The 115,055-nt window shown below is 57.6% G+C and carries 110 protein-coding genes (1 of these 110 cut by a window edge); 34 read left to right on the top strand and 76 right to left on the bottom strand.

Annotation, left to right across the window (positions count from 1 at the left end):
- Positions 1-115: 115 nt before the first annotated feature.
- Positions 116-511, bottom strand: coding sequence for a peptide-methionine (R)-S-oxide reductase MsrB (gene msrB / locus VCA57_RS12160; RefSeq protein ID WP_411185285.1), 396 nt, complete (start codon positions 509-511; stop codon positions 116-118).
- 244 nt (positions 512-755) lie between these two features.
- Here msrB and VCA57_RS12155 point away from each other — a divergent pair, with 244 nt between their 5' ends.
- The 3 genes from VCA57_RS12155 (at position 756) to htpX (ending at position 3,445) form a co-directional block, all read left to right on the top strand.
- Entirely contained in the window at positions 756-1,967 is a 1,212-nt protein-coding gene (locus tag VCA57_RS12155) for a pyridoxal phosphate-dependent aminotransferase (protein WP_411185284.1), read from the top strand.
- A 4-nt stretch (positions 1,968-1,971) separates the two neighbouring features.
- Positions 1,972-2,424: a hypothetical protein gene (locus tag VCA57_RS12150; protein ID WP_411185283.1), complete on the top strand. Its 453-nt coding sequence runs from the start codon at positions 1,972-1,974 to the stop codon at positions 2,422-2,424.
- A 148-nt stretch (positions 2,425-2,572) separates the two neighbouring features.
- The gene (gene htpX, locus VCA57_RS12145; RefSeq protein ID WP_411185282.1) at positions 2,573-3,445 is read left to right on the top strand and encodes a protease HtpX; all 873 of its coding nucleotides are present in this window, start codon (positions 2,573-2,575) and stop codon (positions 3,443-3,445) included.
- A gap of 52 nt (positions 3,446-3,497) precedes the next feature.
- Here htpX and VCA57_RS12140 read toward each other — a convergent pair whose 3' ends face one another.
- A complete protein-coding gene (locus VCA57_RS12140; protein WP_411185281.1) occupies positions 3,498-4,154 on the bottom strand; it encodes a thiopurine S-methyltransferase in 657 nt (218 codons plus the stop codon).
- Positions 4,155-4,325: 171 nt separating this feature from the next.
- Here VCA57_RS12140 and VCA57_RS12135 point away from each other — a divergent pair, with 171 nt between their 5' ends.
- Positions 4,326-5,096, top strand: a complete 771-nt coding sequence (locus tag VCA57_RS12135; RefSeq protein ID WP_411185280.1) for a DODA-type extradiol aromatic ring-opening family dioxygenase — start codon at positions 4,326-4,328, stop codon at positions 5,094-5,096.
- 69 nt (positions 5,097-5,165) lie between these two features.
- Here VCA57_RS12135 and VCA57_RS12130 read toward each other — a convergent pair whose 3' ends face one another.
- On the bottom strand, positions 5,166-6,875 hold the full coding sequence (locus VCA57_RS12130) for a DEAD/DEAH box helicase (protein WP_411185279.1): 1,710 nt from the start codon (positions 6,873-6,875) through the stop codon (positions 5,166-5,168).
- 341 nt (positions 6,876-7,216) lie between these two features.
- On the opposite strand from VCA57_RS12130, the gene VCA57_RS12125 reads away from it, so the two are divergent.
- A complete protein-coding gene (locus VCA57_RS12125) occupies positions 7,217-8,008 on the top strand; it encodes a crotonase/enoyl-CoA hydratase family protein (protein WP_411185278.1) in 792 nt (263 codons plus the stop codon).
- A gap of 21 nt (positions 8,009-8,029) precedes the next feature.
- Here the strand turns inward: VCA57_RS12125 and VCA57_RS12120 are convergent, their stop codons facing one another.
- Positions 8,030-8,803, bottom strand: coding sequence for a spermidine synthase (locus VCA57_RS12120; protein WP_411185277.1), 774 nt, complete (start codon positions 8,801-8,803; stop codon positions 8,030-8,032).
- A gap of 306 nt (positions 8,804-9,109) precedes the next feature.
- On the opposite strand from VCA57_RS12120, the gene VCA57_RS12115 reads away from it, so the two are divergent.
- Complete coding sequence (locus VCA57_RS12115; RefSeq protein WP_411185276.1) at positions 9,110-10,456, top strand: class II 3-deoxy-7-phosphoheptulonate synthase; 1,347 nt, start codon at positions 9,110-9,112, stop codon at positions 10,454-10,456.
- A 37-nt stretch (positions 10,457-10,493) separates the two neighbouring features.
- On the opposite strand, the gene VCA57_RS12110 is transcribed toward VCA57_RS12115, so the two are convergent.
- Both VCA57_RS12110 and VCA57_RS12105 read right to left on the bottom strand, forming a co-directional pair.
- Entirely contained in the window at positions 10,494-11,402 is a 909-nt protein-coding gene (locus VCA57_RS12110) for a response regulator (protein ID WP_411185275.1), read from the bottom strand.
- 1 nt (position 11,403) lies between these two features.
- Positions 11,404-12,708 (bottom strand): ATP-binding protein, encoded by a 1,305-nt coding sequence (locus tag VCA57_RS12105; RefSeq protein ID WP_411185274.1) that lies wholly within the window; start codon positions 12,706-12,708, stop codon positions 11,404-11,406.
- Between the two features lie 151 nt (positions 12,709-12,859).
- Between VCA57_RS12105 and VCA57_RS12100 the strand changes: the two genes are divergently transcribed.
- Both VCA57_RS12100 and VCA57_RS12095 read left to right on the top strand, forming a co-directional pair.
- On the top strand, positions 12,860-13,027 hold the full coding sequence (locus tag VCA57_RS12100; RefSeq protein ID WP_411185273.1) for a DUF2897 family protein: 168 nt from the start codon (positions 12,860-12,862) through the stop codon (positions 13,025-13,027).
- Positions 13,028-13,076: 49 nt separating this feature from the next.
- Positions 13,077-13,835 carry a CPBP family intramembrane glutamic endopeptidase gene (locus VCA57_RS12095; protein WP_411185272.1) on the top strand — a complete coding sequence of 253 codons (759 nt, stop codon included), beginning with the start codon at positions 13,077-13,079 and terminating at the stop codon, positions 13,833-13,835.
- Here VCA57_RS12095 and VCA57_RS12090 read toward each other — a convergent pair.
- Together VCA57_RS12090 and VCA57_RS12085 are read right to left on the bottom strand one after the other, a co-directional pair.
- Positions 13,786-14,607, bottom strand: coding sequence for a substrate-binding periplasmic protein (locus VCA57_RS12090; RefSeq protein ID WP_411185271.1), 822 nt, complete (start codon positions 14,605-14,607; stop codon positions 13,786-13,788). The genes VCA57_RS12095 and VCA57_RS12090 overlap by 50 nt on opposite strands.
- Before the next feature lie 130 nt (positions 14,608-14,737).
- Entirely contained in the window at positions 14,738-15,361 is a 624-nt protein-coding gene (locus VCA57_RS12085; RefSeq protein ID WP_411185270.1) for a TetR/AcrR family transcriptional regulator, read from the bottom strand.
- Positions 15,362-15,602: 241 nt separating this feature from the next.
- Here VCA57_RS12085 and VCA57_RS12080 point away from each other — a divergent pair, with 241 nt between their 5' ends.
- The 9 genes from VCA57_RS12080 to VCA57_RS12040 all read left to right on the top strand — a co-directional run bounded on the left by VCA57_RS12080 (position 15,603) and on the right by VCA57_RS12040 (position 27,398).
- Complete coding sequence (locus VCA57_RS12080; protein ID WP_411185269.1) at positions 15,603-17,390, top strand: acyclic terpene utilization AtuA family protein; 1,788 nt, start codon at positions 15,603-15,605, stop codon at positions 17,388-17,390.
- A gap of 131 nt (positions 17,391-17,521) precedes the next feature.
- Positions 17,522-18,391, top strand: coding sequence for an SDR family oxidoreductase (locus tag VCA57_RS12075; protein ID WP_411185268.1), 870 nt, complete (start codon positions 17,522-17,524; stop codon positions 18,389-18,391).
- Between the two features lie 4 nt (positions 18,392-18,395).
- Positions 18,396-20,012, top strand: coding sequence for a geranyl-CoA carboxylase subunit beta (gene atuC / locus VCA57_RS12070; protein WP_411185267.1), 1,617 nt, complete (start codon positions 18,396-18,398; stop codon positions 20,010-20,012).
- Between the two features lie 156 nt (positions 20,013-20,168).
- Positions 20,169-21,329, top strand: a complete 1,161-nt coding sequence (atuD, locus tag VCA57_RS12065; protein ID WP_411185266.1) for a citronellyl-CoA dehydrogenase — start codon at positions 20,169-20,171, stop codon at positions 21,327-21,329.
- Between the two features lie 194 nt (positions 21,330-21,523).
- Complete coding sequence (locus tag VCA57_RS12060) at positions 21,524-22,324, top strand: enoyl-CoA hydratase/isomerase family protein (RefSeq protein ID WP_411185265.1); 801 nt, start codon at positions 21,524-21,526, stop codon at positions 22,322-22,324.
- 137 nt (positions 22,325-22,461) lie between these two features.
- Positions 22,462-24,450, top strand: a complete 1,989-nt coding sequence (locus VCA57_RS12055; RefSeq protein WP_411185264.1) for an acetyl/propionyl/methylcrotonyl-CoA carboxylase subunit alpha — start codon at positions 22,462-22,464, stop codon at positions 24,448-24,450.
- A 134-nt stretch (positions 24,451-24,584) separates the two neighbouring features.
- Positions 24,585-25,409: an SDR family oxidoreductase gene (locus tag VCA57_RS12050; RefSeq protein WP_411185263.1), complete on the top strand. Its 825-nt coding sequence runs from the start codon at positions 24,585-24,587 to the stop codon at positions 25,407-25,409.
- A gap of 332 nt (positions 25,410-25,741) precedes the next feature.
- Positions 25,742-27,175, top strand: coding sequence for a cytochrome-c oxidase, cbb3-type subunit I (gene ccoN / locus VCA57_RS12045; RefSeq protein WP_411185262.1), 1,434 nt, complete (start codon positions 25,742-25,744; stop codon positions 27,173-27,175).
- Positions 27,165-27,398, top strand: a complete 234-nt coding sequence (locus VCA57_RS12040) for a cbb3-type cytochrome c oxidase subunit 3 (protein WP_411185261.1) — start codon at positions 27,165-27,167, stop codon at positions 27,396-27,398. The genes ccoN and VCA57_RS12040 overlap by 11 nt, the downstream gene beginning before the upstream one ends.
- A 132-nt stretch (positions 27,399-27,530) precedes the next feature.
- On the opposite strand, the gene VCA57_RS12035 is transcribed toward VCA57_RS12040, so the two are convergent.
- The gene (locus VCA57_RS12035) at positions 27,531-29,693 is read right to left on the bottom strand and encodes a methyl-accepting chemotaxis protein (RefSeq protein WP_411185260.1); all 2,163 of its coding nucleotides are present in this window, start codon (positions 29,691-29,693) and stop codon (positions 27,531-27,533) included.
- A gap of 956 nt (positions 29,694-30,649) precedes the next feature.
- Between VCA57_RS12035 and VCA57_RS12030 the strand changes: the two genes are divergently transcribed.
- Positions 30,650-32,473, top strand: coding sequence for a long-chain-acyl-CoA synthetase (locus VCA57_RS12030; protein WP_411185258.1), 1,824 nt, complete (start codon positions 30,650-30,652; stop codon positions 32,471-32,473).
- An 18-nt stretch (positions 32,474-32,491) separates the two neighbouring features.
- Here VCA57_RS12030 and VCA57_RS12025 read toward each other — a convergent pair whose 3' ends face one another.
- From VCA57_RS12025 to VCA57_RS11980, 10 genes are all read right to left on the bottom strand, one after another.
- Entirely contained in the window at positions 32,492-33,001 is a 510-nt protein-coding gene (locus tag VCA57_RS12025) for a hypothetical protein (RefSeq protein WP_411185257.1), read from the bottom strand.
- A 149-nt stretch (positions 33,002-33,150) separates the two neighbouring features.
- On the bottom strand, positions 33,151-33,918 hold the full coding sequence (locus tag VCA57_RS12020) for a hypothetical protein (protein ID WP_411185256.1): 768 nt from the start codon (positions 33,916-33,918) through the stop codon (positions 33,151-33,153).
- Positions 33,915-34,496 carry an RNA polymerase sigma factor gene (locus tag VCA57_RS12015; protein WP_411185255.1) on the bottom strand — a complete coding sequence of 194 codons (582 nt, stop codon included), beginning with the start codon at positions 34,494-34,496 and terminating at the stop codon, positions 33,915-33,917. Before VCA57_RS12015 ends, VCA57_RS12020 begins: the two co-directional genes overlap by 4 nt.
- Positions 34,493-36,235, bottom strand: a complete 1,743-nt coding sequence (locus VCA57_RS12010) for a vWA domain-containing protein (protein ID WP_411185254.1) — start codon at positions 36,233-36,235, stop codon at positions 34,493-34,495. The genes VCA57_RS12015 and VCA57_RS12010 overlap by 4 nt, the downstream gene beginning before the upstream one ends.
- Positions 36,236-36,313: 78 nt before the next feature.
- Positions 36,314-37,753, bottom strand: coding sequence for a PLP-dependent aminotransferase family protein (locus VCA57_RS12005; RefSeq protein WP_411185253.1), 1,440 nt, complete (start codon positions 37,751-37,753; stop codon positions 36,314-36,316).
- Positions 37,754-37,982: 229 nt separating this feature from the next.
- Positions 37,983-38,795 carry an OmpA family protein gene (locus tag VCA57_RS12000; protein WP_411185252.1) on the bottom strand — a complete coding sequence of 271 codons (813 nt, stop codon included), beginning with the start codon at positions 38,793-38,795 and terminating at the stop codon, positions 37,983-37,985.
- Complete coding sequence (locus VCA57_RS11995; protein ID WP_411185251.1) at positions 38,792-39,127, bottom strand: DUF4398 domain-containing protein; 336 nt, start codon at positions 39,125-39,127, stop codon at positions 38,792-38,794. The genes VCA57_RS12000 and VCA57_RS11995 overlap by 4 nt, the downstream gene beginning before the upstream one ends.
- Positions 39,128-39,157: 30 nt before the next feature.
- Positions 39,158-39,985: a substrate-binding periplasmic protein gene (locus tag VCA57_RS11990; RefSeq protein ID WP_411185250.1), complete on the bottom strand. Its 828-nt coding sequence runs from the start codon at positions 39,983-39,985 to the stop codon at positions 39,158-39,160.
- A gap of 399 nt (positions 39,986-40,384) precedes the next feature.
- Positions 40,385-41,314, bottom strand: coding sequence for an electron transfer flavoprotein subunit alpha/FixB family protein (locus VCA57_RS11985; RefSeq protein ID WP_411185249.1), 930 nt, complete (start codon positions 41,312-41,314; stop codon positions 40,385-40,387).
- Entirely contained in the window at positions 41,315-42,064 is a 750-nt protein-coding gene (locus tag VCA57_RS11980; protein ID WP_411185248.1) for an electron transfer flavoprotein subunit beta/FixA family protein, read from the bottom strand.
- A 320-nt stretch (positions 42,065-42,384) separates the two neighbouring features.
- Here VCA57_RS11980 and VCA57_RS11975 point away from each other — a divergent pair, with 320 nt between their 5' ends.
- Positions 42,385-44,049 carry an electron transfer flavoprotein-ubiquinone oxidoreductase gene (locus VCA57_RS11975; RefSeq protein WP_411185247.1) on the top strand — a complete coding sequence of 555 codons (1,665 nt, stop codon included), beginning with the start codon at positions 42,385-42,387 and terminating at the stop codon, positions 44,047-44,049.
- A gap of 64 nt (positions 44,050-44,113) precedes the next feature.
- Here the strand turns inward: VCA57_RS11975 and VCA57_RS11970 are convergent, their stop codons facing one another.
- The 18 genes from VCA57_RS11970 to VCA57_RS11885 form a co-directional block, all read right to left on the bottom strand.
- Positions 44,114-44,683 carry a DUF1285 domain-containing protein gene (locus VCA57_RS11970; RefSeq protein ID WP_411185246.1) on the bottom strand — a complete coding sequence of 190 codons (570 nt, stop codon included), beginning with the start codon at positions 44,681-44,683 and terminating at the stop codon, positions 44,114-44,116.
- Between the two features lie 3 nt (positions 44,684-44,686).
- On the bottom strand, positions 44,687-45,289 hold the full coding sequence (locus VCA57_RS11965; RefSeq protein WP_411185245.1) for a DUF4823 domain-containing protein: 603 nt from the start codon (positions 45,287-45,289) through the stop codon (positions 44,687-44,689).
- A gap of 76 nt (positions 45,290-45,365) precedes the next feature.
- Positions 45,366-46,256, bottom strand: coding sequence for a radical SAM protein (locus VCA57_RS11960; protein ID WP_411185244.1), 891 nt, complete (start codon positions 46,254-46,256; stop codon positions 45,366-45,368).
- Positions 46,257-46,283: 27 nt separating this feature from the next.
- Positions 46,284-47,252 (bottom strand): GTP 3',8-cyclase MoaA, encoded by a 969-nt coding sequence (locus VCA57_RS11955; protein ID WP_411185243.1) that lies wholly within the window; start codon positions 47,250-47,252, stop codon positions 46,284-46,286.
- Between the two features lie 79 nt (positions 47,253-47,331).
- A complete protein-coding gene (locus tag VCA57_RS11950) occupies positions 47,332-47,970 on the bottom strand; it encodes a TetR/AcrR family transcriptional regulator (protein ID WP_411185242.1) in 639 nt (212 codons plus the stop codon).
- A 597-nt stretch (positions 47,971-48,567) separates the two neighbouring features.
- Positions 48,568-49,350: a TatD family hydrolase gene (locus tag VCA57_RS11945; RefSeq protein WP_411185241.1), complete on the bottom strand. Its 783-nt coding sequence runs from the start codon at positions 49,348-49,350 to the stop codon at positions 48,568-48,570.
- A gap of 63 nt (positions 49,351-49,413) precedes the next feature.
- Positions 49,414-49,770, bottom strand: a complete 357-nt coding sequence (locus VCA57_RS11940; RefSeq protein WP_090238100.1) for a PilZ domain-containing protein — start codon at positions 49,768-49,770, stop codon at positions 49,414-49,416.
- A 36-nt stretch (positions 49,771-49,806) separates the two neighbouring features.
- On the bottom strand, positions 49,807-50,793 hold the full coding sequence (locus VCA57_RS11935; protein WP_411185240.1) for a DNA polymerase III subunit delta': 987 nt from the start codon (positions 50,791-50,793) through the stop codon (positions 49,807-49,809).
- Positions 50,786-51,418, bottom strand: coding sequence for a dTMP kinase (gene tmk / locus VCA57_RS11930; protein WP_411185239.1), 633 nt, complete (start codon positions 51,416-51,418; stop codon positions 50,786-50,788). Before tmk ends, VCA57_RS11935 begins: the two co-directional genes overlap by 8 nt.
- 9 nt (positions 51,419-51,427) lie before the next feature.
- Positions 51,428-52,480 carry an endolytic transglycosylase MltG gene (gene mltG / locus VCA57_RS11925; protein WP_411185238.1) on the bottom strand — a complete coding sequence of 351 codons (1,053 nt, stop codon included), beginning with the start codon at positions 52,478-52,480 and terminating at the stop codon, positions 51,428-51,430.
- 3 nt (positions 52,481-52,483) lie between these two features.
- Positions 52,484-53,299, bottom strand: a complete 816-nt coding sequence (gene pabC, locus VCA57_RS11920) for an aminodeoxychorismate lyase (RefSeq protein WP_411185237.1) — start codon at positions 53,297-53,299, stop codon at positions 52,484-52,486.
- Positions 53,299-54,543 carry a beta-ketoacyl-ACP synthase II gene (fabF, locus tag VCA57_RS11915; protein ID WP_411185236.1) on the bottom strand — a complete coding sequence of 415 codons (1,245 nt, stop codon included), beginning with the start codon at positions 54,541-54,543 and terminating at the stop codon, positions 53,299-53,301. Before fabF ends, pabC begins: the two co-directional genes overlap by 1 nt.
- Positions 54,544-54,648: 105 nt before the next feature.
- Positions 54,649-54,882, bottom strand: a complete 234-nt coding sequence (gene acpP, locus VCA57_RS11910) for an acyl carrier protein (protein WP_058066290.1) — start codon at positions 54,880-54,882, stop codon at positions 54,649-54,651.
- Positions 54,883-55,079: 197 nt separating this feature from the next.
- Entirely contained in the window at positions 55,080-55,823 is a 744-nt protein-coding gene (gene fabG / locus VCA57_RS11905) for a 3-oxoacyl-ACP reductase FabG (protein ID WP_411185234.1), read from the bottom strand.
- Between the two features lie 15 nt (positions 55,824-55,838).
- On the bottom strand, positions 55,839-56,777 hold the full coding sequence (gene fabD, locus VCA57_RS11900; protein WP_411185233.1) for an ACP S-malonyltransferase: 939 nt from the start codon (positions 56,775-56,777) through the stop codon (positions 55,839-55,841).
- Positions 56,778-56,881: 104 nt separating this feature from the next.
- Complete coding sequence (gene plsX / locus VCA57_RS11895; RefSeq protein WP_411185232.1) at positions 56,882-57,892, bottom strand: phosphate acyltransferase PlsX; 1,011 nt, start codon at positions 57,890-57,892, stop codon at positions 56,882-56,884.
- Between the two features lie 3 nt (positions 57,893-57,895).
- Positions 57,896-58,078 (bottom strand): 50S ribosomal protein L32, encoded by a 183-nt coding sequence (gene rpmF, locus VCA57_RS11890; protein ID WP_411185231.1) that lies wholly within the window; start codon positions 58,076-58,078, stop codon positions 57,896-57,898.
- Between the two features lie 13 nt (positions 58,079-58,091).
- Positions 58,092-58,619, bottom strand: coding sequence for a YceD family protein (locus tag VCA57_RS11885; RefSeq protein WP_411185230.1), 528 nt, complete (start codon positions 58,617-58,619; stop codon positions 58,092-58,094).
- Positions 58,620-58,737: 118 nt separating this feature from the next.
- Between VCA57_RS11885 and VCA57_RS11880 the strand changes: the two genes are divergently transcribed.
- The gene (locus VCA57_RS11880) at positions 58,738-59,316 is read left to right on the top strand and encodes a Maf family protein (protein ID WP_411185229.1); all 579 of its coding nucleotides are present in this window, start codon (positions 58,738-58,740) and stop codon (positions 59,314-59,316) included.
- A gap of 46 nt (positions 59,317-59,362) precedes the next feature.
- Here the strand turns inward: VCA57_RS11880 and sppA are convergent, their stop codons facing one another.
- From sppA to rluC, 3 genes are read right to left on the bottom strand one after another with little or no spacing between them, the layout of a single operon-like run.
- Positions 59,363-60,340 carry a signal peptide peptidase SppA gene (gene sppA / locus VCA57_RS11875; protein WP_411185228.1) on the bottom strand — a complete coding sequence of 326 codons (978 nt, stop codon included), beginning with the start codon at positions 60,338-60,340 and terminating at the stop codon, positions 59,363-59,365.
- A gap of 24 nt (positions 60,341-60,364) precedes the next feature.
- The gene (locus VCA57_RS11870; protein WP_411185519.1) at positions 60,365-61,027 is read right to left on the bottom strand and encodes an HAD-IA family hydrolase; all 663 of its coding nucleotides are present in this window, start codon (positions 61,025-61,027) and stop codon (positions 60,365-60,367) included.
- A gap of 7 nt (positions 61,028-61,034) precedes the next feature.
- Positions 61,035-61,988, bottom strand: a complete 954-nt coding sequence (rluC, locus tag VCA57_RS11865; RefSeq protein ID WP_411185227.1) for a 23S rRNA pseudouridine(955/2504/2580) synthase RluC — start codon at positions 61,986-61,988, stop codon at positions 61,035-61,037.
- A gap of 579 nt (positions 61,989-62,567) precedes the next feature.
- Between rluC and rne the strand changes: the two genes are divergently transcribed.
- Entirely contained in the window at positions 62,568-65,699 is a 3,132-nt protein-coding gene (gene rne / locus VCA57_RS11860) for a ribonuclease E (protein ID WP_411185226.1), read from the top strand.
- A gap of 235 nt (positions 65,700-65,934) precedes the next feature.
- Here rne and murB read toward each other — a convergent pair whose 3' ends face one another.
- The 8 genes from murB to VCA57_RS11820 form a co-directional block, all read right to left on the bottom strand.
- On the bottom strand, positions 65,935-66,954 hold the full coding sequence (gene murB / locus VCA57_RS11855; protein ID WP_411185225.1) for a UDP-N-acetylmuramate dehydrogenase: 1,020 nt from the start codon (positions 66,952-66,954) through the stop codon (positions 65,935-65,937).
- Complete coding sequence (locus VCA57_RS11850; RefSeq protein ID WP_411185224.1) at positions 66,951-67,415, bottom strand: low molecular weight protein-tyrosine-phosphatase; 465 nt, start codon at positions 67,413-67,415, stop codon at positions 66,951-66,953. The genes murB and VCA57_RS11850 overlap by 4 nt, the downstream gene beginning before the upstream one ends.
- Positions 67,415-68,179, bottom strand: a complete 765-nt coding sequence (kdsB, locus tag VCA57_RS11845; protein WP_411185223.1) for a 3-deoxy-manno-octulosonate cytidylyltransferase — start codon at positions 68,177-68,179, stop codon at positions 67,415-67,417. The genes VCA57_RS11850 and kdsB overlap by 1 nt, the downstream gene beginning before the upstream one ends.
- On the bottom strand, positions 68,180-68,365 hold the full coding sequence (locus tag VCA57_RS11840) for a Trm112 family protein (RefSeq protein ID WP_411185222.1): 186 nt from the start codon (positions 68,363-68,365) through the stop codon (positions 68,180-68,182).
- Positions 68,366-68,426: 61 nt separating this feature from the next.
- Complete coding sequence (gene lpxK, locus VCA57_RS11835) at positions 68,427-69,428, bottom strand: tetraacyldisaccharide 4'-kinase (protein ID WP_411185221.1); 1,002 nt, start codon at positions 69,426-69,428, stop codon at positions 68,427-68,429.
- Between the two features lie 13 nt (positions 69,429-69,441).
- Complete coding sequence (locus VCA57_RS11830) at positions 69,442-69,870, bottom strand: ExbD/TolR family protein (RefSeq protein WP_411185220.1); 429 nt, start codon at positions 69,868-69,870, stop codon at positions 69,442-69,444.
- Positions 69,867-70,499, bottom strand: coding sequence for a MotA/TolQ/ExbB proton channel family protein (locus VCA57_RS11825; RefSeq protein WP_411185219.1), 633 nt, complete (start codon positions 70,497-70,499; stop codon positions 69,867-69,869). The genes VCA57_RS11830 and VCA57_RS11825 overlap by 4 nt, the downstream gene beginning before the upstream one ends.
- Positions 70,500-70,571: 72 nt before the next feature.
- Positions 70,572-72,794: a DNA internalization-related competence protein ComEC/Rec2 gene (locus VCA57_RS11820; RefSeq protein ID WP_411185218.1), complete on the bottom strand. Its 2,223-nt coding sequence runs from the start codon at positions 72,792-72,794 to the stop codon at positions 70,572-70,574.
- A 134-nt stretch (positions 72,795-72,928) separates the two neighbouring features.
- Between VCA57_RS11820 and VCA57_RS11815 the strand changes: the two genes are divergently transcribed.
- Positions 72,929-73,453 carry a DUF2062 domain-containing protein gene (locus tag VCA57_RS11815; RefSeq protein WP_411185217.1) on the top strand — a complete coding sequence of 175 codons (525 nt, stop codon included), beginning with the start codon at positions 72,929-72,931 and terminating at the stop codon, positions 73,451-73,453.
- A 51-nt stretch (positions 73,454-73,504) separates the two neighbouring features.
- Here the strand turns inward: VCA57_RS11815 and VCA57_RS11810 are convergent, their stop codons facing one another.
- Genes VCA57_RS11810 through VCA57_RS11800 form a run of 3 tightly spaced genes read right to left on the bottom strand, consistent with a single transcriptional unit; the run spans position 73,505 to position 76,690 of the window.
- On the bottom strand, positions 73,505-74,749 hold the full coding sequence (locus VCA57_RS11810; RefSeq protein ID WP_411185216.1) for a lipoprotein-releasing ABC transporter permease subunit: 1,245 nt from the start codon (positions 74,747-74,749) through the stop codon (positions 73,505-73,507).
- A complete protein-coding gene (gene lolD, locus VCA57_RS11805; protein ID WP_411185518.1) occupies positions 74,749-75,432 on the bottom strand; it encodes a lipoprotein-releasing ABC transporter ATP-binding protein LolD in 684 nt (227 codons plus the stop codon). The genes VCA57_RS11810 and lolD overlap by 1 nt, the downstream gene beginning before the upstream one ends.
- 7 nt (positions 75,433-75,439) lie before the next feature.
- Complete coding sequence (locus VCA57_RS11800) at positions 75,440-76,690, bottom strand: lipoprotein-releasing ABC transporter permease subunit (protein WP_411185215.1); 1,251 nt, start codon at positions 76,688-76,690, stop codon at positions 75,440-75,442.
- Positions 76,691-76,784: 94 nt separating this feature from the next.
- Between VCA57_RS11800 and VCA57_RS11795 the strand changes: the two genes are divergently transcribed.
- From VCA57_RS11795 to VCA57_RS11785, 3 genes are read left to right on the top strand one after another with little or no spacing between them, the layout of a single operon-like run.
- Positions 76,785-77,366 carry a PilZ domain-containing protein gene (locus tag VCA57_RS11795; protein WP_411185214.1) on the top strand — a complete coding sequence of 194 codons (582 nt, stop codon included), beginning with the start codon at positions 76,785-76,787 and terminating at the stop codon, positions 77,364-77,366.
- A gap of 8 nt (positions 77,367-77,374) precedes the next feature.
- Positions 77,375-77,680, top strand: a complete 306-nt coding sequence (locus VCA57_RS11790) for a phosphodiesterase (protein WP_411185213.1) — start codon at positions 77,375-77,377, stop codon at positions 77,678-77,680.
- Positions 77,677-78,393 carry a glycerophosphodiester phosphodiesterase gene (locus VCA57_RS11785; protein ID WP_411185212.1) on the top strand — a complete coding sequence of 239 codons (717 nt, stop codon included), beginning with the start codon at positions 77,677-77,679 and terminating at the stop codon, positions 78,391-78,393. The genes VCA57_RS11790 and VCA57_RS11785 overlap by 4 nt, the downstream gene beginning before the upstream one ends.
- A gap of 172 nt (positions 78,394-78,565) precedes the next feature.
- On the opposite strand, the gene sthA is transcribed toward VCA57_RS11785, so the two are convergent.
- From sthA to VCA57_RS11740, 9 genes are all read right to left on the bottom strand, one after another.
- Positions 78,566-79,960 carry a Si-specific NAD(P)(+) transhydrogenase gene (gene sthA / locus VCA57_RS11780; protein ID WP_411185211.1) on the bottom strand — a complete coding sequence of 465 codons (1,395 nt, stop codon included), beginning with the start codon at positions 79,958-79,960 and terminating at the stop codon, positions 78,566-78,568.
- 122 nt (positions 79,961-80,082) lie between these two features.
- A complete protein-coding gene (gene nqrM / locus VCA57_RS11775; protein WP_411185210.1) occupies positions 80,083-80,310 on the bottom strand; it encodes a (Na+)-NQR maturation NqrM in 228 nt (75 codons plus the stop codon).
- Positions 80,307-81,332 (bottom strand): FAD:protein FMN transferase, encoded by a 1,026-nt coding sequence (locus VCA57_RS11770; RefSeq protein WP_411185209.1) that lies wholly within the window; start codon positions 81,330-81,332, stop codon positions 80,307-80,309. The genes nqrM and VCA57_RS11770 overlap by 4 nt, the downstream gene beginning before the upstream one ends.
- 2 nt (positions 81,333-81,334) lie before the next feature.
- On the bottom strand, positions 81,335-82,561 hold the full coding sequence (gene nqrF / locus VCA57_RS11765; protein ID WP_411185208.1) for an NADH:ubiquinone reductase (Na(+)-transporting) subunit F: 1,227 nt from the start codon (positions 82,559-82,561) through the stop codon (positions 81,335-81,337).
- A 15-nt stretch (positions 82,562-82,576) separates the two neighbouring features.
- Positions 82,577-83,185, bottom strand: a complete 609-nt coding sequence (nqrE, locus tag VCA57_RS11760; RefSeq protein WP_090238197.1) for an NADH:ubiquinone reductase (Na(+)-transporting) subunit E — start codon at positions 83,183-83,185, stop codon at positions 82,577-82,579.
- Positions 83,185-83,853 carry an NADH:ubiquinone reductase (Na(+)-transporting) subunit D gene (locus VCA57_RS11755; RefSeq protein WP_411185207.1) on the bottom strand — a complete coding sequence of 223 codons (669 nt, stop codon included), beginning with the start codon at positions 83,851-83,853 and terminating at the stop codon, positions 83,185-83,187. The genes nqrE and VCA57_RS11755 overlap by 1 nt, the downstream gene beginning before the upstream one ends.
- A gap of 2 nt (positions 83,854-83,855) precedes the next feature.
- Positions 83,856-84,644, bottom strand: coding sequence for a Na(+)-translocating NADH-quinone reductase subunit C (locus tag VCA57_RS11750; protein ID WP_411185206.1), 789 nt, complete (start codon positions 84,642-84,644; stop codon positions 83,856-83,858).
- Positions 84,637-85,848, bottom strand: a complete 1,212-nt coding sequence (locus VCA57_RS11745; protein ID WP_411185205.1) for an NADH:ubiquinone reductase (Na(+)-transporting) subunit B — start codon at positions 85,846-85,848, stop codon at positions 84,637-84,639. The genes VCA57_RS11750 and VCA57_RS11745 overlap by 8 nt, the downstream gene beginning before the upstream one ends.
- Positions 85,849-85,851: 3 nt before the next feature.
- A complete protein-coding gene (locus VCA57_RS11740) occupies positions 85,852-87,189 on the bottom strand; it encodes a Na(+)-translocating NADH-quinone reductase subunit A (RefSeq protein ID WP_411185204.1) in 1,338 nt (445 codons plus the stop codon).
- Positions 87,190-87,463: 274 nt separating this feature from the next.
- Between VCA57_RS11740 and VCA57_RS11735 the strand changes: the two genes are divergently transcribed.
- The gene (locus VCA57_RS11735) at positions 87,464-88,024 is read left to right on the top strand and encodes a chalcone isomerase family protein (protein WP_411185203.1); all 561 of its coding nucleotides are present in this window, start codon (positions 87,464-87,466) and stop codon (positions 88,022-88,024) included.
- A 62-nt stretch (positions 88,025-88,086) separates the two neighbouring features.
- Here the strand turns inward: VCA57_RS11735 and VCA57_RS11730 are convergent, their stop codons facing one another.
- On the bottom strand, positions 88,087-89,553 hold the full coding sequence (locus VCA57_RS11730) for a glyceraldehyde-3-phosphate dehydrogenase (RefSeq protein WP_411185202.1): 1,467 nt from the start codon (positions 89,551-89,553) through the stop codon (positions 88,087-88,089).
- A 137-nt stretch (positions 89,554-89,690) separates the two neighbouring features.
- On the opposite strand from VCA57_RS11730, the gene mfd reads away from it, so the two are divergent.
- Both mfd and VCA57_RS11720 read left to right on the top strand, forming a co-directional pair.
- Entirely contained in the window at positions 89,691-93,146 is a 3,456-nt protein-coding gene (gene mfd, locus VCA57_RS11725; protein ID WP_411185517.1) for a transcription-repair coupling factor, read from the top strand.
- A 3-nt stretch (positions 93,147-93,149) separates the two neighbouring features.
- Entirely contained in the window at positions 93,150-93,689 is a 540-nt protein-coding gene (locus VCA57_RS11720; RefSeq protein WP_411185201.1) for a CsiV family protein, read from the top strand.
- A gap of 58 nt (positions 93,690-93,747) precedes the next feature.
- On the opposite strand, the gene VCA57_RS11715 is transcribed toward VCA57_RS11720, so the two are convergent.
- Genes VCA57_RS11715 through VCA57_RS11700 form a run of 4 tightly spaced genes read right to left on the bottom strand, consistent with a single transcriptional unit; the run spans position 93,748 to position 96,796 of the window.
- Positions 93,748-94,485 (bottom strand): S-methyl-5'-thioinosine phosphorylase, encoded by a 738-nt coding sequence (locus VCA57_RS11715; protein WP_411185200.1) that lies wholly within the window; start codon positions 94,483-94,485, stop codon positions 93,748-93,750.
- Positions 94,486-94,495: 10 nt separating this feature from the next.
- Positions 94,496-95,494: a beta-N-acetylhexosaminidase gene (nagZ, locus tag VCA57_RS11710; protein WP_411185516.1), complete on the bottom strand. Its 999-nt coding sequence runs from the start codon at positions 95,492-95,494 to the stop codon at positions 94,496-94,498.
- Between the two features lie 21 nt (positions 95,495-95,515).
- Positions 95,516-96,040, bottom strand: a complete 525-nt coding sequence (locus VCA57_RS11705; RefSeq protein WP_411185199.1) for a L,D-transpeptidase family protein — start codon at positions 96,038-96,040, stop codon at positions 95,516-95,518.
- A gap of 48 nt (positions 96,041-96,088) precedes the next feature.
- Positions 96,089-96,796, bottom strand: a complete 708-nt coding sequence (locus VCA57_RS11700; protein ID WP_411185198.1) for a TetR/AcrR family transcriptional regulator — start codon at positions 96,794-96,796, stop codon at positions 96,089-96,091.
- A 272-nt stretch (positions 96,797-97,068) separates the two neighbouring features.
- Between VCA57_RS11700 and lexA the strand changes: the two genes are divergently transcribed.
- Positions 97,069-97,680 (top strand): transcriptional repressor LexA, encoded by a 612-nt coding sequence (lexA, locus tag VCA57_RS11695; protein ID WP_411185197.1) that lies wholly within the window; start codon positions 97,069-97,071, stop codon positions 97,678-97,680.
- A 60-nt stretch (positions 97,681-97,740) separates the two neighbouring features.
- Positions 97,741-98,214: an SOS-induced cell division inhibitor SulA gene (sulA, locus tag VCA57_RS11690; protein WP_411185196.1), complete on the top strand. Its 474-nt coding sequence runs from the start codon at positions 97,741-97,743 to the stop codon at positions 98,212-98,214.
- A gap of 104 nt (positions 98,215-98,318) precedes the next feature.
- Here the strand turns inward: sulA and VCA57_RS11685 are convergent, their stop codons facing one another.
- The 6 genes from VCA57_RS11685 to fadB all read right to left on the bottom strand — a co-directional run bounded on the left by VCA57_RS11685 (position 98,319) and on the right by fadB (position 105,702).
- Complete coding sequence (locus tag VCA57_RS11685; RefSeq protein WP_090248059.1) at positions 98,319-98,552, bottom strand: hypothetical protein; 234 nt, start codon at positions 98,550-98,552, stop codon at positions 98,319-98,321.
- 77 nt (positions 98,553-98,629) lie between these two features.
- Complete coding sequence (locus VCA57_RS11680) at positions 98,630-99,148, bottom strand: DUF6586 family protein (RefSeq protein WP_411185195.1); 519 nt, start codon at positions 99,146-99,148, stop codon at positions 98,630-98,632.
- 69 nt (positions 99,149-99,217) lie between these two features.
- Positions 99,218-101,827, bottom strand: a complete 2,610-nt coding sequence (gene topA, locus VCA57_RS11675; RefSeq protein WP_411185194.1) for a type I DNA topoisomerase — start codon at positions 101,825-101,827, stop codon at positions 99,218-99,220.
- 125 nt (positions 101,828-101,952) lie between these two features.
- Positions 101,953-102,189 (bottom strand): DUF1653 domain-containing protein, encoded by a 237-nt coding sequence (locus VCA57_RS11670; RefSeq protein ID WP_411185193.1) that lies wholly within the window; start codon positions 102,187-102,189, stop codon positions 101,953-101,955.
- 159 nt (positions 102,190-102,348) lie between these two features.
- Positions 102,349-103,524, bottom strand: a complete 1,176-nt coding sequence (gene fadA / locus VCA57_RS11665) for an acetyl-CoA C-acyltransferase FadA (RefSeq protein WP_411185192.1) — start codon at positions 103,522-103,524, stop codon at positions 102,349-102,351.
- A 30-nt stretch (positions 103,525-103,554) separates the two neighbouring features.
- Positions 103,555-105,702, bottom strand: a complete 2,148-nt coding sequence (gene fadB / locus VCA57_RS11660; protein ID WP_411185191.1) for a fatty acid oxidation complex subunit alpha FadB — start codon at positions 105,700-105,702, stop codon at positions 103,555-103,557.
- A gap of 479 nt (positions 105,703-106,181) precedes the next feature.
- Between fadB and VCA57_RS11655 the strand changes: the two genes are divergently transcribed.
- Entirely contained in the window at positions 106,182-107,000 is an 819-nt protein-coding gene (locus VCA57_RS11655; protein WP_411185190.1) for a hypothetical protein, read from the top strand.
- Between the two features lie 118 nt (positions 107,001-107,118).
- Here the strand turns inward: VCA57_RS11655 and VCA57_RS11650 are convergent, their stop codons facing one another.
- The gene (locus tag VCA57_RS11650; protein WP_411185189.1) at positions 107,119-107,556 is read right to left on the bottom strand and encodes a hypothetical protein; all 438 of its coding nucleotides are present in this window, start codon (positions 107,554-107,556) and stop codon (positions 107,119-107,121) included.
- 86 nt (positions 107,557-107,642) lie between these two features.
- Between VCA57_RS11650 and VCA57_RS11645 the strand changes: the two genes are divergently transcribed.
- Positions 107,643-108,083: a universal stress protein gene (locus VCA57_RS11645; protein ID WP_411185187.1), complete on the top strand. Its 441-nt coding sequence runs from the start codon at positions 107,643-107,645 to the stop codon at positions 108,081-108,083.
- Positions 108,084-108,113: 30 nt separating this feature from the next.
- Here the strand turns inward: VCA57_RS11645 and VCA57_RS11640 are convergent, their stop codons facing one another.
- Positions 108,114-108,800, bottom strand: coding sequence for a DUF6901 family protein (locus VCA57_RS11640; RefSeq protein ID WP_411185186.1), 687 nt, complete (start codon positions 108,798-108,800; stop codon positions 108,114-108,116).
- A 51-nt stretch (positions 108,801-108,851) separates the two neighbouring features.
- A complete protein-coding gene (locus tag VCA57_RS11635; protein ID WP_411185184.1) occupies positions 108,852-110,765 on the bottom strand; it encodes an ATP-binding cassette domain-containing protein in 1,914 nt (637 codons plus the stop codon).
- A gap of 365 nt (positions 110,766-111,130) precedes the next feature.
- On the opposite strand from VCA57_RS11635, the gene VCA57_RS11630 reads away from it, so the two are divergent.
- Complete coding sequence (locus VCA57_RS11630; protein ID WP_411185182.1) at positions 111,131-113,056, top strand: transglycosylase SLT domain-containing protein; 1,926 nt, start codon at positions 111,131-111,133, stop codon at positions 113,054-113,056.
- 49 nt (positions 113,057-113,105) lie between these two features.
- Here VCA57_RS11630 and VCA57_RS11625 read toward each other — a convergent pair whose 3' ends face one another.
- The gene (locus VCA57_RS11625) at positions 113,106-113,912 is read right to left on the bottom strand and encodes an MOSC domain-containing protein (RefSeq protein WP_411185181.1); all 807 of its coding nucleotides are present in this window, start codon (positions 113,910-113,912) and stop codon (positions 113,106-113,108) included.
- Between VCA57_RS11625 and VCA57_RS11620 the strand changes: the two genes are divergently transcribed.
- Positions 113,911-114,390 carry a DUF1499 domain-containing protein gene (locus VCA57_RS11620; RefSeq protein WP_411185180.1) on the top strand — a complete coding sequence of 160 codons (480 nt, stop codon included), beginning with the start codon at positions 113,911-113,913 and terminating at the stop codon, positions 114,388-114,390. The two genes, VCA57_RS11625 and VCA57_RS11620, sit on opposite strands and share 2 nt — an antisense overlap.
- Positions 114,391-114,416: 26 nt before the next feature.
- On the opposite strand, the gene VCA57_RS11615 is transcribed toward VCA57_RS11620, so the two are convergent.
- On the bottom strand, positions 114,417-115,055 hold the 3' portion of the coding sequence (locus VCA57_RS11615) for a chemotaxis protein CheV (RefSeq protein ID WP_411185178.1). 297 nt of this gene lie beyond the right edge of the window; only the last 639 of its 936 coding nucleotides appear in the window; its start codon lies beyond the right edge, outside the window — the gene reads right to left on this strand; its stop codon occupies positions 114,417-114,419.

Here is a 115,055-nt window from a genome sequence, read left to right as displayed (position 1 = left end):
GTATTCACCAGGCGACACTGGCGATTTGCAGTGCATGACTACTTGCCTCGCAACACACTCCCCGCTCGTTAACGACCGCTCACCGCCAACGAGCCACAGCATCACCAAATACGGGCTACGGTTTCGCAACCAGCTTGAGCGATGCCGAATTGATGCAGTAACGCAGCCCCGTCGGCGCTGGTCCATCGGGAAACACGTGCCCCAGGTGAGCATCACATTTGGCGCATTTGACTTCGATGCGGTGCATGCCGTGATTGAAGTCATCCAGACTGGTGATGGCTTCACTGCTAACCGGTTGAAAGTAGCTGGGCCAGCCGCTGCCGGAGTCGTACTTGGCGTCCGAATCAAACAGCTCGGCCTGGCAGCAAGCACAGTGGTAAATACCCGGCACCTTGCTGTCGTGATACTCGCCGCTAAAGGCGCGCTCTGTGCCACCTAAGCGGCACACGTGGAATTGCTCCTCGGAAAGTTCCTCACGCCAGGCGTCCAGGGGTTTATCTAACTTTTCCACAGGCAGGTCTCCTCAATAGAAAAATCGCTGAACGCGATTTTGAACGTCGCGCCGCAACGGCCAGAAGGCTGGCAGCAATAAATGGCAAGCCAGAAAAAAGCCCGACCAGCACCTTTGCCAAGGTCGGGCTGGCACGTATCATTCGACCCCAGTCTGTCACCGGCGTTACAACCTGCCAAGGTGCGTTATATCGCAGCTCTTTGCAGGGTAATTCAGCGGCGTTCCACCATTCGGGATCACTTACATGCAGTTCAGCAAATCGAACAAGCTCGCCAACGTCTGCTACGACATCCGCGGCCCGGTACTCAAGCACGCCAAACGCCTGGAAGAGGAAGGCCACCGCATCCTCAAGCTGAACATTGGCAACCCTGCACCGTTCGGTTTCGAAGCGCCTGAAGAGATTCTCCAGGATGTGATCCGCAACCTACCGACAGCCCAAGGTTACAGCGACTCCAAAGGCCTGTTCAGTGCGCGTAAAGCCGTTATGCAGTACTACCAGCAGAAACAGGTAGAAGGCGTTGGCATCGAGGACATCTACCTCGGCAACGGTGTCTCCGAGCTGATCGTGATGGCCATGCAGGCGCTGCTGAACAACAACGATGAAGTGCTCATCCCTGCTCCGGATTACCCACTGTGGACCGCTGCAGTGGCGCTGGCTGGCGGCAAGCCGGTGCACTACCTGTGCGACGAGCAAGCTGGCTGGTTCCCCGACATCGCCGATATGAAGGCCAAGATCACCCCGAACACCAAGGCTCTGGTGCTGATCAACCCGAACAACCCCACCGGCGCGGTGTACTCCAAAGAAGTGCTGATGGACATCGTCGAGCTGGCGCGCCAGCACAACCTGGTACTGTTCTCCGACGAGATTTACGACAAGATTCTCTACGACGAAGCCCAGCACATCTCCACCGCCTCGCTGGCCCCGGACGTGCTGTGCCTGACCTTCAACGGCCTGTCGAAGTCCTACCGCGTGGCCGGCTTCCGTTCCGGCTGGGTAGCCATTTCCGGCCCCAAACACCGCGCACAAAGCTACATCGAAGGCATCGACATCCTTGCCAACATGCGCCTGTGCGCCAACGTACCAAGCCAGCATGCGATTCAGACCGCACTTGGCGGCTACCAGAGCATCAATGACCTGGTGCTGCCACAAGGCCGCCTGCTGGAGCAGCGCAACCGCACCTGGGAGCTGCTCAACGACATTCCTGGGGTCAGCTGCGTCAAGCCGATGGGCGCGCTGTATGCCTTCCCGAAGATCGACCCGAAAATCTGTCCGATCCATAACGATGAGAAATTCGTCCTGGACCTGCTGCTCTCGGAAAAACTCCTGATCGTTCAGGGCACCGCGTTCAACTGGCCGTGGCCGGATCACTTTCGCGTGGTTACCCTGCCGCGCGTGGATGAACTGGAAATGGCCATCGGCCGTATTGGCAACTTCCTCAAGACTTACCAGCAGTAAGCCCATGGACCTGCAGATAGACGACTTCTACAAGGATGCCGCGGCCGGCCTGCTGATGCTGTACCAGGCATTCCCGAGCAAAGTCGCGCTGTATGTCGAAGACCTGATCGGCCGTGAAGAGCCGGACGAATTCGGCCTGCCCACGCCGCGCCATCAAAGCTGCTTGGGTGCGCTGCTGTGGTTGGCCGAAGAAGGTTATATACGCTTCGACTCAACCATCGGCTATGACGCCCTGGATCAAGCCGTGCTCTCGGAAAAGGGCTTTCTGCGCCTGACCCGCGGCGTCCCGCACGCCCTGCGCGAAGGTGACGCCCTGCCACCCAGCGTACGCCGCGTACACGCCACTCTGGCATTTCAATTACGTGAAGCGCTCGCCCAACGCCATGGCGAACGCGTCGCCCGCCTCACCCGCCTGCTGTTCGAAAGCAGCCTCAACGCTGCAAGCGACATAGTTTGAAATAGTCGCCGGGTTGAAGTGCCGGGGGGTGCGCCCTTATATAGCCGACATAACCAATTAGCAGGTCGCTAAAAAACCAGGCAGGGCAGCCAGAACACGGTTTTGTAGCGACCGGATAGATATTTCCCGTGAGGAGTCTCAATACACCATGATGCGCATTATGCTGTTCCTGGCCACCAACATTGCGGTGTTGATCATCGCCAGCATCACCCTGAAACTGCTTGGGGTTGACCGCTTTACCGGCCAGAACTACGGCAGCCTGCTAGTTTTCTGCGCCGTATTTGGTTTTGCCGGTTCGCTGGTTTCGCTGTTGCTATCCAAGTGGATGGCGAAGATGAGCACCAAAACCGAAATCATCACTCAACCACGCACCCGCCACGAACAATGGTTGCTGCAGACTGTGGAGGAGCTGTCACGCGAAGCCGGGATCAAGATGCCAGAAGTGGGTATCTTCCCAGCTTACGAGTCCAACGCCTTTGCCACCGGCTGGAATAAGAACGACGCCCTAGTTGCAGTAAGCCAGGGCTTGCTGGAGCGCTTCTCGCCAGATGAAGTGAAAGCCGTTCTGGCCCATGAAATCGGCCACGTGGCCAATGGCGACATGGTCACCCTGGCGCTGATTCAGGGCGTGGTGAACACCTTTGTGATGTTCTTTGCACGAATCTTCGGCAACTTCGTCGATAAAGTAATTCTGAAGAATGAAGACGGCCCGGGTATTGGCTACTTCGTGGCGACCATCTTCGCCGAGCTGGTACTGGGCATTCTGGCCAGCATCATCGTTATGTGGTTCTCGCGTAAACGCGAATTCAAGGCCGACGACGCCGGCGCTCGCCTGGCTGGCACCGGTGCAATGATCGCCGCCCTGCAGCGCCTGCGCGCTGAACAGGAAGTCCCCGTCAATATGCCTAACAGCATGATGGCTTTCGGCATCAACGGCGGCCTAAAGCACGGCCTGGCTGGTCTGCTGATGACTCACCCGCCGCTGGAAGATCGTATCGAAGCCCTGCGTCAGCGCGGCTAAGCTCGACACATACAAGAAAGGCGGCCACGGCCGCCTTTCTTGTATTCGGGACTCACTGGCGAGTCAGTCGATACACCCGCTCATCCAAACGGCTAAGTCCGCGCTTTAAAAACCTCCAGTTTTCACCCAATACATCACTGCACGCCAATGGCTCTATTTGCCATAGTTCTGCGAGCAAACGCTGTACCTCCCCCTCACTCACAGCGAAAGGCGGGCCATCCATTTGCTCCTGGTCATAGTCCAGCGTTACCAAAAGGCCTCGACAGCCGACTGGCAGCACTTGCGCCAGGTGTGCGGCATAACGCTCACGCATCGGTCCAGGCAGGGCGATTAATGCGGCACGGTCATACAGGGCTGAGCAGCCAACAAGGTGCTGCTCAGTCAACGCAAAGAAATCACCACAGTAGATTTCCACGGCGCCAGCTCGATAGAGCTTGAATGACCCAACCTCACTAATTTGAGGCTCAAGCCCATGCTCGCTGAAAAAGTCTTCGACTGCACGCTGCGCCAGCTCAACCCCAACGACCTGATATCCCTGCCCGGCGAGCCAGGCCAGATCCAGGCTCTTGCCACATAGCGGCACCAACACCCGTGCCCCCTCAGGCAACCCCAACGCAGGCCAGTACTGCTGCAGATAAGGATTGACCTCAGGCAAGTGAAAACCGATTTCACTGCGCGCCCAACGTGTCTGCCAGAATTCTGCGTGCATAACGACTCCTGTAAATATTCAACAGGGATCGTGCCGCAAAGCAGCCGAGAAGGCCAAGGGATTCCTTAAGCGAATAACACATCTACTCAGGCGATAAAAACACCCGGATATTTACGCTTTAATGCCCTGCTTGACTGATAGAAGATAGCGAAAATCGATCAGGAGTCTGCCATGTCGTTCCCCAGCCTGTTTATCTCCCACGGCTCCCCTATGCTGGCACTGCAACCTGGTGCCAGCGGCCCCGCCCTCGCCTGCCTAGCCCAACAGCTGCCCAAGCCACGCGCAATTGTGGTGGTTTCAGCGCACTGGGAAAGCCGCGAACTGCGGGTCGGCAGCGCTGCACAGCCGAAGATTTGGCATGACTTTGGCGGTTTTCCGGCCGAGCTCTACCACGTGCAATACCCCGCGCCGGGCGAACCGCAATTAGCAGGTGAAATCGTGAACTTGCTCGCGCAAGCTGGCCTGACTGCGCAACTTGATGCTGAGCGACCGTTAGATCACGGCACCTGGGTGCCACTGTCGTTGATGTACCCAGAGGCCAACATTCCCGTGGTGCAAGTCTCACTGCCCAGCCAGCACGGCCCGGCCCTGCAACGCCAGGTTGGCCAGGCCTTAGCCAGCTTGCGCAGCCAAGGCGTGCTGCTGATCGGCTCAGGGAGCATCACCCACAACCTCGGCGAACTTGACTGGCAGGCCGGCACAGACAGCATCGAGCCTTGGGCTCAGGCCTTTCGCGATTGGGTCGTCGACAAACTTGAAAAACAGGATCACCACGCCCTGGAGGACTACCGCAAGCTGGCACCCTACGCCGTACGCAGCCACCCCAGCGAAGAACACCTGCTACCGCTGTTCTTCGCCGAGGGCGCAGGCGGGCAATTCAAGGTCGAGCACAGCGGCTTCACCATGGGCGCATTGGGAATGGATATCTACAGCTTCGCTTGAGGTAAAAATCCCGCTATACCGCGCAAAAAAAGCCCCGCACTAGGCGGGGCTCCTTTATTCAACGAAGCATCAATCTTCGCGATAACGACGCAGCTTCAGCGGCTTGCCACCGACGCGGGTGTCTTTCAGCTTACCCAGCAGGCGCTCAAGGCCTTCTTCTGGAAGCTCGACCAGACTGAAGCTCTCACGCACCTGAATGCGACCGATATCTTCACGAACCAAACCACCTTCGTTAAGGATGGCACCCAGCAGGTTCTTCGCAGCAATACCGTCACGCGCACCCAGCGCGGTACGGCAACGAGCACGACCTTCAGCCAATGGCACGGGAGCGCGACGCTCACGGCTGCCTTCGCGATCAGGACGCTCACTGCGCTCACTACGTTCACGCGGAGCACCACCACTGCCTGGCACCAGCGGCTGATCACGCTGAACTTCAGCCAGAGTCAGGGCCTGACCATTGGTGGCTTTGCGCAACAGGGCTGCGGCCAGGGCACGCGGGCTGCAACCGATATCAGCGGTCAGACGATCAAGCAGATCACCATGACTGGCTTCAGCATCAGCTACCAGCGGTGCCAGGCTGTTAGTCAGTTTCTTGATGCGCGCGTCCAGCACTTGCTGGGCGTCCGGCAATTTGACTTCGCCGACTTTTTGCCCGGTTACACGCTCAATCACCTGCAGCATGCGACGCTCACGCGGCGTTACCAGCAGCAGCGCACGACCAGTACGGCCAGCACGGCCAGTACGGCCGATACGGTGCACATAGGACTCTGGGTCGTACGGCATGTCCACGTTCATCACGTGAGTGATGCGCGGCACGTCGAGGCCGCGAGCGGCAACGTCGGTAGCGATAACGATGTCCAGACGGCCATCTTTCAAAGACTCAATCACGCGCTCGCGCTGATTCTGCGCGATGTCGCCGTTCAGTGCGGCAGCCTTGTAGCCCTTGGCCTCCAGCGCAGCGGCCAGGTCCAGGGTCGCTTGCTTGGTACGCACAAAACCGATCAACGCATCAAACTCTTCGACTTCCAGCAGACGCAGCACAGCAGCGTGCTTCTGGTCGGCGTGAACCATCAGGTGCGCCTGCTCAATGGCAGTCACAGTCTGGGTCTTGGAGGCGATTTTGATGTGTTGCGGATCACGCAGGTGCTTTTCAGCAATAGCGCGGATCGAGTGTGGAAGAGTCGCGGAGAACAGCACGCTCTGGCGGCTGGCCGGCATGGCTTCGAAGATTACTTCGAGGTCATCCATAAAGCCCAATTTGAGCATTTCGTCTGCTTCGTCAAGCACCAGGTATTGAATGGTGGACAAGACTTTCTCATCGCGACGCAGGTGGTCAACCAGTCGACCCGGGGTAGCCACAATGACTTGTGCGCCCTGGCGAATGGCTTTCAGTTGCGGACCCATCGGTGCGCCGCCGTATACGGCAACCACATTAAGGCCAGGCATCTGCTTCGAGTAGGTTTCAAACGCGGTGGCCACTTGCAGGGCCAGCTCACGGGTTGGCGCGAGGATCAGCGCCTGCGGCTCACGCTTGGCCGGGTCGATTTTCGACAGAATCGGCAAGGCGAATGCAGCGGTCTTACCGGTACCGGTCTGGGCCTGACCGATCATGTCCTGCCCCGAAAGGATTACGGGAATAGCCTGCGCCTGAATCGGCGACGGCTCTTCGTAACCTACAGCGGTCAGAGCAGCGAGAATATTGGTGTGAAGGCCGAGTGCGGCGAAGCCGCCGGTTTCCTGGGTCATGGGTCTGCCTCTAGTGCATCCGCAAAGACCCATATTCCAAAGCTACGCATGCCGTGTAAGACCCTAAAGTCACCCTGGCAGCTCTGTAGGCGGGGATTTGCGAAAACATGGTGATAAATGAATCGTCAAGGATAGCCCGCTTTGCGGACTGGCTGCCGAAGTCGAGCTTCGGGCGATTTGCACTACCTGAACGTGGCCAAAAATTGACCGGCGCGCACTATACCGGAAAACCTGGCCGATGTGCCGGATTTTCAACAAATAAGCCATAAATAAAGCGTATGGCGTGTCATATGCCCACGCTCTGATAGCCTTCTACGGCCACGCCGCAACAACTATTAACCGCCTCCAGAACCTGCATACGAGGACTCATCGCCATGACCCAAAGCACCAGCGGCCGCGTTAGCCGAGAGAAACGTGGCCAGATCATGCTGATCGGCCTGGACCGAGCGCGCAAACGCAATGCCTTCGACATGCCCATGCTCGATGACATGTGCCTGGCCTACGGTGACTTTGAACGCGACAACGAGGCGCGCGTGGCACTGGTGTTTGCCCATGGCGACCACTTCACTGCCGGCCTGGACCTGGCCAATGTGGCGGCGCAATTTGCTGCCGGCTGGAAAATCCCCGAAGGCGGCTGTGACCCTTGGGGGGTATTCGGCGGGCCACGGGTGAGCAAGCCAGTAATCGTGGCCGCGCAAGGCTACTGCTACACCATCGGTATTGAGCTGATGCTGGCCTCAGACATCAACCTGTGCGCGAGCAACACCCGCTTTGCACAGATGGAAGTGCAGCGCGGTATCTTTCCGTTCGGCGGTGCCACCCTACGCATGCATCAGACAGCAGGCTGGGGCAATGCCATGCGCTGGCTGCTCACCGGGGATGAATTTGACGCTCACGAGGCCTACCGCCTAGGCCTTGTACAGGAAGTAGTGGCCAGTGAAGAGTTGCTCCCCAAAGCGCTGTGGCTGGCCGAGCGCATTGCCGCACAAGCACCGCTAGGCGTGCAGGCCACCTTAGCTTCGGCACGCATGGCGGTGACTGCAGGAGAGACGGCAGCAGCCGCTGGCCTACACGCCACAGTGACCCGACTGATGGCCAGCGCAGATGCACAGGAAGGCGTGAACGCCATGTTGGAGCGCCGCCCCGGCGACTTTAAGGGCCGCTAAACCCGCACACCGGCGAGCGCATCAGGACGCCGGACGCAGCGCGTTGATCAATGATTCCAGCGAATAACCAAACTGGGGGGCGAGTAAGGCATTGCGGCGATGCAACTCGTCGAGATCGACCTGCTGCTCCATATCAGCCGGCACCAGCAGCACCACATTGCCCTCTTTCACCGGGCACTCCCAGTAATGCCGGTGGTAAAGGCCGCGTAACAGCGGTGCGCCAAGCGGTTTGCCGTCGTTGCCGGCCCACTGGTTAATAATCAACCAGCCACCAGGATTGAGTTGCTTCTGGCAGTTTTCCAGAAAACGCCAGGCCAGGTGGCCCGTCGCCGGGCCGTGATCGGTATAGAGATCGACGAATAACAGGTCGGTCTTTTCCGCACTTTCTAGCAATTCCAGGGCATCGCCGATACGAATGGTCAGCCGTGGATCATCGGCCAGGCCCATGTGCTCCATGGCCAGTCGCGGCACATCGGCACGCAACTCGATGACCTCAACATCATCCAGCGGCAGAAACTTCAGGCACGCCTGAGTCAGGTTGCCAGCTCCCAGACCAAGAAACAGGGCGCTCTCAGGGTGCTCGTGGCACAGCGCACCAAGCAGCATGGCACGGGTGTAGTCATATTCCAGCCAGCTCGGGTCAGGCATATAGACGCAGCTCTGTTCGATGGCCTCACCGAACTCAAGAAAGCGATAAGCGCCCATTTCAACCACCTGAATCACCCCGAAGGCATCATGTACTTCGGCAATCAACAGCGGGTCCGGCATCTGACCGACCGGGGGTAAACCTGGCATCCACCACTCTCCAGCGTGACATCCGCGACCATGCCGGCCGCGAGCAAGGTGCTAATTGTCATTGAGGCGCCCCACTCTGGTCACGCGATAATTTGCCTCAGTCGGCAGCGACCAGCTCGCCACTATTGGCTAAAGCAATAAAAACAACCGCAGGTTGCCCTGCAGACCATTGATGTCAGCGAACTGCTGGCGAAGGACAAGCACTACGGCGTCATGCAGCCGTTCTATGAAGGCTATCCGCTCGAAGGAGCAGGGTTATCGGTTACCATGCCCGTCCGCCTAAATTGCCCTAAGCCGAGAGCCGTAATGTCGCAATCCTGGAGCCCTGAAAGCTGGAGAGCCAAGCCCATCCAGCAGCAACCGCAGTACCCCAACGCTGCGCAGTTGGCGCAAGTTGAGCAAACCCTGGCCGGTTATCCGCCACTGGTGTTTGCCGGTGAAGCACGCGAACTGCGCCGCCAGTTTGCCGAGGTGACTCAGGGGCGCGCGTTTCTCCTACAGGGTGGCGATTGCGCCGAGAGCTTTGCCGAGTTCAGCGCAGCGAAAATCCGCGACACCTTCAAGGTGCTGCTGCAGATGGCCATTGTCATGACCTTTGCCGCCGGCTGCCCGGTGGTGAAAGTTGGCCGTATGGCTGGCCAGTTTGCCAAGCCGCGCTCGGCCAATGATGAAACCATCGATGGCGTGACGCTACCGGCCTACCGCGGCGATATCGTCAACGGCATCGGCTTTGACTCCAGCAGCCGCGTGCCGGACCCAGAACGCCTGCTGCAGGCCTATCACCAGTCCACGGCCAGCCTCAACCTGCTGCGCGCCTTTGCCCAAGGCGGTTTTGCCGACCTGCACCAGGTCCACCAGTGGAACCTCGACTTCATTGCCAACTCGGACCTCGGCGAGAAGTACAGCCACCTGGCCGACCGTATCGATGAAACCCTGGCCTTTATGCGCGCCTGCGGCATGGATGGCGCAGCGCAGGTTCGCGAAACCAGCTTCTTTACCGCCCACGAGGCGTTGCTGCTGAATTACGAGCAAGCCTTTGTGCGCCAGGACAGCCTCACCGGCGGCTGGTACGACTGCTCCGCGCATATGCTGTGGATCGGCGACCGTACCCGTCAGTTGGACGGCGCGCACGTCGAGTTCCTGCGTGGTGTCGGCAACCCCATCGGGGTAAAAGTCGGCCCGAGCATGGACGGCGAAGACCTGATCCGCCTGATCGACATCCTCAACCCGGACAACGACCCAGGTCGCCTCAACCTGATCGTGCGCATGGGCGCGGACAAGGTCGAAGCTGGCCTGCCGCGCCTGATCCAGACCGTGCAGCGCGAAGGTCGTCAGGTGCTGTGGAGCAGCGACCCGATGCACGGCAACACCATCAAGGCATCCAGTGGCTACAAGACCCGTGACTTTGCGCAGATTCTTGCCGAAGTGAAGCAGTTCTTCGCCGTGCACCAGGCAGAGGGCAGCTATGCCGGCGGCATCCATATCGAAATGACCGGGCAGAACGTCACCGAATGCATCGGCGGCGCTCGGCCAATCACCGAAGCGGGCCTGTCGGACCGCTACCACACCCACTGCGACCCACGGATGAACGCCGACCAGTCGCTGGAATTGGCCTTTTTGATCGCCGAAACCCTCAAGCAAGTCCGTCGCTAAGCCCACGCACTGGATAACCGCCCGTTTATCCAGTGCCTCAGGCAGTCAGCCGCTCACGCAGGCGGCCCAACATGCCAAGCAAACTGCCCACCTTCTCGCGCTCCCCAACCTCACTCGGCAACTGCGCTAAACGACTGATTACCTGCGCGGGCTGTGCGCGCCAGACGTGCGCCTGCTCAGCCGCCGCCTGCAAGCCTTTTTCGAACAACCCTCGACGAATCGGCTTGGGTAAATAACGGTATATCTGCGCCTCGTTAATCAGCTTGAGCAACGCCTGCGTATCGCAAAACGGCGTGACCACCAAACTGAGCAAGCGAGGATGGGCCTGGGCCAGACTTTTCAGCAGTGGCGCGACCTCCTCGCCCGCGAGCTGCAGATCACTGACCAGCAAATCCACTGGCTGGCTATTCAACACCGCTACGGCTTCATTCAGGCTGGCAACCCGCAGCAGCCGGTGACCGCCGCTGACGCAAAATTCGGCCACCACATCCAGGGTTGGCGCCTCATTGTCCAGCAACAGAATATTCAATGCTGCCTGAGGCACAGCTGTGAGCTTCGGTGCCTGTATCTGACGCGCCGCAATCTGTGCGGCCTGGCGCAAGGTGAAGGCCATTTCCTGCTGATCCCAGGGCTTGGTCAGGTAGCGGAAAATCCCACCGCTGTTAAGCGCCTCCACGGCGGCATCCAGATCGGAATACCCGGTAAGCAGGATGCGTAACGTATCCGGGGCAATCTCCCTTGCCTGGGCCAACAACTCGGCACCACTCATCTGCGGCATGCGCTGATCACTGACGATGATATGCACGTTTTCGCTCTGCAAACGCTCTAGCGCGCGGCGCGGATCACTCTCGGTCAGCACCTGATAATCACGGCGAAACTGCAAAGCCAGGCTGCGCAAAATGCGCTCTTCATCATCAACAAACAGAATACGAATGGGCTCACTCATATCAGGCGCTCCGTTGCAAAGGCAGCGCCAGAGGGCGCGGCAGGCGAATAAGAAAACGAGTACCGCGGCCTAGCTCAGAAGCCGCACGGATCTGCCCGCCATGGTCCTGGATGATTTTGTAACTGATCGACAACCCCAAGCCGGTGCCCTGGCCAACGGGTTTGGTGGTGAAGAACGGATCAAAAATCCGCGCCAGCACCTCGGCCGGCATACCGCATCCGGAGTCCTGCAATGAAATACACACGGCGTCGTCCTCGGCCCAGCTTTTCAGCAGGATATGACCACGCCCCTCAATCGCCTGTGCGGCATTGTTGAGTAGGTTGAGTAACACCTGATTGATCTGCGACGGCGCACAGGGAATGCGTGGCAACTCGCCCAACTGCAAGGCGACCTCGGCCTTGTCCTTGATCGCATTACGGGCAATCAGCAAGGCGCTACGGATGCATTCATTAAGATCGACTTCTTCACTCATCACCCGATCCAGACGAGCGAAGTCCTTAAGGCCAACCACCAGTTCGGCAATCTGCTGCAAGCCATAGAGGGTGTCGTCGAACAGCTGAGTCAGGTCTTCAGCCAGCAACTCTGGGGCCGCCGCCTCGCGTACGTGCGCAGCGTGCTCAAGGGCGCTGGCCAGACTGGCTTCATCGCAACCTGGGTCTGCCAGGCAGTCGGCCAGCGCGGCCTGCGCCTCGGCCAACTGCAACAGTGGCGCACTCAACTCGCGCAATAACTGCACGTTGTTATTCACATAGCCCAGCGGGGTATTCAACTCATGGGCCACGCCGGCCACCATCTGCCCGAGCGAGGCCATTTTTTCCGACTGCACCAGTTGGGCCTGCGACTCTTTTAGGTCAACCAACGCCTTGCGCAGCACCTGATTACGCTGGGCAATCCGTGCCTCCATGGCCTTGAGCAAATCCAGCACGGTGCCCAGGCCGCAGTAACGCCCTTGGCTATCGACCAGGATGAAGTCCTCGGTGATCGGGTACTGCAATTGCCCGGTGATCTGCCTGGCTGCCTCCTCCAGGGAGGTTTGCAAGCTGACAATCAGCGGCGTCGCGTTCATCACCTCCCGAACCGGATGCCGCCCGCGCAGATCGCGACCGAAACGCTGCATGAAAATATCCTGCACTGTGGTACGACTGACCAACCCCAGCGGTTTACCCGCCGCATCAACAATCGGCAGCGATAAAAAGGCCTTGTGCTCCGCTGTCAGCAGTCGGTCGGCAACATCAACAATGGTCATCTGCTCAGTCAATGGCACAACCGGCTTGAGCAAGCGCGTAAGAGCGCTGGCAGTGGTCATTGGCGAACTCCCCCATACTGGAAAGCCGCCATTCAACCAGCGCCAAGTTGCCAGCGTGTGACAGTCATCACACTCAGAGCCTGCGAGATAGACGTTTCGCCCGTAGCGGCGCCGCGCTATGGTAACTATTCATCTTTTAGAGGATAGGCGCATGCCCTGGTATATCTGGTTTCTGATCATTCTGGTGCTGGGCTCCATCGTCGGTGGCCTGATGGTCCTGCTGCGCACCGCCAAACCACTGCCACTGAGCGAAGAGCAGCTGGATACGATTCACCAACGCGAGCTTGAGCAAAAAGCCAAGGACGCGAGCGAACGCTAACCGAGCCCATTGTTTGCCACCCTACCTTCGCGCTTCACAAGGATGCGCCATGCCGCTGCACCTGCGCCTGTTACTACCCAGTCTCTGCCTGGGACTTGGACTGGGCCTAGGTTTTATTCACCCTAGTGGCCTGATTGCAGGCATCGCCTTGATTGGCCTTCTGCTGTACGGCAACAAATTGCTGCCAGCTGCTTTATGGTTCGGCCTGAGCCTGCTGGCCTGTATCGCCTTTGCCACCCACCTGGTACCTGGCTTCAACGCCACACCGCTGTGGCCGGCACGCTTGCTAAGCGCCGACGCCGCGCCTTATACGCTGCGCTTATCCTGGGACAAGTTGTTAGTCGGACTGACCCTGCTGGCCTGGTGGCTTGGGCAGAAAAGCCAACCGAAGCCGCTGTCGAAAGGCGTTTGGTGGAGTGCCGCGCTAACACTGCTAGGTGTGCCATTAATGGCATTAGGGCTGGGCTTGGTCGGTTGGCAGCCGAAGTGGCCAGAGCAGCTGTGGCTATGGCTGACGGTTAATTTGGCCGTCGCCGTACTGGCCGAGGAATTGCTGTTTCGTGGTTTGCTACAAACCCACCTTGTTAGCCGCTTCGGTGTACGCCTGGGGATTGGCCTGACGGCGTTGCTGTTCGCGGCCGTACATCTGCCCTTCAGTCCACTATTTGCTGTGGTTGCGGGAGTGGCAGGCCTGGGCTATGGACTGATCTTTCACTTCAGTGGGCGTATAAGCCTGGCCATTACCCTGCATGGCGCAGTCAATCTACTGCACGTGCTTCTACTGAGCTATCCGTTACGCGCGGCATGACGGCAACTTGATAGCGAGAGAAAATTCTCTGTAGTTGGCCGTTATCACGTAACGATTCATAGATTATCTCGAACTGTTCAGCCGTAATCGGCGCATCAGGTCGAATGATCACATGGTGCCGATAGTACTGATCGACACGCTCAGAAATGAGCAATTGCCCGACATATTGCGGATTACGCTCAAGAAAACCACCGATATAAGAGCGTGTAACCAAAGCAATTTCCGCTCGTTGGTACAGCACCATCAGCAGGTTACTGTCGTGGGAATGAGTTAGGGAAGCACGAAAGTTCTTCGTCAGGTAATCCGGCTCGGCATTAAAGCTGGCAAAGGCATAGTGGTAACCATAGTAAAGCGCCAGACGCTTACCTTGCAGCTCGTCAAAATAGTGCTGGTCACGCCCCGACTCAGCACGCGCCACAAACACTTCTGAATCCTCCAGCCCCATATCAACGGCATGGTTCGGCATATTTTCCCAACCCCACCCGGGATTCTCGAATATAGCCAGGTCGATGCGCTGCTGCTCAAAGTCGCGGAAGCGTCGTTTGACGGAAGTCGGCACAGCAACAAAATGGAAGTCACCCTGCGTTTGATTCAGCGCCTCAAGCAGATCGGCCAGCAAGCCATCACTGGGATTCTGCTCGGTCTTTGTCACATAAGGCGGGAAATACACAGCAGCTACGCGCACATCCTGAGCGGCCAATGCAGGCAGCACTAGTAGCAATGCCAGACTCACAGCACATTTAAAACTTACCCAGTAGCTGATAACGCTCATTTACACCCAACATCCTTATTGCTCATTAGGTGGAGCCTAGCCCATGCAACACAAGCCGGACAGAGCAGTTACCGTCATTTAGCATCGGAAAACGACACACAAAGATCATGACTGCCACCCAACGCAATGCTCAGGCGTCTTTGATAACCAGTGACAACGCTTCCTCGGCCAACTGATCAAGCGACATTGCGCCATCCGGGCGAAACCATGTATTGGTCCAACTCAGCGCCCCCGTCAGCAGGCGGCGCATGATAAATGGGTCGGCGTTGAAGTAGCCAGCCGCCCTCGCCTCGCCCAGCACCGCCAGCCAAAGCTGTTCATAGTTATCCCGCAGTTCCAGGATAAACGCCTGACCCTGATCTGACAGCGAACGCCACTCATACACCAGTACAGCCATGGCCTCACCGGTGCCGCCCATGATCGACTGCAGCTCGCAGCGAATCAGCGCCAGCACGCGACCACGCAGGTCAGTCGCCTCAGCCAGAGAGGCCTGCATCAGTGCAGTGTTGTAGCGAATAGTCTCCTCCATCACCGAGCGCAGGATTTCATCCTTGCTTTTGAAGTGATGAAAAATGCTACCGGACTGAATGCCTACGGCGCTGGCTAAGTCGCGCACCGTGGTGCGCTCGTACCCCTTACTACGAAACAGGTGTGCTGCGGTTTGCAGCAGCTTGCCGCGCGCACTCTCCGGATCGGTGACCTGCCCACTGGCCACCAGATCGCGCATCACCGCCTGAGCTTGTTGATCATCCACGCTAAGTACTCTCCAACTCTCTTATGCCTCAAGCCAACCGACCACGCCTGCAATCGCAGGCTCTTTCTTAGCCGGTTTGCCCAAGTGCTTGTCGTTATTGGTGAAATTTATGCTGCGCCGGCCAACCAAGCAAGCGCTTGGCCGTACTTAAGTTGAGAAAATTAGAATCAGGGGCTTTTCAACCAAGCGCTTGCTTGGTAGCCTTCAAATCACCTTATTCATGTGTGGCGGACCCATTCCAATGACTAAAACCGTACGCATCGGCTGCGCTTCCGCCTTTTGGGGCGACACCAGCACCGCCGCCGCCCAGCTGGTAAAAGGCTCCGAGCTGGATTACCTGGTATTCGATTACCTGGCCGAAGTCACCATGTCGATCATGGCCGGCGCGCGCATGAAGAAGCCGGACGCCGGCTACGCCACCGATTTTGTGGAAACCCTCGCACCGCTGCTGGCCGAGATCGCGCAGAAGAACATCCGCGTAATCAGCAACGCCGGCGGGGTCAACCCCAGCGCCTGCGCCGCAGCCCTAGCGGCTGCTTGTGAACAGGATGGCGTGCAGCTGAAGATCGCCGTGCTGCATGGCGATAACCTGCAACCCAAACTCGGTGAGCTGGCCAAGGCCGGCACGGTGGAAATGTTTACCGGTGCTGCGCTGCCGCCCTTCTGTGTCTCGGTCAACGCCTACCTCGGCGCGCCGGGCATCGTCGAAGCCTTGAAGCTGGGGGCAGATATCGTCATCACCGGCCGCGTAGTCGACAGCGCCGTGGTCAGCGCGGCCCTGGTGCATGAATTCAACTGGGCCTGGAGCGACTACGACCAGCTCGCTCAGGCCGCACTGGCTGGACACATCATCGAATGTGGCGCGCAGTGCACCGGCGGCAATTTCACCGACTGGGAAAGCGTGCCGGACTACGAACATATCGGCTTCCCTGTAGTAGAAGTGGCAGCCGATGGCAGTTTTGTCGTGAGCAAGCCGGAGGGTTCCGGCGGTTTGGTTACGCCGTTTACCGTGGGCGAGCAGATGCTCTATGAAATCGGCGACCCTCGGGCCTATTACCTGCCCGATGTGCTCTGCGACTTCACCCAGGTGCAACTCAATCAAGTCGGTGAAAACCGCGTTGAACTGCAAGGCGCACGTGGCCTGCCGCCGACCGCTCAATACAAGGTCAGCGCCACCTATCCGGATGGCTTTCGTTGCACCGCCAGTTGCCTGATGGCCGGCATCGACGCGGTGAAGAAAGCCCAGCGCGTCGGCCAGGCGATCATCAACAAAACCGAGGAAATGTTCGCCGAACGCGGCTGGGGACCTTATAAAGAAGTCAGCATCGAACTGCTCGGTTCCGAGGCGACCTACGGCCCACGCGGCCAGCGTGCCGACACCCGCGAAATCGTCATCAAGATCGCCGTGCGCCACGCGAAGAAAGAAGCGCTGATCCTGTTCTCCCGCGAGATAGCTCAAGCCGCTACCGGCATGGCACCGGGCCTGACCGGCATCGTCGGTGGCCGCCCTACGGTTTACCCGGTCATTCGTCTGTTCAGCTTCCTTGCCGACAAATCCGCCTGCCAGCTGCAGGTCGAAATCGACGGCGAACGCACCTCTGTCGACCTGCCGCAGATCGCGGCGCTGGATAGCGCGCAGATCGCCGCCGACATCGCCGCCCCACAGCCAAACACTCAGGCCGAGGTTAGCGTGCCGCTGATCAAGCTAGCTGTGGCGCGCTCCGGCGACAAGGGCAATCACAGCAATATCGGGGTAATGGCCAGAAAGCCCGAGTACTTGGCCTGGATCGCTGCTGCGCTAACAGAAGACGCCGTGGCCGAATGGATGCAGCATGCACTAGATGCGCAAACCGGCAAGGTCAGCCGCTGGTATTTACCCGGCAGCCAAAGCCTGAACTTCCTGCTGGAAAACGCTCTGGGCGGTGGCGGCGTTGCCTCCCTGCGCATCGACCCGCAGGGCAAGGCCTTTGCTCAACAATTGCTGGAATTCCCGATACCAGTGCCCAAGGCCCTGGCAGAACAAGTGTGAACCGTAGGGTGGGTTAGCCGCAGGCGTAACCCACCGCAAAACCTCAGCCGAGCAGGTCATGAGGCAACGTATCTACGGTGGGTTACACCGCTTCGCGGCTAACCCACCCTACGACGAGGACGATAAAAACAATGGCATACGACTCGGTATTTAAACCCGGCCTGTTTAGCGGCCAGACCATCATGGTCACAGGCGGAGGTAGCGGCATCGGCCGTTGCACCGCCCATGAACTGGCGTACCTGGGTGCCCACGTGGTGCTGGTGGGACGCAAGCTGGAAAAACTTGAAACCACCTGCGGCGAAATTATTGAAGACGGCGGCCAAGCCAGTTTTCAGGCCTGCGATATCCGTGATGAAGAGGCCGTCAAGGCCATGGTTAAAACCGTGGTCGCCGAGCGCGGGCAGATCCATCACCTGGTCAACAACGCCGGTGGCCAGTTCCCCGCGCCACTGATCGGCATAAACCAGAAAGGCTTCGAGACCGTGGTGCGCACCAACCTGGTCGGCGGCTTTCTGATTGCCAAGGAAGTGTTCCTGCAGAGCATGAGCAAACACGGCGGCAGCATCGTCAACATGCTCGCCGATATGTGGGGCGGTATGCCTGGCATGGGCCACTCGGGCGCAGCGCGGGCCGGTATGGAGAACTTCACCAAGACCGCCGCCTATGAATGGGGGCACGCTGGCGTGCGGGTCAACGCCGTGGCGCCGGGATGGATCGCCTCCAGCGGCATGGACACCTACCCCGAATCGATGAAAACCATGATCCGCAACCTCAAGGACCATGTGCCACTGCAACGCATCGGCAGCGAATCAGAGGTAGCTGCGGCCATCGTCTTCCTGCTCACGCCGGGGGCCAACTTTATCAGCGGCAACACCATCCGCATCGACGGCGCCGCCAGCCAAGGCACCCGTGCCTGGACCCTGGGCAAGGCGAAAAACAGCGAGTCCTATAACGGTTTTCATCGGGCTTACGTGCCTGACGTGCTCAAGGGCGAGGAGTAAGGCTATGCCCATCATTCAGTCCGACATTGATGTTCACGGCGAGGATTTCGCGAAAAACCGCAAGGCCATGCTTGCCGCTGTGGCCAGCTTTCGCGAAATCGAGCAAAACTGCCTGAACAAGGCCGCCGCTGCCAAAGAAAAATTCGACAAGCGCGGGCAGCTGTTACCCCGCGAGCGCCTCAATTTGCTGCTCGACCCCGGCGCGCCTTTTCTAGAACTGTCGTCGCTGGCCGGCTACAAGCTGCACGATGACAAAGACGGCACCCAGGCCGGCGGCGGGATCATCTCCGGCATCGGCTATATCGCCGGCGTGCGTTGCCTGGTCACCGCCAGCAACAGTGCGATCAAAGGCGGCACCATCTCCCCCACCGGGCTGAAAAAGACCCTGCGCCTGCAGCAGATCGCCGTCGAGAACAAACTGCCGGTGGTCACACTGGCCGAAAGTGGTGGCGCCAACCTAAATTACGCCGCCGATATTTTCGTCGAAGGCGCGCGCGGCTTTGCCAATCAGGCACGTATGTCGGCCATGGGCCTGCCGCAAATCACCGTGGTGCACGGTTCGTCTACGGCTGGCGGGGCTTACCAGCCGGGGTTGTCGGATTACGTGGTGGTGGTGCGCGGCAAGGCCAAAATGTTCCTCGCTGGCCCGCCGTTGCTAAAAGCCGCCACCGGTGAAATCGCCACCGACGAGCAACTCGGCGGCGCAGAGATGCATGCCCAGGTGGCAGGCACCGCCGAATACCTGGCCGAGAACGACGCCGATGGCGTGCGCATCGCCCGCGAAATTCTCGCCATGCTGCCGTGGAATGCGCAGTTACCCGCGCGCCCGGTTAAGAGCTACAGCGCACCGTTGTACCCGATTGAGGAACTGCTCGGCCTGGTGCCAGCAGATGCCAAGAAGCCCTACGACGTGCGCGAAATCATCGCGCGCATTGCCGACGGCTCGGCGTTCCTCGACTTCAAAAATGAGTTCGACAACCAGACTGTCTGCGGTCACTTGCAGATCGAAGGCCAGCCATGCGGCTTTATCGGCAACAACGGCCCGATCACCCCGCAAGGCGCCGCCAAGGCCGCGCAATTTATCCAACTGTGCGAGCAGAGCAACACGCCGATTCTGTTCTTCCACAACACCACCGGCTTTATGGTCGGCACCGAATCGGAACAACAGGGTGTGATCAAACACGGCTCAAAAATGATCCAGGCCGTGGCCAATTGCAGCGTGCCCAAGCTGACCATCGTCGTCGGCGGCTCCTACGGTGCCGGCAACTACGCCATGTGCGGCCGTGGTCTGGACCCACGCTTTATCTTCGCCTGGCCCAATAGCAAAACCGCGGTCATGGGCGGTGCCCAGGCCGGCAAGGTGCTGCGTATCGTCACCGAAGATAAACACGCCAAAGAAGGCAAAGAAGCCGACCCGAAGATGCTCGACATGCTGGAAACCGTCACCGCACAGAAGCTCGACAGCCAGTCCACCGCGCTCTACAGCACCGCCAGCCTGTGGGACGACGGCCTGATCGACCCACGCGACACACGCAAACTGCTCGGCTACCTGCTGGATATCTGTGCAGAAGCTGCTGTGCGCCCGCTTAAATCCAACTCGTTCGGCGTAGCCCGACTATGAAAACTGTTTTGAAAGTGTCACGAGCAGGCGCAGCTGCAAGGCGCACGGCGCGCAACAACGAGACAGTACAGGTAGTACGGCGAGGCAGTGAGCACCGCGCAACGCAGCAGATGCGTCGCGCAGTAACTTTCAATCAGTTTTTCGGAGAATAAAAAAATGATCTTTACCCAAGAACACGAAGAGCTACGCCGCACGGTTCGTAATTTTGTCGACAAGGAAATCAACCCGCACGTCGAACAGTGGGAAAAGGACGGCCGCTTCCCGATCCACGAGATTTTCAAAATGGCTGGCGACCTGGGCTTACTGGGCATATCCAAGCCGGAAAAATTCGGCGGCATGGGCCTGGATTACAGCTACTCGATCGTCGCGGCCGAAGAGTTCGGCACCGTCATCTGCGGCGGCATTCCGATGTCCATCGGCGTGCAAACTGATATGTGTACCCCTGCCCTGGCGCGCTTCGGCTCTGATGAGCTGCGTGACGAGTTCCTCAAGCCCGCGATCAGCGGCGAGATGGTCGGCTGCATCGGCGTATCCGAAGTGGGTGCCGGCTCCGATGTGGCCGGGCTGAAAACCACCGCCAAGAAAGACGGCAGCGACTACGTGATCAACGGTAGCAAGATGTGGATCACCAACTCGCCAAGCGCCGACTTCATGTGCCTACTGGCCAACACCAGCGACGACAAGCCGCACGTCAATAAGTCACTGATCGTGGTGCCGATGAATACCCCCGGCATCACTGTCAGCCCGCACCTGGACAAACTCGGCATGCGCAGCTCGGAGACCGCCCAGGTATTCCTCGACAACGTGCGCGTACCGCAACGCAACCGCATCGGCCACGAAGGTGCAGGCTTCATGATGCAAATGCTGCAATTCCAGGAAGAGCGTCTGTTCGGCGCAGCCAACATGATCAAAGGCCTGGAACACTGCATCAACAGCACCATCGACTACTGCAAAGAGCGCAAAACCTTCGGCAATCCGCTGATCGACAACCAGGTCATCCACTTCCGCATGGCCGAGCTGCAAACCGAAGTCGAATGCCTGCGCGCTCTGGTTTATCAGGCCACCGAGCAATACGTACGTGGCCGCGATGTGACCAACCTGGCCTCCATGGCCAAACTCAAGGCCGGCCGTCTGGGCCGGGAAGTGACCGACAGCTGCCTGCAGTACTGGGGCGGTATGGGCTACATGTGGGAAAACCCGGTGGCCCGCGCTTACCGCGACGTACGCCTGGTATCGATTGGCGGCGGTGCCGACGAAATCATGCTGGGCATTATCTGCAAGCTAATGGGCATTCTGCCGGGTAAAAAGAAAGGTTAGAGCCAGCGCCCGTAGGATGGGTTGAGCGTAGCGATACCCATCAACTCAGACACGATGAGTTCTGATGGTTCCCACGTCGAGGCGTCGAACCATCCGCGTGAGAACCCATAACGGGACGCTCCGCGTCCCAGCGACGCAGAGCGTCGCCAAATGCATTCCCACGCGGAGCGTGGGAACGATCGAAAGGTGCACCCATGAGCAACCTGCCTCACTGCGAAACCCTGCTGCTAAACCTTGAGAGCGGTGTGCTGCACATCACCCTCAACCGTCCGGACAGCCGCAACGCCATGAGCCTGACCATGGTCAGCGAATTGCGCGCAGTGCTGGAAAGCCTGCAACACGACCTAAGCGTGCGCGCCATTGTGCTGCGCGGTGCCGGCGGCCACTTCTGCGCGGGGGGCGATATCAAGGACATGGCCGGAGCCAGATCTGCCGGTGGCGATGCCTATCGCAACCTTAATCGCGCCTTCGGCAGCCTGCTGGAAGAAGCCCAGGCCACCCCACAGGTGCTGATTGCCGTACTCGAAGGCGCGGTGCTTGGCGGTGGCTTTGGTTTGGCCTGCGTTTCGGACATTGCCATCAGCCATCAGGATGCCAAGTTCGGTTTGCCGGAAACCACCCTGGGCATTCTGCCGGCGCAGATCGCACCGTTCGTGGTTAAGCGCATAGGCCTGACCCAAACCCGTCGCATTGCCCTGACCGCCGCACGGTTCAATGGCAGTGAGGCCGAACGCCTGGGCCTGGTGCACTTTAGCGAGCCCAATACAGACGAGATCGCCGCCCGTTTACAGCAAATATTGGAGCAAGTACGCAGCTGCGCACCACAAGCCAACGCCAACACCAAAGCCCTACTGCTGGCAACAGAAAATGAAGCACTCGGCCAGTTGCTAGACCGCGCGGCAGAACAGTTCGCGGCAGCAGTAACAGGGGCCGAAGGCATTGAGGGCACCATGGCCTTTATGCAGAAACGCGCACCGAAGTGGGCCGCAGAATAACCCTGTGGGAGGGGCTTTAGCCGCGACGGGTATCGCTGTTTCGCAGCTAAAGCGGATCACCTCCCGACTCCTCCCACACAACCTGATCGCAGATCGTCGCCCGGACGCAATCCGGATCGACTCACAGGAGCACCCAGATGCCCGCCTTTAACAAAATTCTGATCGCAAACCGTGGGGAAATTGCCTGCCGGGTGATGCGCACCGCCCAAGACCTGGGCTACCGCACCGTCGCCGTTTACTCGCAGGCCGACGCCGACGCGCGCCATGTGCAGCAAGCCGATGAGGCGGTGTGCATCGGCCCAGCGCAGGTCAATCAGTCGTACCTGGTGATCGACAACATCATCCAAGCGGCGCAGAAAACCGGGGCCGATGCGATTCACCCCGGCTACGGTTTTCTCTCCGAGAACGCCGACTTCGCCCGTGCCTGCGAAGCCGCCGGCATCGTGTTTATCGGCCCCACCGTGGAAGCCATCCACCTGATGGGCAGCAAACGCCTGTCGAAGATCGCCATGCTCGAAGCCGGCGTGCCGTGCATTCCCGGCTATGAAGGGGCGGCCCAGGATGAACAAACCCTGATCAGCGAGGCCGGCCGTATTGGCTACCCACTGATGATCAAAGCCAGCGCCGGCGGCGGTGGCCGTGGCATGCGCCTGGTCCACCAAGCCAGTGAGCTGGCTGAGCAAATCCGCACCGCCCGCTCCGAGGCGCAAAACGCCTTCGGCTCGGGCGAGCTGATTCTCGAACGTGCGGTAATCCAACCGCGCCATGTGGAAATCCAGGTATTTGGCGATAGCCAGGGCAGCATCGTTTACCTCGGCGAGCGCGACTGTTCGGTACAACGTCGCCACCAGAAAGTCGTCGAGGAAGCGCCCTGCCCGGTGATGACGCCAGAACTGCGCCAAGCCATGGGCGAAGCAGCGGTGAAAGCGGCCGCCTCGGTCAACTACGTTGGCGCAGGCACCGTGGAGTTCCTGCTTGATCAGAGCGGCGAGTTCTTCTTCCTTGAGATGAACACCCGCCTGCAGGTCGAGCATCCGGTCACCGAACTGATCACCGGGCAAGACTTGGTCGCCTGGCAGATTCGCGTGGCCGAAGGCCAACCGCTGCCGCTCAAACAGGACGAGATTCGCCTAACCGGCCACGCCATGGAAGTACGCCTGTACGCCGAAGACGCGACACAAAACTTTCTCCCGCAAACCGGCACCGCACTGCGCTGGGAACCAGCGCTGCGTGACGGCATCCGTATCGACCATGGCCTGGTTGAGGGCCAGGTCATCAGCCCGTTCTACGACCCGATGCTGGCCAAGGTCATTGCCTACGGTGCGACCCGCGAAGAAGCGCGGCGCAAGCTGGTACGGGCAGTCGAGGATTGCGTACTACTGGGCGTGAATGGCAACCAGCGTTTTCTCGCCAACCTACTCAGCCATCCAGAGTTCGCTGCTGGCAACGCCACCACCGCGTTTATCGCCGAGCATTTCGCCAGCGACCCGAGCCTGAGCCCGCAGCCGCCCACCGCCAGCGAACTGGCGACCGCTGCCGTCCTGCTGTTCCAGCAATCAGCCAATGCCCGGGCGCATCAAAGCGGTCTGGCCGGTTGGCGCAATGCCGGCAGCGCGCCGTGGCGCTTTGTGCTTAAGCACGGCGAGCAGAGCTTCAACGTGGCACTGCAAGTCATTACCGACGGCCCACAACCCAGCCTGCTAGCCACGTTTGGCGAGCAGCAGGTCAAGCTCACGCTGCTGACCAGCGACGGCCGCTGGGCCACCCTGGAACTGGACGGCATTCGCCAACGCCTGGCCTATCACCTGGATGGCGACACCCTTTGGCTGTATGGCCACAACGGCAACCTGCAGCTGAACGACATCACCCACCAGCCAGTCAGCAGCGCGGCCGGTGCGGGCTCGGGCAGCGTCAAAGCACCAATGGACGGGGCGATTGTTGAAGTACTGGTTGAAGAAGGCAGCAGCGTCAGCAAAGGCCAACTGCTGGTGGTGCTGGAAGCGATGAAGATGGAGCACCCGCTCAAGGCCAGCATCGACGGCGTAGTGCGGCGGATTGGCGTGAGCCGTGGCGATCAGGTGAAAAACCGTCAACTGTTAGTGGAGATCGAAGCTTCAGAGGGTTGAATACACCTATGGGAGGGGCCGGGCGGCCCCTCCCACGAAAGTTCATGCTCGCCTCATGCTGGATGGGTATCGCTACGCTCAACCAACCCTACAAATGTGACCAAACGAATAACAACAAATCACGGAGTACACCCATGTCACTACAAGGTAAAACCCTGTTTATCACCGGAGCCAGCCGTGGCATCGGTCGTGAAATCGCCCTACGCGCCGCGCGTGAAGGGGCCAACATCGTGATCGCGGCGAAAAGCGCCGAGGCGCATGCCAAGCTGCCTGGCACCATCCATTCTGTAGCTGCCGAGGTCGAAGACGTAGGCGGTAAAGCACTGGCCCTGCAAGTGGATGTACGTGACGAAAACGCAGTGAACGCCGCTATGGCCAAGGCTGCCGAGCACTTCGGCGGCATCGATGTGCTAATCAACAATGCCGGCGCGATCAAGCTGGTTGGCGTGGAAAAACTCGAACCCAAACGCTTCGACCTGATGTTCCAGATCAACACCCGCGCAGTCATGGTTTGCAGCCAGGCGGCCCTGCCCTACCTGAAACAAAGCAGCAACGGACACATCCTCAACCTGTCGCCGCCGCTGAATATGGACAGCAAGTGGTTTGCCCAACACGGCCCCTACACGGTCACCAAGTACGGCATGAGCATGCTCACCATGGGCATGAGCGAGGAGTTCAAGAAGTACGGCATTAGCGTCAACTCACTGTGGCCGAAAACCATGATCGCCACCGCCGCCATCGAGTTCGAACTGGGCAGCCGTGATGCCTTCAAGCGCGCGCGCACCCCAGCAATCATGGCCGATGCCGCTCACGCCATCCTCAGCAGCCAAGGACGCAGCATTACCGGCCGCCTGCTGATCGACGAAGAAATCCTCCGTGAGCAGGGTGTGACTGAGTTCGAGCACTACCGCTTCGATCCACAAGGTGGCGCGTTAATCCCCGACCTGTTTGTTGACTAGATAAACAGCAAACGCTCGCGCTGATGCTCCCCCCAGCTACTGGCAAAACGCAGTAAGCATGGGGGAGCATCAACGCGTGCATTAAGCCTGTTTAGCCTTGTAAAAACTGAGGCTACGTTGCTTTAGCCATCACAGACACCGAGCTATTCAAACGCCATGTGCCCTGTAAAAAAACGGTTATCGATGCGGGTTTATTGAGCAGTGCAATGCCCTATAAAACCATCTGATACGCATTGAGTGGTTCCTTCTGAGTCTGTCTTGTTTTCCCCTTGCCCCATACAGTTCCGGCACTTCTGCGACTACTGTCGCGCCACTGTCTGGAGGCCACTCCAATGCAAAGCGCTGTTACCCAACCCGCCTACAACTACAAAGTTGTTCGCCAATTCACGCTTATGACGATTGCCTGGGGTGTGCTGGGCATGTGCGTCGGCGTACTGCTTGCAGCCCAACTGGTATGGCCTGAACTTAACTTCGACACGCCTTGGCTGAGCTTCGGCCGCTTGCGCCCACTGCACACCAGTTTGGTGATCTTTGGGTTCGCCGGCAGCGCACAATTCGCCGCCAGCTACTACGCCGTACAACGCACCTGCCAAACCCGGCTGTTTTCCGACAAGCTTGCCGCCTTCACCTTCTGGGGCTGGCAACTGACCATCCTGAGCATGCTGGTGACCTTACCCATAGGCCTGACCACCACAAAGGAATACGCCGAGATAGAATTTACCGGCGCGGTATGGATGGCCATCGTCTGGGTCGTCTACGGCATCGTTTTCTTCACCACCCTGACGCAACGAAAAACCCAGCATATCTATGTGGGCAACTGGTTTTTCGGAGCTTTCATTGTGGTCATTGCCATACTCCACGTGGTCAATCACCTGGCAATTCCGGTGGACTGGTTTAAGTCCTACCCGGTGTACTCGGGTGCCACTGACGCCATGGTGCAGTGGTGGTATGGCCACAACGCAGTGGGTTTCTTTCTGACCACCGGCTTCCTGGGGATGATGTATTACTTCGTGCCCAAGCAGGTGAACCGGCCGGTTTACTCATACCGTTTATCCATCGTCCACTTCTGGGCGCTGATCACCCTGTACATCTGGGCCGGCCCACACCACCTGCACTACACCGCCCTACCTGACTGGGCACAGAGCCTCGGCATGGCGATGTCGATCATCCTACTGGCGCCAAGCTGGGGCGGAATGATCAACGGCATGATGACCCTCTCCGGCGCTTGGCACCTGCTGCGCACCGACCCGATCCTGCGCTTTTTGGTGGTGTCGCTTGCCTTCTACGGCATGAGCACCTTCGAAGGCCCAATGATGGCGATCAAAACCGTCAACGCCCTGTCGCACTACACCGACTGGACCATCGGCCACGTACACGCGGGTGCGCTGGGCTGGGTGGCGATGATTACCTTTGGCTCGCTGTATCACCTGATCCCGAAAGTGTTCGGCCGCGAGAAGATGTTCAGCAATGCAATGATCAATACGCATTTCTGGCTCGCCACCATCGGAACCGTGCTGTACATCGCATCAATGTGGGTGAACGGAATCACCCAAGGCTTGATGTGGCGCGCCGTAAACGAGGACGGCACCTTGACCTATTCATTCGTCGAAGCGCTGGAAGCCAGCCATCCAGGCTTTGTGGTGCGCCTAGCCGGCGGTCTGTGCTTCCTCAGCGGAATGTTGTTGATGGCCATCAATACCTGGCTAACCTTACGCCAAGCACAGCCAGAGCGGAGCGAACTGAGGACGCCTACTCATGCCGCCTGAAATCTGGGGTTTAAGCGTTCTGATCCTGTTTTACCTCTGCGTGCAAATCTGTTTTGTACGCAGCACCACGCGTGACCTTGATGAGGCCACCATGCTGCCCTTCGCCGACGACCCTGAAGTGGCGCGGCGAGTCGAACGAGAAACAGGACGCAGCACCAGCGGCTGCAGTTGCCCCGGCACCTGTAACAACACCTGCGAACACGCAGGCATGCATGAGTTCTAGACACCACACAACGGCGTATTAAAAGTGGCCTCGAATCGACTGAGCGGTACACGATTCGAGGCCAGCCATCGACCTGCTTGCCCCTCATCAGCAGTTGGCAATACCAGCCTCCGACCTTGAACAGCTCGAGCGCTAAGCCTGTTTAACCTTGAAGCGACTCAGGCTGCGTTGCATCAGCGATGCCCGGTCCGACAGCGCTCTGGCAGATACCGCGCACTCGTGTGAGTTCTGTTGATTTCTCTGCGTCACTTCATCGATCTGCTCAAGGCCGATGCTCGCCTGCTGCAAACCGGACGCTTGCTCGCTGGACGCCTGAGAAATTAGCGAAACCAGGCTGGATACCGCACTGGTGCCGCTGACAATACTTTTCAGCGACTCGGCCGTGCGGCTCGCGATGATCATCCCACGTTGTGTTTTGACTGATGAATCCGCAATCAGCGCTGCCGTCTGCTTAGCGGCCTCGGCACTGCGCGCGGCCAGACTACGCACCTCATCAGCCACTACGGCAAAACCACGGCCAAGTTCACCGGCCCTGGCTGCCTCAATCGCCGCGTTCAACGCCAACAGATTGGTTTGCGCGGCAATGTTGTCGATGGTGGTGATGATGGCGGTAATGTCCTTACCGGAATTATCGATTTCGCCCATGGCTGCAATTAACTCCTGCATCAGCTTGTCACTTTCCCCGGCGTCAGCCCGCGACGCCTGAGATTGATCGTCAGCTTTTTTGGCATTGGCAGAGTTATCCGTGGTCTGAGCGGCCATCTGCGTCATCACGGCGCTGATTTCAGTGATCGAGGATGCCGAGTTGGCCGCGCCATCTGACAGCGACTGACTCAACTCGGTGACCTGCGCTGAGCTACCGGTGATTTGCGTGGCACTGACCTGCACCTCACTGATCAGGTTATTCAAGTTGCTGACCATTTTCTCCAATGACTTGCCAAGGCTGTCGCCCGGCGAGGACAGCGTGACCTGTAGATCCAGATCGCCTTCGGAAATGCGCTCGGCAACCCTTACTTGGCGTTGCAGGCTTTCAGACATATCGTTCAGGGCGGACGACAACTGACCGACTTCATCCTCGGACTTCTGCACCAGGCGGTGGGAGAAATCACCCAAGCTAATATTTGCTGCCAACGCTGCGGCCTCACGGATCGGCCCGACGATTTTGCCAACGGCTAACCACAAGGCTGCCAAGGCTAATAGAGAAATGGCCAGCCCCACCGCGATTTGCCAGGAGGTGTTACTGGTGCTGCGGGCCTGCAGCTCATTCTCCAAGCTAATCGCCTGCTGCATAACCACGGCCTTAGGCAGACGAATCAGCACAGCCCAAGGTTTGCCAGTGCGCCCAAGCTGAATAGGCATCAACACTTCAATGTTCTGCGTCTCCTGGTTGAACAAACCATCACCACGATTGCTCTGAATATCACCGAGAACCTTCTGCCAAGTGCCAGGCAATAACGCTTTGATGGGCTGCCCAATAAGATCGGTGTGCTGACTATCCGCAACCACCAACCCTTGGTTACTCAAAATCGATACCGAGCCCTTGCCGTCGTATAGTTCTGCGGCCATCTGCTCGCTGAGTTTCTGAATAAATGCGATATCGAAGTCTGCTCCGACCACGCCGTAAAACTTGTTATTGGCCACGATGGGAACCGACAAGGTGGTTAGCCATACGCTTTTCCCCTGGACCACATACGGAATAGGGTCCAATACACTTTCCCGCAGGGTTTCACGCGGCCCGCTGTACCAGCCACTTTTCGGCACGCCGTTGGGATGTTTTTCCTGGGAGTCATACTCAACCAGCGGCTGCACAGCAATTTTCCCGTCGGCACTACGCGTCCAGTACGGCGTAAAGCGACCGGTCTGAGGATTACTGCCATCTTGCAGGTTATGGAAGGACTGATCCGCGCCATCAACTGCATCAGGCTCCCAAGCTGAATAGGTGCCGTTGAATTCAGGGTTATCTTTCAGAACGCTGAGCAATATGCTGTTAATTTGCTCACGACCCAATGCCAGTGGGTTTTCTGCAGTTTTACTGGCGGCAAACGTATTCGCCATAGTGCGCGCTGCATCCAGTGCATTTTGCAATTTTGCCTGAATAGCATTAGCGCGCGACTCGGCCAAATTTTGAATCTCGCGAATCGTCGTTTTTTCAACCAGCGCGGACACTTCCGTAGAGACAAATTGTTCATTAGCGCGAGTGCTGAACAATCCATAAACAACTAAACTGGCTGACGAAAAAAACAGACATATACCCGCGGTAACGCAAACCCGCGCCTGCAGTGATTTTAATTTCATAATAGCCTCTGCTCACTTTATCTTATGCTGGCGTCATAGACGGCTGTGTTTATTTTCACATCACGCGGCAAGGAACTATTAGATTATTATTTAGCGCTCACGCTTATTGCCTGCCTCTGCAACCTCACAGAATCAGACAATTGCCCACAATGCGCTGTGTGGGCAAAAACCAATAACCACGACAAGGGAGAAAGCATTGCCATACGGCGAGGCGCTTACTTCTGGAGCAATATAATTCTCTGCCGCAAGAAATTCTTATTAACGACAAAATCAGATTATCAAGAGTTTAAACTCACAAAGACACACAGCAAAAAAAACATTACAACGCTGCAAGCTTCAAGCCCTAAAAATTCACACCCAACTAATTCTCATAATATTTTCCAGAGTGTGAAAAAAATGTGAAATGCGGAGTTTATTGCCTAACACAGCGAACCTTTAGCAAAATCACAATACCCATAACAAAAAAATAGTTACTTCAGCAAAAGTACAATTCACACAAAAGCCACAAAGCACGTCCATTAGTCGTAGTACTTTAGTTTTATTTTCTATAATACCGTCATCCACCCAAATGATATTCATCTCCACAAGCACCTAACATCTAGGGAATAAATAATCAGCCGCCAGAAAAACACATCGCACATCGAGCGATTCGGCGCAGGTTAATTGGCTAATCCAGATTGCCGGTGAACAGCGCCAGCTAATATCGCAAACAACACTTGCTCGGCAAAGAGCACTGCTTGCCCTGCTGCGCGGGCACCCTCTATAGAAACCTGAAACCACCTGAATTGGGGATAAGGTCGCCGGCTCGTCGCCGCCAGCGGTTAGAGCGGCGTGACATTTGCCGATCTGCCTGACGTGTCGCGCGCAAAGGTCATTAACTCGATCTAGCTCACCCCTTAGAGTCCAAGGCGTGTCCACGTTGCCATCGATACTGTAACCACAACAGCGCGAGAGCCATGAGCCAAGCCGACCTGATTTCCCCGTTACGTTTTCTCAGCCGCCTGCCCCTGCACTTGCCACGTGTGCCGCGCATGCTGCGTGGTTTGTATTACGCCGGTATTCGTAACCGCGAAAAACATCTTTCGCTCGCCTGGGCATTGGAGCGCGCGGCGCAACAGCATCCCGAGCGCCCAGCCCTACTCGATGAATCACGTCGCCTCAGCTATGCCCAGTTCAACGCCTGGGCTAATCGCCTGGCCTGGGCCTTTAAAGCCGAGGGTGTGCGCCATGGCAGCGTGGTCGCGGTAATGCTGGAAAACCGCCTGGAGCAGTTGGCAATCCTCGCCGGGCTGAGCAAGCTCGGAGCGGTTGCCGCGCTGATCAACACTACCCAGCGCGGCAAGGTCTTGGCGCATAGCCTTAATCTGGTAAACCCGGGCTTTGTGGTGATTGGCGCAGAGCTGCTGGAGGCTTACGGCGAAATCAACGAGCAATTGCATAACCATCCGGCGCGCTACTGGATCGCCGACCAGGACTGCCTGAGCGACGTAGGCCAGGCACCCGACGACTGGCTCAACCTGATGCAACTGGCGCGCAGCCAGGCCAGTGACAACCTACCCGACAGCACCAGGGTAAAGATGAAAGACCCCTGCTTTCTGATTTACACCTCTGGCACCACCGGTTTACCGAAAGCCTCAATCATGAGCCACGGTAAGTGGATCAAGGCCTACGGCGGCTTTGGTCACTCCGGCCTGACCTTAAACAATAAGGACGTGCTGTACCTAACCCTGCCCTGCTATCACAACAATGCCGTGACCGTATGCTGGAGCGCGGCTCTGGCCGGTGGTGCGGCCATCGCCCTGCGCCGCAAGTTCTCCGCCAGCGCCTTCTGGCCGGATGTGCAGCGTTATCAGGCCACCTGTTTCGGCTATATCGGTGAGCTGTGCCGCTATCTGCTTAACCAGCCAGAGACTCCGGCAGAAAAGAACAACAGCCTGCGCTGCATGATCGGCAACGGTCTGCGTCCCTCAATCTGGGCTGAGTTCAAGAGCCGTTTCGGGGTCGAGCAGATCACCGAGTTCTACGCCTCCAGCGAAGGCAATATCGGTTTTACCAACGTCTTCAACTTCGACAATACCGTGGGCTTCTCCCCCGCCACTTATGCCATCGTGCGCTACGACCTGGAGAACGACTGCGCCATTCGCAACGCCAAGGGCTTCCTGCAGAAAGCCAACAAAGGCGAGCCCGGCCTGTTAATCAGCGAGATCAGCGCCAAGTGGCCATTTGACGGCTACACCGACCCGGCCAAGAGCGAAGCGGCGGTCCTGCGTAATGTGTTCAAGAAAGGCGATGCCTGGTTCAACACCGGCGATCTGATGCGCGATATCGGCTGCAACCACGCGCAGTTCGTTGATCGCCTCGGTGACACCTTCCGCTGGAAGGGCGAGAACGTTTCGACCACCGAGGTGGAGAACGTTCTGGGAGCCTTTTGCGGCGTTGAAGATGCGGTGGTCTACGGCGTCGAAATCCCTGGCACCAGCGGCCGTTGCGGCATGGCCGCGCTGCGCCTCAGCGAAGGCCAGCAGCTGGACGCAAGCGCCCTCGCCGCGCACCTAGATGCCGAATTGCCAGCTTATGCTGCGCCGCTATTTATCCGCCTGCTCGGCGAGGTGGAAACAACTGGCACCTTCAAATACAAGAAAGCGGATCTGAAGCAGGCGGCCTACAACCCCACAGCTGTGCAGGAACCCTTGTGGGTACGCCTGCCCGGCGAGCAGTGCTTTACCCCAATGGATGACGCACTGTTTGGCGCTATCGCTCAGCAAACCTATCGTTTCTGATTGACGGTAATAAACCCGCTACTGCTTGAACTCGAATTGCAGTTCCGCACCTTCGACTGACTGCCAATATTCATCACCGCGCTCATTGGTGATCAGCTTGCCATTGAGCTGGAAGGAGCTTTCAGCGGCAGGCTTCTCAGCAAACAGCGGCGGCAACAGCGACGACGTTTGATCGTTGAATGGCTCTTGCGGCGGCAATGATTGAAGCGCCTCAGCAGGCAGGCTTAGGTCTAGCGGAGCTTTGAACACCGGCGCACTGACAAGCGCAGGGGCTTTGGGCTTGGCCGGAGCAGTTGAGGATTTGCTTGCTGTGTTGCTCTGTTGCTTGAGCGGGCGCACAGCGGCGGCAGCAGGGTCTGGCTTACTGGCGGAAGGCTTGCTTGCGAGGGGTTTCTCGGCAGGCGCGGCCTTAGTGGAATGCTCCTGCACGGCAGGCTGTTTGGCTTGCTCAGGCGGGTTAGCGGATTGCTCACAAGCGGCGACTGACAGTAATGCCAGCAGCAGCGCGAGGCTTCGAATAGAGGTCATGGCAGATACAAAGGCAGAGATACAAGCCGCTATGCTCGCCCCAGCCTAGCGCCACTGGCAAGCCTGCAATCTGTACCGCAGGTAACAAGATGATGAAACGGCCCGACGACCATCGCTTGCGACGGTCGCCAAATATCCGTCTTGGCGACTCAGTCCGCCTGTTGTAACTGCTGCAACTGCGCGTTGATATCCAACTCCGGGTACTCACGCATCAGCTGTAGCAGCAAGACATCGGCCTCATCCGTCCAACCATCCTGACGCAGCTTGAGCAGCCGTTGTAACTCGCTGCGCAGTGGCTGCTTGGCCTGACTGCCCGCAACTTTTTCGCGGGTTTGCACGGCAGGTGCGCGGGCTGCTTGTGGTAGCTGCTCAGGCAAAGTATCGACCGCCGCTTCTTCACGCAACCGTGAGTTGCCGACGTCAGCCGAACGCTTCTTCTCGGTCTTGGCGGCATCGGCACTGTAGTTCTGGATCTGCGGTGCAGGCTGCGCCGCCCGCGAACGCTGCAGCTCATCAGCAAGCGCAGCAGATTCCGCCAACGGTGCGGGTACCGGCACCGACTGCGGTGCCATCTTGGCAGCGGCCGGAGCCATAGGCGCGCCACGTGGCACCGCATCAAATGCATTCGGTGCCTGCTCGACTGTGCGCCAGGTCAGGCTCACGCCGATGCCCAGGCAGGCAACCCCAGCCAACGCGACCGACCAACGCTGCCGACCGCCTGCGCCGAATAACCAACGGTGCAACCGCGCGCCCAGGCTCGGCCGGGGCTCGGCTGCAGTGGTGCGGCGCGCTGCAGCACTGGCTGCCGCGAGAATCTGTGCATCCAGCTGCGCACTGGGTTCACCACTGCTGTGCTGACGGAAGTGCTCAAGCATCTGCCGTTCCTGCTCATCAGGCATGTGTGGATCGTGCTTCATACGGACAACTCCTCGGCGGCCGGGTCAGCCAGCAGCCGACGTAACTTCTGCAGGGCATAACGTAAACGGCTTTTCACCGTTTCGGCGGGTATCTGGGTCAGCTCGGCGATATCGGCCAGCTCCATATCCCCGTGGGCGCGCAACAGAAACACTTCACGCTGCTCTGCTGGCAAGTCGGCCAAAGCGGCCTGCAATCGCTGCTGATCGCGGCTCAGGCTGAGCTGTTGCTCTGGGTTCGGTTGCGGGTCGTGCGGGGCATGTTGTTGCTCATCATATTCATCATGCCCCGCCTGATGCCGACCGTGCTTGCGCCAATGATCGATCAACCGGTTGCGGCCAATCTGATACAGCCAGGTTTTGAACTGCACGGCTTCGCGCTGCTCGCTCTGACTGCGGATCAGGCTCATCCAGGTGTCCTGAAACACCTCCTCGGCCAGCGCGTGATCACCGCACAGGCCAAGGAGAAAGCGGAACAAGCCGAGCCGGTGGCGCTGGTACAACTCGGCGAAAGCCGTTGCATCACCGCGGCGGTAGCGCCGCAACAAGGCGGCGTCGTCATCCGTGAGGGGTCGATTCACTGCTGTACTCGTGCGGTAGTTGAACGGGTCGGCGCAGTTTGCAGGCTCTGCGCCAGTTCCACCAGTTGCACAAACTCGGCACGCAGGCCAAAGCGATCATCGCCCTTGGCATTGCGCGCCAGCTCAGCGCTATCAGCCAGGCTAAAGCGCCCGGTGTAAGTCTCACCCTTGAGCTGCTGGGCAAAGGCGGCCACAGCGGCGGCAAAGCGCAGGTCTTCGCTGGCCTGGCTGATTGCAGGTACAGCAGAGGCCTGAATCGGTTGCTCCAGCAATTTGCTGACAGCCTGCCCCGGTGCCTTGTAGCGAATGCGCAGCCAGGCCAGTTCGCCCGCTTTGCGGTCGGTTTTTGCTGCGGCCTGATAGCGCAGTGGCTCCAACCAGCCCTTGCCGCCAACCGGCACCACTTCATACAGGGCGGTTACCGTATGGCCTGCGCCAATTTCGCCGGCATCGACCTTGTCGTTGCTGAAATCCTCACGCTTTAGCGCGCGGTTCTCGTAACCCAGCAGGCGATACTCGCTGACCTCAGCCGGGTTGAACTCGACCTGAATTTTCACATCGCTAGCCACAGTCGCAAGAGTCGAACTGAGCTGATCGACCAGCACCTTGCGCGCCTCGCGCAGGTTGTCGATATAGGCGTAGTTACCATCACCGGCATCGGCCAACTGCTCCATCAACTGCTCGTTGTAGTTGTCGGTACCAAAGCCGAGCGTAGTCAGCGATACGCCAGTCTTGCGTTTATCCGTAGCCAGCTGCTTGAGCGTCTCGAAATCACTGATGCCAACGTTAAAATCACCATCGGTGGCCAGCAAAATGCGGTTGATACCGCCGTCAATAAAACCCTGTTGCGCCTGCTGGTAAGCCAGTTGAATACCCGACTCTCCGGCCGTCGAGCCACCCGCCGAGAGCTGGTCGATAGCGGCGCGAATCTTAGCTTTCTCGCTACCAGCAGTTGGCTCCAACACTACACTGGAGGAACCGGCGTAGACCACCAGCGACACTTTGTCCTGACCGCGCAACTGCTCAACCAGCAGCTTTAACGTGCTCTGCACCAGCGGCAAACCATCGCGGCGATCCATCGAGCCAGAAACATCCACCAGAAATACCAGATTGGCCGGCGGCAACTCATCGACTCGCAGGTCTGACGCTTTAATAGCGATACGCAACAGGCGGCTTTCAGGGTTCCACGGTGTGGCCGCCAGCTCGGTGTGCACGCCAAACGGCAGATCACCCTTCGGCAGCGGGTAGGCATAGGGGAAGTAATTGACTAGCTCCTCTAGGCGCACCGCATCCTGCGGCGGCAGTTGTCCGCCATTGAGGAAGCGCCGCACATTGGCGTAGCTGCCTGTATCCACATCGATACTGAAGGTCGACACGGGCGTCTCGGCGACGGCGTGTACCGGGTTGTCAGCCAGCTTTTGGTATTGCTCGCGGTCCTCGTCACGGTAGCCAGGCGGCAAAGCATCAGCCTGCACGGACATCGGCATTGGTGCATAGGCCACGCTAGGCATCACCATGCCTACAACCGCATGTTTGCGTTGTAACTCAGCGGGTGCGGCCAGTTGCTCATGCAACACAGCACGCTCAAGGTCATGCGCCTGATCGCTTAGCGCTGGACCGGCAGCAGCCTTGACTGGAGCATCCGGATTGGCGGCGCTGCAAGCACCCAGGCTAATCAGTACGCCAGCGGCAAAAACGGCAAGCAAAGGACGGGTAAACAAAACGGGGTAAGCGGACATGGGCGTGGCTCCTGAGCGATCGAATAAACCATTCGCTCAGGTAGACGCAGCGCGGTGATGAGTCGGGTTAAAACCTGATTAAAAACTGGCAGTCGCTTCCTGACACAGCTGTCCGGCCAGCATGCCCAGGGTCATCAAGGCACGCTCGGCTTCGCGATTCCATGGAATGCCACAGTTCAGGCGGATGCAGTGATTGAACTGCTCGGTATTACTGAAAATCAGCCCCGGGGCGATGCTGATGCCCTGCTGCAAGGCACTGACATGCAGGTCTTTGGTGTTAACCCGTGCCGGCAAGCTGACCCAGAGAATAAAGCCTCCCTTGGGCCGGCTCATCTGCGTCCCTTCGGGGAAATACTTCTGCACCGCCAACTGGAAGGCGCTGAGATTCTTGCGGTACTCCTGACGGATAAAGCGCAGGTGGCGGTCATAACCGCCGTTCTCCAGATAAGCCGCCACGGCCATTTGCGTCACGCTGCACGCCGAGTGGGTGCTGAAGGTCTGTAGACGTTGGATCTCATCCTGATACTTACCGGCAATAATCCAACCGATACGCACGCCGGGTGAAAGGGTTTTCGAGAAACTCGAGCAATACACCACCCGCCCCTCGCGATCATGCGACTTGAGCGACTTGGTCGGGCCTTGTTCGAACAGCAACTCGCCGTAGATATCGTCTTCGACAATCTGAATATCGTAATCACTGGCCAAGCGCAGCAATTGGCGCTGACGCGGCTCAGGAATGGTGCCGCCCAACGGGTTACTCAAGCGCGCAGTGAGCACCAGCGCCTTGATCGGCCACTGGTTGGCCGCCAGTTGCAACGCTTCCAGGCTGATTCCCGTATCCGGGTCGCTGGGGATTTCGATAACTTTCAGGCCGAGCAGGTCAGCCAACTGCAGCAGACCGTAATAGGTCGGCGACTCGGTGGCGATCAGGTCGCCCGGCTTGGTCAACACGCGCAGGCTCATCTGCAAAGCATCGACACAGCCATGGGTGATTACTACTTCGCTCGGATCAACCACTACACCGGCGTCGCGCATGCGAATCGCCACCTGACGCCGCAGCGGTTCAAAGCCCGGGCTGAACATGTAGCTGAAAGCGCGCGCACTGTGAAAACGCGTGACCTTGGCCAACTGCTGGTGCAACGCGCGCACTGGCAAGTAATCCACATGCGGTACTGCTGCGCCCAGCGGGAACACACCTTCACGGCGCGACTCGGTAAGCACCTGATTGATGATACTGCTGCGGGTGACCAACCCTGGGCGCTCGACCCGAGCAATATCCGGAGTCGGCGCAGTCAAGGCTGGAGTCTGATGCACATAGAAGCCAGACTGCGGCCGAGCACGAATCAGCCCCTGATCTTCCAAGTTGGCGTAGGCCTGCAACACAGAAGCATGGCTGACGCTGAGCTGCGCGCTCATCTTGCGCACCGAGGGTACGCGCTCACCCGGTTGGTAAACGCCACGGCGAATGTCTTCCGCCAGTTGCTGGGCAATGCGCTGATAAAGCAACAGACTGGTCATAACCGCGTTCCTGCTTGACTGAACCGTAACAGTAAACCGGCTTATTTAAATTGCACCGGTACAGTGCAATAAATTGTGGACGATACAGTGCCAAATCGCCAGGACTGTACCCGTTGATCAGCAGGTGCTGTGGTTCAGTATCCGTGCGAGCGACAGACTGCAAAGGCAGCAGCAGGAGTGACAAACAATAAAAACCCCGGTTATCCGGGGTTTTTAAACTGTTTATGATTCAGCGCACTGAGCCAAGATTGCCTTGCTCATCAGAAAATACGATCTCGACCCGGCGATTCTGTGCACGGCCTTTGGCCGACGCATTCTCAGTGACCGGAAAGTTCTCTCCATGACCTTGCACCTCAATGCGCTTCGCATCGATGCCTAGATCGACCAGTACATCAGCAACCGCTTGAGCACGGGCACGGGAAAGCTCGAGGTTCTCCTGAGCATCACCACGACTATCGGTATAGCCCTCAATACGCACTATGCGGCGTGGGTTGAGCTGCAGAAACTGCACCAGCTTGAGCACGGTGCGATTGGCCGAGCCTTTCAAATCAGTGTGCCCGGCATCAAACAGTACATCGCCCAAGGTCATTACCAGACCGCGCTCGCTCTGCGTGGTAGCCAAGCTGACGATTTGCTCCTCAAGCCAATTGCTCTGATCCTGCGCACTGAGCAACTTTGCCTCGCGCAGTGCCAGTTGCAGGCGCTGGCGTTCAAGCTCCAGCTTGGCTGCACGCTCCTGATTCAGGTTAAGCGCACTCTTCTGTTCGGCAATGGCACTGTACTGCTGGCTGAGATAGGCGTAATGCACCACATCATCGGCACTGCCCCAGTAACTCGACAAACGATCAGCCTTAGCCAGTGACTCGCCCGCGCGGATCAGATCCTTGGGTGCACTGCGCAATACATCAGCATCTTCCTTGACCCGCTGGAAGGCGCTGTGAGCGGCTTCCAATGCTTGCTCACTGGAGCTGTGCGACGCGGCACAACCGCTCAACAAGAAAATGCCCAGAGTAATCGCGCAAACTTTCACAGAGGACTTCATTGCAGGCCTCCCAGCTGTTTACGCAAACGGTTGATAGCATTGTTTAACTCGACAAGCTGTTGCTGACTCTTTGCTGTCAGATGCTCGGCTTCTGCCAAGCGCGCATCCAACTCAGCTTGTTCGGCATGCACACGAGCCTGCTTGTAGTCCTCGTCCGTCATGGCCGCTTGTGCCAAGGCGAATTTCTCTTCGGCCAGACGCAGCGAAGCCGATTGCTCAGCAGATACGCCCAACGCTTTAGCCTGACTAAGCGCCTGTTCACTCAGGCGCAACTGCTCATCGGGCGCAGGATCGGATGCGCAAGCACTGAGCATGAGCGGCAACATGGCCATGCAGATACATCGATAAATCACAGAAATCACCTACTGTTTAGCCTCACCAACGGGGGTGGGCTGTTGTTCTTTCCAGAGCAGCAAATTGCGTTGCAGCAAGGCATCCGGTAAACCACTGGCGACTGCTTCAGTCATTTTCTGCGCAAGCATGCCGCGTAACCAAGGGTCATTACAGGAAGAGTTGTGCGACACCGCCAAGTACAACCCTTCACTGGAAATCGGCGGATCTAGTATCAGCAGATCGTCCTGTATGCCGAGGCTGTCGGCTACCGCCTGGCCGGGATAGCGCTCATACAAGACGTAGTCTGTACGTCCCTTTAACAGCTTGTGAAAAGCCTGGCTCAGGCTAGAAACGCCCTCTAGCGTCAGATTGCTCTTGGCGTAAGTATCAAATTGCTCACCAAAACTATTATTGACCAAGGTATCGCCAGTGCGCTCGCGCAAGTCTTCCCAACCCGCATAGGGGAACTCTGAACCACGGTGCACCCACACCACGGCAGGTGTGGAATAGAACGCCGGATGCACATAGTCCATCGCCCCTAAACGCGGCAACGTCAGAAAAGCACCTGCAACAAGGTCAACACGACCGGTTCTAACCTCATCCTGAGCGCGCGACCAAGGCCCGGTATAGATGATGTCCACCGCAACACCCAGCTCTTTGGCCAGGTGCTGTAACAAATCGGCATTGGCTCCAATCAACTTCTGCGGATTCTGCGGATCACGCCAGAGATAAGGTGGATACTCCGGATTACCCGTCGCCACCAAACGCTCACATTTGCCGGTGGCAACCGCCAAAGCCGGCATTAGCAGCCAGCCGAACAGGAGCAAAAACGACTTGGGTAAAACACGCTCAAACATTGGCAGTGTCTCGACTTAACCTTGAATGGGCACCTGCACACGCAGGGCGGGGAAAATTACGCTCATGCTAGCTTAATACGCATTCATACTAATTCGCGATAACGACCCTTCATGAAAAACTGATCGCGGACGGGGGGAATCTCAAGCAGATAACTACAGCGATCTTAACATTCATTGTGGCTAAGGCAGTCAAGCAGCGCACAAGGTTTGGCTGCCAACAACACAATAGCCGCCGTTCGCTTGCTAGCACTCCAATCCGCCGAATGAATGCCTTCGAGCTACCAAACTTAGTGACTAATAGCATGCTGGTGCTTTTAGCCTAGAGCTAGAGATCCAGCGTAAACAACAGACAGAAAAAAACCGCTCAATGAGCGGTTTTTTCAGTGCTGGGAGACTGGCTTAAACCAGTTTTTCCAACTCAGGTACAGCTTCAAACAGGTCTGCCACCAGGCCGTAATCGGCCACTTGGAAGATCGGCGCTTCTTCGTCCTTGTTGATCGCAACGATCACTTTGGAGTCTTTCATACCAGCCAAGTGCTGGATCGCGCCGGAAATACCAACGGCGATGTACAGCTGCGGCGCAACGATCTTGCCGGTCTGACCGACCTGCATATCGTTCGGTACGAAACCTGCGTCAACTGCAGCGCGCGAGGCACCCACAGCCGCGCCCAGCTTGTCAGCCAGGGCGTACAGGTGCTTGAAGTTGTCACCGTTCTGCATGCCACGACCGCCGGAAACGACGATTTTCGCAGCTGTCAGTTCAGGGCGATCAGACTTGGCCAGTTCTTCACCGACGAAAGCCGACTTGCCAGCGTCGCCGCCAACAGCAACAGCCTCAACCGCCGCAGAACCGCCTTCAGCGGCAACCGGATCAAAACCAGTGCTACGCACGGTGATGACTTTAACGGCAGCAGACGATTGCACGGTGGCAATAGCGTTACCGGCGTAGATCGGGCGCTTGAAGGTGTCAGCGCTTTCAACGGAGATGATCTCGGAGATCTGATCAACATCTAGCTGCGCAGCAACGCGCGGCAGGATGTTTTTACCGTTGGAGGTAGCAGCAGCCAGGATGTGGCTGTAACCAGCACCCAGCTCGGCAACCAACGGCGCAACGTTTTCCGGTAGCTGATGCGCAAAAGCAGCATTGTCAGCAACCAGCACCTTGGTAACGCCAGCAACTTTGGCAGCAGCTTCGGCAGCTGCACCGCAAGCGGCACCCGCAACCAGAACGTGGATGTCGCCACCGATTTTCGCGGCAGCAGCCACGGTGTTCAGCGTGGCAGGAGCCAGGGCGGCATTGGTGTGTTCAGCGATAACCAGGATAGTCATTTAGATTACCTTCGCCTCGTTCTTCAGTTTCTCGACCAGTTCAGCCACGGACTTGACCTTGATGCCGGCACTGCGGCTAGCAGGCGCTTCGACTTTCAGGGTTTTCACAGTGGAAGCAGTGGAAACACCCAGATCGCTCGGGGTGACAGTTTCCAGCGGCTTCTTCTTGGCTTTCATGATGTTTGGCAGCGACGCATAACGCGGCTCGTTGAGACGCAGGTCGGTGGTCACGATCGCCGGCAGGTTCAACGCAACGGTTTGCAGACCGCCGTCGATTTCACGGGTCACGTTGACCTTGTCACCGGCGACTTCGACCTTGGAGGCGAAAGTACCTTGGGCGAAGCCTGTCAGGGCACCGAGCATCTGGCCAGTCTGGTTGTTGTCGCTGTCGATGGCTTGTTTGCCCAAGATCACCAACTGCGGTTGCTCTTTATCGACCACTGCTTTAAGCAGCTTGGCCACAGCCAGAGAGTTCAGCTCGTCCGCAGATTCGACCAGAATGGCACGATCAGCGCCCAGCGCCAGCGCGGTACGCAGTTGCTCTTGAGCAGTGGTTGGGCCGATGGTTACGACAACGATCTCGCTCGCAACGCCCTTCTCTTTAAGGCGTACAGCTTCTTCCACGGCGATTTCGCAGAAAGGGTTCATCGACATCTTGACGTTGGCAAGATCAACGCCGCTGTTGTCCGCTTTGACGCGCACTTTGACGTTGTAGTCGACCACTCGTTTGACAGCTACAAGAACCTTCATGGATTCCTCGTTACTCTCCGGTGAATAAGAATGTCGCCAGAAGCGAACATGGCGGGAACTGCAAACCGGCCGGAACCGGGAGTCAACCAGTAACGGCAGACACAAAACCGACCGTATCTTGACCGCACGACCTAGGCTGGTCAATACAACGGAGCGGCCAATCGTCAGCGATGTAGTAAGATTCTAACAGCCCTACAGAAAATTCAAACAAACGTTTGTATTGGCCCATCCGAAGGGTCTGGATATAATGCGCCAGCATCGCTCATGGAACGAGCTTGATCGCCAAATAAAATTAGAGAGCCCTGAGTAGGAGATAGCCTGTGGAACGCGAATTTATGGAGTTCGACGTCGTCATCGTCGGCGCCGGCCCTGCCGGTTTGTCCGCCGCCTGCCGACTGAAACAGAAAGCCGCCGAAGCGGGTAAAGAAATCAGCGTCTGCGTGGTCGAAAAAGGCTCCGAAGTCGGCGCCCATATTCTCTCCGGTGCAGTGTTCGAGCCTCGTGCATTAAACGAACTCTTTCCAGACTGGAAAGAACTCGGCGCGCCATTGAATACGCCGGTCAAGCGTGACGACATCTATGTACTGAGCAATGCCGAGAAAGCCACCAGAGTTCCGGACTTCTTCGTGCCCAAGACCATGCACAACCATGGCAACTACATTATTTCCCTGGGCAACCTGTGCCGCTGGCTGGCGCAACAAGCGGAAAACCTCGGCGTAGAAATCTACCCAGGCTTTGCCGCTCAAGAAGCGCTGATCAATGAAGAAGGCGCGGTCTATGGCATTCTAACTGGCGACCTTGGCGTCGACCGTGAAGGCAACCCGAAAGAGGGTTACTACACCCCGGGCATGGAATTGCGCGCCAAGTACACGCTGTTCGCTGAAGGTTGCCGCGGCCATATCGGCAAGCAACTGATCAAGAAATTCAACCTCGACTCCGAAGCCGATGCCCAGCATTACGGCATCGGTATCAAGGAAATATGGGACATCAACCCGGCCAAGCATGAGCAAGGCTTGGTAGTGCACACCGCCGGCTGGCCACTGGATATCGTGGGCACCGAAAACACCGGTGGCTCGTTCCTCTATCACCTGGAAAATAATCAGGTAGTCGTTGGCCTGATTGTTGACCTATCGTATAGCAACCCGCACCTGTCGCCGTTTGATGAGTTCCAGCGCTACAAGCATCACCCGGTGATCGCTCAGTACCTGGAAGGCGGCAAACGCGTTGCCTACGGTGCTCGCGCAATCTGCAAAGGCGGCTTAAATTCGCTGCCAAAGATGGTCTTCAACGGTGGCGCACTGATTGGTTGCGACCTCGGCACTCTGAACTTCGCTAAGATCAAGGGCAGCCACACCGCTATGAAGTCCGGCATGCTCGCCGCAGACGCCGTGGCTGAGGCGCTGTTTGCCGGCAAGGAAGGCGGCGACCAGCTGACCGGCTACGTCGACGCATTCAAGGCCAGCTGGCTGTATGACGAGCTGTTCCGCAGCCGCAACTTCGGCCCAGCGCTGCACAAGTTCGGCCCACTGGTTGGTGGTGGCTTCAACTGGCTCGACCAGAACATCTTTGGCGGCAAGATCCCCTTCACACTGCACGACACCAAGCCTGACTATGCCTGTCTGAAACCAGCTGCAGAAGCACAGAAGATCAGCTACCCGAAACCCGACGGCAAACTCAGCTTCGACAAGCTCAGCTCGGTATTCCTCTCCAACACCAACCATGAAGAGGAACAACCCTGCCATCTGCAGCTCAGCGACCCGAGCATTCCGCTGAGCAAGAACCTGCCCATGTATGACGAACCGGCGCAGCGCTACTGCCCAGCGGGCGTATACGAGATCGTCACCAAGGAAGATGGCGAGCAGAAATTCCAGATCAATGCGCAGAACTGCGTGCACTGTAAAACCTGCGACATCAAAGACCCTGCCCAGAACATTAACTGGGTGGCGCCTGAAGGTGCCGGTGGGCCTAACTACCCCAATATGTAAGATGTAAAAAGGCTCCCTCGGGAGCCTTTTTTATTACGCTGAATTCAACCACAAAGAGAGAGAATCAGTCTGGCTGCGGACCAATCGGGAAAAACACACCGCCGCTCCATACCCCAAGCCAGGTCTTGCCATTGATCTCGCGTGGCACCGCCAGCTCGACCAGCTGATAAAACACATTGCGGTGGATCAGCGCCTCAAGATTAGTCCGCACATGTACATAGGGTGCAGGCTCATCGGTCGAAGCATCCAATTCGACCCTTAACGGATGCTCGCTGCCTGCTGCCACCTCATCCTCGACATTGGTGACAAAACGCAGTACCTGCGCCTCACCCTCACCGTCTACTTGCAGGCTGACCGCCACAAAGGGCGCGTCATCAACCTGAATACCAACCATCTCCACCGGCGTCACCAGCACATACTTATCGCCATCGCGGCGGATAATGGTGGAGAACAGTTTGACCATCGGCTTACGGCCAATCGGCGTCCCCATGTAATACCAGGTGCCATCACGGGCGATACGCATATCGATATCGCCGCAGAAATCCGGGTTCCACAGATGCACCGGTGGTAAACCCTTGCCCTCACCTTTGGGGATCTGCGCCAGCAGATTGCCGACCTTATCTGTATCAGTCATTGATCAATGCCCTAAGCCCAACAAACGCCGCGCGTAATCCTCTAGCGCCGGACCGATTAACTCTTCTGGCTTGGCATCATAAAGCGTTAGAAGGCCTCCACGACTACGAATGCGCGCAGTATCGACCAAATAGCGGGTATTAGTTTCGAGCAGCATCAGCTGAATCACCCCACGATCAGTGCCCAAACGGTCCAATGCCTCCTGATCCTCCCACTCTTCCACAGTACCGATCCGGTCATCGGCATAGGCAAAGCGGCTGTACAGCAAGTAATGCGCCCCGGCCTCACGGGCCTCGACCAGCGACTCCTCCAGTCCAAGCGGTGCCTTGGCGCGGCGCACCATGGGGAAATACTCGATAAACCCCTTGTAGGCTTCTTCGGCCACCACATTGGGTCGCGGATAGGCGCCACCCGGCGGTACAAAAGGGCCCTGAGCGATATAGATAAATGAGTCGGCCTGCAAGCGCCAAGGGCTGGCGCGGCGCGTCTGGCTATGGTCGAGCACGCCTACATCGCGCAGTTGATAAATCGCCTCATCGGCAAGATCACTGGCTTTCATGCAGCCGCCAAGCAGCAACAAACCCACAAACAGCAACAAACCACGCATCTCGCTTCTCCTGCAGCCGGTGACGGAAAACCGGCATATAGCGCCTAGATGCAGATTTCACGCCATCCGCCGCCGCTCATAAACCGCGCTGCCACTCCTGGCGTAACGGGGCTTGCTGCGGCTGCTCGATAGCCTGTTGCACTTGTGCCAGTAGGCGTGCTTTGTCTGCACCGAGCGTGCCCTTTAGCACCAGGTAGTTGGACGCATGATCACTGCGAAAGACTGTGTCACGCAGCTCCAAGCCACTGAGCAAACGCTCGACCTCAACAAACAGCTGTTGCTGGCTGAGCGGTTGGTAATCGCTAAAGCCCTGGCGAAAGCGCGCCTCGCCCTGGGGGAAGCTCACCACAAGGGTCGAAAGAAACTCCGGTTGTGATTCATTCATCAGGCGCGCGGAGTTATCCGCGTGCTGCTCGCTCAACAGCGCCCCACCAAGACCGTTGAGAATCATCACTGAACGGGTGATACCTGCCTGACCGAGCTTATCCAGCGCGCTGAGGCTGGACTCATAAGTCTCGCCCTTATTGACTCGCGCCAGCACCTCGTCATCACCGGACTCACAGCCAACATACGCCATACCCAGCCCGGCGTCGGCCAGCTCCTTGAGCTCATCCACCGACTTCTTGCGCAGGTTACGCGGCAGGCAATAACTGGACACGCGCGAGACCTCGGGCATGTGCTCGCGAATCGCAGTGAGAATGGTCAGCAAGCGTCGCGTAGACATGACCAAGGCATCACCGTCCGCAAGGAACACCCGCTGCACGATCATCCGCTCACCGGTTAGACGAATCTCGTTGAGCACCTCAGCTTCGGCGCGCGCGCGGAATTTCTTCTGCTCTTGAGTGTACATTTCACAGAAGCTACAGCTATTCCACGAGCAGCCATTGGTCACCGGCAGAATCAGCGAGTGGGCCTCACTGGGCGGACGGAAAACGGGTTCGATATAGCTGATTGGGAAGTCGTGCATGAGCCTCACTCAGAATTGCTGGTGATCTCAGCCACCAATAATTTTCATCACTGTGGCACCGCCGGAGAACGCCACATCCTGCTTGTCGCCCAGCGCTTTGACCAACAACCCCTGTAGCGCTGGCAAAGCCTGATGGCGCGGCTTGTCGAGTAAATCACCGACATAATGACGATTGCTTGAGGACAGGCAGCCATGCAGCCAACCCGTAGAGGACAGGCGTAAGCGCGAGCAGGTACGGCAGAACGGTACGCTTTCATTGGCAATCACACCAAAGTGGCCAAGGCCCGGGATGGCGAAGCGCAGCGCTGTCGCGTCCAGTGGCGCATGCGCCTGGACATATTCATAGCGACTGCCAATCAGCGCCAGCAACTCGGGCATACCGATAAACTGGCGCTGAAAGGCGTTACCGTCGCGGGCCAGATGGCCCATACGCATCAACTCGATAAAGCGCAGCTCGAAGCCGTTGATCAGGCAATAATCGAGCAGCGGCAGCACCTGATCGAGGTTCTGCCCATGCAGCGGCACCATGTTGACCTTGATCTGTATACCCGCCGCCCGCGCCTGCTGCAGGCCATCCAGCACAGTCGCCAGGTCACCGCCACGGGCAATCGTGCGAAATGCCGCAGCGTCCAAGGTGTCCAGAGAAATGTTCAAGCGGCGGATGCCGCACTCCAGCAGCAACGGCAGCTTGCGCGTCAACAGTTGGCCATTGCTGGTCAGGCTGATATCGGCCAGCCCCAACTGACTAACACCGCGCAGAAAGTCTTCCAGCTTAGGGCTGACCAACGGCTCGCCGCCGGTGATGCGCAGACGCTCAATACCTGCAGCTTCTATCAGGTAAGCCACACCGCGTAGCATCGCCTCAGCCGACAGCTCGTCCTGCGCCGCCACTAGCCGCTTACCGTCAGGTACGCAGTAGGTGCAGGCATAGTTGCAGGCAGCTGTCAGGCTGATGCGCAGGTTGCGAAAGCGTCTGCCCTGGCGGTCAACAATCATGCACAGCTCCAGCAAATATGAGCGTCGAGTATAAAGCCGGCATCAGGGCAGCAGAGTTGTTATCCACTCGCTGAATGCCTCAGCTATTTGGCGTGTCGCCCTCACGCTTGCGCTTATTGCCCATGCGTACGCCGATATCCATGAGGAACTGGAAGAAACCTTCCTGATCTTCCAGCACATTGCTCCAGAATGGCGAGTGATACAGCGCCACCGCACCGTGCACCAACGCCCAAGCAGCGCAGTAATGGAAATACGGCGGCACGTCTTCCAGCTTGCCCTCGGAAATACGGCCTTTAATCAGCTGAGTCAGCCGCTCGAAGTTGGACGCGCGGATTTTGTGCAGTTGCTCGACCATCTCCGGCACTTGATTACCCTTGACCACCTTCTCTTCTAGGCGATCAAACAAGCGGTAGCGCTGTGGGTCACGCATGCGGAACTCGAAGTAGGCGCGCGACAAGGCTTCCTTATCACGGTCGACATCGGCCGAATGCAGCAGCTCGTTAAGATCGCGCTCGTAATCAAGCATCAAGCGCAGATAGATCTCCGCCTTGGATTTGAAATGCTTATAGATGGTGCCTTTGCCGATACCAACCGTGTCAGCAATCAGCTCCACAGTCACGCTGTCCTCGCCTTGGTCAAGGAAGAGTTTCAATGCTGTGTCGAGAATTTCCTGTTCGCGGCGGCGAAACTCACGGACTTTGCGGGGTTCTTTATGCATAAAAGGACTACGGAGTCGATAAAAACGAAGGCGCGTATTATGCCTAACTAACGGCAAATTGCACGGATCATCCGACCATTCGTGCGGTTCGTGGCGAGTTCTCGCAACCGCTCTGCCTCCGCGGTCTACAACACAGTGAATGGCCAAGATCGCCAGGCGCTGCCCCCAAGAACGTCCAGACCGACGCTTGCGACCATCCGACCGGACTATCTATCGAGGTAATCTGAGGCAATCTGAGGCAAACACCGACAGCGGCCATTCAATACACCGGGACGCCTGCGGTGCAGCTGGCTACTGCTTGAGGACTCAGCAGCGCGCTCTGTATTCCAAATACGTTTAAGAATGCCGGCAAACAGCCTGGACGATCAGCAATCTTCACCAATACTGATCAGTACTGGTGTGCAGCGTATCCCCCAAGCGCTCCACCAGACAGGGTCGCGAGGATCGCGCACCTTGTTTTACTCCTAATGGTCTTAACCCGGTCTCATCCCCCAGAGCCCGGGTTTTTTTTGCGCGTAGAGATCTCTGCGTACACCCTATGGACATTTGCGCGCGAGATCAAAAATGCTCAGGTATTTTGGCTGAACCGATTAAAGTTCAGCTCACCCGAGCCAAGGGGAACAAACGCTTGAAGTTGGCCGTGGTCTGCTCTGCCAGTTGCTCGAAGCTTACGCCGCGCAACACTGCCAGGTACTCAGCCACATCCCGCACATACTCAGGCAGGTTCGGCTTGCCGCGATGCGGGATAGGTGCCAGATAAGGCGAGTCGGTTTCTACCAGCAAACGATCTGCAGGCACCTGCCGCGCCACTTCACGCAGCGCCTCGGCATTGCGGAAGGTGACGATACCTGACAGCGAGATGTAGAAGCCGATATCCAGCGCGGCCTTGGCCATTTCCCAGTCTTCGGTAAAGCAGTGTAGCACCCCGCCCTGCGGCAGCGCCGCGTCACGCAGCAAAGCCAGGGTGTCAGCACGCGCCTCGCGGGTATGCACAATCACTGGTTTGCCGGTGACCTGTGCAGCCTGTAGGTGCAGACGAAATGCCTGCTGCTGCAACTCGGCTGCCTCAGGCTCGTAGTGATAATCCAGGCCGGTTTCGCCGATGGCCACGACCTGCGGATGATTCAACTCAGCAAGCAACCAATCCAACGCTGGCGCAGCGCCTGGCTGAAGATCCAGCGGGTGCACACCAACCGAGCAATCAACATCGGCATAACGTTCAGCCAAGCCTTTAACCGCCGCAACATTATCAGCGCTAACACCAATACACAGGAAATGACCGACACCACGCGCCCGCGCAGCATCCAGCGCCGCGTCGAGTGAACCGCTATGGGCCGCCAGATCGAGACGGTCAAGGTGACAGTGGGAATCAACCAGCATGAGAACTAATCACTTCAGAGTCGGTGCCACAGAACGGGCACCGCAGTACGGAGAAAAAACCACTTACATGGTGTGTGTTGGACGATCCGAAGTCAGCGCGCCAGCCAGGTAGGTTTCGATTTTGTTGCGCGCGGTGTTATCGCCATCATTGAACTGCACGCCTACACCCGCAGCGCGGTTGCCCTGGGCACCTTTGGGGGTAATCCAAACAACCTTGCCGGCAACCGGAATTTTTTCCGGCTCATCCATCAGGTTGAGCAGCATGAATACTTCATCACCGAGCTTGTAGCTCTTGTTGGTTGGAATAAACAGGCCGCCATTCTTGATAAAGGGCATATAAGCGGCATAGAGCACGGATTTGTCCTTGATTGTCAGCGACAAAATTCCGTTACGCGGGCCCAAATTAGGAGGCAGACTCATGCGGCATTCCTGATTGTATTCACTTAACGGCCGATTCTAGCCCGGTCCGGGCAAGCTTGCCCACTGCACCAGCAAGGCTTCGAGAAGCAAGACACGGTTAAGGTTAGCTTTACCAATCACTTTCTGACGTTGCGCCAACAACCAATCTTGCATGTTGAGCACTTTCGGCTGCGGGGTTTTCTGCGCAAGGTACTGCACCACCTTGCGCATATCGGCATGCCCCAACCCTTCTTCATCACGAGTCAGTTGGTAACGCAGCATCAACTGTGACCACTGACAAAACCAGTCGAACAACAATTGCAGGGATACCGCATTCCAGCTTTCAGCCAGCTGGCTAGGCGAAATCTGCTGCTTGAGCAGTTTCTTCACCCCATCTACCACCTGCGCGCGCTGGGCGCTAACACCCTGCTCATGCATTTTTACGGCGGTTAGCGGCGAGCCTGCCGCGAGGAACAACAGCTCGCGATGCTCTTCGGTGCTACAACCTGGCAAGGCGTGCTCCAGCCACATCAGGCTCATCGCCTCACTCGGCAAAGGGCACGCTTGCTGCACGCAGCGACTCTTCACGGTAGGCAGCAAGCGACTGGGCTGATGGCTGATCAACAACAACACGGTATTGCCAGATGGTTCCTCCAAGCTTTTCAACAAGGCGTTGGCGGCATTGGTATTCATCGACTCAGTCGGCTCGACCAGCACCACTTTGCGCCCGGCCAGCTGTGCGGTCTGCACGACAAAACCGACCAAATCACGCACCTGGTCAACCTTGATCGCCTTGTCGGCTTCTTCTGGCTCAAGAATGTAGTTATCCGGATGGGTGCCAGCAGCCAATAAGTGACAGGACTTGCACTGGCCACAGGCATTTAAACCGTCAGGTCTTTGGCAAAGCAGGCGCGCCATCAGACGCTCAGCCAAGGCACGCTTACCGATACCGGCAGGACCATGCAGCAAATAGGCATGCGCATGCTGACTGCGGCCTGCCAGCTGTTGCCAAAGTGCATTCTGCCAGGGGTAAGCGTCAGCCACGCTGCAACTCCAACAGTTGCGGCAAGAGCTTATCCAGCGCCTGCTGAACCTCACCCAAGGATTGCGCGGCATCCACAATGCGGTAGCGTTGCGGTTGCTCTGCGGCGCGGCGCAAGTAAGTCTGGCGCACGGCATCGAAGAACTGCCGACCTTCCTGTTCAAAACGGTCGAGGCGACCGCGAGCGGCTGCGCGGGCTAAGCCGACTTCGATTGGCAGATCGAATATCAGAGTCAGGTCTGGGCGCAGCTCACGCTGCACAAACTCTTCCAGCAAGGCGATACGCACCTCACTCAAGCCGCGCCCGCCGCCCTGATACGCGTATGTAGCATCGGTGAAGCGATCACAGAGCACCACACAGCCACGCTCTAATGCCGGACGGATAACCTGCGCCAGATGCTGGGCCCGCGCAGCAAATACCAACAGCAGCTCGGTATCGGTTGCCATGGGCTCATCACTTGGTGCCAGCAGTAACTCACGCACTTTTTCCGCCAGCGGCGTACCGCCTGGCTCGCGGGTCAGCAACACCTCGACACCCTGCTCGCGCAGGCGCTCGGCCAAGTAGTCCCGATTAGTGCTTTTACCTGCACCCTCAGGACCTTCCAGGGTGATAAACAAACCGCTCACAGGCTGTCCTTACTGATTGTTGGGCGCTATAGGAGCTGGGCTCGAACGATAATCCGCACGGCGCTTGAGCTGATATTCACGCACAGCGCGATTGTGCTGTTCGAGGGAATTGGAAAACACATGACTGCCATCGCCACGAGCAACAAAATACAGACTGCTACCGTCGACCGGGTTCAACGCCGCATGGATGGCCTCACGACCGACCAGCGCAATAGGCGTCGGCGGCATGCCGTCAATGGTGTATGTGTTGTAGGCCGTGGGCTCACGAAGATCAGCCCGGGTAATGCGGCCATTGTAGCGCTCACCCATGCCGTAGATGACGGTCGGATCCGTTTGCAGGCGCATACCGATACGCAAGCGACGGACAAACACCCCGGCAATTTCGCCACGCTCGCTCGGCACGCCGGTTTCCTTCTCAACCATCGACGCCATGATCAATGCGTCATAAGGCTCTTTGTAGGGCAAACCCTCGGCGCGCTGAGCCCATTCTTCAGCCAACACCTGCTCCAAACGCGCATGCGCCTGCTTGAGCAGATCCAGGTCACTCATGCCGCGGACAAAACTGTAGGTATCAGGGAAGAAACGCCCTTCCGGGTTCAAGCCCGGCAGGCCAAGCTTTTGCATTAGCTCGGCGTCGCTCAGCTCACTCAAGGTCAGTTCAAGGCGCGTCTCACGCGCCAGCGCCGCGCGTACTTGACGAAAATTCCAGCCCTCAACCAGCGTCAGGCTGTACTGCAGTACTTCGCCACGCCACCACAAGTCGAGTAAATCGCTCGCACTGGTGCCAGGCATCAGGCGATATTCGCCACTGTGCAAAGGCTGATTACGCAGGTTAAAACGCCAGTACAGGCGCAGCCAGAAGGCTTGATCAAGGACGCCGTCGGCCTGCAGACGATTGAGCACACCACCCGGCGTCGCACCGGCAGGCACATCAACTACGTACTCTTCGCTAAGGTTCAAGGGCTGATGCAGTGCGGTGTACTGCTGCCAGGCCGCAAACGCAACCAGCAAACCAGCGACCAGAACGCTGCTTTCCAGCAGCAGCAAAATTTTGCGTATCACTAATCAGCAGTCCAATAGATCGCGGGCAAAAGCCTGCAGTTTACGGGTGAGCGGGCCGACCGGCCAGGTATGTGCCTGCAAAGCATGCACAGGCCATACGCCATAGACACTGTTACACAGCAGGACTTCATCCGCCGCCAACAGCTCGGCATAACGGATATCCCGCACTTGGCACTCAACACCTTGGGCCGCTGCGTAAGCCAGTAATTCCGCGCGCATGACGCCAGCAACTCCGCAACGCGACAGGTCGGCAGTCACCAACACACCTGCGCGGGCAAGCATAAGGTTGCTGTAAACCCCTTCAATAACGCGACCACTGGTATCCAGCATCAATCCCTCAGCATGCTCTGCGTCGCGCCATTCACTGCGCGCCAGCACTTGTTCAAGGCGATTGAGATGTTTCAAGCCGGCCAACAAAGGCTGCTCGGCTAAACGCGTAGCGCAGGCAAACAGGCGCACGCCCTGCTCGGCATAGGCCGATGGATACACCGGTTTAGCGCCCGCCTGCAAAATCAGGCGTGGCTGAGCAGGCTGTGGCGGTGCATAGCCGCGCTGACCATCACCCCGGGTGAGTATCAGCTTGGCAACACCCTCGCCAAGCTGCTGACTGAATGCCTGCACCTGCGCACAGACAAACGGCAGATCAATGGGGATTTTCAAGCGCGTGCAGCCTTCGGCCAAGCGCGTCATATGACGATTCAGGAGCGTGGGCTGCCCAGCTCTTACGGCGATGGTTTCAAACAACCCATCGCCGTATGCCAGGCCACGATCCTTAACGGACAGCAGCTCGGCCGGCTGGCCATCAACCCAACTCAACATCAACCAGCAAACCGGCGGAACACCAGCGAGCCATTGGTGCCACCAAAGCCAAAGGAGTTGGACAGCACAACATCCAACGCCATGGCCTTGGCCTGGTGCGCGACGAAGTCCAGATCACACCCTTCGTCCGGGTTATCCAGATTGATGGTCGGCGGAGCGACCTGATCGCGCAGCGCGAGGATGCTGAAAATCGCCTCCACCGCACCGGCAGCGCCGAGCAGGTGACCGGTCATGGATTTAGTCGAGCTGACCGCAAGCTTATAAGCATGATCGCCAAATACCGACTTCACCGCCGCCACTTCGGCTTTATCGCCTGCAGAAGTCGAGGTGCCGTGGGCATTGATGTACTGCACCTGATCAACATTCACGCCAGCATCACGCAATGCATTGGTCATGCAGCGCGCCGCGCCTGCGCCGTCTTCTGGTGGCGAAGTCATGTGATAGGCATCACCACTCATACCAAAGCCAATCAGTTCGGCATGGATAGTCGCACCGCGCGCCTTGGCGTGCTCCAATTCTTCGAGCACCAACGCACCGGCACCATCGGACAACACGAAACCATCACGGTCTTTGTCCCAAGGACGACTGGCCTTGGTCGGTTCATCGTTACGGGTCGACAATGCACGCGCAGCACCAAAGCCGCCCATACCTAGACCACAAGCCGCCATCTCAGCACCGCCAGCAACCATCACATCGGCTTCGCCATAGACGATATTGCGCGCGGCCATACCAATACAGTGAGTACCTGTCGTGCACGCTGTTGTAATGGCGTAGTTCGGCCCCTGCAAGCCAAGGTGGATCGACAAAAAGCCTGAGATCATATTAATGATCGAGCCAGGCACGAAAAACGGCGAAATACGCCGCGGCCCCTGCTCATGCAGCGATTTGCAGTTGTTCTCGATATTAGTCAGCCCGCCAATGCCGGAGCCCATGGCCACACCGATACGCTCACGGTTGGCGTCGGTGACTTCTAAACCCGAGTTGCGCATTGCCTGAAAGCTGGCAGCGAGACCGTACTGGATAAACAAATCGAGTTTGCGCGCCTCTTTGGCGGACAAATATTCCTCGACATTAAAGTTCTTTACCGCCCCACCAAAGCGTGTGGAGTAAGCGGAAAGGTCCATATGTTCAAGCGGAGCGATGCCACTGCGCCCGGCCAAAATGCCCTGCCAGCTACTCAGCACATCGTTACCCAATGGCGACAGCATGCCCATACCGGTAACCACGACGCGTCTACGTGACACAGCAATCTCCTTTTCTAATTTTCAACGCTTGGAATGCGCTTAAAGAAAAGCCGCACACCTGATTAGGGAGTGCGGCTTTTCCGAGTCGGGAACCGACGATTACGTTTACGCGTGAGCGGTAACGTAGTCGATCGCTTCCTGAACAGTGGTGATCTTCTCGGCTTGTTCGTCCGGGATCTCGGTCTCGAATTCTTCTTCGAGAGCCATCACCAGCTCAACGGTGTCAAGAGAGTCGGCACCCAGGTCTTCAACGAAGGAAGCGCTGTTGGTTACTTCCTCTTCTTTAACACCCAGTTGCTCGGCAACGATTTTCTTGACGCGTTCTTCGATGGTGCTCATACGTTGTTCTCACTCCTAATGGGACAAATCTTGGCCACTGTATCTGCGGCCAAGTGTATAGAAAGGGTTTTTAGCATTTCAAGCTGAATGCCGGGGTGCCCCACAAACACTTCAACGGCCTGCCTATAAACCTGTCGCAGCTTTATAACGGATTTTAGACAGCACCTATGACAGTTTTCTGAAGCCATCCGTCACATTCAGCTCATGTACATCCCGCCGTTCACAGGGATAGTAGCGCCTGTAACGTACGCTGCGCCATCAGAAGCGAGGAAAGCGACCACTTTTGCGATCTCTTCAGCTTGCCCCAAACGGCCCAGCGGAATCTGGGTCAGCAGCGCATCACGCTGCGCTTCCGGCAATTCGCGGGTCATATCGGTGTCGATAAAGCCTGGTGCCACGGCGTTCACAGTGATCGCCCTCGACCCCACTTCACGCGCCAATGCGCGACCAAAACCTTCAAGACCGGCCTTGGCAGCGGCATAGTTGACCTGCCCGGCGTTGCCCATGGCACCCACCACCGAACCGATGTTGATGATACGTCCGTAACGCGCTTTGGTCATACCCCGCAGCACGGCCTTGGCCATCCGATAGAGGCTGCTCAAGTTGGTGTTGATGACATCGAACCATTCGTCGTCTTTCATCCGCAGCATCAGATTATCGCGGGTGATACCGGCGTTATTGACCAGAATCAACGGCTGACCATGGTGCTGCTGAATATGTTCGAGGGTACTGGCAACTGACTCACTATCACTGACATCCAGCACCAGACCAGCACCTTCAATACCATTGGCTTTCAAGGTTTCCGCGATACGCTCAGCACCCGAAGCAGACGTGGCAGTGCCGATAACCACCGCACCTTGACGCCCTAACTCCAGGGCAACCGCCTGACCAATGCCACGGCTCGCGCCAGTGACTAATGCAACCTTACCTTGCAGGCTCATAACGTTTCTCCTTAATCAGACCAGGGCCGCGATCGCAGCAGCGAAGGCGTCCGGGGTATCCAGGTTGTGGGTATTGATGCCTTTTACGCAGCGCTTGTTCAAGCCAGACAACACCTTGCCAGGACCACATTCAACCAAATCAGTTACGCCTTGCGCAGACAGGCATACAATCGACTCAACCCAACGCACCGGGCTATAGAGCTGAGCCAGCAAGTCACGCTTAAGCCCCTCCAAGTCAACCACTGCAGCAGCGCTAACGTTCTGCACCAGGGCAATCTGCGGAGCCTGCCAATCAATAGCGGCAACCGCCTCGGCAAAACGCTCAGCCGCCGGACGCATCAGCGCACAGTGCGACGGCACACTCACCGGCAGCGGCAGCGCACGCTTAGCACCACGCGCTTTACAGGCGTCTATGGCGCGCTCAACCGCGGCCGCACCACCTGCGATTACCACTTGCCCAGGCGCATTGAAGTTAACCGCACTGACCACTTCACCCTGCGCAGCTTCGGCGCAAGCAGCCAGCACGTCAGCATCTTCCAGGCCGAGAATGGCTGCCATACCGCCCTGCCCGGCCGGCACTGCTTGCTGCATCAATTGACCACGATGCTCCACCAACTTGACGGCAGCAGCCAGCGACACACTGCCTGCAGCAACCAACGCCGAGTACTCACCCAGGCTATGGCCCGCAACAAACGCTGGTCGCGCCGCACTCTCAGCAAGCCAGGCACGCCACAACGCAACCGATGCGGTAAGAATCGCTGGTTGGGTTTTGTCGGTTTGATTGAGCTGTTCTTCAGGACCTTGCTGAGTCAGCGCCCAGAGGTCATAACCAAGCGCCTCAGAAGCCTCGGCAAAAGTATCAATAATCAGCGGCCGCTGGGCGCCATGCTCGGCGAGCATCGCCAGCGACTGAGAGCCCTGGCCTGGGAAGACGAATGCGAGAGATGCAGACATGGAGACCTGTTCCTAATGATCGTGATCGTCGGAAATACGCGCCGGACCTAACCAAGCGCAACAAACTGACAGTTGGATGACAAACAGCCCACCCCGGTCACACTCTAAAGCAGCTGTTCGCCCAAGCGATCGTTTAAGCGTTGCGGTAAATTTTCCTCAATCTCCCGCAAAGCTCGGCGAATGGCGTATTTAAAGCCCTCAGGACCGGCAGCACCATGACTTTTCACCACAATACCCTGCAAGCCAACAAAACTAGCGCCATTGTGTTGCGCCGGTGCCAGCTCACCCCGCAAACGCCGCAGCAATGGCAGCGCCAGCACCCCGACCATCCGCGCAATGAGATTTGACTTAAACAATGTGTCAATACGGCCAGCGATCATCACCGCCAGGCCTTCACTGGACTTGAGCAGGATATTGCCGACAAAACCATCGCACACCACTACATCGGCTTCACCTCGGTAAACCCCATCACCCTCAACAAAACCGGTGTAGTTCAAGCCTTCCGCCTGCCGCAACAGACCCGCCGCCTGCTTGACCTGCTGATTGCCCTTAATGTCTTCAGTGCCAATATTCAGCAGCGCCACACGCGGACGCAGCACACCCAACACCTCAGCCGTTACCGAGCCCATAACAGCAAACTGCAACAACTGCTCTGCACTGCAATCAACATTTGCCCCCAGGTCGAGCAAATGGCAAAACCCAGCCTGCGTCGGAACAGCAGTAACCATCGCCGGGCGATCTACACCAGGAAGCGTCTTCAGCACATGCCGCGACAACGCCATCAGCGCCCCGGTATTGCCAGCACTGACGCAGGCATGGGCCGCCCCATCGCGCAATAACTCAAGACTGACGCGCATAGAGGAGCCTGGCTTACCACGTAGCGCTTGGGCTGGCTGATCATCCATAGCGACGACTTCTTCGGCATGCTCAACAAGCAGGCGCGTGCGATCAACACCGGAATGGCGCGCAATAAGTGACTCAATAAGGGAGGATTGGCCGACTAGGACCAGGTGCAACGAGGGGTTTTCAGACAGGCAGGCAATACAAGCTGGAACAATGCAGTGGGGACCGAAGTCCCCACCCATTGCATCAATCGCGATGATCGGAGCGGACAAGGTTTACTCGTCAGCGCCCTTATCGATCACTTTGCGACCACGGTAAACGCCTTCTGGCGAAACGTGGTGACGCAGATGAATTTCACCGGTGGTTTTCTCGACAGACAGGGTGCTGGCGTCGAGAGCATCGTGCGAACGACGCATATCACGGGCGGAACGGGATTTTTTGTTCTGCTGAACAGCCATAATTAATTAACTCCTAAACGTTTGGGTCACGCTTTAACTGCGCCAATACACTGAACGGGTTGGACCGCGTTACCTCGTCCTCGCTCGACTCGGGCTCTTCGAGACCGGCCGGCTGCTGGCAATCTTTAGGGTCATGAGCCGGGACAATGGGCAAGGCAAGCAGAAGCTCCTCCTCAACCAACGCCAGCAGATCCAATGGGTCTTCACCCAACTCAATCACGTCATAGCCTTGCGGCACTGACTGGGTATTCGCGCCCTCTTTCACCACAGCGTAATCACACTCGCTATGGATCGGCAAAGTGACCAGCTCCAGACAACGCTGGCAAACCATCTTGACTTCAACCTCGAGCTCGCTGTGAAAAACTACAGCATTGCGCTCGTCGCGTTCGAAGAAGAACTTCGTACGCACCATGCCTTGGTTATCGGCAAGCGGGCCGCAGAGACGCTGCAAATCTGCAAGTTGCAGCTCACCTTCGAGGGTGGCGCTGCGATCGGCTAATTTGCGCGGATCAACGTGAGGTGGAATCGGGCCATTTGACATAGGCGGCGCATTCTAGGGATGCAGCCCGCCGCTGTCAAAACAAATTCAGCCTGTCCAGCATTTGCGGTGACGGCTAGAATCGCTCACCACACGCAAACCCTATAAAAAGGAAGTCGCCTTGCTGCCTCTGGTGCTCGCCTCCAGCTCACCCTACCGACGCGAACTACTCGCCCGATTGCGCCTGCCATTTACCTGGAGCGCACCGCAAATCAACGAATCGCAACAACCCGATGAAGACGCAGAAGCCCTAGTACGCAGACTATCACTGGAAAAAGCCCAGGCCCTGAGCACAAGTCACCCACAACACCTGATCATCGGCTCGGACCAAGTCGCAACGCTCGGCACACAAATCCTCGGCAAACCGCACACGCTGGAGCGCGCCTGCGAGCAACTAATGGCCTGCAGCGGCAACAGCGTCACGTTTCTGACCGGCCTAACCCTCTTCAACAGCGCTACAAGCCAACAGCAAACCGACTGCATTGCGTTTACCGTACACTTTCGACCACTTAGCGAAGCACAGATCATGCGCTACCTAGCAGCCGAACAACCCTTTGACTGCGCCGGCAGCTTCAAAGCCGAAGGACTGGGCATCAGCCTGTTTCGCAGCACCGAAGGGAGCGACAGCAACAGCCTGATCGGCCTCCCCTTAATCCGCCTGGTGGACATGCTGCAAGCCAGCGGCATCGACATCCCATAACGCAAAAGCCCGGCCATTGGCCGGGCTGAATGCAGCATACGCACTCTTAACGCAACGCAGGCCCCTGAAAGCCCATCCACAGGGCAATGCGCTCAGCCATGCTGGCACCTATGGTTTTGGCGAAGCGATCAAACGGCGACTCCTGCACGGTAAAGTCGACAATCTCTTTCTCGCCAATGACCTCACGCGCCACATAACTGGTATTACCCAACGCATCGATCAAACCCAGCTGCAGAGCCTGCTCACCCGACCAAATCAGACCGGAAAACAACTCGGGATGCTCGGCAACCTTCAAACGATCACCACGCCCCTGCTTAACACTGGCAATAAACTGCCGATGCGTAGTATCCAGCACACCCTGCCAAAACTCGGTTTCTTCGGCTTTTTGCGGCTGGAACGGATCAAGAAACGCCTTATGCTCACCCGATGTATAAACCCGGCGATCAACCCCCACCTTATCCATTACACCAACAAAGCCGAAGGTGGCCGCTGTCACGCCGATAGAACCCACCAAGCTGGCCTTATCGGCATAAATCTCATCGGCGGCACTGGCAATGTAATAAGCACCCGAAGCCCCAAGATCGGTGATCACCGCATACAATTTGATAGTCGGATACTCAGCACGCAGGCGACGGATTTCATCATAGATATAACCCGACTGCACCGGACTACCACCCGGGCTATTGATGCGCAAGATCACGCCCTTGGTATTGGTATCTTCAAAGGCCGCTCGCAGACTACTGACAATATTGTCGGCGCTGGCCGACTCCTTGTCCGCAATCATGCCATTCACCTCAATCACCGCAGTGTGACTCCCGGTGGTCGCAGCCTTCTTTGTCATCAACATGGGCGAGAACAGCGCCAGCGCCGCAAAGATATAGATGAAGGTCAGCAACTTAAAGAAAATCCCCCAGCGCCTCGACCTGCGCTGCTCCTGCACACCAGCCAACAGGGTTTTCTCCAACAACTTCCAGCTTTTCTCATCACCATCAGTCGCTGTCGACGCCTTCCATTCATCTGCCATGCAAAACCACCTCAACTGACTGAATTAGATACGCGCCGAGCCAAGCCAGGCGCGCAACTCGGTAAAACACTCGATTGCCAGCGTCGGCCGACACTCGCGCAACACTTGCAACGGCTGGGCACCATAGCCAACCGCCACACAATCCATCCCCGCTCGTTGCGCCATCAATAGATCGAAGGACGAATCCCCCACCATCAGCGCTTTATTTGCCGCAACGCCACTTTGCTCAAGAATTTCATGCAGCATCAGCGGATCAGGCTTACTCGCCGTTTCGTCAGCGCAGCGGCTGTAGTCGAAATAATCCAGCCAGCCGCGATCAGCCAACACTCGCTGCAAACCATGCCGCCCCTTACCCGTAGCTACAGCCAAGCGATAACCCTGCGCACGAAACGCTTGCAAACCCTCAGCCACACCGTGAAACAGAGCCGAAGGCTCGGACTCTAGCTCCAGGTAGTTTTCGCTGTAGCTATGCCGCAAGCGCTGCGCACGAACCGCATCATGCATATCCGGATAAAGGCAACGAATCGCCTCAGGCAAGCCCAAGCCAATAATGCCGCGCACCTGCTCATCCGTGCAGCGCGGTAACTCGCATGCATCAGCCGCCAGATGCATAGCCGCGACAATCCGACCAATGGAATCGACCAGAGTGCCATCCCAATCAAAGATCAGCAGCTGGTAGCCACGCACCTGAGAATCAAGCACCTAAACGCCCCAAGGTCCGCGCCCACATTTCATCAACAGGCGCTTCCAGCTTAAGCTGGCCGCCTTCAGGCAGCGGTACAATCAACTCATAGGCATGCAAGAACAACCGCTTGCCGCCAAGACCGCGAATTTCCTTGGTGAAATCGTCGTCACCGTACTTGCTGTCGCCAGCAATGCAGTGCCCGGCATGCTGCGCATGCACGCGAATCTGATGCGTGCGCCCAGTAATCGGCCTCGCCTCGACCAACGTGGCAAATTCGCCAAAACGCCGCAAGACACGGAACATGGTCAACGCTTCCTTACCCTCAGGATTGACCTCAACCATGCGCTCACCAGAGCGCAGATTGCTCTTCAACAGTGGCGCATTGACCTGTTTCTTCGCCGTCGCCCAACTGCCACGCACCAGCGCCATATAGCGCTTGTCCACGCCATCACCGCGCAACGCCTCATGCAGGTGACGCAACATGCTGCGCTTCTTGGCAATCATCAACAGGCCCGAGGTATCGCGATCCAGGCGATGTACCAACTCCAGATCCTTGGCATCAGGACGCAACTGACGAAAGGCTTCGATAACCCCATAATTCAGGCCACTGCCGCCATGCACGGCAATACCTGCTGGCTTATTCAGTACGATCAGCGCCTTGTCTTCATAAACAATCGCTGCCTCCAGACGCTGCAGAAGTCCCTGGGCAAGCGGCTCAGGCTCATCACGCTCAGCCAGGCGCAGCGGCGGCACACGAATGATGTCGCCGGCCTGTAGCTTGTACTCAGGCTTGATCCGCCCCTTATTCACACGCACTTCGCCTTTACGCAAAATCCGGTAAATCAAGGTCTTGGGCACACCCTTGAGCTGAGTGCGAAGAAAGTTATCAATGCGCTGGCCGGCAAGTTCCGGCGCAACCTCGAGCAGCTGAACGCCGGAGGTTGGAGGGGAAGGATTTGTCATCGCGCAATCATAACAATTTTTTATGGAATTGAAGCACTTAATCATTGCTGCTATAGTCGGGAACGCCGCCAAAAGCGGTCTGGCTTGTGGGTGATCGCCAAAACTGCCACCCCAGCCAACGCAATTCATTTGGGACGTAAGGCCGTCCGACGGGTTATTAAACGAAAGAAAAGCCTGCAAGGCTGTGAATAACTCGGAAATAAAGCCTTTAAATCCATGATGCGCGATCTGTCCCGTTGGACGATTGCGGTAATAGTTAACCCGCTGCGGATTTTCGCGAGCGGCACCCGAGTTTCAGCGATACGTGTAGGGTGGAGATGTACAATTGTTGGCCCGCGTAGCAGCTCGCTTTACCAAGACGCTTTATCTCGTCCGCTACCAACAGTTGATTCCTCCTCCTGACTTAGTGCTTTCTGTTATCACAGCGAGCAGGAAACGTCCGTCGCGGCCCAGCACAATTGGCTGACCGCCGCTAGACACTGGAACGCTTTACGACCGTTCCTGACGCACCTGACACCGACCCTGAAGTCGTGTGTGCCGAACGCCGCTTCCGCCAGCACCGGAAACCGACGGTATTACATGAAAAGAATGCTGATTAACGCAACTCAACCCGAAGAGCTGCGTGTCGCCCTAGTAGATGGGCAAAAACTCTACGACCTGGACATCGAGTCCGGCGCCCGCGAGCAGAAAAAATCTAACATCTACAAGGGTAAAATCACCCGTGTAGAACCTAGCCTCGAAGCCGCTTTCGTCGACTTCGGCTCTGAGCGCCACGGTTTTCTCCCGCTCAAAGAAATCTCCCGCGAATACTTCAGCAAGGCCCCAGAAGGCCGCGTCAACATTAAAGACGTGCTCAAGGAAGGCCAGGAAGTTATCGTTCAGGTTGAGAAAGAAGAGCGCGGCAACAAGGGCGCAGCCCTGACTACCTTTATCAGCCTCGCCGGCCGCTACCTGGTACTGATGCCAAACAACCCGCGTGCCGGTGGCATCTCGCGCCGCATCGAAGGCGAAGAGCGTAACGAACTGCGTGAAGCGCTGAACGGCCTGGTCGCACCAAGCGACATGGGCCTGATCGTGCGCACCGCAGGCCTCGGCCGCTCCAGCGAAGAAATGCAGTGGGACCTCGACTACCTGCTGCAACTCTGGACGGCAATCAAAGAAGCCTCCCTGGACCGCGCTGCGCCCTTCCTGATCTATCAGGAAAGCAACGTGATCATCCGCGCCATCCGCGACTACCTGCGCCAGGACATCGGCGAAGTACTGGTCGACAGCGTCGAAGCGCAACAGGAAGCCCTGAGCTTCATCAATCAGGTGATGCCGCAGTACGCCAGCAAGATCAAGCTGTACGAAGACAGCGTACCGCTGTTCAATCGCTTCCAGATCGAAAGCCAGATCGAAACCGCCTTCCAGCGCGAAGTGAAACTGCCATCCGGCGGGTCCATCGTTATCGACCCGACCGAAGCTCTGGTGTCCATCGACATCAACTCGGCGCGCGCCACCAAAGGCAGCGACATCGAAGAAACCGCTCTGCAGACCAACCTGGAAGCAGCTGAAGAAATCGCCCGCCAGCTACGCCTGCGTGACATCGGCGGCCTGATCGTCATCGACTTTATCGACATGACCCCGGCGAAGAACCAACGCGCCGTAGAAGAGAAAGTTCGCGAAAGCCTCGAAGCTGACCGCGCTCGTGTGCAAGTCGGCCGCATCTCGCGCTTCGGCCTGCTGGAAATGTCGCGTCAGCGCCTGCGCCCATCCCTTGGCGAAAGCAGCGGTATCGTCTGCCCGCGCTGCAACGGCCAAGGCATCATCCGCGACGTTGAATCGTTGTCGCTGGCGATTCTGCGCCTGATCGAAGAAGAAGCCCTGAAAGACCGCACTGCCGAAGTGCGTGCACAGGTGCCTATTACAGTTGCCGCCTTCCTGCTCAATGAGAAGCGCAACTCGATCACCAAAACCGAACTGCGTACTCGCGCACGTATCGTGATCGTGCCGAACGACCACCTGGAAACGCCGCACTTCGAAGTAACGCGTATCCGTGACGACAGCCCGGAAGCTCAATCCACTCAGTCCAGCTATGAAATGGCGACCATTGAAGTGGAAGAAGAGAAGCAGGCCGCTGCTACTCGCACCCTGGTTCGTCAGGAAGCCGCGATCAAGACAGCACCGCAACGCACCGCCCCAACACCCGTTGAAGCGGTTGCCGCGCAGCCTGTTACTGCTGCCGCCGAACCGAGCCTGTTCAAGGGCTTGGTGAAATCATTGGTTAGCCTGTTCGCCGGCAAGGAAGAAGAAAAACCTGCTGTTGTCGAGACCAAAAACAGTGAACGACCACAGCGCAGCGATGAGCGTCGTAACGGCCGCCAGCAAAACCGCAACCGCGGCGGACGCAACAACGAAGAACGCAAACCACGCGAAGGCCGCGCGCCACGCGAAGAGCGTGCTCCACGCGAAGAACGCCAACCACGCGCCGCCCGTGAAGAACGTGCGCCACGCGAGGAGCGAGCACCGCGTGAAGAACGCAGCACACGTGATGCTGTAGAAGTTCGCGAGCCGCAAGAAGTCCGCCAGTCGCGCCCACCGCGTGAAGAGCGCCAACCGCGTGACCGCAAGCCACGTGAAGAGCGCCAAACACGCGAATTGCGTGAGCCACTCGATGCAGCTCCAGGCGATAGCGCAACCGTAAGCGAAGAAGTACGCGCCGAACGCCCGCAACGTGAACCGCGTCAGCCGCGCCAACCACGTGAAGAGCGCCAGCCGCGCGCCGAGCAAGCAGCTGCCGCAGCCGCAGCCGACGAGGAAGTACTGAACGCTGAAGAAACGCAGCAGGACGATGAGCAAGAAGGCAACGAAGGTGGTGACCGTCCGCGTCGTCGCTCCCGCGGCCAGCGTCGTCGCAGCAACCGTCGCGAGCGCCAAAGTGATGCTAACGGCAACCCAATCGAAGGCAGCGAAGAAAGCGAAGAAACTACAGAAGCCACAACCGACGCCGAGAATGTAGTAGTCGCCGCCGCAGTCAGCACCGCCGTTGCTAGCACTGCCGACGAAGCAGTCCAAGCGACCACGGAAGCGCAACAGGTTGTTGCCGAGCCAGAGCAACCACGTGAAGTGGCGGCAGTAGAAGCGCCGCAGGCCGTGGTTGAAGCTACTCCTGTAGAAGCTGCCAGCAGCCCGGCAGTCGAAGCCGAGACCCGCGAAACACCTGTCCAAGCTGCCGAAGTAAGCGAAGCTGCACCAGCACCTGCTGCTGTAGAAGCACCGGCAGCGGTCGAGCCGGTTGTGGAAGCACCTGCTGTAGTAGCCGCTCCCGAGCCGGTTGCCGAAGTAGTGGTAGCCGAAGCAGCACCAGTAGTCGTCAGCAGCAACGGTCGCGCACCTAACGATCCGCGCGAAGTGCGCCGTCGTCAGCGTGAAGCCGAGCGCTTAGCCCGCGAAGCTGCCGAAGCCCCTGCTGCCGTGGTACAGACTGAAGCCACCGCACCTGCAGCTGTAGAAGCGCCGGCAGAAGTAGTGACAGAGGCTGTAGCTGAAACTGCAGCCGATGCTCCAGCCAGTGTCGAAACAGCAGAGCCTAAAGCCGAAGCAGAAGCAGAGGCAGAGGCAGAGGCCGAAGTAAAAACTGCAGTCGAAGTAAACCAGGAGCCACAAAGCTCGCTGTTTACTGAAGACAAAGTAGAAGAGCAGGATAAAGAAGCGGCCAAACCGCAGATCTAATCCGCTTCACGCAATAAAAAGGGGATGCTTCGGCATCCCCTTTGCGTTTCAGTACAGTAACAAGCGACTAACAGGCCGTTGAAAAACGTTGGCGAGGCAGCCAGCGCAAGGCAAAAACAGGTGAAAAAGCGGAGTTTACGAGTTGTAAATGAGCATTTTGAACCTGTTTTTAACGCCGCGATGGCAACGCAGGTAGTTTTTCAACAGCCTGCTAAACGCTTACCCGGACACAGCCTTACAGCACGTTTGGCTCAATCTCCAAGTCAACCGCAAAGCGTTGCGCGATATCTGCCTGGATACGCTGCGCCAGTGCTAACAACTGTGCACCACTCGCTGAGCCGTAATTAACCAGCACCAGCGCCTGCAGGCGATGCACGCCAGCGTCACCCTCACGAAAACCCTTCCAGCCCGCCCGCTCAATCAACCAGCCTGCGGCCAGTTTGACTTGCCCATCAGCCTGCTCATAAGCCACCAGATCGGCATGCTCGGCACGCAAGCGCTGGGCCAACTCGGCCGAGACCAACGGGTTCTTGAAGAAGCTACCAGCATTGCCCAGCTCAGCCGGGTCCGGCAGTTTTTCGCTGCGAATGGCGCAGACAGCCTGGCTGACATCCAGCGCCGTCGGGGCACTGATGCCCTGCTCCGCCAGACGCTGGCGCACCGGACCGTAATCCAAGTGCAGCGCTGCACTGCGACTCAAGGCAAAGCGCACGCGCAAGATGACCCAACGCCCGCTTTCGCGCTTGAACAGGCTATCGCGGTAAGCAAAAGCGCAATCCTGCAGAGAAAACTCGCGCAGCTCGCCGCTACGTCGATCCAATGCCGTTAAGCCGGCAAATAGATCCTTCAGCTCAACCCCGTAGGCGCCGATATTCTGCACTGGCGCCGCACCGACTGTACCGGGAATCAGACTGAGGTTTTCCAGACCGGCAAAGCCCTGGGCCAACGTCCACTGCACAAACGGATGCCAGGGCTCGCCCGCCTCCGCCTCAATCACGACACGCTCGCCATCATCGCTGAGTAGGCGAATACCGCGACTGGCCATGCGCAGCACCAACGCCTCGACATCCGTGGTGAGCAACATATTGCTACCACCACCGAGCAGCAGCACCTGCAACTGCTGCGCCTGCGCATAGGCCAATGCCTGAAAAACCTGTTGGTCGTTCTCCGCTTCGGCAAAATGGCGGGCCTGGGCCTCCACGGCAAAGCTGTTATACGGCCTGAGCGATACGTCTGTGCGCACGGACAAGTTCATATGCGCCCCTTGAGCTCAAGCACCAAGGCATCACACGCCTGCTCAATCAAATCCAGCACCTGAGCGAAACCGGCTTCGCCGCCGTAATAAGGGTCAGGCACGTCATCCAGCGCCAAATGATAACGACGCAGGAACAGATCCAATTCTGCCGAGGCATCATCTGGACGCAGTTGCTGCAAGTCATGCAGGTTGCTGCTATCCATCGCCAGCACCAGGTCAAACGCATGAAAATCCTCTGCTTTGACCTGTCGCCCACGCAACGCGGATAAATCATAGCCACGTTGCTGCGCCGCCTGACGGGTGCGCACATCGGCAGCCTTACCGACATGCCAATCGCCAGTGCCGGCCGAATCGACCTCAATGCGCTCTGCCAACCCAGCCACACTTAACTTGTGGCGCAACACGCCTTCTGCAGTGGGCGAGCGGCAGATATTACCCAGACAGACAAACAGAACGCGCATCAGGCCCCCAGCAGGCGACGAACCCGCTCCAGGTCTTCTGGGGTGTCTACGCCAGCAGCAGGCGCTTCCAGAGCATCAGCGACGTGGATCCGCACGCCATGCCAGAGCGCACGTAATTGCTCCAGGCACTCGGTATCTTCCAGCCAGCACGGGCCCCAGCTAACGAAGTCATGCAGGAACTGCGCACGGTAGGCGTAGATGCCGATGTGACGGCGGTATGGCACGCCTGCCGGCAGCTCGTCGCGACTCTTGGCGAAGGCCTCACGCGCCCAGGCCAGCGGTGCACGACTGAACGTCAGCGCCAGACCGGTCTTGTCGCTAACGACCTTAACCACATTGGGATTGAACAGCGCCTGCACATCCTCAATCGGCTCCGCCAAGGTGGCGATTGCTGCTTGCGCATTCGCTGCCAGGTTGGCGGCCACCTGATCGATGATGGCCGGCGGAATCAGTGGCTCATCGCCTTGCACATTGACCACAATGGCATCCGCCGCCAAGCCTAGGGCCGCAGCCACTTCGGCAAGGCGGTCGGTGCCGGAGTTATGGTCGGCGCGCGTCAGCACCACCTGCGCACCAAAACCACGACACACCTCGACAATCCGCGCGTCATCAGTGGCCACAACCACCTGCTGCGCGCTGCTCTTACACGCCTGCTCCCAGACATGCTGAATCATCGGTTTGCCGGCAATATCCTGCAGCGGCTTGCCCGGCAGGCGGCTGGACGCGAAACGCGCCGGAATCACCACGGTAAAGGCTGTGCTCATTTACTTATCCAAACGCTCGTCGACGTTGAGGGTGCGGGCTTCGGTTTCCAGCATCACCGGAATGCCATCGCGTACCGGAAAGGCCATCGCGTCGGCCTTGCAGATCAGCTCGCTCTTGTCAGCCGCGAGTTTTAGCGGCCCCTTGCACAGCGGGCAGGCAAGAATGTCGAGTAGTTTCGGGTCCATGGGAGATCCTTGATAGAGAACGGCTGCAGAACGAGACGAGCTCGCCGAATGATCAGAACAGTCAGGCGCGCGGCACAAGACGCTGCAATTGCTGATCAAACCACGCGACAAATGCAGCCGAAGGCTGGGCATCCACCGCCAGGTACCACCAATCGTCAGCCGCAAAGGCACGGCACTTGACCGCATCCTTCTCCGTCATCAGCACCGGTAGCGCCGGGCTGAAATTCAGCAGCTCGGCACTGTATGGCGCATGGTCGGCAAAGGCATGCGTGACAGGCCGCCAGTGTAGCTCTTCGAGGGTGTTGAAGAAACGCTGCGGGTTGCCAATACCGGCAACCGCATGCAGCGCCTGCCCCGCCGGAAAATGACTGACAGCACAACGCTCAGCGCTACGCAGGTTGACCAAGGCACTTGGTTTTAAGGTAAAGCCGTAACCGCCTTGCGGGTCGCTGGATGCGCCGTTGTAAAGCAGCGCATCGACACTCTGCAGGCGTTCGACAGGCTCACGCAACGGACCAGCGGGCAGGCAATGGCGATTACCCAAGCCGCGCGCTGCGTCGATCAAGACCAACTCCAGATCACGGGCCAGGCGATAGTGCTGCAGGCCATCATCGCTGAGGATCAGGTCTAGCGACTCCGCTGCCAGTAAGGCGGCTACTGCGCGACTACGATCAGGGTCGATCATCAATGGCACGCCACTGCGTTGCACAATCAGCAGCGGTTCATCACCGGCAACGCTGGCGGCCTGATCGGCTTGCACCCGCCAGGGCAGCTGCGGCGGCTGCGCGCCATAGCCGCGACTGACCACACCGACGCGCAGCCCTTGGCGGCGGCAATGCTCGATCAACCAGAGAATCATCGGGGTTTTGCCGGTGCCACCGACCGTGATGTTGCCGACCACCACCACTGGCACCGGGGCACGATAGATAGCGCCCTCACCCGCGAGAAACCGCGCGCGCTTACGCTGCACCACCGCACGATAAAGCCACTCCAACGGACGCAGCAGGCCAAGCGCGGGATGCCCGGCGTACCAGGCAGCGGTGATGCGATCGGCAAGACTCATCGACGGGCCTGCATCAAGGCGCAGACTGCGCCTCAATAGTGGTCATGCGCAGATGGGCAAAACCCAATTTGCCAGCCGCATCCATCGCGGTAATCACTGCCTGATGCTGGGTCTTGGCATCGGCACTGATAATCAGCGGCAGACTGTTATCGCCTTCAGACTCTTTCTGCAGCGCCGCCATCAGGCTCGGCAAGTCGCTTTTCAGCAACTGCTTGCCATTCAGCGAATAAGTGCCATCAGCCGCAATCAGGATTTCCAACTGCTTCAGCTCTGTCTGCTCGGGCGGCGTGCCCGTGACGGCCTCGGGGAGATCCACTTTGAGTTGGGTCTCACGGGTGAAGGTTGTGGTGACCACGAAGAACAGCAGCAGGATAAATACCACGTCGATCAACGAGGCCAGGTTGATCTCAACGTTCTCCCGCGGTTTACGCCGGAATTTCACGCCTTGTCCTCACCCAGATCAACGTCGCGGTCGCCCTGCACCATCTCCACCAGGCGAATGGCTTCCTGCTCCATACCGACCACCAGTTCGTCGATGCGGCGCTGCAGATAACGGTGAAAGAACAATGCCGGAATCGCCACCATCAACCCCGCCGCCGTGGTAATCAGCGCAGTAGAAATACCACCGGCCAGCAACGTCGCATTGGCCATGCCCGAGCCCATAAAGGAGCTGAAAATTTTAATCATGCCCAGCACCGTGCCGAGCAAACCAAGCAACGGCGCAATGCCGGCTATCGTGCCCAAGGCATTGAGATAGCGCTCCATGTCATGGATAACCCGCGCCGCCGCTTCCTGAATGCACTCCTTCATGATCTCGCGACCATGCTTGGAGTTGGCCAGGCCAGCCGCCAGGATTTGCCCCAACGGCGAGTTGGCACGCAGCTCCTTGAGCTTTTGGTTGTTCAGCTTCTTCTCTTTGATCCATTTCCACACCTGCCCAAGCAGGTTAGGTGGGGTAATACGGCTCGCCCGCAACGTCCACAGGCGCTCGGCAACAATGCCGGCAGCAGCGATAGAACACAGCATGATTGGCAGCATCATCCAGCCGCCAGCTTTGACCAATTCCCACACGGTGGCAGATCCCCTTCACAAAAGTGGCGCCACTCTAGCATAGGGTCGCGGCGTCGCCGAACGCCGCCGTTCTCATTTTTCCCGCCAAAAGCGTGCTTGGTCGCGCAAACCCTGAGCCGGCTCAAACGCCCCCAGGCGAATTCGCACCGCACCATGCTCAACAGTGTCGTACAGCTGCGCATTCACCGCTCGATAGCGGGCAATAACCTCAGCATGCGGATGCCCGAAAGCATTGTTTGCCCCCCGGGAAATCAGCGCTCCAGCCGGCCTGACGCTTGCCAGCAAAGCGCTCGACGATGAGCTGCGGCTGCCGTGGTGCGGAGCCAACAGCCAACGCGCTGACATATCTAAGCCGCTGTTAAGTAATGCCTGCTCGACACGTTGATCGATGTCGCCCGTCAACCACAGTCGCTCACCATTGGCTTCGACCTGCAACACGCAAGACGCCTGATTGCCATCCGCTGCGCCGGGCCAGCGCCAGGTACTGAAACGCACGTCATCCCACAGCCATTGCTGCTGGGTACAGGCCTGCGCCTGGAGCACAGGCGCGACCTTATCGGGCTCGCCACTGAGCACACGCCTGACCGGGAGACCACGCTGAATCGCGGCGGCACCGCCGGCATGGTCGTTATCCGCATGGCTGAGCAATAACAGATCAAGCCCACGTACATCCAACGCACGCAGAGAAGGCAACACCACCCGCTCGCCCGTATCAAACTCACCAAAGCGCGGCCCAGCGTCATACAGCAACTCATGCCCATTAGTACGCACCAGCACCGACAAGCCCTGACCGACATCGAACATCCACACCTCGGCCTTGCCTTGCTCAGGCCGCTGTTGCGGGCTGAACAGCAGCGGCAACAGTAACAACACACCCAGGCTGCGCATGGGCAAAGCCGCCGGCAATAGCAGCACCAGTGAACCTAATGCGACCAACAGCCAGGCCCACCATGGCAGGTCATTGGGCAACCAGGCTGGCAGCCATAGAGCCAGCCGCGCCAGTAGTTCAAACAGCACATCCAGCAGCCATCCAGCCACCCATAACAACGCAGCTCCCACACCAGGCAAGGGCAGCAATAGCGTGCCGAGCAATGCCAGCGGTACCACCAGCAAACCGACGACTGGCACTGCTAGCAGATTGGCTAAAGGCCCACTAACGCTGACCGGCAAACCGAGTGTCAGCAACAGCGGCAGTAAACCGATAGCCATCGCCCACTGCGCACGCAACAAGCTGCGCCACCAGGGCCAAACACCCAGACGCCCGCTGAAGATCAGCACTAACAGGATCACCGCACCGAACGACAGCCAGAAGCCAGGTTGCAAGCTGGCCAGCGGTTCAAACAGCAACACCGCCAGTAGCGCCAACAGCAAGGGCAGCCACACGCCCAGATGACGAAAGCGCCAACGCCACAGGAGCACCAGCCCGACCATCAAGCAGGCACGCTGTACCGGCACCTGAAAACCAGCTAACAGTCCGTACGCCAATGCCCCGCTGAAGGCCAAGCCGCAGGCACAGGGCAGCCAAGGCCAGCTGCGCGGCCAAAATCCCAGGCGCGCCAACCCCGCTACCAGGCCATACAGCAGTGCAGCAAGAAGACCAATATGCTGACCAGAGATCACCATCAGATGCACCGTACCGGTACTCTGTAGCACCTGCCAATCGGCTGTTGACAACCCTGAATCATCGCCCAGCACCAACGCTGCCAGAGCCCCCTCACGACCATTCGCGGGGGTCGCCATCAGGTGCTGACGCAACTGGTCGCGCCACGCACCAGAACCACGGGCCAGCGATAAGCGTTCGCCGCTTTTCACCGTACCCGTGGCCCCAATACGTTGTGCCAACAGCCAGGCTTCATAATCAAACGCTTGCGGATTAACCAAGCCATGAGGACGTTTGAGCCGCACCGCCAAACGCCAGGTTTCTCCTGCCTGCAGCTGCGGGCCGCCATACCAGGCCAAACGCAGGCGCGTGGGGAGTTTTTCACGACGCGACGTGACCTGTTCCAGCTGAAAACGCACCACACCAGCCGTCACTTCGGGCAGACCGACAACTTGCCCTTGCAGCCACAATGTACGGCCATCTAGGTGTTGCGCCAGACGATCATCCAGCGCCGATTGCGCCGACATGCAGGCCCAAGTGAAACCGAATAGAAACAAAGCAATGGGATAAGTACGGAACGGCAGAAGCATCAGCCCAACAATTGGCAGCAAAACGAGCAGCCAGGAAGGGGGTAAGAACGCTAGAAAGCGCAACACCAACAGCCCCACCACCAGCGCCAGAAACCCTATACGCATAGACTCGCTCCATGAGTCAGTGTCTACGATCAACCGCCTCGAACTTCACTTGTTTATTTCCTGACACAACCGACCGGGGCGGCGATCAAACAAAGGGTGCATAATATTTGCGCGTTTACTGCCAGAGAAGATTCATGCCGCGTCGTCTATTCAAGCGCTATATGCCCCACCCCGACAGCATTAAGGCTAATAAATCCCTGCGCTTTCTCGGCAGTGTGATTCACGACCCCAACCTCTGGCACCTCAACCGCCACTCAGTGGCGCGCGCCATGGCCATCGGCTTGTTCTGGGCGATGATCCCCATCCCCATGCAGATGGTCGCAGCAGCAGCCGTAGCCATACCCGCTCGCGGCAACCTGCCAATTTCTATTGGCCTGGTCTGGCTAACCAACCCAATCACCATGCCGCCCGTGTTCTATTGCAGCTATAAATTCGGTGCCTGGCTAACCAACACCCCCACGCTGCAGATGCCTGATCACATCACCCTCAGCTGGGTAGGCCATGTCTTGCAAACCCATTGGCAACCCTTGTATCTGGGCTCGCTAGTGCTCGGTTTGATCTTTGCCCTGATTGGTTATTTCGGCACCAATGCTTACTGGCGCTGGTGGGTGCAGCACAACTGGCGCAAGCGCCAGGAAAAACGCAACCAACCAAGCTGAAACAAAAAAGCCGTTACTGAGTAACGGCTTTTTTGTTTCAGTCAGGCTAGCTTATTCGTAGCGCAGTGCATCGGCTGGCTGAATCTGCGCCGCCCGCCAGGACGGGTAAACAGTAGCCAAGAAACTCAGCGTGAACGCCGCGCCACAGATCAGCAGAACATCAGAAAAGAGCAATTCAGAGGGCAGATTGTTGATGAAGTAAACATCCGAACTCATCACCTGCTGGCCGCTAAAGCGCTCAATCCAGCCCACCAACTGGCTGACATTAAGCGCAGCGAGAGTACCCAGCACAGCGCCAATCAGCGTTCCGGTCGCACCAATCACCGTACCTTGCACCATAAAGATGCCCATGATCTGCCCAGGTGTCGCACCCAGCGTACGCAGAATCGCAATATCTGCGCCCTTATCTGCCACCACCATAATCAGCGTGGCGATGATATTGAAAGCCGCGACTGCGACAATCAGCAGGAGCAGCAAGCCAATCATGGTCTTTTCCATTTTCATCGCGCTGAACAGGCTGCCCTGGGTAAGCGTCCAATCGCTGGCTGTGTAGCCCTCGCCCAACCCAGCCACAATTTGTGCCGCCACCTGCGGCGCTTGATAAAGGTCCTTCAGTTTCAGCCGCACGCTCTGCACCTGGCCTGGCTGCATGCGCTGGATATGTGCGGCATCGGCAACGTTGATCAACGCCAGCGAGCTGTCCAGTTCAGCACCGACCTTGAAAATACCCACCACGTTGAGACGCTGCATCCGCGGGCTGATACCGCCCGGCACACTGCTTAGCTCCGGCACGATCAGCGCCAGCTTGTCGCCAATACGCAGCTGGAAACGCCGCGCGGTGATCTCGCCGAGCACCACGCCAAACTCACCCTCACGCAGATCACTCAAGCTACCTTGCTGCATGTGCTCGCCGATAATCGACACCTGCGGCTCCAGCGCCGGATCAATACCATGCAACTGCACTGGCTGCATCGCCCCGCGCACCGAGAGCATGCCCTCCAACTCGGCAAACGGCACCGCCGCCAGCACCTGCGGATTCTGTCGTGCGGCAGCGGCCACCTTCTGCCAATCATCTAGCGGTTTGACCCCGGCAATACTGGCATGCGGCACCATACCGAGGATGCGCGTGCTCATTTCCTTCTGGAAACCGTTCATCACCGACAACACCACGATCATCGCCAAAACGCCAAGAGCCAGACCGATCATCGAGGTCATCGAGATAAACGAAATGAAGTGATTGCGCCGCTTGGCCCCGGTATAGCGGATACCGATAAAGATACTCAGCGGACGAAACATTAGGCAGCCACCAGCTTGCCGTCTTCCAGGCGCAGGATGCGGTCCATCTGCTGCGCCAGAGACATATCGTGGGTCACCACCAAAAATGCCGTTTGCGAGGAGCTACTCAGTTCCTTCATCAGATCCTGAATGCCCTGCGCGGTGTGATGGTCAAGGTTGCCGGTAGGTTCATCGAGCAAGACCAAACCCGGCTGGTTAACCAACGCACGGGCAATCGCCACACGCTGACGCTCGCCACCGGACAGCTCTGACGGCTTGTGCGTCAAGCGATGGCCCAGACCAACCCGCTCCAGTAACGCCGTAGCGCGCTGACGCGCTTCGCTGATCGACGTACGGCCTATCAGCAATGGCATGCACACGTTCTCCAGCGCCGTGAACTCTGGCAGCAAGTGGTGGAACTGATAAACAAAGCCCAACGCGCGATTACGCAGCAAGCCGCGCTGCTTTTCATTCAGCGCCGACAACTCTTCACCCGCCAGCCAAACGCTGCCGGTACTCGGTGTATCCAGACCGCCGAGCATATTCAGCAAGGTACTTTTGCCCGAGCCAGAGCTGCCAACAATCGCCACACGCTCGCCCGGGTGCAGCTCGAGCTGCAGATCCTGCAGCACCACCACCGATTGCGGGCCTTCGTCATAGCTTTTACCGAGGCTGCGACAACTCAACACTGCACGATCTTGCATAACCTGATCACTCATAACGCAAAGCCTCCGCGGGCTGGGTACGGGCCGCGCGCCAGGCCGGATAAAGGGTGGCGAAAAAACTTAGAACCAATGCCGCACCACAGACCATCAGCACGTCCGGCAACATTAATTGCGAAGGTAGATAGTCGATGAAGTAGACATCGGCATTGAGAAACTTGATGCCCAGCAGCCGTTCCAATGCGGCAATCGCACTGCTGATGTTCAGCGCTGCGAGGCAACCCAACACCGCGCCGATCGCCGTACCGAACACGCCAATGACCGTGCCCTGGACCATAAAGATCGCCATGATCTGCCCCGGCGTAGCGCCCAAGGTGCGCAGAATGGCGATATCGCCCTGTTTGTCAGTCACCACCATCACCAAGGTAGAAATGATGTTGAACGCCGCGACCGCGACGATCAGCAACAGTAATAGGCCGATCATGGCTTTTTCCATGCGGATAGCCTGATACAGATTGCCATGAGTGCGGGTCCAGTCGCGGGCATAGTAATCGCCCTCGCCCAAGGTCTGCGCCAACGCCCAGGCGGCACGCGGGGCTTCAAACAGATCAGCAAACTTCAAGCGAATACCCTGTACCTGATCGCTCTGCCAGCGCTGCAGGCGGGCCAGATCCTGGACATGGGTCAGGGCCAAATGGCCGTCAATCTCGCCGGCGCCAACATGAAAGATACCCACCACGGTAAAGCGCTTGAGCCTTGGGAACATGCCGGCAGGCGTGACCGTCACTTCAGGGGCGACGAAAGTGACCTTATCACCCAGTTTCACACCTAACTTGGTGGCGGCCTTGTCACCCAGCACCATGCCAAACTCGCCGGGCTGCAAATCCTCCAGACGACCTTGCTGAAAGAAATTGCCAATGATCGACACCTTGGCTTCCTCAAGTGGATCGACCGCATCGATCAGCACTTTCTGCACCTTGCCATCGTTACTCAGCAAGCCCTGCATCTGACTGAACGGCGCAACCGCCAGCACCTGCGGGTTTTTCTTGGCTTGCTCGGCTAGGCTGCGCCAATCCTTGATCGGCGTGGCGCTTTCCACGGTGGCATGCGGCACCATACCGAGCACGCGGGTGCGCATTTCATGGTCGAAACCGTTCATCACCGACAACACCAAAATCATCACCAGCACGCCAAGTGCCAGCCCGATCATTGAAGTCAGGGAAATAAAGGATACGAAGTGATTGCGGCGCTTGGCCCGCGTGTAGCGCGTGCCAATAAATACAAACAGAGGTCTGAACATGTCGGGGCTGATTCGAGGGAAAAAGAAACGTCCTTGTGGCGGGGCTAGGCAAGCAGCCTTACACTCTGACCATTACTGCTGCCATGGGTTCGCCATGCCGACTCAAGATGAAGAAGATCGCCGCGAATATTATCGTATCGACGATACGATCGCACTGGAATTCACCCAGTTGTCCGGCGCAGAAGCCTTAGCCAGTGACGAACTTCACGACAGTTCACCACTGTTCAACCTGCTCAGTGACCTGCACCTGATGGACTTTGAGTCGCAGCATCTGCTGCGGCACATCAGCGAGCGCGATCGCACCCTGGCCAACTACCTTAAGGTCATGAACAAACGTATCGACCTGCTCGGCCAAGCCGTGGCGCAGAGCCTGTTACGTGATATCGGCGCACCGCGCAAAGTCAGCCTGTCCGAGGGTGGCGTCAGCTTCAACAATCCCCAACCCCTGAGCGTCGGCGAGCATCTGGCAGTGAAGATGGTGCTTATGCCACAAGCACTGGGCCTGCTACTAAGAGCCAAGGTTGTGCATTGCCAACCATTGCCATCAAAACAGTTTGAAATCGGCGCAGAATTCGAAGCCTTGAGTGACGCGCAGCGCCAGTTACTTGCCCGTCATATTCTGCAACGCCAAGCCCTAGAGCGCCGCCAGGCCCGTGAGCTACCGGTACAACCCTGAGAACGCCCATGTCACGCCTGTTTCCTCTTCTCGCCTTGTTATTCACCTGCGCCAACGCACATGCCGAAAACCTGCAAATACCTATCGGACAGCAAGGTACCAGTGAGTTGCGGCTACCGCAGTACGGCGAGTCACAGCGAACAGTATTAGAGCACTTCGGCCTAGCCGATGAAGAACACCCCAGCGTCGGCAATCCGCCGATCACCCGCTGGGACTATCGCGAATTCAGCGTCTACTTCGAAAACACCCACGTCATCAGCAGCGTGCGCCATCACCAGCCCGGTGCTGCCATGCAAAACAAGGAGCCACAGTGACAGTCATTTATGGACATCGCGGCGCCAAAGGCGAGGTGCCGGAAAACACCCTGGCCAGCTTCGAGCAATGCCTGCAACATGGCGTACGGCGCTGCGAGCTGGATCTGCACCTGTCGCGCGACGGCGAGTTGATGGTGATTCACGACCCGACCTTAAAGCGCACCACCGGCCATCGCGGCAAAGTGGTCGAGCATGATGCTGCAGAACTGGTCACCTACGATGCGCGCAAAGGTGGCCCTGGCGCCGTGTCACCCTGCCCTATTCCACGCTTGGAAGAACTGTTTCAACGCTGTGATTTCGAGCACTGGCAGCTGGAAGTCAAAAGCGCCTCAAAGGTCCGCTCGGCGCGCATGGTCAAGGCCATTGCCGAGCTGACTGAGCGTTACAAGCTAGCGGATAAAGTTACCGTAACCTCCAGCTCACGCGAAGTTCTCAGCGCTCTGCAACACCTGACACCACACCTGCAGCGTGGCCTGGTTGCCGAATACGCCTGGCTAGATCCGCTGAAAGTGGCCAAACATTACGGATGCCACTTGCTCGCACTGAACTGGACGCTGTGCACCCCAGAACGCCTGCTAAAGGCGCAGAAAGCCGGCTTGCACGTCTCTGTATGGACGGTCAACGAGCCGACTCTGATGCGCCGCCTGGCAGACTTCGGCGTGAATAGCATCATTACCGACTTCCCCGGAATCGCCGTGCAAACCCTGGGCTAGCGCTGGGGCTGTAGTAAGCGCTCGCGCTTATCCTGCGACATAAAAAAACCGGCCAGCAAGGCCGGTTTTCTCATTAAGCCTGATCAGAAACTTTCACGATTGGCCCAACGCCAGTCGCAAGAGTCGCTGAACGGGTTCTCCCCGGCCGGCTCAGGCCACCGGCCGGAGCCGCTCAAAAAAGCCGGTTAAGGCCATCGAACGCGGCGACTCGATAAGCTTCCGCCATGGTTGGGTAGTTGAAGGTGGTATTGACGAAATACTTGATGCTGTTCGCTTCGCCCTTCTGATTCATGATTGCCTGGCCGATGTGCACAATCTCCGAAGCCTGGTAACCGAAGCAGTGCACGCCAAGTACTTCAAGGGTTTCGCGGTGGAACAAAATCTTCAGCATCCCCACCGGTTCGTGGGCAATCTGCGCGCGGGCCATACCCTTGAAGAACGCTTTGCCCACTTCGTAAGGAATCTTGGCCTGGGTTAGTTCTCGCTCATTTTTACCGATCGAACTGATCTCTGGGATGGTGTAAATGCCGGTAGGCACGTCATCAACAAAGCGCCAGCTGCCATTGTCAACGATGCTGCCAGCAGCCGAACGGCCTTGGTCAGCCGCCGCACTGGCCAGGCTCGGCCAGCCGATCACATCACCCGCCGCGTAGATATTTGGCACTTGGGTACGGTAATTCTGATCGACTTCAATCTGCCCACGGCTGTTTACCTTAATGCCGATATTTTCCAAGCCCAACTGATCGGTATTGCCAGTACGACCGTTACACCAGAGGAAGGCGTCGGCCTTGATCTTCTTGCCGGACTTCAGGTGCAGAACCACGCCGTTCTCCACCCCTTCAACGCTTTCATACTCTTCGTTGTGGCGGATCAGCACGTTGTTATTACGCAGGTGATAACTCAGCGCATCGGAGATTTCCGCATCCAGGAAGCTCAGCAACTGGTCGCGGTTATCAATCAGATCAACCAGCACGCCCAGACCACTGAAAATAGAGGCGTACTCAGAACCGATGACCCCCGCCCCATAGATGATGATCCGGCGCGGTGTGTGCCCCAAACTAAGGATGGTGTCGCTGTCGTAGACACGTGGATGCTGGAAGTCCACATCCACAGGGCGATATGGCCGCGAGCCGGTAGCAATAACGATTTGCTTGGCCACCAACTTCTCAACCACACCATTCGGGCAGACCACTTCGACAGTTTGCTCATCGGCAAAGCTGCCTGTACCGAAAAACATATCAATGCGGTTGCGTGCGTAATAGCCCGTACGCGAGGTGACCTGCTTGGCGATTACCCGCTCGGCGCTTTTCAGTACATCGGGAAAGGAAAACCAACGCGGCTCGCCAATCTGGCGAAACATTGGGTTGGTGTTGAACTGCATAATCTGCCGCACCGAATGGCGCAGCGCCTTGGACGGGATGGTGCCCAAATGCGTGCAGTTACCGCCCACTTCACGGCGGCTATCGACCACAGCCACCTTGCGCCCGGCCTTGGCCGCGTTCATTGCCGCACCTTCACCCGCTGGGCCGGAGCCGAGCACTACTACGTCGTAGTTGTAGACCGCCATGTTTACTCCTTCAGATCACACCGGAGTACTGCTTGAGCACTCTCGGCAGGGCCAGTACTGCGCGTGCAGCCTGACAATCAATGCGTTAGCCGCAGCCTACCCCTTAGGCGGCTGCAGGGCGATCAGCGCTTGCTAGCGTCGTAAGCTAAGCCTTCGGGTTTGGCCTGTGGATCACTGTTAATTTCTTCACATTTTTCACGGCTACCACCACAAATCGAGCACTCTTTCTCGATACCCAGGTTAGCAATACCGCCGCAAGAACCAGCAATTGGCTTGCGCCCCATGATCACGCCCACGGCCATCATGCCGACGACCAGGACCATGACCAAAAAAACCACCACGAACGTCATTTCTCTTCTCCTTCAGCAAATAGCTGCTCGAAAGCCGGGGTGCTCTGCGTGACGAAAGTATCGCCTTCGCGGGTTATGAAGAACGCGGCGATACCCATGCGTTCTGCAAATGCCAAGCCACGCTCAGTGCCCATGACCATGAGTACTGTAGACAAGCCATCGGCCCGTAGGGTCGATTTATCTGCCACCGTTACTGCTGCCAGCGTGTGCGTGATCGGAGCACCGGTCAACGGGTCAAGGGTGTGAGAATAACGGCGGCCGTTTTCCTCAAAGTAATTTCGATAATCACCCGAGGTAGAAATCCCGTAGCCATCCAACTCCAACACCCGCTGGGCCACTCGCTCACCGGTCTGCGGCGCTTCCAGCCCGATACGCCACTGCTGGCCATCGGGCTTTCTACCCGCGGCCTTCAGTTCGCCGGTTATTTCAACCAAGTAGCTGTTAATGCCCAGCTCGGTTAAACGTTGCACAACTCGGTCAACGGTATAACCGGCGGCGATGCTGTTGAAGTCCACTTGAACATCGACGTCCTTGCACAACTGCTCGCCAACACGTCGCAAATACTGCATGCCAACCTGCTCACGGGCAGCGGCTAACTGCTCCGGCGTCGGTACCTTCTCAACGCGCGCTTTAGGCCCAAAACCCCAAAGATTGAGTAATGGCTCAAGGGTCAGGTCAAAAGCCCCCTGACTTTGCTCATTGAGCTCTCGACCCGTTTCAATCAGCTCCAACACTGGCGCAGGCATAACCTGGCAGGTACCCACTGGCGCGTCATTGAACCGCTCAATCACTGAGTCGGCCCGGTAGGTCGACATCTGCTGATCAACCTCAGCCAGGATCGCTTCGGTCTCGCGCTTGAGCAGATCAAGGCTTGGCGAGTCTTTGCTGCGTACGTATTTAATCGAGTAGGTGCTGCCCATAGTCGGGCCACCGAACTCTTCTATTCGCTCTGAAAACCAGCAGCCCGTTAGGGCTGCCAGCAAGCTGACAGCGATAACGGGCCGTAGTACCGCATAGATCATGGTTAGCCGCCGAAGTCGTCGAGCAGGATGTTCTCCTCCTCCACACCCAAATCAACCAGCATTTTGATCACCGCAGCATTCATCATGGGTGGACCGCACATGTAGAACTCGCACTCTTCCGGAGCCGGATGGTCCTTGAGGTAGTTCTCGTACAGTACGTTGTGGATAAAGCCTTTCAGGCCCGTCCAGTTATCTTCTGGCTGCGGGTCAGACAAGGCCAAATGCCACTTGAAGTTAGGGTTTTCGGCCTGCAGCTGATCGTACTCTTCGTTATAGAACGCCTCACGCATAGAGCGTGCGCCGTACCAGAAGCTGATCTTGCGGGTCGATTTCAAACGTTTGAGCTGGTCGAAGATGTGCGAACGCATCGGTGCCATGCCAGCACCGCCACCGATAAACACCATCTCGGCATCGGTGTCTTTGGCAAAGAACTCACCAAAGGGACCGTACACGTCGATCTTGTCACCCGGCTTGAGACTGAACACATAGGACGACATCTTGCCAGGCGGCAAATCATCTTTGCCCGGTGGTGGCGAAGCAATACGGATATTGAACTTCACCAGCCCTACTTCTTCCGGGTAGTTGGCCATGGAGTAAGCACGAATCACGGTCTCCTCGACCTTGGACACGTACTTCCACTGGTTGAACTTGTCCCAGTCACCGCGATATTCCGGTTGGATATCAAAATCCTTGTAGAACACCTCGTGCGGCGGGCATTCCAGCTGCACATAACCACCGGCACGGAAGTCGACGTTCTCGCCTTCAGGCAGTTTCAACGTCAGCTCTTTGATGAAGGTCGCCACGTTGGGGTTGGACTCAACGGTGCATTGCCACTTCTTCACACCGAAGACTTCTTCCGGCACTTCGATCTTCATGTCCTGCTTGACCGGGGTCTGGCAGGACAGACGCCAGCCAGCCTTGGCTTCGCGACGGGTGAATGCAGCCTCTTCGGTTGGCAGCATTTCGCCGCCACCGTGCTCGACCACACACTTGCATTGGGCGCAGGTACCGCCACCGCCGCAAGCCGACGAGAGGAAGATGTTGTTGGCAGCCAGGGTTTGCAGCAACTTGCCGCCCGCCGGAACCACAATGGTTTTTTCGCCGTTGATCTCGATGCTTACGTCACCGCTGGAAACCAGCTTGGCGCGCGCCGCGAGAATGACCAGCACCAACGCCAGCACGATGCCGGTGAACATGCCGATGGCGATGAAAATCTCTAAATTGATCATCTATTCATCCCTTCCTTACAACTGCACGCCAGAGAAGGACATGAAGCCCAGCGACATCAGACCGATGGTGATAAAGGTGATGCCCAATCCCTGCAGGCCGGCCGGTACGTCGCTGTACTTGAGCTTCTCGCGGATGCCTGCCAACGCAGCAATCGCCAGTGCCCAGGACAGACCCGAGCCGAAGCCATACACAGTACTTTCCGCCAGGTTGTAGTCACGCTCGACCATGAACAAGGTGCCGCCCATGATGGCGCAGTTCACCGTAATCAGCGGCAGGAACACGCCCAGGGCGTTGTAGAGGCTCGGTACGTACTTATCCAGGAGCATCTCAAGGATCTGTACGATTGCCGCGATCACACCGATGTAGCTGAGCAGCCCGAGGAAACTCAGGTCCACTTCCGGCAAACCAGCCCAGGCCAGCGCGCCATCTTTCAGCAAGTAGGTGTAGATCAGGTTGTTCGCCGGCACGGTGATAACCTGGACCACGATAACCGCAATGCCCAGGCCAATCGCTGTCTCGACTTTCTTAGAAATGGCAATAAAGGTGCACATGCCAAGGAAGAACGCCAGAGCCATGTTCTCGACGAACACCGCCTTGGCCAGCAAGCTGAGGTAATGCTCCATTAGTAGGCCTCCTTATTCGAGACTTGCGGAGCCATCTTGAAGCTCGGTTTCTCTAGCTGATCTTTCTTCCAGCTACGCAGTGCCCAGATAAACAAACCAATCAGGAAGAACGCCGAAGGTGGCAGCAGCAGCAAGCCATTAGGCTGGTACCAGCCACCATCGTTGATCACCGGGATGATCTCGTAACCCATCAGTTTGCCGGCACCGAACAGCTCGCGGACGATACCCAGCATCACCAGCATGGCGCTGTAACCCAGGCCGTTACCAATACCGTCGAAGAACGACAGTACCGGTGGGTTCTGCATGGCAAAGGCTTCAGCACGGCCCATCACGATGCAGTTGGTGATGATCAGACCGACGAATACCGACAGCTGTTTGGACAGGCTGAAGGCATAAGCCTTGAGCACCTGATCGACGACGATTACCAGCGAGGCAATGATCACCATCTGCACGATCATGCGGATCGAGCTAGGGATCTGGCTGCGAATCATCGAGATAAACAGGTTGGAGAAGCCGGTTACCAGGGTCAGGGCAATCGACATCACCAAAGCAGTTTTCAGGTTCGAGGTCACCGCCAATGCGGAGCAAATACCCAGAATCTGCAAACCAATCGGGTTGTTATTGAAGATCGGGTTAAGCAGGACTTCTTTAATAGTCGGCTGCGACATGATTAAGCCTCCCCTGCGCGCAGGTTAGCGATAAACGGACCAAAACCGTTCTGACCCAGCCAGAACTTCAGCAGGTTATCCACGCCCTTGCTGGTCAGCGTCGCGCCAGCCAGTGCGTCAACCTGGTGAATGGCTTTAGGGCTTTGCGGATCAACACCACCCTTGACCACGGCGACCGACAGTTTGCCGTTTTCATCGAACAGGGTTTTACCCAGCCACTGGGCCTTCCACTTAGGGTTATCCACCTCGCCACCCAGACCCGGGGTCTCGGCGTGCTGGTAGAAGCCCATACCGGCAACCGTATTAAGGTCGCCCTTGATGGCAATAAAGCCATACAGGGTGGACCACAGGCCGTAACCGCGCACCGGCATGATCAGCGTGTCCAACTGGCCATCTTTCTCCACCACATAAACTGTGGTGTAGCGCTCCAAGCGCTTGATCGACGCGATGTCCTTATCGGCGCTAAGTGCGCTGGACAGTTTAGGGTCCTTGGCAGCTTTCAACGGGTCAAAGGTCAGCGGGTCCTTGGCGTCGGAGAATTTGCCGGTTTCCAGGTCAACCAACTTGGCTGTCACAGTCCCCTTGAACATCTCTTTGACTTGCGCGCTAGGCATGTTCGGCTGCCCCAACCCGGCAATTGCCAGGATGCTGCGCTGCTTGTCCAGCTGACGGTTTTCTACCTGGGTCGGTTTCAGTGCAATCGCTGCACCGGCGACAAATACCGAGCACACCAGGCACACCAACAGGGCTACCACCAAGGTGCGGACGGTGGATTCTTTTTGACTAGACATTACGTGCCAGCCTCCGCTTGATATTGGCTTGAACGACGAAGTGGTCGATCAGCGGCGCGAACAGGTTAGCGAACAGGATCGCCAGCATCATGCCCTCTGGGAAGGCCGGGTTGACCACACGGATCATCACAACCATCACGCCGATCAACGCACCAAAGATCCATTTGCCGGTATTGGTCATGGACGATGACACCGGGTCCGTGGCCATAAACAGCATGCCAAAGGCAAAACCACCAACGACCAAGTGCCAGTACCACGGCATGGCGAACATCGGATTGGTGTTCGAGCCAAGCGTATTGAGCAGCAGGCTGAAGCCGATCATGCCCAGCATCACCCCGGTGACGATCCGCCAGGAGGCAATTTTGGTAATCAGCAGCACACCGCCACCAATCAACAGGGCCAACGTACTGGTCTCACCCATGGAGCCCTGGATCGTACCGAAGAATGCGTCCATCCATGTGATGCCGTGGTTAACCACGTTTTCAACACCACCGGCAGCAGCCAGGCTCAACGAAGTTGCACCGGCAAAGCCATCAACTGCGGTCCATACCGCATCACCGGACATTTGCGCCGGGTAGGCGAAGAACAGGAAAGCACGGCCAGTCAGCGCAGGGTTGAGGAAGTTTTTCCCCGTACCACCGAACACTTCCTTGCCGATCACCACGCCGAAGCTGATACCCAGTGCAACCTGCCACAGCGGAATGCTTGGCGGCAGAATCAGGGCAAACAGCACGGAGGTCACAAAGAAGCCTTCGTTGACTTCGTGCTTGCGGATCGAAGCGAACAAAACTTCCCAGAAGCCGCCGACGATGAACGTCACCGCATAAACTGGCAGGAAGTAAGCGGCACCCTGAATGAAGTTATCCCACAGGCTATTCGGATCAAAACCAGCCAGCGAGCCAATCAGCGCAAAGCGCCAGCCTTCTTGCGCAGCCAGTAAATCCGGGCTGTTGGAGAAGATCAGGTTGGCCTGGTAACCAGTGTTCCACATACCAAAAAACATGGCAGGAAAGGTACACAGCCACACGGTGATCATCATGCGTTTGAGGTCGATGCCGTCACGCACGTGAGCCGTGGTCTTGGTTACGCTGCTAGGGCGATAGAAGAAGGTGTCGACAGCCTCATACAAGGCATACCACTTCTCGTATTTGCCGCCCTTTTCAAAGTTGTGCTCGATCTTGTCGAGAAATGCACGGATACCCATGACTTAACCTTCCTTCTCGATGCGGGCGAGGTTATCGCGCAGAATCGGGCCGTATTCATACTTGCCGGCACATACATAGGTGCACAGCGCCAGGTCTTCTTCGTCGAGTTCCAGGCAACCGAGCTTTTGCGCCATTTCGGTATCACCGACGATCAGATAGCGCAGTAGTTGAGTCGGCAGAATATCCAGCGGCATCACGGCTTCGTAATTACCCACCGGCACCATGGCGCGCGGGCTGCCGTTGGTGGTGGTGGAGAAGGCAAACTTCTTCGCCGCCATCAGCTTGGAGACGAAAATATTCATCACCGAGTGCTTATTCACCCCAGCACGCAGGTAATGCATCAGCTCACGCTCGTTACCCTCTGCCAGGCAAGACACCTGCATGTGATAGCGACCAAGGAAAGCAAATGCCCCCTGTGCGGTGCGACCACCCAGTACAGACCCAGAAATCACCCGATTAGAACCCGGCTGCAACTGACCAGCGGTCAACTCAGTCAGGCTTGCGCCCAGACGAGTAAGCAGCAGACGCGGTTGCTCAACCACAGGACCGGCCAATGCGACAACGCGCTCAACCCAGAGTTGTCCGGTAGTGAATAGCTTGCCGATGGCGATTACGTCTTGATAGTTGAGCGACCAGACACTCTTGGTGGCGCTAACCGGATCAAGGAAGTGAATATGCGTACCCGCCAACCCAGCTGGGTGCGGGCCGGCAAAAGCCTCAGCCTGGACCTTATTCAACTGCTCGCCGGGCAAGGTTTTGCCGTCGGCTTTGCAGAGGAACACCTTGGCTAGGTTGCTCAAAACCTGCAGCCCGTGCTCAAAATCAGCGGCGTATTCAGCGATCACCACAGACGGATCGGCTGCCAGCGGATGAGTATCAATGGCCGTGACAAAAATAGAGCTAGGCTGGGCATCTACGGCCGGCACTTTGCTCAGCGGGCGCGTCCGTAGCGCGGTCCACAGACCTGACTGCTGCAGGACCTCACGCACTTTCGCGTCGCCAACAGTTGCCAGTTGCTCAGCGCTAAATGCGTCAAAGGTAATTTGCTCATCACCCTCAACATCAATCACTACCGATTGCAGTACACGCTTCTCACCGCGATGAATCGCGCTGATTACGCCTGCTGCCGGAGCGGTGTATTGCACGCCTGGCGACTTCTTATCAGAGAACAGCACCTGACCAAGCTTGACTCGATCACCGACCTGAACCTCCATCGAAGGCTTCATACCGTGATAATCGAAGCCGATGACGGCGACGCTACGCACAGGCCTTGCAGCCTCAATGCGCTGCACCGGCACGCCGGTTATGGGCAAATCAAGCCCATGTTTTATGTTGATCATAGGTTTGCCTAACCACTGATTTATAAGCTTTTTTAGAATACGGACGACACCAACGTAAAAAACGTGGCACAACACCAACAAAATAACGCGGGCGTTGAGCAGGGTGTCGGTCGCGAGGAAAAATCCGGCCGATTATAAAGCGCTGCCTCTGCCAGTGACCACCCAAGCGCTTGCTTTTATCCGGTTTAACCGTAACAGAAGGCAACAGATCGCGGCTTGACGGCAAAGTCGGAGCGCGAGACATAGCAACAACGGACTAAATGGAGCCTCACCCATGCGCCTATTACTGGTGCTCAGCACTTTATTACTGCTGAGCGGCGAATCACTCGCCAACAACCTGGAACGCCTACAAGAGGCCAATTTCCCAATTACCCACGCCCTTGAGCAAAGCAATCTGGAACGAAAGAACCAGAGCGTATTGAACTACCTATGGGTTGACGTCTACGCCGCCGCTTTCTACGCCCCACCTCAGGCTACAGCGAGCCAAGCGATCGCCAAACCACTGAGCCAACGCTTGGAGCTTTACTACTTTCGCAACATCGACAGCCAAGACGTGATCAAGGCCGCCTGGGTCACCCTCGAACGTCAACACGACGTAGCCACACTGGAGCGCCTACGCCCAGGCATCGATGCCCTGCACGCCACCTTTCGCGACATCCGCCGCGGCGACCGCTACGCTTTGAATTTCAATACTGACAGCGGTCTGAGCCTGGAAGTGAATGGCAAAACCGCCTATGCCAGCCAGGACACTAAATTGGCCAAAGCCTACCTAGGTATTTGGCTATCACCCAACGGCCTGTCAGATAAGCTGCGCACCAGCCTATTGGCTGATTAGGCATAAATTTCAGCCAATAAAAAACGGGAGCCTTAGCTCCCGTTTTTATCAACACGCGTCGTTTAGCGCGGGAAAGCAGGCGGGTTAACCCCAGCCATATCTTCCATCACACGCACCACCTGACAGCTATAACCGAACTCGTTGTCGTACCACACGTACAGCACAACGCGGTTGTCGTTGCAGATAGTGGCTTCAGCATCGACCACACCGGCATGACGCGAACCAACGAAGTCAGTCGAAACAACTTCCTGCGACTGCACGAAATCGATCTGCTTCTGCAGATCCGAGTGCATGGCCATCTGGCGCAGGTACTCGTTGATCTCTTCGCGGCTGGTGGCTTTCTCAAGGTTGAGGTTGAGAATGGCCATCGACACGTTCGGCGTTGGTACGCGAATCGCGTTACCGGTCAGCTTGCCCTTCAACACGGGCAGTGCCTTGGCCGCCGCAGTGGCTGCGCCGGTTTCGCTGATTACCATGTTCAACGGAGCCGAACGACCACGACGATCACCCTTGTGGAAGTTGTCAATCAAGTTCTGGTCGTTGGTGTACGAGTGAACAGTTTCGACGTGACCATTGGCGATGCCGTACTGATCATTGATCGCCTTGAGCACCGGCACGATGGCGTTAGTGGTGCAAGAAGCGGCCGAGATGATCTTGTCATCCGCAGTGATCTCGCTGTGGTTAACGCCGTGCACGATGTTCTTCAGCGCCCCCTTGCCCGGCGCAGTCAGCACCACGCGATCGACACCCGGGCAGGCCAGATGCTGACCCAAACCCTCAGCGTCACGCCATACACCGGTGTTATCCACCAGCAACGCGTTTTTGATGCCGTACTGGGTGTAATCGACTTCTTTCGGATCTTTGGCGTAGATCACCTGAATCAGGTTGCCATTGGCAGTGATGGTGTTGCTGGCCTCATCAATAGTGATGGTGCCGTCGAACGGGCCGTGGACCGAATCGCGACGCAGCAAGCTGGCGCGCTTGGACAGATCGTTGTTTGCACCTTTGCGCACAACAATGGCGCGCAGACGCAGGCCATCACCACCACCGGTTTTCTCGATCAGGATGCGCGCCAGCAGGCGGCCGATACGACCGAAGCCGTAGAGCACGACATCAGTGCCTTCACGGGCTGCGCTGTTCTGGCTGCCGGCTACTTCGACCAGCTCGTCTTTAACGAACTGTTCGATGCTACGGCCTTTACCGTCAGCCTTAAACTTGCTGACCATCTTGCCCAAATCCACCGATGCCGCACCCAGCTTGAGCTCGGTCATGGTTTTCAGGATTGGGAAGGTTTCGTGCACCGACAACTCACTGCCGTCAGCCAAGCGGTGACGGGCGAAACGGTGGGCTTTAAGAATGTCGATCACCGAACGGTTGATCAAACCACGGCCGTAGATCGAGGTGACCACGTTGTTGTTACGGTAGAGCTGGCCAATCATCGGAATCATCGCTTCCGCAAGGGCTTCTCGATCGATCCACTCACCGAGACACTGGTCGGGCTTCTGAGTCACGGGCAGTACCTTCCACATGTAGGGGCTGAAAAAAGGGGCTACATTATGACGGCGCAAGCACGCATGAGCAATGCACGACTGTCGTAACTGACACCGCACATAAACGCCCGCTACAATCGGCGACCCTGTGCCTTGACCGTGAGCTGCCTGTGTCTGTGCCGACCGCGTCCGTATTACCTCTACCATCCCTGCCGGCCACTGCCGGGAAACAACATTGGGGCAACCTACCGGGGGCTGCGCTGAGCCTGGCGATTGCCGAAGCCGCCAGCAATGCCAAACGCTTCACCCTGCTGTTAACCGCCGACAGCCAGAGCGCCGAGCGCCTGCAGGAAGAGCTGAGCTTCTTCGCCCCGGATTTACCGGTGCTGCATTTCCCTGACTGGGAAACCCTGCCCTACGACCTATTTTCGCCACACCAAGACATCATTTCCCAGCGCATTGCAGCGCTGTATCGCCTGCCCGAGCTAAAGCACGGTGTATTGGTAGTGCCAATCACCACCGCCCTACATCGCCTGGCACCCAAGCGCTTCCTGCTCGGCAGCAGCCTGGTGATGCACGTTGGCCAGCAGCTTGATGTCAACCAAATGCGTGGCAACCTGGAAGCCGCCGGCTATCGCTGCGTGGACACGGTGTACGAGCACGGCGAGTTCGCTGTACGCGGCGCGTTGATTGATCTGTTCCCGATGGGCAGCAGCCTGCCGTATCGCATCGACCTGTTCGATGATGAAATCGAAACCCTGCGCACCTTCGACCCAGAGAGCCAGCGTTCCATCGATAAGGTCGAGTCGATCAAGCTGCTGCCGGCGCGCGAATTCCCACTGGAAAAGAAAGCCGTCACTGATTTCCGTGGACGTTTTCGCGAACGTTTCGACGTGGATTTTCGCCGCTGCCCCATCTACCAGGACCTCAGCACCGGCATAACCCCAGCAGGCATCGAGTACTACCTGCCGCTGTTCTTCGAAGAAACCGCCACCCTCTTCGATTACCTGCCCGCCGACACCCAAGTATTTTCCCTGCCAGGTATCGAAAAAGCCGCCGAGCAGTTCTGGGTGGACGCCCGCAGCCGCTATGAAGACCGCCGCGTGGACCCAGAACGCCCACTGCTGCCGCCTGCGGATATTTTCCTGCCCGTGGAAGACTGCTTCGCCCGCCTGAAAAACTGGCCGCGCGTGGTCGTCAGCCAAGACGATATTGACGACGGCGTAGGCCGCCAACGCTTCAACGCCATGCCCCTGCCCGACCTGGCGATCCAGGCCAAGGCCAGTGAGCCGCTGGCCGCGCTGCGGCGCTTTATTGAGGAATACCCCGGCCGCGTGCTGTTCTGCGCCGAGTCTGCCGGTCGCCGCGAGGTGCTACTGGAGCTACTCGCCCGCCTCAAACTTAAACCCAAAGAGTTCGACAACTGGCCTGCGTTCACCGCGAGCAAGCAGCGCCTGGGCATCTGCATCGCCCCGCTGGATGACGGCCTACTGCTCGATGACCTGGCCCTGGTGGCGGAAAGCCCGCTATTTGGCCAACGCGTCATGCAACGCCGGCGTCGCGAGAAGCCCCGTGATGGCGGCGACAACGTCATCAAGAACCTCACAGAACTGCGTGAAGGCGCGCCAGTGGTGCACATTGACCACGGCGTAGGCCGTTACCTGGGCCTGGTGACCATGGAGTTCGACGGCCAGGCGGCTGAATTCCTCGCCCTGATGTACGCCGAAGAAGCCAAGCTCTACGTACCCGTGGCCAGCCTGCACCTGATCGCCCGCTACACCGGCAGCGATGACGCCCTCGCACCACTGCACCGCCTCGGCTCGGAAGTGTGGCAAAAAGCCAAGCGCAAGGCCGCTGAACAGGTTCGCGATGTGGCCGCCGAATTGCTCGACATTTATGCCCGTCGCGCCGCCCGCGAAGGCTATGCCTTCAAGGACCCGATGGCCGATTACGCCACCTTCAGTGCCGGCTTCCCGTTCGAGGAAACGCCTGACCAGCAATCCGCCATCGAAGCGGTGCTGGCCGACATGCTCGCACCCAAACCGATGGATCGCCTGGTCTGCGGCGATGTTGGCTTCGGTAAAACCGAAGTGGCCATGCGCGCGGCGTTTATTGCCGTGCACAGCGGCCGCCAGGTAGCCGTGCTAGTGCCCACCACCCTGCTCGCCCAGCAGCACTACAACAGCTTCCGTGACCGCTTCGCCGACTGGCCGGTAACGGTCGAGGTGATGAGCCGCTTTAAGTCGACCAAAGAGGTCAACGAGGCCGTGGCCAAACTGGCCGAGGGCAAGATCGACATCGTCATTGGCACGCACAAGCTGCTGCAGGACGACGTGCGCTTCAAGGACCTGGGCCTGAGCATCATCGACGAAGAACACCGCTTTGGCGTGCGCCAGAAGGAACAGCTGAAAGCGCTGCGCAGCGAGGTGGATATTCTCACCCTGACCGCCACGCCGATTCCGCGCACCCTGAACATGGCCGTTGCCGGCATGCGCGACCTGTCGATCATCGCCACACCGCCAGCCCGCCGACTGTCGGTGCGCACCTTTGTCATGGAGCAAAACAACCCGACGATCAAGGAAGCACTGCTGCGCGAACTACTGCGCGGCGGCCAGGTGTACTACCTGCACAACGACGTGAAAACCATCGAAAAATGCGCCGCCGACCTCGCCGAGCTGGTGCCCGAAGCGCGCATTGGCATCGGCCACGGACAGATGCGCGAGCGCGAGCTGGAACAGGTGATGAGCGACTTTTATCACAAGCGCTTCAACGTACTGATCGCCTCGACCATCATCGAAACCGGCATTGACGTGCCCAGCGCCAACACCATCATCATCGAGCGCGCCGACAAGTTCGGTCTGGCGCAACTGCATCAATTGCGCGGCCGCGTCGGGCGTAGTCACCACCAAGCCTACGCCTACCTGCTAACACCACCACGCAAGCAGATGACCGATGATGCGCAGAAGCGCCTGGAGGCCATCAGCAATGCGCAAGACCTCGGCGCAGGCTTCGTGCTGGCCACTCACGATTTGGAGATTCGCGGTGCCGGCGAACTGCTTGGCGATGGCCAGAGCGGGCAGATCCAGGCCGTGGGCTTCACGCTTTATATGGAAATGCTCGAGCGCGCGGTGAAATCGATCCGCAAGGGCGAACAACCCAACCTCGACCAGCCACTCGGCGGCGGCCCGGAAATCAACCTGCGCGTGCCGGCACTGATCCCCGAAGACTACCTGCCGGACGTGCACGCACGACTGATTCTCTACAAACGCATCGCCAACGCCATCGACGAAGATGGCCTGAAGGAGCTGCAAGTCGAGATGATCGACCGCTTCGGTCTGCTGCCGGAGCCCACCAAAAACCTGGTGCGTATCACCCTGCTCAAACTGCAGGCAGAGAAACTCGGGATCAAGAAAATCGATGCTGGCCCACAAGGCGGACGTATCGAGTTTGCCGCCAGCACCTGTGTCGATCCGCTGACCCTGATCAAGCTAATCCAGAGCCATCCCACGCGTTATAAGTTCGAAGGCGCCACCCTGTTCCGCCTCCAAGTGCCAATGGAGCGCCCAGAAGAACGCTTCAACACGCTCGAAGCTCTGCTTGAGCGCTTACTCTCGCAATCTGTAAAGGACTGACCCATGCGCGCACTTCGCACCCTTACCCTGCTGCCGCTTATCCTGCTGTGCACGCTCAATAGCAGCGCGGCGCTGGCTGAAAGCCTCTACCAGGTTGAAGTCATCGTGTTCCGTCAATCTGTCGATACGATTTCCGCAGGCCAACTGCCACCCGATAACTGGGAGCAGGATGCCCTGCCGGTGGACGCCAACAACAGCCGTAGCACTGCGCTGAATGCCGAAGCCGACAAACTCAATCCATCCAGCGGCTATCAGGTACTTCTGCACCAGGCCTGGGTGCAGAGCCTTGGCGACTCAAGCAGTAGCGTTGCCATCCACACGGGTGACGAGCAGTTTGGCCACTACCCGGTCGAAGGCCGCATCAGCCTCAAAGATGGTCGCTTAATCGAGCTGGAGAGTGACATTTGGGTCAATCAATTCGATGCCAACGGCAGCCTCAGCGACAGCGAGCGCATCAAACAAAGTAGCCGCCTGAAAAGCGGTGAACTGACCTTTGTGGATAACGGCAGCCTGGGCATGCTGATCCGCGTCAGGCCACAGTAAACATTACAGATACAAAAAAGGGCCGCACGATGCGGCCCTTTTCAATGGCGTGCAGGTATCAATTACTCAGCACACGCGCCAGCACAGCCTTGACCGTGTCCATCCCCTCATCCAGCGCGCGCTCAATCTCCGCCATGGTGATAAGCGCACGTGACTTACCAGCAGCCGGGTTCACCACCAGCGCCAAACAGGCATAGGGCAGTGCCAACTCACGCGCGAGAACAGCTTCTGGCATGCCGGTCATGCCAACGATATCGCAGCCATCGCGCTCCATTCGGGAGATTTCGGCAACAGTTTCCAGGCGTGGCCCTTGCGTACAACCGTAAATCCCGTGAGAGCTGAAGGCACAGTGCTCTGCCGTTAGCGCATCGACCAACTTGCTGCGCAAGCCAGCATCGTAAGGATGACTGAAATCCACATGGGTCACGTGCTCCAGCTCACCTTCGAAATAGGTGTGCTCGCGCCCGTAGGTGTAATCAATGATCTGATGCGGCAGGCAAAAATGTCCCGTGCCCATAGCGGCATGAATGCCACCCACCGCATTCACCGCAATAATCGCCTTGGCCCCGGCTTCACGCAGCGCCCAAAGATTCGCCCGGTAATTGACCTGATGCGGCGGGATACGGTGAGGATGCCCATGACGCGCAAGAAACAGCACCTCACGCCCGGCGTAATCACCCTTGAGCACTGCCGCAGAGGGTGCGCCATAGGGCGTATCGATATGCAGCGCCGCCTTGATGGTCAGTCCGTCCAGCTTGGTCAGACCGGTACCACCGATAATCGCGTAAACCGTCATCCATCACTCCTCAGTCGATTAATTGCGCATCGCGCAGGCTGCCAAGTGCTGCCAGCCAGCGCGGGCTCTGCCGATATTCAATCCCCGGGAAAGCTTGTCGGCGCATTCGCGCCAGCCCCCGTGGCGGCTCTACTTTAAGCCGCTGCAGGGCGCTCAAGGCTAACTCGGCGGCCGCTCGGTCATTGCACACCAGGCCCATATCACAGCCGGCAGTCAGTGCAGCCTCGATACGGCAGGCGGCATCACCCACCACATGCGCGCCGGCCATGGACAGATCGTCACTGAAAATAACCCCATCAAAGCCCAGCTCACCACGCAGAATGTCTTGCAACCAGCGGCGGGAAAAACCGGCAGGCTGGCTGTCCACCTGGGGATAGATCACGTGCGCCGGCATCACCGCCGCCAACTGCCGACTGAGTTGCACAAACGGCTGCAGATCAACGGCGCGGATCTGCTCCAAGCTGCGCTCATCCACCGGAATCGCTACATGGGAGTCCGCCTCGGCCCAACCATGACCGGGGAAATGCTTGCCCGTTGCAGCCATACCGGCCGCATTCATCCCACGGATAAAAGCCCCGGCCAGCAGGGTCGCACGCTGCGCATCACCCTCAAAAGCCCGGCTACCGACCACAGCACTGCGCTGATGATCGAGATCCAGCACCGGAGCAAAGCTCAGATCCAAACCGGCGGCCAGGACTTCCGTGGCCATAATCCAACCACACTGCTCAGCCAAATACTCAGCATTGGCGTTATCGGCCAGCGCACGCATCGCCGGTAAGCGCACAAAGCCCTGACGTAAACGCTGCACGCGCCCACCTTCCTGATCAACGGCAAGCAGCAGATCCGGGCGCACCGCACGAATGGCCGCCGCCAGCTCGCGCACTTGGCGCGGATCTTCGATATTGCGGGCAAACAGAATCAACCCCGCCACCTGTGGCTGGCGCAGAAGCTGCCGATCTTCAGCCGTCAGCCAAGTACCAGCGACATCCAGCATCAATGAACCGTGCATGGGTGAACTCACAATCAATCCTTAATAAAGAGGCGTAGCAGCCCAAACCGGACAAGCCGCCTCGTCAATCTGAACCGAACACCGGACCGGCACACGCGCAAATAACTCCAGCAAATCACTGTTGCGCAGGCGCACACAGCCATGTGACAGCGCCACGCCCATGGGCTCGCAGTCCGGCGTACCGTGTATATAGATATAGCGGCGAAAGGTATCGACATCGCCCAGACGATTACGTCCAGGCTCACAACCACTCAGCCAGAGAATGCGCGTAAGAATCCAGTCTCGCCCTGGGAATTGCGCATGCAACTCAGGCGACCAGACCTCGCCCGTCCAACGCCGCCCACGCAGCACGGCTGCGCGGGGTAAACCATCACCAATCTTCGCGCGCACCTGATGTAAGCCACGCGGCGTACAACCAGAGCCATTACGCTCACCCGCACCATTGAGCGCAGTGGAAACATTCAGACGCAGCTGCAGCTGCCCATTGGCAAAGCCATACAGGCACTGATCGGCAAGGGAGATGTGGAGAAAATCGAGAGCTGCCATGGGCGGCTAGCTTAGCGGATCAAACCCACCAAGCCCACCCACAGACGGTCAAACTTTACTAGCGGGGGCAGAAGCCTTGACGCGAGGTTTCAGTTGGGCGCTGGCCAGCGCCTCATCGGCCAAGCCCGTTTCTGAGCGCATACCGGCAGCCAGGAACGGCACCATCAAACGCATGACCTGCTCAATCGACGTGTTAACCCCGAAATCGGTTTCCGACATAGCCCGCAAGGCTTTGATCCCAGACATGCTGAACGCAGCCGCGCCCAACATAAAGTGCACCCGCCAGAACAGCTCCAGCGGCGGAATACGTGGGGCGGCCTCATGCACCAACTGCATATAACGGCGGAAAACCTTGCCGTAAACCTCATCCAAATATTTACGCAAGTGACCCTGACTTTGGCTGAAAGCCAAGCCAAGCAAACGCATAAATATAGAAAGATCGTTACCGCTGCGCGGCTTGACGGTAAGCGTCTGCTCAACAAGCAACTCAAGCAGTTCTTCCAGGCTGACCTTGATCTCTGGCTTGGACTGGCGGCGATCCAGTTCACGCTCCAGGTTTGCGCAGAAAGGCCCAAGAAAGCGCGAGAAAACTGCCTGAATCAATGCCTTCTTCGAACCGAAGTGATAGTTCACAGCAGCCAGATTGACGCCGGCCTTGCTGGTGATCAAACGTAAAGAAGTTTCCGCGAAACCCTTCTCCGCAAAAAGCTGCTCTGCGGCATCAAGAATGCGTTCAACTGTTTCAGACTGAGCCATGACTTTTTTCATCTAAGCAAACACTTGTTTGAAACATACGTTTCACCCACCCGACTTGTCAAGCCGAGCAAGCCATCTTATGGCCGAGCAGTCACAAAAATCCTCAGAACGCCACAGTAACCCAAGCAAGACGAACTTCGGACAAGCCTGTTTAAAGCCCCTCACATCATGCCCTGCATGAAGGGCATTGAGTAGAGGCCAAAACACAAGGATTGCCAATCTCACATCACTGTATATAATCCCAGTCACTGTACAAAAAAACAGAGCCAATCATGCTAAAACTGACGCCGCGCCAAGCTGAAATTCTCGCCATGATCAAGCAATGCCTTGAGGACAACGGCTATCCGCCCACCCGTGCGGAAATCGCTCTGGCACTGGGCTTCAAATCGCCGAACGCCGCTGAAGAACACCTCAAGGCGCTAGCCCGCAAAGGTGCGATCGAAATGACGCCTGGAGCATCTCGCGGTATTCGCATCCCGGGTTTTGAACCCAACGCAGAAGAAGAAAACGGCCTTCCAGTTATCGGTCGCGTGGCTGCTGGGGCACCAATACTTGCGCAACAACATGTGGAAGAGTCTTGCCGGATCAACCCGGACTTCTTCCATCCCAAGGCAGACTATCTGCTGCGTGTTCGCGGCATGAGCATGAGAGATATCGGAATAATCGACGGTGACTTACTGGCCGTGCACACCACCCGCGAGGCGCGTAATGGCCAAGTTGTAGTGGCACGCCTTGATGATGAAGTCACAGTCAAACGCTTCAAGCGCGAAGGAAACAAGGTCTGGCTGATTGCCGAAAACCCTGAGTTCGCACCGATAGAAGTGAATCTGGAAGAGCAGGAACTGATCATTGAAGGCTTGAGCGTCGGAGTTATCCGCCGCTGACAGTCCACTGAAAACGCAGCATCGACAACGCAGGTAGCTACACCTGCTGGTGGAGGATCTATGCAGTTTCCACAATCACTGAGCCGTACACAGCTGCCACTGTTCGATGCATTTATGGCTTCGACAGTTACCCCAATGCTTGCCAATGCTAACGAGCTGCCGTGGCCTGATGAGACAGAAGCCTTCAGTGAACTGTCGCTGCGTGGCGCGGCCGGGCATTGCCTGAATCTGCTCGCCCCCATTCTGCGTGAGCTAAGCGACAACCACGACGAACGCTGGTTAACCCTCATCGCCCCACCATCCAGCCTCACCCAGACGTGGTTACGCGATGCCGGACTAAACCGTGAACGTATTCTGCTACTCCACCCTCGCGGCGAGCAAAGCGCGCTGGAACTGGCCCAACAAGCATTAACGCTTGGCCGCAGCCATACCGTCGTCAGCTGGCTGCACCCACTTGCTCGCCAGGCGCGCAACCAACTTGAGCAAGCCGCCCGCCAGGGCAAGGCGCAAAGCCTGAACATCAGTTTGGGATAATTGCGCAACACATACGCACAAGGACTGTGCGTGTTGGCTAATAGGCAGAAATACAAACTGTCGCGATCAGCCCAGCGCCTGAGTGACGCCAAACCAGCGGACGATCAGTGAAGAACCCGCGGCCCTTCTTCTTGCTGGAAATTGTTTTCGGCTAAACGCCCCGCCATCTGCACACCGACATTGAGCATGGCCTTTGCCACCTCAACATGCTGCCCCTGCAGGAAGGCTTTGGCATCAGCAGAAAAGTCCAGCACCACCAGCGACTCTTCATCCTCGGCACGACGCAGGGCAATGCGCCCATCGGGCAACTCGACAATTTCCAGGAAGGATGTAGGCATTGGGTTAGCTCTCCACGAAAGGCGCGTAGTGTAACAGTCTGTCCTGACTCACCCTAGCCCGCCGATCCATCAACGGATTACCACTCACTCAGGGTTTCGCGAAAACGCTGTGCCAGGGATTTCAACTGCTGCCGCCAAGCATCCAGAGCTTGATGCCCCAGAGGCTCAACCTCTTCGTCCAAGCTGACCGCCGTAATCAACGGCGTCGTCGGGTCAGTTTTACTCTGCTTGCCAGCTTGCGGCGGCTGAAAAAGCGCAGCATAAGCCGTCAAAAGCTGAGCAACCCAGCTAGCGGGGGACTGCGCCAGCTCAACCAACTCGCCTAATTCTTGACTCGGTGCAGCGTGCAGAACCGCTGACGTGAGGAAGCTCTCTGCGCGCGGAGCTGCACTGTCAGGCAAACGGTAATAGCCGGCAATTTCATGGCATAAGCCTAACAAGGCACCGTACAGATGAAATAGCGCAGCCTCGCGCTCAGCCTGGATCAGGGCCAGCGAGTTTATGCTCTGCGCCTGTTCAGCCTTACGCCAGGACTCCAGCGCCAGGCCTGCATAGAAGATTTTTTGATTGGTGCGGGTATAGAGCTCGTTGGCCATGACAGCACACTCCATTAAGGCGTTGACAGATATACGCGCCCACCAGAGGCAGGCGCGCACTCAGCTAGATCAGCCCTTATCTTCGATTTTCCACTTACCACCGTCGAAGAACGCGCGCCAGCCAGTCGGTTTTCCGTCGACCTCAGTCTGCACGTACTGCTCTTTGGTCTTGCGGCTGTAGCGGATTACCGCAGCACGGCCTTGCGAGTCCTTCGGCGGAGCGTCGCAGAGGAAGTGATACTTGGGGTCGATTTCATCACGATGCGGAATAATCTCGACCACTAGCGGCGCACGGGTCTCACGGTTTTTCGGGAACTGGCTGGCAGCCAGGAACAAGCCCGAAGCGCCATCACGCAGAATGTAGGTATCGTTGACCTTCTCGCATTTCAGCTCCGGCATCTTCACCGGGTCCATCTTCGGCGGCGCTGCTTCACCACTTTTCAGCAGTTTGCGGGTGTTCTTGCACTCACTATTGGTACAGCCGAAGAACTTACCGAAGCGACCGGTTTTCAGCTGCATCTGGCTGCCACACTTGTCGCAGTCCAGGCTAGGGCCTTCGTAACCCTTGATGCGGTATTGGCCCTGCTCCACTTCATAGCCCGGGCAATCCGGGTTATTACCGCAAATATGCAGCTTGCGGGTCTCATCAAGCAGGTAGGCATCCATCGCGGTCGAACAGATTGGGCAGCGATGCTTGCCAAGCAGCACACGCGATTCCGACTCGCCCTCGTCATCTGCGGCAATCTCATCGCCCGGCACCAGGTTGACCGTAGCCTTGCAGCGCTCTTTTGGCGGCAATGCATAACCTGAACAGCCAAGGAATACACCTGTCGAGGCCGTGCGAATAGTCATTGGCCGAGCGCAATCGCGACAAGCAATGTCCGTGAGCGTTGGTGTATTGGCGCGCATGCCACCATCGCTGTCGCCCGCCACCTCAAGCTTCTTCTTGAAGTCGCCGTAGAACTCATCAAGCACATGCTTCCACTCGCGCTCGCCCTGCGCCACATCGTCCAGATTCTCTTCCATACCTGCGGTAAAGCCGTAGTCCATCAGGTTAGAGAAGCTCTCGGAGAGACGCTCAGTAACGATATCGCCCATCTTTTCGGAGTAGAAACGGCGGTTGTGCAGCGCCACATAACCGCGATCCTGAATAGTGCCGATAATTGCAGCGTAGGTCGAAGGACGACCAATACCGCGCTTCTCCATCTCTTTAACCAAGCTGGCTTCCGAGTAGCGAGCAGGCGGCTTGGTGAAGTGCTGGCTCGGATCGAGCTTAACCAGCTTGAGCACTTCACCTTGATTCATTTCGGGCAATACATCGTCATCGCCCGGCTTACTCAGCTGCGGCAATGCCCGCGTGTAGCCGTCGAACTTGAGAATACGACCCTTGGCACGCAGCTCGAACTGAGCAGCAGTGACGGTCACGGTAGTCGACAGGTACTCGGCCGGCGGCATCTGGCAGGCGACGAATTGGCGCCAGATCAACTCATACAAACGCTCGGCGTCACGCTCCATGCCCGACAGCTGAGTCGGCTTGAGGTTGACGTCGGAAGGACGAATCGCTTCGTGCGCTTCCTGCGCGCCTTCTTTGCTGCTGTAGGCAATCGGGTTGGCTGGCAGGTACTTCTTGCCGAACTCGCTTTCAATAAAACTGCGCACCATGCTCACGGCGTCAGCCGAGAGATTGGTCGAGTCGGTACGCATATAGGTGATGTAGCCAGCCTCATACAGACGCTGAGCCATCATCATGGTCTTCTTCACCCCAAAGCCCAGGCGGTTACTGGCGGCCTGTTGCAGCGTGGAGGTAATAAACGGCGCGGAAGGCTTGCTGCTGGTCGGTTTGTCTTCGCGCTTGCTGATGCTGTAGCTAGAGGCTTTCAGCGTAGCCAGGGCCGCCATGGCCTGGGCTTCATTAAGCGGTTTAAAGGCTGCGCCGTTCTCACGAGCCACTTCAAAGCGCACATTGGCGCCTTTGGCAGTGCCCAGATCGGCGTGTACTTCCCAGTATTCTTCGGGGACGAAAGCGCGGATCTCTTTCTCGCGCTCGACCACCAGTTTCACCGCAACCGATTGCACACGGCCAGCGGACAAACCACGGGCGATCTTCGCCCACAGCAGTGGCGAAACCATGTAACCCACAACACGATCAAGAAAACGCCGTGCCTGCTGAGCATTGACCCGATTAATGTCCAACTCACCAGGCTTGGAGAACGCCTCCTGAATCGCCTTCTTGGTGATCTCGTTGAACACCACACGCTTATAGCGACTGTCATCACCACCGATGGATTCGCGCAGGTGCCAAGCAATGGCTTCCCCCTCGCGGTCCAAGTCGGTTGCGAGATAGATGGTGTCAGCATCCTTGGCCAAGCGGCGCAGTTCCTCGACGACTTTTTCCTTGCCGGGAAGGATTTCGTACTTGGCTTTCCAGCCGTGCTCTGGATCAACGCCCATGCGCGCAAACAACTGACGCTTGGCTTTTTCCTTGGGCGACAGCGCCGGCACTTCACCCGCTGCGGCTTTACCACGCTTAGCAGGCTCTTTGGCGGTACTCGCCGAGCCGCTGGTGGGTAGGTCACGGATGTGGCCGATGCTCGACTTCACCACGTACTCGTTGCCCAAGTACTTGTTGATGGTCTTGGCCTTAGCCGGGGATTCCACGATGACCAGCGATTTGCCCATGGATTGGAAAATTCCTGAAATTCGGTAAATAGATGCGAAGGCGCTTTACTGCCTGTTAGCGCGGCACCGCTATATATAGTGGCGGTCCCGCCAAGGTCAAGCGCAGCGGTGCGCTAAATGCCAGCTCAAGGCCGACTAAACAGTGTTGTTTCGGCCTGGATCAAAGCGAATCGTGGAACTGTCTCGCCATCGACTTCAACACTTTCACAGAACATCTCCAGCGGCCTCACCCAAAGGCCAAACTCGCCGTACAGCGCCTGATAGACCACCATTGGTTGATCCGCCTCGGAGTGTTGAGCCACACCGAATACCCGATATTCAGGGCCTTTGTAGTGGCGGTAGAGGCCAGGTTGTAACTGCATGAGTGAATTCCTTGAAAATTTTCTGCGGTCAACAAATTCCGCGAGGAAACTTTTACAGCGCGTAAATACGGCCCCAATGACGGCAGCCACAAAGGGCTGACCAAAAACAAAAACCGGGGCACTTGGCCCCGGTTTTTCCATCATCTACACCTGTAAAGCTTACAGACGCTCGAAGACGGTGGTGATGCCTTGGCCGAGACCTATGCACATGGTCGACACACCAAATGTGCCGCCATTCTGCTTCATCACGTTCAGCAGGGTACCGGAGATACGTGCACCGGAACAACCGAAGGGGTGACCCAGAGCGATTGCGCCACCGTGCAAGTTGACCTTCTCTTCCATCTTATCGAGCACTTTCAGGTCCTTCAGCACAGGCAGAGCCTGGGCAGCAAAGGCTTCATTGAGCTCGAAGAAATCGATGTCATTGATACTCAGGCCAGCACGCTTGAGCGCTTTATGAGTCGCCGGTACCGGACCATAACCCATGATCGCCGGATCGACACCCGCCACCGCCATTGCACGTACCACAGCCATTGGCTGAATACCCAGATCCTGAGCACGCTGGGCGCTCATAACGATCATGCAGGAAGCGCCGTCAGTGATCTGCGAGGACGTACCGGCAGTCACGGTGCCACCCTTCGGGTTAAACGCCGGCTTCAGTGCAGCCAGACTCTCCAGCGTAGTCTCCGGACGAATGGTTTCGTCGTAGTCGAAGACTTTCAGGAAGCCATTCTCGTCGTAGCCTTGCATCGGGATGATTTCATCCTTGAACTTGCCTTCGACAGTGGCCTTTTGCGCCAAACGGTGCGAACGCTCACCGAATGCATCCTGCTGCTCACGACTGATGCCGTGCATTTTGCCAAGCATTTCAGCAGTCAGGCCCATCATGCCCGACGCCTTAGCGGCATACAGCGACAGATGCGGGTTTGGGTCGACTCCATGCATCATGCCAACGTGGCCCATGTGTTCCACACCGCCAATGACAAACACGTCACCGTTACCGGTCTGGATCGCCTGCACAGCAGTGTGCAAGGCGCTCATGGAAGAACCACACAGACGACTGACCGTTTGCGCAGCACTGGTGTGCGGAATCTGGGTCATCAGCGACGCCATGCGTGCGATGTTCCAGCCCTGCTCCAGGGTTTGGTTAACACAGCCCCAGATCACGTCCTCCACTTCGGACGGGTCAATCTTGGTGTTACGTGCCAGTACGCCGCTAATCAAGTTGGCCGACATGGTTTCGGCACGGGTGTTGCGATGCATGCCGCCCTTGGAACGACCCATCGGGGTACGACCGAAGTCGACGATGACTGCATCTCTAGGATTCAGGCTCATATTTCTAATCTCGCTCTAGTCTGTCCGCGATTAACCGAAAAACTTCTGGCCGCTAGCAGCCATTTCGCGAAGCTTGGCAGTCGGGGTGTACAGCGCGCCCAGCTCGGCATATTTATCAGCCAAAGCAACGAACTCAGCGACACCAACGGTATCGATATAACGCAGCGCACCACCACGGAAAGGCGGGAAGCCGATGCCATAGATCAGGCCCATATCGGCCTCAGCAGCGGTGTCGACGATGCCGTCTTCCAGGCAACGAACTGTTTCCATGCACAGCGGGATCATCATGAAGTTGATGATGTCTTCATCTGTCACTTCACGCTGCTCGCTCACGATCGACTTGAGCAATTCGTAAGCCACAGGATCGATAACTTTCTTCGGCTTGCCGCGCTTATCCATCTCGTAGGCGTAGAAGCCTTTGCCGTTCTTCTGGCCCAGGCGATCAGCTTCGTACATCACGTCAACCGCAGTGCGACCTTCAACCGCCATACGATCCGGGAAGCCTTCAGCCATTACGTCACGACCATGGTGGCCGGTATCGATACCAACCACGTCGGACAGGTACGCCGGGCCCATTGGCCAGCCGAACTTTTCCATGACCTTGTCGATACGTACGAAGTCGACACCGAACTCGAGCAACTTGGAGAAGCCGCCGAAGTAAGGGAACAACACACGGTTAACCAGGAAGCCTGGGCAGTCGTTGACCACCACCGGGGTTTTACCCATTTTCTTGGCGTAGGCAACAGTAGTCGCAACCGCCACATCGCTGGATTTCTCGCCACGAATAACTTCAACCAGCGGCATCATGTGCACCGGGTTGAAGAAGTGCATACCAACGAAGTTTTCCGGACGCTTGAGGGCCTTGGCCAGCAAGTTGATGGAAATGGTCGAGGTGTTCGACGCGAGAATCGCGTCTTCTTTAACCACGCCTTCCACTTCAGCCAGCACGATCTGCTTGACCTTCGGGTTCTCAACAACAGCTTCGACAACGATGTCGACAGCGCCGAAATCACCGTAAGACATGGTCGGACGGATAGCGGTGAGGGCTTCAGCCATCTTCGCCGGAGTCATACGACCTTTGGCAACGCGGCCGCCGAGCAGCTTGGAAGCCTCGGCCAGCCCCATCTGGATACCCTCTTCACGGATATCCTTCATCAGGATCGGGGTGCCCTTGGACGCGGACTGGTAAGCGATACCGCCACCCATGATGCCAGCGCCAAGTACGGCAGCCAGTTTCACATCATTGGCGACGTCATCGTATTTCTTGGCTTTTTTCTTCAGCTCCTGATCATTCAGGAATAGACCGATCAAGCTGGCTGCAACCGGGGTTTTAGCCAGTTTGACGAAACCAGCGGCTTCAATTTCCAGCGCCTTGTCGCGAGACATGTTGGCGGCTTTCTGGATGGTCTTGATTGCTTCAACCGGAGCCGGGTAGTTCGGGCCGGCCTGGCCTGCCACGAAACCTTTGGCAGTCTCAAAGCACATCATCTGCTCGATGGCATTGAGCTTGAGCTTTTCCAATTTCGGTTGACGCTTGGCCTTGTAATCCAGTTCACCAGAGATGGCGCGCTGAATCAGGTCCAAAGCGGCGGCCTGCAGCTTCTCAGCAGCAACCACAGCATCCACTGCGCCAACTTTCAGCGCATCGCTAGCCTTGTTTTCTTTACCACCGGCAATCCACTCAACCGCGTTATCGGTACCGATAACACGTGGCAGACGCACCGTGCCGCCGAAGCCTGGGTAGATGCCCAGCTTAACTTCTGGCAGACCAACTTTGGCGCTGTCGGCCATGACGCGGTAATCCGCGGCCAGGCACATTTCAAAACCACCGCCCAGGGCGATGCCATTGATAGCGACAACAGTTGGAACATTGAGGTCTTCAAAATCACTGAAGATCTTGTTGGCTTCGAGGTTGCCAGCCACCAGCTCTTCATCCGACAACTTGAAGTTGTCGACGAATTCAGTGATGTCGGCACCGACGATAAATACGTCTTTGCCACTGGTGACAATCACGCCCTTGATCGAACCATCAGCCTTAATTGCATCAACAGATTGACGCAGTTCATTGAGGGTAAGACGGTTGAATTTGTTGACGGATTCACCCTTGAGGTCGAATTTCAATTCGACGATGCCGCTCTCAAGAGCCTTAACCGTGATGGCTTTACCTTCGTAAATCATCAACTGATCTCCACGGTATGGAAGCTGAACAGTACACATCGGAGCCAACCAGCAAGCTACTCAACGGCACAGCCGTCACAGAGTAGCCCCAATCAGCCTGGCACACCCACCGACGCGATATTCGGGCTGGAAAGGCGCTGCATTAAGTAGGCAAACGCTCAATTCATACGCCCGTTTGATTTGGGTATGCACACCTTCAAGGAAAAGCCATGACTTGTCAATTGGCCTGTAGCAGCGCAGAAAACTTACAAAAAATTACGTTAGCGATGACCGCAGATCAAAAATAACTACGCCACTAAAAATCACTCATATGCAGCTATCAGCCTCAAATAAGCGGGCTATTCGCGGAATAATGAAAAAACAGCATGCCTGGCAAAACGATTTGCCTGCAGGTACAGTCACCCATATACGGCCACTAGAACGACCGTACCTAAAACAAAAACAATTACAGCCCAGCCAAGGGCGCACGGAGTTTTCCCATGTCGAGCCGCATGCTTGCCATCGCCTTGAGCACACTAATCGCCACCGCCCTCCCGCTGTTCAGTGGCGCCACCCAAGCCGCCGACGCCGCTAGCAGCCTGCTTAAACTGCATCAATTACGCCTATCCGCTCAAAAAACACTGGGCGACTTTTACATGTTTAACGGCATGGAAGGCGATCAACGCTATGCGCGCATGATCAATCAGTCGCAGGACGAGGCCAACAAACTCATAGGCGAGCTGACCGACATGCCTGGTCAAGGCTCAAAGGTCCTCCGCTCGCAGCTTGAACAGCAATGGAAGGACTATCAGATTGACCTCAACAACCTGACCGCAGCAATCAAAAACCAGGGCTACACTGACCTGCGACCGGTAGCTGACTTGGCAGCACGCAACCAGCAGCTGATGACCCTAAGCCAGGAGCTATACAACAAGATCCAGCAGGAAGGCAGCTACAGCGTGCCCGCACTTACCCAGCTCAGCCGCGAACAGAGCTTACTCATGCAAGGCATTGCAGTGGATTACGCCTCACGCAGCGCCTCGGTAGGCGCGACGTTTATGGGAGGGGGCGACGCACGGCCGATTGAAGAGTTGGTCAGCGAGTTCGCCAGCAGAATGGCCGCACTGGAGAAAGATCCGAAAAACACCCCCCAACTGAACCAGTCATGGGAAGGCGTAAGCACCAAATGGCGGTATATTGAAAAATCACTGATCAATTACAACGAAAATAGCGTGCCGTTTCTGGTCAATAAGTATTCTAACACCATCATTCAGGGCATCGAGCAGATTGCCGACCAGTACGCGGCAGCCAACATCTGAAGCCCTATAAGTTTTGCCGGCCTGCCTGGCCGTACTCTAGCCCAGTGCTCGCACTGGGCTTTCTTTTGCCCGGTTTCCTCACAAACACATGCCGCCGATACGCCGCAGCAGCCACATCTCAAGCGTTAGCTTTAAGGAAGCCCACAACCTTATCCAGCGCCGCACTCCCTCCATGCTCCCCCCAACAGACCGACAGCATCTGTGTGGTTGCTTCAACCTTATAGGCGTCTGCTGGCAGCTCCTGCAATTGCGCCAGCAAGGCCTGATCAGTGCAGAGTTCGCGCCATTTGTTAACCCACTGCCCGGGCTCCATCTGCCAATAGCACCAACTATCCTGCTGCCCACGTCGCCGGGCGCAGTGATACTGCGGGCAGGACTCAGGTGGGTGAAGCACCAACCAATGCGGCCACACCTGTGGGGCAAGTTGCATCGCCACCCCCATCCGCCGGGCCTGCAGACGAACATCCATACGCCCTCGCTGACGTCGCGACGGCACTAACCAAGCCAACGGGCTTAGCATAAGGGCCAAAAACAAGAGCAAAAACCAAGGACTCATATCATTATCTCGCAGGCAAAAGCCTGTCATCAGCGCTCAGGAAGGCCATACTAAGACCATTGATCCACTTGCCAGGAGAGTTACCCATGCCCTACCAGCACATTCTAGTAGCCGTCGACCTCACCGAAGAATGCGACCCCGTTATGCACCGAGCCCAGAAACTGGCGACCTGTAGCGGTGCCAAGCTTTCCGTGGTGCACATCGTCGAACCCATGGCCATGGCCTTTGGCGGCGATGTGCCGATGGACTTATCAATGTTGCAGCAGCAGCAGTTCGACCAGGCCCGTGAGCGCTTGGACAAATTTGCCGGCAAATACCCTGAGCTGCAAAGCGATCAGCGCCACCTGGCCTACGGACAACCCCGCCAGGAAATACACCGCCTCGCCGAAGAACAACAATGCGACCTGATCATCGTTGGCAGCCACGGCCGCCATGGCTTGGCCCTACTGCTCGGCTCTACGGCCAACGACGTACTGCACGGCGCGCCCTGCGATGTACTCGCCGTTCGCCTGAAGAAAGCTGAATAACACCGCGCACTGGCGGATAGCGCGGCAGCGTTATTCGCCAGCGCCACTCGCCACCATTACCAAAGGACGGATTTTCTGCAACTGGGTCTCCAGCGAGTAAGTCATGCTGGATGCCATCGAGAAGAAGCTGAGAAACGCTTTGAGGTTGGAGTCGCCCTCACAGGTGTCATGAATGCGCTGCCAAAACGCCTGATTGACCAACTGTAACTGCTGGAACTGGCGCACCAACCCCTTGAGTTCCCAGTCAGGCGCACGCCCCTCACGCAGATTGAAGTACTGCTGCGTCAGGTACACCGACACAGTCCGTAAGATGAATTCCTGATTATTGGCGAATGGCAGGTGATGGCTTGCCATCGGCTTGAGCTTACCCAGCACCGGGCAGGCACTGGTGGCCATGATGACGCCTAGCAATGCACGCAAGCCCTCTTCCAGACCGACCTGTTTGCTGTACTCACGCTCGGGCGTGCGCACCCAAACAGCCACCTTTTTGAATGCCGGCAAGCCTTGAAAGTCCTCAATAACTCGGTGCAAATCGACAGCAGCCGGGCAATGACTGAAATTCTCTTTGCTCAACGGGCAATTGCTGCACTGTTGATATTCAAGACGCGTCCAACCTGGCGCGCTTTGCGCAGCCTCAGCCTCATACACTCGGTCCAGCTCGATCCTGTAGCTGAACTGATGAACATCGTCGAGAGCAATGCGGTACTCGATGGCCATAACCAACTCCGGAAAATCTCAACATCCTAGCTTGAGGGCGATATCTCAGGCTCAGCCTTCTAGCTCAGCCCAACGCTCAACCAACACATCCAGTTCCTGCTGAACCGATTGCAAGGTAGCCAGCACTTGCGCGGTCATATCTGCAGGTTGCTGATAAAACGTAGGTGCAGCGATCTGCTTCTGTAAATCAGCGACCTTCACCTCCAGAGCATCAATCTGCCCCGGAATAGCTTCTAGCTCGCGCTGCAACTTATAACTGAGCTTCTTCTTGCTCTCAGTGGCAACCACTGGCTCCGCAGTAACCGGCTCAGGTACTACCGCCGAAGCCAGCGCTGGCTTGCCGGCTTTGCTTTCGCCAACACCGAGCAAGCGCGGCGAACCACCCTGACGCAGCCAGTCCTGATAGCCACCAACATATTCACGCACCTTGCCCTCGCCTTCGAAGACCAGCGTGCTGGTCACCACGTTGTCGAGGAAGGCCCGGTCATGGCTAACCATCAGTACGGTGCCTGGGAAAGTCAGCAACACCTCTTCAAGCAGTTCGAGGGTTTCCACATCGAGGTCGTTGGTCGGCTCATCCAGTACCAACAGATTCGCTGGCTTGCTGAATAGCTTAGCCAGCAAGAGGCGTGCCCGCTCGCCGCCGGACAATGCCTTGACTGGGGTACGCGCACGTTGCGGGCTGAACAGAAAGTCGCCCAGGTAGCTCAGTACGTGGCGGTTCTGCCCATCGATCTCGATAAAGTCGCGGCCTTCGGCGACGTTGTCGATCACGGTCTTTTCCAGATCGAGCTGGTGACGTAATTGGTCAAAATACGCCACATCAATGCGCGTACCCTCAGCCACCTCACCACTGGTGGGCTGCAAACCGCCGAGCATCAGCTTGAGCAGAGTCGTTTTGCCGGTGCCGTTGGCGCCGAGCAGGCCGATGCGGTCACCGCGCTGCAGCACCATGGAGAAGTCCTTGATCAGGAACGGCCCACCTGGATGCGCAAAGCTGACGTTTTCCAGCACCATCACCTGCTTGCCAGATTTTTCCGCGGTTTCCAGCTGGATATTCGCCTTACCGGTACGCTCACGACGCTCGCTGCGCTCGACGCGCAGGGCTTTCAAAGCACGTACACGGCCTTCGTTACGAGTACGGCGGGCTTTAATGCCTTGGCGAATCCACACTTCTTCCTGAGCCAGGCGCTTATCGAATAACGCGTTGGCGGTTTCTTCTGCAGCCAAAGTGGCTTCTTTGTGCACGAGGAAGCTGGCGTAGTCGCCGTTCCAGTCGATCAGGCCGCCACGGTCGAGCTCAAGAATGCGCGTGGCCAGGTTCTGCAAGAAGGAACGGTCGTGGGTGATAAACAGCACAGCCCCCTGAAAATCAGCCAAGGCTTCTTCCAGCCAGGCAATCGCACCGATGTCTAGGTGGTTGGTTGGCTCGTCAAGCAGGAGCAGATCCGGTTCAGAAACCAGCGCCTGGGCCAACAGAACGCGCCGCCGCCAGCCGCCTGAAAGCTCAGCCAGGGTTTTATCGGCCGGCAACTGCAAGCGGCTCAGGGTGCTGTCGACGAGTTGCTGCAAGCGCCAGCCGTCACGGGCTTCGAGGTCTTGCTGCACGTGCATGAGCTTATTGAGGTCATCTTCGGTGACACAGTTCTGCGCCAGATGATGGTATTGCGCCAGGAGTTCACCCACGCCGTCCAGGCCCTGGGCGACCACATCAAACACCGTGCGATCATCGGCAACCGGCAACTCTTGCGGCAATTCACCTATCTTCAGTCCTGGCGCGCGCCAAACAGCACCGTCATCGGCTTTCTGGTCGCCCTTGACCAGTTTCATCATGCTCGACTTACCGGTGCCGTTACGGCCGATGATGCACACCCGCTCGCCACGGGCAATCTGCCAAGACACCTTGTCCAACAGCGGCATTGCGCCGTAGGCCAGGGAAATATCGGTGAACTTGAGCAGGGTCATGGCGCGCCTCAACAAAAAACGATGGGTGGTAGCTAGTAAGCAAGGGATCGCGACGGCTTAAGTCGCGTCAGGCCTGCTGCTGCCAGCTGAAACACCCAGAAAATCATTTGCAGCTGCCGCAGCACCCGCAAAACAGGGCGCGCATTCTAACCGAGAAGCGCCGCAACATCGCGGGCAATTTAAGCGCCAGAGCCACTAAATTCGCTTACTCCTACCTGTTGTCAGCAGCTGTTGTGCCGATCAACCCGCACAGATCAATGCCACTGCTGGCCGCCGGCAATTTGCGCGCGGCTCGCATTGAGCCTTCACCGCCTAGAGGCAAAAGACTAAGCTAAGGCCCTACGCACTATTTGCCTGGAAGTGTCATGCGCGGCTCCCTGTTCCACCTGTTGTCTTGTTTGCTGGTTTCTACCCTGAGCTTATCTGCGGCACACGCCACCACCCTGGCGCAACAACGCCAATATTACGACCAGGCCAAGGCCGCGCTGGCCAAAGGTGACAAGGGCCCATATGAGCGTTACGCCAGCGCTCTGCGTGACTACCCACTGGAGCCTTACCTTGCCTACGACGAGCTGACCGCCCGCCTAAAGTGGGCCAGCAATGACGAAATCGAAAAATTCCTCGCCGAACATGGCGATCTGCCGCAAATCAGCTGGATGAAACTGCGTTGGTTGCGCTGGCTGGCCGAGCGTGGCGAATGGCAGACGTTTATCAACCACTACGAACCCGCGTTGAACTTCACTGAGCTCGACTGCCTATACGGCCAATATCAGCTGAGTCACGGCATGCGCGCGGAGGGCTACGCCACGGCGGAAAAACTATGGCTAGTGGGCAAATCCCAACCCAACGCCTGTGATCCACTGTTTGAGCGCTGGGCAGCCGAAGGCCAGCTCACCGAACAAAAGCGCTGGCAGCGGGCCAAGCTGGCTGCCGAAGCGCGTAACTATGGTCTCGTTACCCACCTGATCAAGAACATGCCAACCCTGGGTAACCACGGTAAAAGCTTGCTGGAAGTGGCGCAAAAACCTGAGCTCTTGAAGCAGACCGCGCGCTTCACCCAGAACGACCCAGCAATGGCTGATGTGGTTGGCCTCGGCCTGCGCCGCTTAGCCCGCCAGGACCCAGAAAGCGCACTCACGCTGCTCGATGGCTACGCCCAGCGCATGAAGTTCTCCAGCAATGAACAAGTGGCTATCGCCCGCGAGATAGGCCTGAGCCTGGCCAAGCGCTTCGACGTCCGCGCCCTGCAAGTCATGGCCAAGTATGACCCCCAACTGCGTGACAACACTGTCAGCGAATGGCGCGCACGCTTACTGCTGCGCCTAGGCCGTTGGGAGGAAGCAAACCAGCTGACGCGCAAAATGCCTGAGGAACTGAGCAAGACCAATCGCTGGCGTTATTGGCAGGCGCGCAGCCTGCAACTGGCTCACCCCAACAGCCAAGAACCGAAAGTGATGTATCAAGCACTGGCCAAGGAACGTGATTTTTATGGCTTCATGGCCGCCGACCAGGTGCAAGCCCCCTATCAACTGAATAACAAACCACTGGCACTGACCCCGCAGACCATAAAAAAGGTACGTAACTCAGCCGCGATTCGCCGCGCCCTAGAGTTCAACGCGCGTGGCCAGGTCGCCGACGGACGCCGCGAGTGGTACAACGTCAGCCGTCTGTTCAGCCGCGATGAGATGGTCGCCCAGGCACGTTTGGCCTATGAAATGGGTTGGTACTTCCCGGCTATTCGGACGATCAGCCAAGCGCAATACTGGGACGATTTGGATGTACGCTTCCCCATGGCCCACCGCGAACAACTGGTGCGCGAAGCCCGTAACCGCGACATTCACTCCAGCTGGATATTCGCTATTACCCGCCAGGAAAGTGCCTTTATGGCCGATGCCAAATCGGGTGTTGGGGCGATGGGCCTGATGCAGTTGATGCCGACCACTGCCAAGGAAACCGCAAGACGCTTTGGCATCCCACTGGCATCGCCGCAACTGGCCTACCGACCAGAAGTCAACATCCAGTTGGGGGCTGCTTATCTCAGCCAGATATATGGTCAGTTCAATGGCAACCGTGTACTTGCCTCCGCCGCCTACAACGCCGGCCCTGGTCGCGTGCGGCAGTGGCTGCGCGGCGCGGACCACCTGTCTTATGACGTATGGATCGAGAACATCCCGTTCGATGAAACCCGCCAGTACGTGCAGAATGTACTGTCCTATTCGGTGATCTACGGCGAAAAACTCAACGCGCCGCAGCCTCTGGTAGCCTGGCACGAGCGTTACTTCGACCAATAACGGCTAAGCAGGCACGCTCAACAGCAACTGCCGAGCGTGCATTCCCGCCCTACTCCAGCACCTGCACCGGCATATCCAGACGCAGGTGGCCCTCGCCACAGGCAATCAAGTTTTGCCCGAAATAAACCTCACCATCGCGCTCACGGTAGGTTTTCAAGGTCACCAGCGGCTCACGGTCGGCGCTGCGTTCGCCGGTTTGTGGGTCGAGGGTGGTCATGATGCAGCGCGAACAGCCCTTGACCACGCGGAACTCCAGCTCACCAATGCGAATCCGCTTCCAGCTATCTTCGGCATAAGGCTCGCTGCCACTGACCACCAGATTCGGCCGAAAACGCAGCATCGGCAACGGCCGGCCGACCCGCGCCGACAGGTCATCCAGCGACGCTTGGCCAATCAGCAACAAAGGGAAGCCATCGGCAAACGCCACCTTATCGCCCACTGCGGCATAGGCCGTGTCGACCTGCCGTGCACATGGTTCCGAGACATACACCAGGCGACAGGCACGGCCAAGCAACTGGCTTAGCCACTGCGCGGCCATATCGCCAGCATCCGGCACCGGTAAGCTATCGCGCCAGATGGTTACGCCACGCAGCGGAGCCTGCTCATCCGGCACCATCACCTGCATGTCAGCCATACCTGGCGCGCTCAACAGCAAGTGTGTGCTGCCCTGCCAACACGCCTGCAGCTGAGTCATCTGCGCCAGTAAACGCTGGGTCAAGAAGCGTCCTGTTTGCGCATCGACTACCATCCAGCGACGATCACCCTGCACGCCCAAGGCATCCAGGGCCGTTTCATCCAAGGCCTCACCTGCCGCGGATTTCAGTGGATAACGGTACAACCCGGAGAGATGCAACATGAACCCAGTTTCCCTTTGGCAAAACGCACTTATACGAGTAACCCGTATCGCTCACAAGCCCGTATTGAGCTTGCCTCTCTTACTATTGCTCAGTGCCTGCAGCGGCAATCCGCCGGATAACTTGGGCCTACATGACGGCCACCTGGCCGCTTGCCCGGACTCACCTAACTGCGTGAACAGCCAAGCCACTGACTCCCGCCACGCCATTGCACCACTACTGCTAACGGGCACTGCCGAGCAAACCCAGGCCCGCCTCAAGGCCATCCTCAAGAGCGAGCCACGGGTAAATTTAGTGGGTGAAGCACCGGGTTATTTGCGCGCGGAGTTCAGCAGCCGACTGATGCGCTTTGTTGACGACGTGGAGTTCCATATAGGCGCAACAGCCGTCGATGTTCGTTCGGCGTCCCGCCTGGGCTACAAGGATTTTGACGTCAACCGTGAGCGCATCGAATACCTGCGCCAGCGGTTGAGCGAATAACGCAGGGGCTGATGCTCGCGCTCGGTTTATTCTGCCGGGTGCAGCAGTGCTAGACGCTCGCGCACCACATCTACCAGTTTGTCCGGCTGGAATTTGGAGAGGAAGTTATCGCAGCCTACCTTCTTCACCATTGCCTCATTGAAGCTACCGGAGAGTGAGGTGTGCAGCACTACGTAGAGGTCTTTGAGGCGAGGGTCGTTGCGAATTTCAGTGGTCAAACGGTAGCCGTCCATCTCCGGCATTTCCGCATCAGTGATCACCATCAACAGCTTCTCGTGCACATCAACCCCTGAGTCTGCCCAGCTTTTCAGCAGGTTAAGGGCTCGCAAACCGTCACTCGCCGCATGGCAACGGATATCCAACTGCGCCATGGTGCCCTTGAGCTGACTCATTGCCACGTTGGAATCGTCCACCAGCAGCACTTCACGACCACGGGCATGCTCCAATATAGGATCAGCGAGTTTCTCCGGGGATACCTTGGTGCTCATTGGGGTGATTTCTGCCAGCACCTTTTCAACGTCGATGACCTCAACAATCTGATCTTCAACCTTGGTAATCGCCGTTAGGTAATGCTGACGCCCTGCCCCACCCGGAGGCGGCAAGATAGACTCCCAATTGAGGTTGAGGATGCGCTCGACACCTCCAACCAGGAATGCCTGCACCGA

This window comes from Pseudomonas sp. (assembly GCF_046581935.1).
Classification (GTDB): domain Bacteria; phylum Pseudomonadota; class Gammaproteobacteria; order Pseudomonadales; family Pseudomonadaceae; genus Aquipseudomonas.
Note: the sequence above shows the minus strand (reverse complement) of the source record. Positions and strands in the feature narration are given on the sequence as shown.

Bases quoted from the DNA above. Each gene is read 5' to 3' on its own strand.
- VCA57_RS12155 (WP_411185284.1), top strand. From the start codon at position 756: ATGCAGTTCAGCAAATCGAACAAGCTCGCCAACGTCTGCTACGACATC.
- VCA57_RS12150 (WP_411185283.1), top strand. From the start codon at position 1,972: ATGGACCTGCAGATAGACGACTTCTACAAGGATGCCGCGGCCGGCCTG.
- htpX (WP_411185282.1), top strand. From the start codon at position 2,573: ATGATGCGCATTATGCTGTTCCTGGCCACCAACATTGCGGTGTTGATC.
- VCA57_RS12140 (WP_411185281.1), bottom strand. From the start codon at position 4,154: ATGCACGCAGAATTCTGGCAGACACGTTGGGCGCGCAGTGAAATCGGT.
- VCA57_RS12135 (WP_411185280.1), top strand. From the start codon at position 4,326: ATGTCGTTCCCCAGCCTGTTTATCTCCCACGGCTCCCCTATGCTGGCA.
- VCA57_RS12130 (WP_411185279.1), bottom strand. From the start codon at position 6,875: ATGGGTCTTTGCGGATGCACTAGAGGCAGACCCATGACCCAGGAAACC.
- VCA57_RS12125 (WP_411185278.1), top strand. From the start codon at position 7,217: ATGACCCAAAGCACCAGCGGCCGCGTTAGCCGAGAGAAACGTGGCCAG.
- VCA57_RS12120 (WP_411185277.1), bottom strand. From the start codon at position 8,803: ATGCCAGGTTTACCCCCGGTCGGTCAGATGCCGGACCCGCTGTTGATT.
- VCA57_RS12115 (WP_411185276.1), top strand. From the start codon at position 9,110: ATGTCGCAATCCTGGAGCCCTGAAAGCTGGAGAGCCAAGCCCATCCAG.
- VCA57_RS12110 (WP_411185275.1), bottom strand. From the start codon at position 11,402: ATGAGTGAGCCCATTCGTATTCTGTTTGTTGATGATGAAGAGCGCATT.
- VCA57_RS12105 (WP_411185274.1), bottom strand. From the start codon at position 12,708: ATGACCACTGCCAGCGCTCTTACGCGCTTGCTCAAGCCGGTTGTGCCA.
- VCA57_RS12100 (WP_411185273.1), top strand. From the start codon at position 12,860: ATGCCCTGGTATATCTGGTTTCTGATCATTCTGGTGCTGGGCTCCATC.
- VCA57_RS12095 (WP_411185272.1), top strand. From the start codon at position 13,077: ATGCCGCTGCACCTGCGCCTGTTACTACCCAGTCTCTGCCTGGGACTT.
- VCA57_RS12090 (WP_411185271.1), bottom strand. From the start codon at position 14,607: ATGAGCGTTATCAGCTACTGGGTAAGTTTTAAATGTGCTGTGAGTCTG.
- VCA57_RS12080 (WP_411185269.1), top strand. From the start codon at position 15,603: ATGACTAAAACCGTACGCATCGGCTGCGCTTCCGCCTTTTGGGGCGAC.
- VCA57_RS12075 (WP_411185268.1), top strand. From the start codon at position 17,522: ATGGCATACGACTCGGTATTTAAACCCGGCCTGTTTAGCGGCCAGACC.
- atuC (WP_411185267.1), top strand. From the start codon at position 18,396: ATGCCCATCATTCAGTCCGACATTGATGTTCACGGCGAGGATTTCGCG.
- atuD (WP_411185266.1), top strand. From the start codon at position 20,169: ATGATCTTTACCCAAGAACACGAAGAGCTACGCCGCACGGTTCGTAAT.
- VCA57_RS12060 (WP_411185265.1), top strand. From the start codon at position 21,524: ATGAGCAACCTGCCTCACTGCGAAACCCTGCTGCTAAACCTTGAGAGC.
- VCA57_RS12055 (WP_411185264.1), top strand. From the start codon at position 22,462: ATGCCCGCCTTTAACAAAATTCTGATCGCAAACCGTGGGGAAATTGCC.
- VCA57_RS12050 (WP_411185263.1), top strand. From the start codon at position 24,585: ATGTCACTACAAGGTAAAACCCTGTTTATCACCGGAGCCAGCCGTGGC.
- ccoN (WP_411185262.1), top strand. From the start codon at position 25,742: ATGCAAAGCGCTGTTACCCAACCCGCCTACAACTACAAAGTTGTTCGC.
- VCA57_RS12040 (WP_411185261.1), top strand. From the start codon at position 27,165: ATGCCGCCTGAAATCTGGGGTTTAAGCGTTCTGATCCTGTTTTACCTC.
- VCA57_RS12035 (WP_411185260.1), bottom strand. From the start codon at position 29,693: ATGAAATTAAAATCACTGCAGGCGCGGGTTTGCGTTACCGCGGGTATA.
- VCA57_RS12030 (WP_411185258.1), top strand. From the start codon at position 30,650: ATGAGCCAAGCCGACCTGATTTCCCCGTTACGTTTTCTCAGCCGCCTG.
- VCA57_RS12025 (WP_411185257.1), bottom strand. From the start codon at position 33,001: ATGACCTCTATTCGAAGCCTCGCGCTGCTGCTGGCATTACTGTCAGTC.
- VCA57_RS12020 (WP_411185256.1), bottom strand. From the start codon at position 33,918: ATGAAGCACGATCCACACATGCCTGATGAGCAGGAACGGCAGATGCTT.
- VCA57_RS12010 (WP_411185254.1), bottom strand. From the start codon at position 36,235: ATGTCCGCTTACCCCGTTTTGTTTACCCGTCCTTTGCTTGCCGTTTTT.
- VCA57_RS12005 (WP_411185253.1), bottom strand. From the start codon at position 37,753: ATGACCAGTCTGTTGCTTTATCAGCGCATTGCCCAGCAACTGGCGGAA.
- VCA57_RS12000 (WP_411185252.1), bottom strand. From the start codon at position 38,795: ATGAAGTCCTCTGTGAAAGTTTGCGCGATTACTCTGGGCATTTTCTTG.
- VCA57_RS11995 (WP_411185251.1), bottom strand. From the start codon at position 39,127: ATGGCCATGTTGCCGCTCATGCTCAGTGCTTGCGCATCCGATCCTGCG.
- VCA57_RS11990 (WP_411185250.1), bottom strand. From the start codon at position 39,985: ATGTTTGAGCGTGTTTTACCCAAGTCGTTTTTGCTCCTGTTCGGCTGG.
- VCA57_RS11985 (WP_411185249.1), bottom strand. From the start codon at position 41,314: ATGACTATCCTGGTTATCGCTGAACACACCAATGCCGCCCTGGCTCCT.
- VCA57_RS11980 (WP_411185248.1), bottom strand. From the start codon at position 42,064: ATGAAGGTTCTTGTAGCTGTCAAACGAGTGGTCGACTACAACGTCAAA.
- VCA57_RS11970 (WP_411185246.1), bottom strand. From the start codon at position 44,683: ATGACTGATACAGATAAGGTCGGCAATCTGCTGGCGCAGATCCCCAAA.
- VCA57_RS11965 (WP_411185245.1), bottom strand. From the start codon at position 45,289: ATGCGTGGTTTGTTGCTGTTTGTGGGTTTGTTGCTGCTTGGCGGCTGC.
- VCA57_RS11960 (WP_411185244.1), bottom strand. From the start codon at position 46,256: ATGCACGACTTCCCAATCAGCTATATCGAACCCGTTTTCCGTCCGCCC.
- VCA57_RS11955 (WP_411185243.1), bottom strand. From the start codon at position 47,252: ATGATTGTTGACCGCCAGGGCAGACGCTTTCGCAACCTGCGCATCAGC.
- VCA57_RS11950 (WP_411185242.1), bottom strand. From the start codon at position 47,970: ATGCATAAAGAACCCCGCAAAGTCCGTGAGTTTCGCCGCCGCGAACAG.
- VCA57_RS11945 (WP_411185241.1), bottom strand. From the start codon at position 49,350: ATGCTGGTTGATTCCCACTGTCACCTTGACCGTCTCGATCTGGCGGCC.
- VCA57_RS11940 (WP_090238100.1), bottom strand. From the start codon at position 49,770: ATGAGTCTGCCTCCTAATTTGGGCCCGCGTAACGGAATTTTGTCGCTG.
- pabC (WP_411185237.1), bottom strand. From the start codon at position 53,299: ATGTTGAGTTGGGTTGATGGCCAGCCGGCCGAGCTGCTGTCCGTTAAG.
- acpP (WP_058066290.1), bottom strand. From the start codon at position 54,882: ATGAGCACCATCGAAGAACGCGTCAAGAAAATCGTTGCCGAGCAACTG.
- fabG (WP_411185234.1), bottom strand. From the start codon at position 55,823: ATGAGCCTGCAAGGTAAGGTTGCATTAGTCACTGGCGCGAGCCGTGGC.
- fabD (WP_411185233.1), bottom strand. From the start codon at position 56,777: ATGTCTGCATCTCTCGCATTCGTCTTCCCAGGCCAGGGCTCTCAGTCG.
- rpmF (WP_411185231.1), bottom strand. From the start codon at position 58,078: ATGGCTGTTCAGCAGAACAAAAAATCCCGTTCCGCCCGTGATATGCGT.
- VCA57_RS11885 (WP_411185230.1), bottom strand. From the start codon at position 58,619: ATGTCAAATGGCCCGATTCCACCTCACGTTGATCCGCGCAAATTAGCC.
- sppA (WP_411185228.1), bottom strand. From the start codon at position 60,340: ATGGCAGATGAATGGAAGGCGTCGACAGCGACTGATGGTGATGAGAAA.
- rluC (WP_411185227.1), bottom strand. From the start codon at position 61,988: ATGACAAATCCTTCCCCTCCAACCTCCGGCGTTCAGCTGCTCGAGGTT.
- rne (WP_411185226.1), top strand. From the start codon at position 62,568: ATGAAAAGAATGCTGATTAACGCAACTCAACCCGAAGAGCTGCGTGTC.
- murB (WP_411185225.1), bottom strand. From the start codon at position 66,954: ATGAACTTGTCCGTGCGCACAGACGTATCGCTCAGGCCGTATAACAGC.
- VCA57_RS11850 (WP_411185224.1), bottom strand. From the start codon at position 67,415: ATGCGCGTTCTGTTTGTCTGTCTGGGTAATATCTGCCGCTCGCCCACT.
- kdsB (WP_411185223.1), bottom strand. From the start codon at position 68,179: ATGAGCACAGCCTTTACCGTGGTGATTCCGGCGCGTTTCGCGTCCAGC.
- VCA57_RS11840 (WP_411185222.1), bottom strand. From the start codon at position 68,365: ATGGACCCGAAACTACTCGACATTCTTGCCTGCCCGCTGTGCAAGGGG.
- lpxK (WP_411185221.1), bottom strand. From the start codon at position 69,428: ATGAGTCTTGCCGATCGCATCACCGCTGCCTGGTACGCCGGGCATCCC.
- VCA57_RS11820 (WP_411185218.1), bottom strand. From the start codon at position 72,794: ATGCGTATAGGGTTTCTGGCGCTGGTGGTGGGGCTGTTGGTGTTGCGC.
- VCA57_RS11815 (WP_411185217.1), top strand. From the start codon at position 72,929: ATGCCGCGTCGTCTATTCAAGCGCTATATGCCCCACCCCGACAGCATT.
- VCA57_RS11810 (WP_411185216.1), bottom strand. From the start codon at position 74,749: ATGTTTCGTCCGCTGAGTATCTTTATCGGTATCCGCTATACCGGGGCC.
- lolD (WP_411185518.1), bottom strand. From the start codon at position 75,432: ATGCAAGATCGTGCAGTGTTGAGTTGTCGCAGCCTCGGTAAAAGCTAT.
- VCA57_RS11800 (WP_411185215.1), bottom strand. From the start codon at position 76,690: ATGTTCAGACCTCTGTTTGTATTTATTGGCACGCGCTACACGCGGGCC.
- VCA57_RS11795 (WP_411185214.1), top strand. From the start codon at position 76,785: ATGCCGACTCAAGATGAAGAAGATCGCCGCGAATATTATCGTATCGAC.
- VCA57_RS11790 (WP_411185213.1), top strand. From the start codon at position 77,375: ATGTCACGCCTGTTTCCTCTTCTCGCCTTGTTATTCACCTGCGCCAAC.
- sthA (WP_411185211.1), bottom strand. From the start codon at position 79,960: ATGGCGGTCTACAACTACGACGTAGTAGTGCTCGGCTCCGGCCCAGCG.
- nqrM (WP_411185210.1), bottom strand. From the start codon at position 80,310: ATGACGTTCGTGGTGGTTTTTTTGGTCATGGTCCTGGTCGTCGGCATG.
- VCA57_RS11770 (WP_411185209.1), bottom strand. From the start codon at position 81,332: ATGATCTATGCGGTACTACGGCCCGTTATCGCTGTCAGCTTGCTGGCA.
- nqrF (WP_411185208.1), bottom strand. From the start codon at position 82,561: ATGATCAATTTAGAGATTTTCATCGCCATCGGCATGTTCACCGGCATC.
- nqrE (WP_090238197.1), bottom strand. From the start codon at position 83,185: ATGGAGCATTACCTCAGCTTGCTGGCCAAGGCGGTGTTCGTCGAGAAC.
- VCA57_RS11755 (WP_411185207.1), bottom strand. From the start codon at position 83,853: ATGTCGCAGCCGACTATTAAAGAAGTCCTGCTTAACCCGATCTTCAAT.
- VCA57_RS11750 (WP_411185206.1), bottom strand. From the start codon at position 84,644: ATGTCTAGTCAAAAAGAATCCACCGTCCGCACCTTGGTGGTAGCCCTG.
- VCA57_RS11745 (WP_411185205.1), bottom strand. From the start codon at position 85,848: ATGGGTATCCGTGCATTTCTCGACAAGATCGAGCACAACTTTGAAAAG.
- VCA57_RS11740 (WP_411185204.1), bottom strand. From the start codon at position 87,189: ATGATCAACATAAAACATGGGCTTGATTTGCCCATAACCGGCGTGCCG.
- VCA57_RS11735 (WP_411185203.1), top strand. From the start codon at position 87,464: ATGCGCCTATTACTGGTGCTCAGCACTTTATTACTGCTGAGCGGCGAA.
- VCA57_RS11730 (WP_411185202.1), bottom strand. From the start codon at position 89,553: ATGTGGAAGGTACTGCCCGTGACTCAGAAGCCCGACCAGTGTCTCGGT.
- VCA57_RS11720 (WP_411185201.1), top strand. From the start codon at position 93,150: ATGCGCGCACTTCGCACCCTTACCCTGCTGCCGCTTATCCTGCTGTGC.
- VCA57_RS11715 (WP_411185200.1), bottom strand. From the start codon at position 94,485: ATGACGGTTTACGCGATTATCGGTGGTACCGGTCTGACCAAGCTGGAC.
- nagZ (WP_411185516.1), bottom strand. From the start codon at position 95,494: ATGCACGGTTCATTGATGCTGGATGTCGCTGGTACTTGGCTGACGGCT.
- VCA57_RS11705 (WP_411185199.1), bottom strand. From the start codon at position 96,040: ATGGCAGCTCTCGATTTTCTCCACATCTCCCTTGCCGATCAGTGCCTG.
- VCA57_RS11700 (WP_411185198.1), bottom strand. From the start codon at position 96,796: ATGGCTCAGTCTGAAACAGTTGAACGCATTCTTGATGCCGCAGAGCAG.
- lexA (WP_411185197.1), top strand. From the start codon at position 97,069: ATGCTAAAACTGACGCCGCGCCAAGCTGAAATTCTCGCCATGATCAAG.
- sulA (WP_411185196.1), top strand. From the start codon at position 97,741: ATGCAGTTTCCACAATCACTGAGCCGTACACAGCTGCCACTGTTCGAT.
- VCA57_RS11685 (WP_090248059.1), bottom strand. From the start codon at position 98,552: ATGCCTACATCCTTCCTGGAAATTGTCGAGTTGCCCGATGGGCGCATT.
- VCA57_RS11680 (WP_411185195.1), bottom strand. From the start codon at position 99,148: ATGGCCAACGAGCTCTATACCCGCACCAATCAAAAAATCTTCTATGCA.
- topA (WP_411185194.1), bottom strand. From the start codon at position 101,827: ATGGGCAAATCGCTGGTCATCGTGGAATCCCCGGCTAAGGCCAAGACC.
- VCA57_RS11670 (WP_411185193.1), bottom strand. From the start codon at position 102,189: ATGCAGTTACAACCTGGCCTCTACCGCCACTACAAAGGCCCTGAATAT.
- fadA (WP_411185192.1), bottom strand. From the start codon at position 103,524: ATGAGCCTGAATCCTAGAGATGCAGTCATCGTCGACTTCGGTCGTACC.
- fadB (WP_411185191.1), bottom strand. From the start codon at position 105,702: ATGATTTACGAAGGTAAAGCCATCACGGTTAAGGCTCTTGAGAGCGGC.
- VCA57_RS11655 (WP_411185190.1), top strand. From the start codon at position 106,182: ATGTCGAGCCGCATGCTTGCCATCGCCTTGAGCACACTAATCGCCACC.
- VCA57_RS11650 (WP_411185189.1), bottom strand. From the start codon at position 107,556: ATGAGTCCTTGGTTTTTGCTCTTGTTTTTGGCCCTTATGCTAAGCCCG.
- VCA57_RS11645 (WP_411185187.1), top strand. From the start codon at position 107,643: ATGCCCTACCAGCACATTCTAGTAGCCGTCGACCTCACCGAAGAATGC.
- VCA57_RS11640 (WP_411185186.1), bottom strand. From the start codon at position 108,800: ATGGCCATCGAGTACCGCATTGCTCTCGACGATGTTCATCAGTTCAGC.
- VCA57_RS11635 (WP_411185184.1), bottom strand. From the start codon at position 110,765: ATGACCCTGCTCAAGTTCACCGATATTTCCCTGGCCTACGGCGCAATG.
- VCA57_RS11630 (WP_411185182.1), top strand. From the start codon at position 111,131: ATGCGCGGCTCCCTGTTCCACCTGTTGTCTTGTTTGCTGGTTTCTACC.
- VCA57_RS11620 (WP_411185180.1), top strand. From the start codon at position 113,911: ATGAACCCAGTTTCCCTTTGGCAAAACGCACTTATACGAGTAACCCGT.
- VCA57_RS11625 (WP_411185181.1), bottom strand. From the start codon at position 113,912: ATGTTGCATCTCTCCGGGTTGTACCGTTATCCACTGAAATCCGCGGCA.